This is a genomic window from Oceanobacillus sp. MO10714A (assembly GCF_037072045.1).
Classification (GTDB): domain Bacteria; phylum Bacillota; class Bacilli; order Bacillales; family Amphibacillaceae; genus Oceanobacillus; species Oceanobacillus indicireducens.
In genome coordinates, this window is record NZ_JAXHDC010000002.1 from 115,344 (window position 1) to 230,686 (window position 115,343).

General features: G+C 40.2%; 119 protein-coding genes (2 of these 119 cut by a window edge). 115 read left to right on the forward strand and 4 right to left on the reverse strand.

Annotated elements, in window-relative coordinates; translation table 11 throughout:
- The 4 genes in view from rsgA to spoVM are tightly spaced (at most 12 nt apart) and all read left to right on the forward strand, a layout consistent with a single transcriptional unit that may run on beyond the window.
- A protein-coding gene (gene rsgA, locus SPD53_RS03000; protein WP_156855501.1) for a ribosome small subunit-dependent GTPase A crosses the window boundary here: on the forward strand, positions 1 to 599 show its 3' portion. 286 nt of this gene lie to the left of the window's left edge; the window shows 599 of its 885 coding nt (coding positions 287–885); its start codon lies off the left edge, out of view; the stop codon is at positions 597 to 599.
- 1 nt (position 600) lies between these two features.
- On the forward strand, positions 601 to 1,260 hold the full coding sequence (gene rpe, locus SPD53_RS03005; RefSeq protein ID WP_156855500.1) for a ribulose-phosphate 3-epimerase: 660 nt from the start codon (positions 601 to 603) through the stop codon (positions 1,258 to 1,260).
- 3 nt (positions 1,261 to 1,263) lie between these two features.
- A complete protein-coding gene (locus SPD53_RS03010) occupies positions 1,264 to 1,917 on the forward strand; it encodes a thiamine diphosphokinase (protein WP_156855499.1) in 654 nt (217 codons plus the stop codon).
- 12 nt (positions 1,918 to 1,929) lie between these two features.
- Positions 1,930 to 2,040 carry a stage V sporulation protein SpoVM gene (gene spoVM, locus SPD53_RS03015; RefSeq protein ID WP_229782517.1) on the forward strand — a complete coding sequence of 37 codons (111 nt, stop codon included), beginning with the start codon at positions 1,930 to 1,932 and terminating at the stop codon, positions 2,038 to 2,040.
- A gap of 255 nt (positions 2,041 to 2,295) precedes the next feature.
- Here spoVM and rpmB read toward each other — a convergent pair whose 3' ends face one another.
- Positions 2,296 to 2,484, reverse strand: a complete 189-nt coding sequence (rpmB, locus tag SPD53_RS03020; RefSeq protein ID WP_156855498.1) for a 50S ribosomal protein L28 — start codon at positions 2,482 to 2,484, stop codon at positions 2,296 to 2,298.
- Positions 2,485 to 2,772: 288 nt separating this feature from the next.
- Between rpmB and SPD53_RS03025 the strand changes: the two genes are divergently transcribed.
- From SPD53_RS03025 to recG, 5 genes are all read left to right on the forward strand, one after another.
- Positions 2,773 to 3,135: an Asp23/Gls24 family envelope stress response protein gene (locus SPD53_RS03025; protein WP_156855497.1), complete on the forward strand. Its 363-nt coding sequence runs from the start codon at positions 2,773 to 2,775 to the stop codon at positions 3,133 to 3,135.
- A 130-nt stretch (positions 3,136 to 3,265) separates the two neighbouring features.
- A complete protein-coding gene (locus tag SPD53_RS03030) occupies positions 3,266 to 4,927 on the forward strand; it encodes a DAK2 domain-containing protein (RefSeq protein ID WP_156855496.1) in 1,662 nt (553 codons plus the stop codon).
- A gap of 284 nt (positions 4,928 to 5,211) precedes the next feature.
- Positions 5,212 to 5,874, forward strand: coding sequence for an L-serine ammonia-lyase, iron-sulfur-dependent subunit beta (gene sdaAB / locus SPD53_RS03035; RefSeq protein WP_156855495.1), 663 nt, complete (start codon positions 5,212 to 5,214; stop codon positions 5,872 to 5,874).
- 19 nt (positions 5,875 to 5,893) lie between these two features.
- The gene (gene sdaAA, locus SPD53_RS03040) at positions 5,894 to 6,769 is read left to right on the forward strand and encodes an L-serine ammonia-lyase, iron-sulfur-dependent, subunit alpha (protein WP_156855494.1); all 876 of its coding nucleotides are present in this window, start codon (positions 5,894 to 5,896) and stop codon (positions 6,767 to 6,769) included.
- 14 nt (positions 6,770 to 6,783) lie between these two features.
- Positions 6,784 to 8,817, forward strand: a complete 2,034-nt coding sequence (gene recG, locus SPD53_RS03045; RefSeq protein ID WP_336251683.1) for an ATP-dependent DNA helicase RecG — start codon at positions 6,784 to 6,786, stop codon at positions 8,815 to 8,817.
- Between the two features lie 492 nt (positions 8,818 to 9,309).
- On the opposite strand, the gene SPD53_RS03050 is transcribed toward recG, so the two are convergent.
- The gene (locus tag SPD53_RS03050; protein WP_336251628.1) at positions 9,310 to 9,627 is read right to left on the reverse strand and encodes a hypothetical protein; all 318 of its coding nucleotides are present in this window, start codon (positions 9,625 to 9,627) and stop codon (positions 9,310 to 9,312) included.
- A gap of 701 nt (positions 9,628 to 10,328) precedes the next feature.
- Between SPD53_RS03050 and fapR the strand changes: the two genes are divergently transcribed.
- From fapR to rnc, 6 genes are all read left to right on the forward strand, one after another.
- On the forward strand, positions 10,329 to 10,904 hold the full coding sequence (gene fapR, locus SPD53_RS03055) for a transcription factor FapR (RefSeq protein WP_156855490.1): 576 nt from the start codon (positions 10,329 to 10,331) through the stop codon (positions 10,902 to 10,904).
- 1 nt (position 10,905) lies between these two features.
- A complete protein-coding gene (gene plsX, locus SPD53_RS03060; protein WP_336251629.1) occupies positions 10,906 to 11,901 on the forward strand; it encodes a phosphate acyltransferase PlsX in 996 nt (331 codons plus the stop codon).
- 5 nt (positions 11,902 to 11,906) lie between these two features.
- Positions 11,907 to 12,845, forward strand: coding sequence for an ACP S-malonyltransferase (gene fabD / locus SPD53_RS03065; protein WP_156855488.1), 939 nt, complete (start codon positions 11,907 to 11,909; stop codon positions 12,843 to 12,845).
- On the forward strand, positions 12,846 to 13,586 hold the full coding sequence (gene fabG, locus SPD53_RS03070; protein ID WP_156855487.1) for a 3-oxoacyl-[acyl-carrier-protein] reductase: 741 nt from the start codon (positions 12,846 to 12,848) through the stop codon (positions 13,584 to 13,586).
- Positions 13,587 to 13,734: 148 nt separating this feature from the next.
- Positions 13,735 to 13,971, forward strand: a complete 237-nt coding sequence (acpP, locus tag SPD53_RS03075) for an acyl carrier protein (RefSeq protein ID WP_156855486.1) — start codon at positions 13,735 to 13,737, stop codon at positions 13,969 to 13,971.
- An 82-nt stretch (positions 13,972 to 14,053) separates the two neighbouring features.
- Positions 14,054 to 14,746, forward strand: coding sequence for a ribonuclease III (gene rnc / locus SPD53_RS03080; protein ID WP_156855485.1), 693 nt, complete (start codon positions 14,054 to 14,056; stop codon positions 14,744 to 14,746).
- Positions 14,747 to 14,768: 22 nt separating this feature from the next.
- On the opposite strand, the gene SPD53_RS03085 is transcribed toward rnc, so the two are convergent.
- On the reverse strand, positions 14,769 to 14,993 hold the full coding sequence (locus tag SPD53_RS03085; RefSeq protein WP_156855484.1) for a DUF1128 family protein: 225 nt from the start codon (positions 14,991 to 14,993) through the stop codon (positions 14,769 to 14,771).
- A gap of 224 nt (positions 14,994 to 15,217) precedes the next feature.
- Here SPD53_RS03085 and smc point away from each other — a divergent pair, with 224 nt between their 5' ends.
- The 99 genes from smc to SPD53_RS03580 all read left to right on the forward strand — a co-directional run bounded on the left by smc (position 15,218) and on the right by SPD53_RS03580 (position 112,946).
- Positions 15,218 to 18,784 (forward strand): chromosome segregation protein SMC, encoded by a 3,567-nt coding sequence (smc, locus tag SPD53_RS03090; protein ID WP_336251630.1) that lies wholly within the window; start codon positions 15,218 to 15,220, stop codon positions 18,782 to 18,784.
- Between the two features lie 15 nt (positions 18,785 to 18,799).
- On the forward strand, positions 18,800 to 19,801 hold the full coding sequence (ftsY, locus tag SPD53_RS03095; protein ID WP_156855482.1) for a signal recognition particle-docking protein FtsY: 1,002 nt from the start codon (positions 18,800 to 18,802) through the stop codon (positions 19,799 to 19,801).
- 77 nt (positions 19,802 to 19,878) lie between these two features.
- Entirely contained in the window at positions 19,879 to 20,196 is a 318-nt protein-coding gene (locus SPD53_RS03100) for a putative DNA-binding protein (protein ID WP_156855481.1), read from the forward strand.
- A gap of 13 nt (positions 20,197 to 20,209) precedes the next feature.
- Positions 20,210 to 21,559: a signal recognition particle protein gene (ffh, locus tag SPD53_RS03105; protein WP_156855480.1), complete on the forward strand. Its 1,350-nt coding sequence runs from the start codon at positions 20,210 to 20,212 to the stop codon at positions 21,557 to 21,559.
- A 103-nt stretch (positions 21,560 to 21,662) separates the two neighbouring features.
- Positions 21,663 to 21,938 (forward strand): 30S ribosomal protein S16, encoded by a 276-nt coding sequence (gene rpsP / locus SPD53_RS03110; RefSeq protein ID WP_156855479.1) that lies wholly within the window; start codon positions 21,663 to 21,665, stop codon positions 21,936 to 21,938.
- Positions 21,939 to 21,947: 9 nt separating this feature from the next.
- Positions 21,948 to 22,175 (forward strand): KH domain-containing protein, encoded by a 228-nt coding sequence (locus SPD53_RS03115; RefSeq protein WP_156855478.1) that lies wholly within the window; start codon positions 21,948 to 21,950, stop codon positions 22,173 to 22,175.
- 287 nt (positions 22,176 to 22,462) lie between these two features.
- Positions 22,463 to 22,852, forward strand: coding sequence for a YlqD family protein (locus tag SPD53_RS03120; protein ID WP_156855477.1), 390 nt, complete (start codon positions 22,463 to 22,465; stop codon positions 22,850 to 22,852).
- Positions 22,853 to 22,864: 12 nt separating this feature from the next.
- Positions 22,865 to 23,377, forward strand: coding sequence for a ribosome maturation factor RimM (gene rimM / locus SPD53_RS03125; RefSeq protein WP_156855476.1), 513 nt, complete (start codon positions 22,865 to 22,867; stop codon positions 23,375 to 23,377).
- On the forward strand, positions 23,377 to 24,120 hold the full coding sequence (gene trmD / locus SPD53_RS03130; protein ID WP_156855475.1) for a tRNA (guanosine(37)-N1)-methyltransferase TrmD: 744 nt from the start codon (positions 23,377 to 23,379) through the stop codon (positions 24,118 to 24,120). The genes rimM and trmD overlap by 1 nt, the downstream gene beginning before the upstream one ends.
- 175 nt (positions 24,121 to 24,295) lie before the next feature.
- On the forward strand, positions 24,296 to 24,640 hold the full coding sequence (gene rplS / locus SPD53_RS03135) for a 50S ribosomal protein L19 (RefSeq protein WP_156855474.1): 345 nt from the start codon (positions 24,296 to 24,298) through the stop codon (positions 24,638 to 24,640).
- 147 nt (positions 24,641 to 24,787) lie between these two features.
- Positions 24,788 to 25,351 carry a signal peptidase I gene (gene lepB / locus SPD53_RS03140; protein ID WP_156855473.1) on the forward strand — a complete coding sequence of 188 codons (564 nt, stop codon included), beginning with the start codon at positions 24,788 to 24,790 and terminating at the stop codon, positions 25,349 to 25,351.
- Positions 25,352 to 25,360: 9 nt separating this feature from the next.
- The gene (gene ylqF, locus SPD53_RS03145; protein WP_156855472.1) at positions 25,361 to 26,224 is read left to right on the forward strand and encodes a ribosome biogenesis GTPase YlqF; all 864 of its coding nucleotides are present in this window, start codon (positions 25,361 to 25,363) and stop codon (positions 26,222 to 26,224) included.
- A 25-nt stretch (positions 26,225 to 26,249) separates the two neighbouring features.
- The gene (locus tag SPD53_RS03150; RefSeq protein WP_156855471.1) at positions 26,250 to 27,023 is read left to right on the forward strand and encodes a ribonuclease HII; all 774 of its coding nucleotides are present in this window, start codon (positions 26,250 to 26,252) and stop codon (positions 27,021 to 27,023) included.
- Between the two features lie 62 nt (positions 27,024 to 27,085).
- Positions 27,086 to 28,873 carry a hypothetical protein gene (locus tag SPD53_RS03155; protein WP_156855470.1) on the forward strand — a complete coding sequence of 596 codons (1,788 nt, stop codon included), beginning with the start codon at positions 27,086 to 27,088 and terminating at the stop codon, positions 28,871 to 28,873.
- Positions 28,870 to 29,145 carry an EscU/YscU/HrcU family type III secretion system export apparatus switch protein gene (locus SPD53_RS03160; RefSeq protein WP_156855469.1) on the forward strand — a complete coding sequence of 92 codons (276 nt, stop codon included), beginning with the start codon at positions 28,870 to 28,872 and terminating at the stop codon, positions 29,143 to 29,145. Before SPD53_RS03155 ends, SPD53_RS03160 begins: the two co-directional genes overlap by 4 nt.
- Before the next feature lie 252 nt (positions 29,146 to 29,397).
- A complete protein-coding gene (gene sucC, locus SPD53_RS03165) occupies positions 29,398 to 30,558 on the forward strand; it encodes an ADP-forming succinate--CoA ligase subunit beta (RefSeq protein ID WP_156855468.1) in 1,161 nt (386 codons plus the stop codon).
- A 52-nt stretch (positions 30,559 to 30,610) separates the two neighbouring features.
- A complete protein-coding gene (sucD, locus tag SPD53_RS03170) occupies positions 30,611 to 31,513 on the forward strand; it encodes a succinate--CoA ligase subunit alpha (protein ID WP_156855467.1) in 903 nt (300 codons plus the stop codon).
- A gap of 65 nt (positions 31,514 to 31,578) precedes the next feature.
- The gene (dprA, locus tag SPD53_RS03175; RefSeq protein WP_198042594.1) at positions 31,579 to 32,484 is read left to right on the forward strand and encodes a DNA-processing protein DprA; all 906 of its coding nucleotides are present in this window, start codon (positions 31,579 to 31,581) and stop codon (positions 32,482 to 32,484) included.
- A gap of 195 nt (positions 32,485 to 32,679) precedes the next feature.
- Positions 32,680 to 34,758 (forward strand): type I DNA topoisomerase, encoded by a 2,079-nt coding sequence (gene topA, locus SPD53_RS03180; RefSeq protein ID WP_336251631.1) that lies wholly within the window; start codon positions 32,680 to 32,682, stop codon positions 34,756 to 34,758.
- A 422-nt stretch (positions 34,759 to 35,180) separates the two neighbouring features.
- The gene (gene xerC / locus SPD53_RS03185) at positions 35,181 to 36,092 is read left to right on the forward strand and encodes a tyrosine recombinase XerC (protein ID WP_336251632.1); all 912 of its coding nucleotides are present in this window, start codon (positions 35,181 to 35,183) and stop codon (positions 36,090 to 36,092) included.
- Positions 36,093 to 36,117: 25 nt separating this feature from the next.
- Complete coding sequence (hslV, locus tag SPD53_RS03190; protein ID WP_156855464.1) at positions 36,118 to 36,663, forward strand: ATP-dependent protease subunit HslV; 546 nt, start codon at positions 36,118 to 36,120, stop codon at positions 36,661 to 36,663.
- Between the two features lie 19 nt (positions 36,664 to 36,682).
- Entirely contained in the window at positions 36,683 to 38,077 is a 1,395-nt protein-coding gene (hslU, locus tag SPD53_RS03195) for an HslU--HslV peptidase ATPase subunit (RefSeq protein WP_442946158.1), read from the forward strand.
- Between the two features lie 26 nt (positions 38,078 to 38,103).
- A complete protein-coding gene (gene codY, locus SPD53_RS03200; RefSeq protein ID WP_156855462.1) occupies positions 38,104 to 38,883 on the forward strand; it encodes a GTP-sensing pleiotropic transcriptional regulator CodY in 780 nt (259 codons plus the stop codon).
- A 657-nt stretch (positions 38,884 to 39,540) separates the two neighbouring features.
- On the forward strand, positions 39,541 to 39,936 hold the full coding sequence (flgB, locus tag SPD53_RS03205; RefSeq protein ID WP_336251633.1) for a flagellar basal body rod protein FlgB: 396 nt from the start codon (positions 39,541 to 39,543) through the stop codon (positions 39,934 to 39,936).
- Positions 39,937 to 39,938: 2 nt separating this feature from the next.
- Positions 39,939 to 40,391, forward strand: coding sequence for a flagellar basal body rod protein FlgC (flgC, locus tag SPD53_RS03210; protein WP_156855460.1), 453 nt, complete (start codon positions 39,939 to 39,941; stop codon positions 40,389 to 40,391).
- A 20-nt stretch (positions 40,392 to 40,411) separates the two neighbouring features.
- Entirely contained in the window at positions 40,412 to 40,711 is a 300-nt protein-coding gene (gene fliE / locus SPD53_RS03215; RefSeq protein WP_156855459.1) for a flagellar hook-basal body complex protein FliE, read from the forward strand.
- 73 nt (positions 40,712 to 40,784) lie between these two features.
- Positions 40,785 to 42,392: a flagellar basal-body MS-ring/collar protein FliF gene (fliF, locus tag SPD53_RS03220; RefSeq protein ID WP_336251634.1), complete on the forward strand. Its 1,608-nt coding sequence runs from the start codon at positions 40,785 to 40,787 to the stop codon at positions 42,390 to 42,392.
- A gap of 13 nt (positions 42,393 to 42,405) precedes the next feature.
- Positions 42,406 to 43,413: a flagellar motor switch protein FliG gene (gene fliG / locus SPD53_RS03225; RefSeq protein WP_156855457.1), complete on the forward strand. Its 1,008-nt coding sequence runs from the start codon at positions 42,406 to 42,408 to the stop codon at positions 43,411 to 43,413.
- A gap of 4 nt (positions 43,414 to 43,417) precedes the next feature.
- Positions 43,418 to 44,155, forward strand: a complete 738-nt coding sequence (fliH, locus tag SPD53_RS03230) for a flagellar assembly protein FliH (protein ID WP_198042593.1) — start codon at positions 43,418 to 43,420, stop codon at positions 44,153 to 44,155.
- Positions 44,155 to 45,474: a flagellar protein export ATPase FliI gene (fliI, locus tag SPD53_RS03235; RefSeq protein ID WP_198042592.1), complete on the forward strand. Its 1,320-nt coding sequence runs from the start codon at positions 44,155 to 44,157 to the stop codon at positions 45,472 to 45,474. The genes fliH and fliI overlap by 1 nt, the downstream gene beginning before the upstream one ends.
- A complete protein-coding gene (gene fliJ / locus SPD53_RS03240) occupies positions 45,474 to 45,917 on the forward strand; it encodes a flagellar export protein FliJ (RefSeq protein WP_156855455.1) in 444 nt (147 codons plus the stop codon). Before fliI ends, fliJ begins: the two co-directional genes overlap by 1 nt.
- Before the next feature lie 21 nt (positions 45,918 to 45,938).
- Positions 45,939 to 46,520, forward strand: coding sequence for a magnesium transporter MgtE N-terminal domain-containing protein (locus SPD53_RS03245; RefSeq protein ID WP_198042591.1), 582 nt, complete (start codon positions 45,939 to 45,941; stop codon positions 46,518 to 46,520).
- A gap of 14 nt (positions 46,521 to 46,534) precedes the next feature.
- Complete coding sequence (locus SPD53_RS03250; RefSeq protein ID WP_198042590.1) at positions 46,535 to 47,986, forward strand: flagellar hook-length control protein FliK; 1,452 nt, start codon at positions 46,535 to 46,537, stop codon at positions 47,984 to 47,986.
- A gap of 8 nt (positions 47,987 to 47,994) precedes the next feature.
- Positions 47,995 to 48,444, forward strand: coding sequence for a flagellar hook assembly protein FlgD (gene flgD / locus SPD53_RS03255; RefSeq protein ID WP_156855452.1), 450 nt, complete (start codon positions 47,995 to 47,997; stop codon positions 48,442 to 48,444).
- A 27-nt stretch (positions 48,445 to 48,471) separates the two neighbouring features.
- Positions 48,472 to 48,843, forward strand: a complete 372-nt coding sequence (locus SPD53_RS03260; RefSeq protein WP_188855723.1) for a TIGR02530 family flagellar biosynthesis protein — start codon at positions 48,472 to 48,474, stop codon at positions 48,841 to 48,843.
- Between the two features lie 85 nt (positions 48,844 to 48,928).
- The gene (gene flgG / locus SPD53_RS03265) at positions 48,929 to 49,723 is read left to right on the forward strand and encodes a flagellar basal body rod protein FlgG (RefSeq protein WP_188855724.1); all 795 of its coding nucleotides are present in this window, start codon (positions 48,929 to 48,931) and stop codon (positions 49,721 to 49,723) included.
- Positions 49,724 to 49,782: 59 nt separating this feature from the next.
- The gene (locus SPD53_RS03270) at positions 49,783 to 50,001 is read left to right on the forward strand and encodes a flagellar FlbD family protein (protein ID WP_336251635.1); all 219 of its coding nucleotides are present in this window, start codon (positions 49,783 to 49,785) and stop codon (positions 49,999 to 50,001) included.
- Complete coding sequence (locus tag SPD53_RS03275; protein WP_156855448.1) at positions 49,994 to 50,410, forward strand: flagellar basal body-associated FliL family protein; 417 nt, start codon at positions 49,994 to 49,996, stop codon at positions 50,408 to 50,410. The genes SPD53_RS03270 and SPD53_RS03275 overlap by 8 nt, the downstream gene beginning before the upstream one ends.
- Positions 50,411 to 50,439: 29 nt before the next feature.
- Positions 50,440 to 51,435, forward strand: a complete 996-nt coding sequence (gene fliM, locus SPD53_RS03280) for a flagellar motor switch protein FliM (RefSeq protein WP_156855447.1) — start codon at positions 50,440 to 50,442, stop codon at positions 51,433 to 51,435.
- Complete coding sequence (gene fliY / locus SPD53_RS03285; RefSeq protein ID WP_336251636.1) at positions 51,428 to 52,606, forward strand: flagellar motor switch phosphatase FliY; 1,179 nt, start codon at positions 51,428 to 51,430, stop codon at positions 52,604 to 52,606. The genes fliM and fliY overlap by 8 nt, the downstream gene beginning before the upstream one ends.
- A 23-nt stretch (positions 52,607 to 52,629) precedes the next feature.
- Positions 52,630 to 52,992: a response regulator gene (locus SPD53_RS03290; RefSeq protein WP_156855445.1), complete on the forward strand. Its 363-nt coding sequence runs from the start codon at positions 52,630 to 52,632 to the stop codon at positions 52,990 to 52,992.
- Positions 52,993 to 52,998: 6 nt separating this feature from the next.
- Positions 52,999 to 53,646, forward strand: coding sequence for a flagellar biosynthetic protein FliO (locus tag SPD53_RS03295; RefSeq protein WP_336251637.1), 648 nt, complete (start codon positions 52,999 to 53,001; stop codon positions 53,644 to 53,646).
- Entirely contained in the window at positions 53,639 to 54,304 is a 666-nt protein-coding gene (gene fliP, locus SPD53_RS03300) for a flagellar type III secretion system pore protein FliP (RefSeq protein ID WP_336251638.1), read from the forward strand. Before SPD53_RS03295 ends, fliP begins: the two co-directional genes overlap by 8 nt.
- Positions 54,305 to 54,333: 29 nt before the next feature.
- Positions 54,334 to 54,603 carry a flagellar biosynthesis protein FliQ gene (gene fliQ / locus SPD53_RS03305; RefSeq protein ID WP_156855442.1) on the forward strand — a complete coding sequence of 90 codons (270 nt, stop codon included), beginning with the start codon at positions 54,334 to 54,336 and terminating at the stop codon, positions 54,601 to 54,603.
- A gap of 3 nt (positions 54,604 to 54,606) precedes the next feature.
- The gene (gene fliR, locus SPD53_RS03310) at positions 54,607 to 55,386 is read left to right on the forward strand and encodes a flagellar biosynthetic protein FliR (RefSeq protein WP_336251639.1); all 780 of its coding nucleotides are present in this window, start codon (positions 54,607 to 54,609) and stop codon (positions 55,384 to 55,386) included.
- A gap of 1 nt (position 55,387) precedes the next feature.
- On the forward strand, positions 55,388 to 56,476 hold the full coding sequence (flhB, locus tag SPD53_RS03315; protein WP_188855731.1) for a flagellar biosynthesis protein FlhB: 1,089 nt from the start codon (positions 55,388 to 55,390) through the stop codon (positions 56,474 to 56,476).
- A 13-nt stretch (positions 56,477 to 56,489) separates the two neighbouring features.
- Positions 56,490 to 58,523, forward strand: a complete 2,034-nt coding sequence (gene flhA, locus SPD53_RS03320) for a flagellar biosynthesis protein FlhA (protein WP_336251640.1) — start codon at positions 56,490 to 56,492, stop codon at positions 58,521 to 58,523.
- On the forward strand, positions 58,520 to 59,644 hold the full coding sequence (gene flhF, locus SPD53_RS03325) for a flagellar biosynthesis protein FlhF (RefSeq protein ID WP_336251641.1): 1,125 nt from the start codon (positions 58,520 to 58,522) through the stop codon (positions 59,642 to 59,644). Before flhA ends, flhF begins: the two co-directional genes overlap by 4 nt.
- A 19-nt stretch (positions 59,645 to 59,663) precedes the next feature.
- Positions 59,664 to 60,500 carry a MinD/ParA family protein gene (locus SPD53_RS03330; RefSeq protein ID WP_336251642.1) on the forward strand — a complete coding sequence of 279 codons (837 nt, stop codon included), beginning with the start codon at positions 59,664 to 59,666 and terminating at the stop codon, positions 60,498 to 60,500.
- On the forward strand, positions 60,500 to 61,555 hold the full coding sequence (locus SPD53_RS03335; protein WP_336251643.1) for a protein-glutamate methylesterase/protein-glutamine glutaminase: 1,056 nt from the start codon (positions 60,500 to 60,502) through the stop codon (positions 61,553 to 61,555). The genes SPD53_RS03330 and SPD53_RS03335 overlap by 1 nt, the downstream gene beginning before the upstream one ends.
- A 45-nt stretch (positions 61,556 to 61,600) precedes the next feature.
- On the forward strand, positions 61,601 to 62,089 hold the full coding sequence (locus SPD53_RS03340) for a chemotaxis protein CheW (RefSeq protein ID WP_336251644.1): 489 nt from the start codon (positions 61,601 to 61,603) through the stop codon (positions 62,087 to 62,089).
- A complete protein-coding gene (locus SPD53_RS03345) occupies positions 62,079 to 62,714 on the forward strand; it encodes a chemotaxis protein CheC (RefSeq protein ID WP_156855434.1) in 636 nt (211 codons plus the stop codon). The genes SPD53_RS03340 and SPD53_RS03345 overlap by 11 nt, the downstream gene beginning before the upstream one ends.
- On the forward strand, positions 62,707 to 63,204 hold the full coding sequence (locus SPD53_RS03350) for a chemotaxis protein CheD (protein ID WP_336251645.1): 498 nt from the start codon (positions 62,707 to 62,709) through the stop codon (positions 63,202 to 63,204). The genes SPD53_RS03345 and SPD53_RS03350 overlap by 8 nt, the downstream gene beginning before the upstream one ends.
- Before the next feature lie 45 nt (positions 63,205 to 63,249).
- Positions 63,250 to 64,020, forward strand: coding sequence for a FliA/WhiG family RNA polymerase sigma factor (locus SPD53_RS03355; protein ID WP_336251646.1), 771 nt, complete (start codon positions 63,250 to 63,252; stop codon positions 64,018 to 64,020).
- 26 nt (positions 64,021 to 64,046) lie between these two features.
- Positions 64,047 to 65,420: a DUF342 domain-containing protein gene (locus tag SPD53_RS03360; protein ID WP_336251647.1), complete on the forward strand. Its 1,374-nt coding sequence runs from the start codon at positions 64,047 to 64,049 to the stop codon at positions 65,418 to 65,420.
- A gap of 58 nt (positions 65,421 to 65,478) precedes the next feature.
- A complete protein-coding gene (locus tag SPD53_RS03365) occupies positions 65,479 to 65,937 on the forward strand; it encodes a DUF6115 domain-containing protein (protein WP_336251648.1) in 459 nt (152 codons plus the stop codon).
- Between the two features lie 177 nt (positions 65,938 to 66,114).
- A complete protein-coding gene (rpsB, locus tag SPD53_RS03370; protein ID WP_156855429.1) occupies positions 66,115 to 66,900 on the forward strand; it encodes a 30S ribosomal protein S2 in 786 nt (261 codons plus the stop codon).
- Positions 66,901 to 66,996: 96 nt separating this feature from the next.
- A complete protein-coding gene (tsf, locus tag SPD53_RS03375; RefSeq protein ID WP_336251649.1) occupies positions 66,997 to 67,875 on the forward strand; it encodes a translation elongation factor Ts in 879 nt (292 codons plus the stop codon).
- A 112-nt stretch (positions 67,876 to 67,987) separates the two neighbouring features.
- Positions 67,988 to 68,710, forward strand: a complete 723-nt coding sequence (gene pyrH / locus SPD53_RS03380; protein WP_156855427.1) for a UMP kinase — start codon at positions 67,988 to 67,990, stop codon at positions 68,708 to 68,710.
- 3 nt (positions 68,711 to 68,713) lie between these two features.
- Positions 68,714 to 69,271 (forward strand): ribosome recycling factor, encoded by a 558-nt coding sequence (gene frr / locus SPD53_RS03385; RefSeq protein ID WP_336251650.1) that lies wholly within the window; start codon positions 68,714 to 68,716, stop codon positions 69,269 to 69,271.
- A 798-nt stretch (positions 69,272 to 70,069) separates the two neighbouring features.
- Positions 70,070 to 70,831 carry an isoprenyl transferase gene (locus SPD53_RS03390; protein ID WP_336251651.1) on the forward strand — a complete coding sequence of 254 codons (762 nt, stop codon included), beginning with the start codon at positions 70,070 to 70,072 and terminating at the stop codon, positions 70,829 to 70,831.
- Between the two features lie 15 nt (positions 70,832 to 70,846).
- A complete protein-coding gene (locus tag SPD53_RS03395) occupies positions 70,847 to 71,638 on the forward strand; it encodes a phosphatidate cytidylyltransferase (protein ID WP_156855423.1) in 792 nt (263 codons plus the stop codon).
- 111 nt (positions 71,639 to 71,749) lie between these two features.
- Positions 71,750 to 73,024, forward strand: coding sequence for an RIP metalloprotease RseP (gene rseP, locus SPD53_RS03400; RefSeq protein ID WP_336251685.1), 1,275 nt, complete (start codon positions 71,750 to 71,752; stop codon positions 73,022 to 73,024).
- Between the two features lie 297 nt (positions 73,025 to 73,321).
- Positions 73,322 to 77,608, forward strand: coding sequence for a PolC-type DNA polymerase III (locus SPD53_RS03405; RefSeq protein WP_336251652.1), 4,287 nt, complete (start codon positions 73,322 to 73,324; stop codon positions 77,606 to 77,608).
- Between the two features lie 242 nt (positions 77,609 to 77,850).
- The gene (gene rimP, locus SPD53_RS03410) at positions 77,851 to 78,318 is read left to right on the forward strand and encodes a ribosome maturation factor RimP (RefSeq protein WP_156855420.1); all 468 of its coding nucleotides are present in this window, start codon (positions 77,851 to 77,853) and stop codon (positions 78,316 to 78,318) included.
- An 18-nt stretch (positions 78,319 to 78,336) separates the two neighbouring features.
- Complete coding sequence (gene nusA / locus SPD53_RS03415) at positions 78,337 to 79,461, forward strand: transcription termination factor NusA (protein ID WP_156855419.1); 1,125 nt, start codon at positions 78,337 to 78,339, stop codon at positions 79,459 to 79,461.
- 13 nt (positions 79,462 to 79,474) lie between these two features.
- Positions 79,475 to 79,747, forward strand: a complete 273-nt coding sequence (rnpM, locus tag SPD53_RS03420) for an RNase P modulator RnpM (protein WP_156855418.1) — start codon at positions 79,475 to 79,477, stop codon at positions 79,745 to 79,747.
- On the forward strand, positions 79,741 to 80,046 hold the full coding sequence (locus SPD53_RS03425) for a L7Ae/L30e/S12e/Gadd45 family ribosomal protein (protein WP_336251686.1): 306 nt from the start codon (positions 79,741 to 79,743) through the stop codon (positions 80,044 to 80,046). The genes rnpM and SPD53_RS03425 overlap by 7 nt, the downstream gene beginning before the upstream one ends.
- A gap of 105 nt (positions 80,047 to 80,151) precedes the next feature.
- Complete coding sequence (gene infB, locus SPD53_RS03430; RefSeq protein ID WP_336251653.1) at positions 80,152 to 82,284, forward strand: translation initiation factor IF-2; 2,133 nt, start codon at positions 80,152 to 80,154, stop codon at positions 82,282 to 82,284.
- Positions 82,281 to 82,559, forward strand: a complete 279-nt coding sequence (locus SPD53_RS03435; protein ID WP_156855415.1) for a DUF503 domain-containing protein — start codon at positions 82,281 to 82,283, stop codon at positions 82,557 to 82,559. Before infB ends, SPD53_RS03435 begins: the two co-directional genes overlap by 4 nt.
- Positions 82,560 to 82,602: 43 nt before the next feature.
- The gene (gene rbfA / locus SPD53_RS03440) at positions 82,603 to 82,944 is read left to right on the forward strand and encodes a 30S ribosome-binding factor RbfA (protein ID WP_156855414.1); all 342 of its coding nucleotides are present in this window, start codon (positions 82,603 to 82,605) and stop codon (positions 82,942 to 82,944) included.
- Between the two features lie 84 nt (positions 82,945 to 83,028).
- Positions 83,029 to 83,940 (forward strand): tRNA pseudouridine(55) synthase TruB, encoded by a 912-nt coding sequence (truB, locus tag SPD53_RS03445; protein ID WP_336251654.1) that lies wholly within the window; start codon positions 83,029 to 83,031, stop codon positions 83,938 to 83,940.
- A 2-nt stretch (positions 83,941 to 83,942) separates the two neighbouring features.
- Positions 83,943 to 84,881 (forward strand): riboflavin biosynthesis protein RibF, encoded by a 939-nt coding sequence (gene ribF / locus SPD53_RS03450; RefSeq protein WP_336251655.1) that lies wholly within the window; start codon positions 83,943 to 83,945, stop codon positions 84,879 to 84,881.
- 175 nt (positions 84,882 to 85,056) lie between these two features.
- Complete coding sequence (gene rpsO, locus SPD53_RS03455) at positions 85,057 to 85,326, forward strand: 30S ribosomal protein S15 (protein WP_156855411.1); 270 nt, start codon at positions 85,057 to 85,059, stop codon at positions 85,324 to 85,326.
- A 354-nt stretch (positions 85,327 to 85,680) separates the two neighbouring features.
- The gene (gene pnp / locus SPD53_RS03460; RefSeq protein ID WP_156855410.1) at positions 85,681 to 87,798 is read left to right on the forward strand and encodes a polyribonucleotide nucleotidyltransferase; all 2,118 of its coding nucleotides are present in this window, start codon (positions 85,681 to 85,683) and stop codon (positions 87,796 to 87,798) included.
- Between the two features lie 147 nt (positions 87,799 to 87,945).
- Entirely contained in the window at positions 87,946 to 88,887 is a 942-nt protein-coding gene (locus SPD53_RS03465; RefSeq protein WP_336251656.1) for a polysaccharide deacetylase family protein, read from the forward strand.
- A 28-nt stretch (positions 88,888 to 88,915) separates the two neighbouring features.
- A complete protein-coding gene (locus SPD53_RS03470) occupies positions 88,916 to 90,133 on the forward strand; it encodes a M16 family metallopeptidase (RefSeq protein ID WP_156855408.1) in 1,218 nt (405 codons plus the stop codon).
- A 68-nt stretch (positions 90,134 to 90,201) separates the two neighbouring features.
- Complete coding sequence (locus SPD53_RS03475) at positions 90,202 to 90,456, forward strand: YlmC/YmxH family sporulation protein (RefSeq protein ID WP_188855759.1); 255 nt, start codon at positions 90,202 to 90,204, stop codon at positions 90,454 to 90,456.
- Between the two features lie 110 nt (positions 90,457 to 90,566).
- Positions 90,567 to 91,442, forward strand: coding sequence for a dipicolinic acid synthetase subunit A (gene dpaA / locus SPD53_RS03480; protein WP_156856434.1), 876 nt, complete (start codon positions 90,567 to 90,569; stop codon positions 91,440 to 91,442).
- Between the two features lie 2 nt (positions 91,443 to 91,444).
- Positions 91,445 to 92,032 (forward strand): dipicolinate synthase subunit B, encoded by a 588-nt coding sequence (locus SPD53_RS03485; RefSeq protein WP_156856435.1) that lies wholly within the window; start codon positions 91,445 to 91,447, stop codon positions 92,030 to 92,032.
- A gap of 66 nt (positions 92,033 to 92,098) precedes the next feature.
- On the forward strand, positions 92,099 to 93,145 hold the full coding sequence (locus tag SPD53_RS03490) for an aspartate-semialdehyde dehydrogenase (RefSeq protein WP_188858519.1): 1,047 nt from the start codon (positions 92,099 to 92,101) through the stop codon (positions 93,143 to 93,145).
- Between the two features lie 259 nt (positions 93,146 to 93,404).
- Positions 93,405 to 94,637: an aspartate kinase gene (dapG, locus tag SPD53_RS03495; protein WP_156856437.1), complete on the forward strand. Its 1,233-nt coding sequence runs from the start codon at positions 93,405 to 93,407 to the stop codon at positions 94,635 to 94,637.
- A 113-nt stretch (positions 94,638 to 94,750) separates the two neighbouring features.
- Positions 94,751 to 95,470, forward strand: a complete 720-nt coding sequence (locus SPD53_RS03500) for a ClpP family protease (protein ID WP_188858518.1) — start codon at positions 94,751 to 94,753, stop codon at positions 95,468 to 95,470.
- A complete protein-coding gene (locus SPD53_RS03505; RefSeq protein WP_156856439.1) occupies positions 95,467 to 95,673 on the forward strand; it encodes a YlzJ-like family protein in 207 nt (68 codons plus the stop codon). The genes SPD53_RS03500 and SPD53_RS03505 overlap by 4 nt, the downstream gene beginning before the upstream one ends.
- Before the next feature lie 175 nt (positions 95,674 to 95,848).
- Positions 95,849 to 98,131 (forward strand): DNA translocase FtsK, encoded by a 2,283-nt coding sequence (locus SPD53_RS03510; protein ID WP_336251657.1) that lies wholly within the window; start codon positions 95,849 to 95,851, stop codon positions 98,129 to 98,131.
- Between the two features lie 322 nt (positions 98,132 to 98,453).
- Positions 98,454 to 99,743, forward strand: coding sequence for an EF-P 5-aminopentanol modification-associated protein YfmF (yfmF, locus tag SPD53_RS03515; protein ID WP_336251658.1), 1,290 nt, complete (start codon positions 98,454 to 98,456; stop codon positions 99,741 to 99,743).
- Positions 99,736 to 101,019 carry an EF-P 5-aminopentanol modification-associated protein YfmH gene (yfmH, locus tag SPD53_RS03520; RefSeq protein ID WP_336251659.1) on the forward strand — a complete coding sequence of 428 codons (1,284 nt, stop codon included), beginning with the start codon at positions 99,736 to 99,738 and terminating at the stop codon, positions 101,017 to 101,019. Before yfmF ends, yfmH begins: the two co-directional genes overlap by 8 nt.
- Positions 101,020 to 101,023: 4 nt before the next feature.
- On the forward strand, positions 101,024 to 101,740 hold the full coding sequence (ymfI, locus tag SPD53_RS03525; RefSeq protein ID WP_336251660.1) for an elongation factor P 5-aminopentanone reductase: 717 nt from the start codon (positions 101,024 to 101,026) through the stop codon (positions 101,738 to 101,740).
- Positions 101,741 to 101,824: 84 nt separating this feature from the next.
- Complete coding sequence (locus SPD53_RS03530) at positions 101,825 to 102,088, forward strand: DUF3243 domain-containing protein (protein WP_336251661.1); 264 nt, start codon at positions 101,825 to 101,827, stop codon at positions 102,086 to 102,088.
- A 154-nt stretch (positions 102,089 to 102,242) separates the two neighbouring features.
- Positions 102,243 to 103,031 (forward strand): DUF3388 domain-containing protein, encoded by a 789-nt coding sequence (locus SPD53_RS03535; protein WP_188858514.1) that lies wholly within the window; start codon positions 102,243 to 102,245, stop codon positions 103,029 to 103,031.
- A 17-nt stretch (positions 103,032 to 103,048) separates the two neighbouring features.
- The gene (locus tag SPD53_RS03540; RefSeq protein WP_336251662.1) at positions 103,049 to 103,948 is read left to right on the forward strand and encodes a helix-turn-helix domain-containing protein; all 900 of its coding nucleotides are present in this window, start codon (positions 103,049 to 103,051) and stop codon (positions 103,946 to 103,948) included.
- 98 nt (positions 103,949 to 104,046) lie between these two features.
- Entirely contained in the window at positions 104,047 to 104,625 is a 579-nt protein-coding gene (gene pgsA, locus SPD53_RS03545) for a CDP-diacylglycerol--glycerol-3-phosphate 3-phosphatidyltransferase (protein ID WP_156856447.1), read from the forward strand.
- Positions 104,622 to 105,872, forward strand: a complete 1,251-nt coding sequence (locus SPD53_RS03550; RefSeq protein WP_336251663.1) for a competence/damage-inducible protein A — start codon at positions 104,622 to 104,624, stop codon at positions 105,870 to 105,872. The genes pgsA and SPD53_RS03550 overlap by 4 nt, the downstream gene beginning before the upstream one ends.
- A 174-nt stretch (positions 105,873 to 106,046) precedes the next feature.
- On the forward strand, positions 106,047 to 107,105 hold the full coding sequence (gene recA / locus SPD53_RS03555) for a recombinase RecA (protein ID WP_336251664.1): 1,059 nt from the start codon (positions 106,047 to 106,049) through the stop codon (positions 107,103 to 107,105).
- 297 nt (positions 107,106 to 107,402) lie between these two features.
- Positions 107,403 to 108,968 carry a ribonuclease Y gene (gene rny, locus SPD53_RS03560; protein ID WP_156856450.1) on the forward strand — a complete coding sequence of 522 codons (1,566 nt, stop codon included), beginning with the start codon at positions 107,403 to 107,405 and terminating at the stop codon, positions 108,966 to 108,968.
- A 660-nt stretch (positions 108,969 to 109,628) separates the two neighbouring features.
- Complete coding sequence (locus SPD53_RS03565) at positions 109,629 to 110,426, forward strand: TIGR00282 family metallophosphoesterase (protein WP_188858505.1); 798 nt, start codon at positions 109,629 to 109,631, stop codon at positions 110,424 to 110,426.
- Between the two features lie 143 nt (positions 110,427 to 110,569).
- Positions 110,570 to 110,830 carry a stage V sporulation protein S gene (locus tag SPD53_RS03570; RefSeq protein WP_156856452.1) on the forward strand — a complete coding sequence of 87 codons (261 nt, stop codon included), beginning with the start codon at positions 110,570 to 110,572 and terminating at the stop codon, positions 110,828 to 110,830.
- A gap of 147 nt (positions 110,831 to 110,977) precedes the next feature.
- Complete coding sequence (gene miaB / locus SPD53_RS03575) at positions 110,978 to 112,534, forward strand: tRNA (N6-isopentenyl adenosine(37)-C2)-methylthiotransferase MiaB (RefSeq protein WP_336251665.1); 1,557 nt, start codon at positions 110,978 to 110,980, stop codon at positions 112,532 to 112,534.
- Between the two features lies 1 nt (position 112,535).
- Positions 112,536 to 112,946, forward strand: a complete 411-nt coding sequence (locus SPD53_RS03580) for a RicAFT regulatory complex protein RicA family protein (protein ID WP_156856454.1) — start codon at positions 112,536 to 112,538, stop codon at positions 112,944 to 112,946.
- 213 nt (positions 112,947 to 113,159) lie between these two features.
- Here the strand turns inward: SPD53_RS03580 and cotE are convergent, their stop codons facing one another.
- A complete protein-coding gene (gene cotE, locus SPD53_RS03585) occupies positions 113,160 to 113,735 on the reverse strand; it encodes an outer spore coat protein CotE (RefSeq protein WP_156856455.1) in 576 nt (191 codons plus the stop codon).
- Positions 113,736 to 113,969: 234 nt separating this feature from the next.
- Between cotE and mutS the strand changes: the two genes are divergently transcribed.
- A protein-coding gene (gene mutS, locus SPD53_RS03590) for a DNA mismatch repair protein MutS (RefSeq protein ID WP_336251666.1) crosses the window boundary here: on the forward strand, positions 113,970 to 115,343 show its 5' portion. Its footprint extends 1,203 nt past the window's final position; only the first 1,374 of its 2,577 coding nucleotides appear in the window; it begins with the start codon at positions 113,970 to 113,972; its stop codon lies off the right edge, out of view.

Consider the following 115,343-nt stretch of genomic DNA (forward strand, 5'->3'; position numbering starts at 1 on the left):
GTTTTTTAGTACTTATCGAGTCGAGAGACATTCAACCAGTCATTTTTATTACAAAGATGGATTTAACATCTGCCACAGAAAAAGAAAAAATGGAATCGTACCGCAAGTTATACGAGAATATTGGTTATCGTACAGAGCTGCTATCCATGAAGGACGGGCAAGGCTTTAATGCTCTCGAGCACTATTTTAAGGATCATATTACTGTTATTGCTGGTCAGTCTGGTGTTGGAAAATCAACTATTCTTAATATGCTTGACGACTCCCTTGATTTAAAGACAGGTGAGATATCTGAAAGCCTTGGAAGAGGGAGACATACGACAAGACATGTTGAATTGCTCGAAATGTATAATGGTCTTGTTGCAGATACACCGGGTTTTAGCTCCCTTGAATTCGATACATTGGAAGCAAATGAATTATCTTATTGTTTCCCCGAATTTCGCGAACGATTGGGAGACTGTAAATTTAGGGGATGTATGCATCTAAAAGAACCTAAATGTGCAGTAAAGGCAGCAGTTTCAACAGGAGAAATTGCCGCATCACGTTACGGAAATTATGTAAGATTTTTAGAAGAAATTATGTTGAGAAAGCCGAGGTATTAACATGGTAAAAATTGCACCATCTATTTTATCTGCTGATTTTGCTCAATTAGGTAATGAAATTAAGGAAGTCGCTACATATGGCGCTGATTATATTCACGTTGATGTGATGGATGGCCATTTCGTTCCTAATATTACGATTGGCCCATTAATTGTCGAGGCGATACGCCCGGTAACAGAACTCCCGCTTGATGTCCATTTAATGATTGAAAATCCAGATCAGTATATCCCTGCATTTGCAAAGGCTGGAGCGGATATTATAACGGTTCATCAGGAAGCTTGCACCCACTTGCACCGCACGATCCAATTAATACGGGATAATGGCGTAAAGGCGGGGGTAGTAATTAATCCAGCAACTCCTGCAGAACTCTTGTTACCAATCCTAAAAGACATTGATATGGTACTAATCATGACAGTAAACCCAGGCTTTGGTGGTCAGAAATTTATCCCAGAGACGGTGAATAAGATTCGTCAGCTTGACAGCTGGCGGAAAGAAATGGGTCTTTCCTTTGAAATTGAAGTGGATGGCGGAGTCAACACAGACACTGCAAAAATTTGTACAGATGCAGGAGCAGACGTACTTGTCGCTGGTAGTGCTATTTTCAGCCAGCCAGATAGAAAACAAGCAATTAAAGCAATTGTTGATGCGACAAGGGATGAATAATACATGAATCACCTCACAATTGGAATTGTAGGCAGTGGCCCGGGAGAAACATTGCCAGATCTCACCATTTATAAGCGTACAGTGGATTTGTGGATCGGTGCGGACCGTGGCGCTCTCCATATTCTTCGTTCCGGTTTAGAAATTCATGATGCGGTGGGGGATTTTGATTCTGTTACGACAGAAGAAATGAAACTTATCCGGGAAAAGGTAAGTAATTTTAATAAGCTGCCGAGTGAGAAAGATGAAACAGATTTAGAACTAGCGTTAAACAAAGCTTTTCAACTTCAACCGGCAACAATTCTTTTATTCGGGGTGACAGCCGGCAGGAAAGATCATGAATTAATAAATATCCAGCTATTATACCGAATTCTAGAAAAAGGGATAATCGGCAAAATCATTGATAGACAAAATCAATTAGTTTTAACGAAACCGGGAACACATACAATAGAGAGAGACCCTGATTATCCGTATGTATCTTTCGTTCCATTCAGTGAGGTTGTAGAAGGTATTACGCTAAATGGCTTTTATTATCCGTTAGAGAATGAAACAATCACCTGGGGATCAACACTTTGCATCTCCAATGAACTATCTCATGAAAGTGGGAATTTTTCGTACAGACGAGGCATATTATTATTAATAAAGAGTAGAGATTCTTAAGAGGCGTGAAGCTTGGTTTGTACGAAGGAGGGGGAACCTATTAAATTCTATACGATTAAGCTCCCAAGGTTTATTGGTGGATTTGTGAAAGTGGTCATGGGTGTATTTAAAAAAGATAAATAAAAAACACGGCTTTTGTCCATTACGCGACAGAAGCTGTGTTTTTTGCTTTAGAGACTTGATTAAATTTAGAATATGTTCAACCGTTTGCTACTGGAGATGCGCAGTTCCGATATCTCTCGCTTTCCGCGGGGAGAGTGCTACGGATCTGGATAGAAAGCTTGGTTTACAAGTTGGCATTTGGACAAAATAAAAAAGCACTCTTGGATTAGAGTACTTTTTTGGGGTTGTACACAATTCATCATGGAGCCCATGCGATTATACGCGCTCTACTTTACCTGATTTCAAAGCACGTGCGGATACATATACACGTTTTGGTTTACCATCTACCATGATACGTACTTTTTGTACATTCGCTTTCCATTTACGTCTGTTGGAGTTCATAGCATGAGAACGTAGATTTCCGCTGCTCGTTTTACGTCCAGTTACAACACATTTTCTAGCCATGACATTCCCTCCTTACTATACCAAATATCATTTTCATACTTATATAATTTATCACAAGTTAACTGAGAATGCAACGAAACTTTTTTTGCTGCAAAGAAAAATTGCTTGACAGATAGAAAAAAATCCGCCATTGTAAGAAGAGAAAATAACGAGCTTGTAAATCACACATTCACTTTTAAAAAAAGGTGGATTGTAGTAGAATAGCCTTATGCTTTATAAGTTAGTATAGGACAAGGCTTTATTAATTATTTTATTTTTACGAAATTGAAATCATGAAGGAGGATCCTCATGTCCATTGAACTTCACACAAACGATGGTCAAGTTACAATCACTAATGATGTCATCGCAACGATTGCCGGAGGTACAGCTGTAGAATGTTACGGGATTGTAGGTATGGCATCCAAAAGTCAAATACGTGATGGGATCGCTGAAATTTTACGGAAAGAAAACTATTCCCGCGGTATCGTAGTCCGGCAGGAAGATGAAGAATTGCATATCGATCTATATATCATCGTAAGCTATGGCACGAAAATTTCTGAGGTTGCGAGCAATGTGCAGTCTCAAGTGAAATATACACTGGAACAATCATTAGGCCTATCTATTGACTCGGTAAATATATACATCCAAGGAGTCCGAGTGTCTAACGATTAAGGAAAACTACATGGAATTGCTAACGCCTGTTAATCTCCTCTCTACTGTTTTCGTACAAGTTACTGAACAGTTCCTGACCGTATGAGCAGTTAACAGGAGTTAGGCATGGTTTATTTAAGGAGGAAGTATGGTGACTATACATAAGTTAGATGGTAGTCTGTTAACACAGATGATCCTCTCCGGAGCACATCACCTATCGAACAATGCACAAAAAATCGACGCATTAAATGTGTTTCCGGTACCGGACGGGGATACAGGAACAAATATGAACTTATCAATGACCTCAGGTGTAAATGAAGTGAAGCAAACGGATTCAGACGATGTTTCTGTTATTGCAAATGCATTTGCTAAAGGTTTATTGATGGGGGCGCGAGGAAACTCAGGTGTTATCCTGTCACAAATTTTCCGCGGATTTGGTAGAGGAATGGAAAATTTAGAAACATTGGAAGCAGAAGACTTTGCCCATGCATTCGAAGCTGGAGTGACTACAGCCTATAAAGCGGTAATGAAACCTGTAGAGGGAACAATCCTTACTGTTGCAAAAGATGCAGCTAATAAAGCAGTAGAAATTGCTAAGGTGGAAACAGATATTATCGCCCTCATGGAGAAAACTTTAATTGAAGCGAAGGCATCCTTAAAGCGTACACCGGATTTACTTCCTGTTTTAAAAGAAGTTGGTGTTGTTGATTCGGGAGGACAGGGATTAGTGACGATTTATGAAGGATTCCTAGCGGCGCTTAAAGGGGAAGAACTTCCAGAAGAAACAGTTGAAGTAGAGATGGAAGATCTTGTCAATGCGGAACATCATAAAATAACGCAAGATTTCATGGATACATCTGAAATTGTTTACGGATATTGTACAGAGTTTATGGTTAAATTTGAAGACGATAAGCTAAAAGACTATCCATATAATGAAGAGGAATTCCGTGAAACATTAAGTGAAATAGGGGATTCCTTACTTGTTGTTTCCGATGATGAAATTGTTAAAGTTCATGTTCATTCCGAACAGCCAGGAGATTGTTTAACACTCGGACAGCGCTACGGTAGTTTGATTAACATGAAGATCGAAAATATGCGTGAACAGCATAGTGCGATTGTTAGCAACAAAGAAAAAACAAACACACCGATAGAAAAAGCCGAGTATGGCATTGTTACCGTTACAATGGGGGCTGGACTTAAAGCGTTGTTTGAAAGTCTCGGGGCCACAGTAGTTATTGAGGGCGGACAAACAATGAATCCGAGCACGAAGGATATTACAGAAGCAATAACGAGAGCCCATGCTAAAAATGTACTCGTTCTGCCAAACAATAAGAATATCCAAATGGCAGCTGAGCAGGCAGCAGACATCGCGGACGAAAATGTCGCTGTAGTTCCGACAAGAACAATCCCTCAAGGGATCAGTGCCATGCTTGTCTTTGATCCTGAAGCTGAGTTAGCAGCGAACCAGGAAGCGATGGAGGCGGCTAGTAAAGAAGTGAAAACTGGCCAAATTACGTATGCCGTTCGTGATACGCAAATTGATGGGATAACGATTGAAAAAGATCACTTTATGGCAATTGAAGATGGTAAGATTATTGCTTCCAACGAAAAGAAACAAGAAGCTGTCAAATCGTTATTAAACGAACTTATCACAGAAGACGATGAAATCTTGACCATTCTTTATGGTGAAGATGTTACAGAAACAGAAGTCGCTGAGATAGAAGCTTATGTTGAAGAGTACTTTGAGGATATAGAGATTGAAATCCATAACGGAGAACAGCCAATCTATTCCTATATCTTCGCTGTCGAATAAACCAAATCACCAACCGCATCTACCAAACAACCTCGGTACGATGCGGTTTTTTAGTCCATCATAAGAACGGTCACGTCATGTGACGAGCTCCGTAACTAGAACAACCTTTGGCCAAGGTGAGACCTTAGTGCTTAGCCCGAAGATTAACCTGTTCGCCTACGGAAAGCGAGAGATATCGGAATTGCGGACCTTGAGTAGAAAAACCTTCCTGTATTATGCATGCTGTAAGCTTTTTTGCTATAATTGGAGTGGAAATGAGTAGTCGATAAAAGGCGGTGTTTAAGATGAAATATAATTCCGTATTCGATATTATTGGACCGGTGATGATTGGGCCATCAAGCTCACATACGGCAGGAGCTGCGCGAATTGGGCTTGCTGCACGCAATTTGTTTGGAAAACAGCCAACATGGGCGAAAATCTATCTCTATGAATCTTTCGCCAAAACGTACAAAGGCCATGGAACAGATTTTGCACTTGCAGGTGGATTACTTGGATTTGCAACAGATGACGTCAGGATGAGCAAAGCTTTAACTATTGCAAAAGAAAATGGATTGGAAATTGAATTTATTGAAGATAACTCACGTGTAGATCACCCGAATACTGCAAGACTCCTTATCGGTGATGATAAAGACAAGTTAGAATTAGTCGGAATTTCAATTGGTGGCGGAAAAGTAGAAATTACTGAATTGAACGGATTCCAGTTAAGGCTTTCAGGAAACCATCCGGCGATTCTTATTATGCATAACGACCGCTTTGGGACTATTGCATCGGTAACCGAAGTATTGGCGAAACACGAAATTAACATCGGACATATGGAAGTGAACCGGAAAGATGTCGGGAAAGAGGCGCTAATGGTCATTGAAGTCGACCAAAATGTCGATGATAATCTATTAAAAGAATTACAATCTAGGGAACATATTATCCAGATTTCGAAAATAGAAAGTTAGAATCGAAAGGGGAATGCACATGTTTCGCACAATTGCTGAATTGGTGGAAATTGCAGAGACGAAAAACATACCGATTTCGGAAGTAATGATTCTTCAGGAAATGGATGTTAAAGAGCGCAGCCGTGAAGACATAGTTTTAGAAATGGAAAAGAATTTGCAAGTGATGGAAAATGCTATTGAACGAGCATTACAAGGTGTACAGTCAGTAACCGGGCTTACAGGCGGAGACGCAGTGCTTGTACAGAAATATATGCAAGAGAAAACACCGTTATCTGGACCAATCCTACTTGATGCAGTCAGTAAAGCGATGGGGACGAATGAAGTAAATGCTGCGATGGGGGTTATTTGTGCTACACCAACAGCTGGGAGCGCCGGATGTGTACCGGGGACACTTTTTGCGGTGAAGAACCAGTTGAACCCGACCCGTGAGCAAATGATCCGTTACTTATTCACTGCAGGAGCTTTCGGTTTTGTTGTAGCGAACAATGCGTTTATTTCAGGTGCCGCTGGTGGATGTCAAGCTGAAGTCGGTTCAGCAGGCGCGATGGCAGCGGCTGCAATTGTGGAAATGGCAGGTGGTACTGCTCAACAATCTGCTGATGCCTTTGCGATTACATTAAAAAATATGCTCGGTTTAGTTTGTGATCCAGTAGCTGGATTAGTTGAAGTGCCTTGCGTAAAACGGAATGCGCTAGGTTCCTCTCAAGCGATTGTTTCTGCTGATCTCGCTTTAGCTGGTGTAACAAGCAGGATTCCAGCAGATGAAGTAGTTGGTGCAATGTACCGGATTGGCAGACAGATGCCCTCAAGTCTTCGGGAGACTGGGGAAGGAGGTCTTGCTGATACTCCAACGGGAAGACTTTTAAAGGAAAAAATATTTGGTGTTTCTGTTTAGAAAGAGTGATTGCCTTGCTTAACGAATCAGTAAAAAATGTAAAAGGAATCGGGGGAAAATTTGCCGAAGATTTAAACCTAATGAATGTATATACGATTGAAGATTTGTTGCATTATTTGCCGTATAAATATGACGTATTGGAAGTTTTACCGCTAAGCGAACTAATCCATGAAGATAAAGTAACGATTGTGGGAAGGATTTTATACGAGCCTTCCCTTACTTTTTATGGAAGAAAAAAGTCGCGTTTAGTATTAACGGTAGATGTTGAGAATGTTGCAATCAAAGCGGTAATGTTCAATCGCGCGTTCGCGAAGAAACAATTGAATGCAGGGGATACTGTTACGCTTACTGGTAAATGGGACGCCCATAGACTGCGGATTACCGTCAGCAACTATCGCAAGGGTGCCCAGGAAGATTCGACAGAAATCCAACCAATGTATTCTGTAAAAGGAGACATAACAAATTACCGGTTGAAAAAGGTGATTTCTCAAGCGCTTGAAGATTATGGTGACCAAATAACAGAGATTCTTCCTGAGTCCTATTTAACAGCATATAAGCTACCATCTCGGAAAGATGCGGTAGAAATGCTGCACTTTCCGCAAAATCGTGTTCAACTGAAGCATGCACGAAGAAGATACATTTATGAGGAATTTTTACTTTTCCAGTTGAAAATGCAGCTTTTACGTAAGAAGCATCGAGAAGCAACAGAAGGGAATGCACAAAAGTATGATGAAGAAAAAGTGAACAGCTTTATCGAACGATTTCCTTTCAAATTAACAAATGCGCAAAATTCCTCACTTGAAGAAATTCTCTTAGACATGCGTTCTTCATACCGGATGAATCGGTTGTTGCAGGGTGATGTAGGTTCAGGGAAGACTGCAGTTGCAGCCATCTGTCTTTATGCTTCTTTGACAGCCGGAAAACAAGGGGCATTAATGGTCCCAACGGAAATACTTGCGGAACAGCATTATCAATCCTTACAAGAATTGTTCGGGGAGCTTGCGAATGTGCGTCTTCTTACAGGGTCGGTGAAGACGAAGGAGCGTAGAGAGATATTAACTGGACTTGAGGCGGGGGATGTAGATTTAATCATCGGTACCCATGCATTGATTCAAGATGATGTCCTATTCCAAGATCTCGGTCTTGTGATTGTTGATGAACAGCATCGTTTCGGAGTAGAGCAGCGCCGAACGCTAAGGGATAAAGGACTGCATCCCGACGTGTTATTTATGACGGCAACTCCGATTCCCCGTACGCTGGCAATTACGGCTTTTGGTGACATGGATGTGTCCCAAATAAATGAGATGCCAGCTGGGAGAAAAGAAGTAGAAACCCTCTGGGTAAAAGAAAATATGTTTGAGCGTATTTTGAATTTTATAATCAAACATGTGGAAAGTGGTGAACAAGCATATCTCATCAGCCCACTCATCGAAGAATCCGATAAATTGGATATCCAGAATGCCGTCGATCTTTATCATCAATTGGTTGAGTTTTTCCCACCGGAAATAAAGGTTGGCTTAATGCATGGCCGTCTTCCAGCTGATGAAAAAGATGCGGTTATGAAAGAGTATGCTGAAAACAAAATTCAAGTTCTCGTTTCAACAACAGTTGTTGAAGTTGGAGTGAATGTTCCAAATGCCACAATTATGGTTATTTATGATGCTGAACGCTTCGGGTTGGCGCAACTTCACCAGTTGCGAGGGAGAGTTGGAAGAGGCGACAAGCAAAGTTATTGTATCTTGATTGCTGAACCGAAGAATGATGTGGGGAAGGAAAGAATGAGCATTATGACAGAGACAAATAACGGATTTGAATTGGCGGAAAGGGATCTGCAGCTCCGGGGTCCTGGTGACTTCTTTGGGAGAAAGCAAAGTGGGATCCCGGAATTTAAAGTAGCGGATATGGTACATGATTATCGGGCACTTGAAACGGCAAGAAATGATGCAACTTATATTGTCAATCAGGAATTGCTCGAGACAGATGACGAATACAGAAAACTACGGGAGTTGCTCGAAACAGATCCAGACCTTCATACGAAATTAGATTGATTTTCTCAGAATGGCTTGCATTTCGTATTATATCTTACTGTTGTAATGCTTATAAGCCCTCAAATCCTTTGATACCTAGGGGTTTGAGGGTAGTGTTTTTAAAACCACTTCCAAAAGTATCCTCAGTTATATATTGCTTTGGTTTTAGCGACAATTTGGTAACAGAACAGGCATATTTCTTTTTATATGGTCCATTCTTCTCTCACACAATTTTTCCGTTACTTTAAAATCGTGAGTCAAGTTTTGAATTAATAAAAGATCATCGAAATCATATCTCTGAACCATGTATAGGGAAGGGCAACATACATTGTAAATAGATTCGCATCCCATTCCTGCAGTTTACGAAATGCTTTAAGCATCATGGACTGGTGGTCCGCGTGCCGAAATAGTGGCAAAACTCGTGAAAAAGTGTTCGCGTTGTTTTTCAAAAACACACCAAAATAAACGTTATCCTGGTGTGTTTAGTCGTGGTGTATTAATACTGTGTTATTACTAAGCTCTATTTTTAATTTTAAATATTTCCCGATCATGTTCGCCGACTTTTTTGTCGAGGTATTCGAGGTCTTCTTTAGTGGCTAAATCATTCAATGTAGACAAGATTTCGTTATGCTTTTCAGTTGCCTTTTCTTGGTTTTCTTTAATAACTGAAATGTCCTCAGCGTTCTTTACGGCTTGCTTGGAGATAGAATCAATTTTTAGATTTATAGATTCTAAATCATTCTTTGTTGCCATTTTCGTTTCAATTGCTGTGATTTTCTCGTTCATAGCTTTAAGTTCTTTTAGTAACAATTCCATTCCATTTTCCTTCATTTGTTCTCCTCCTCTACACATTTAGTCTTGTTGTTTATTCTTCTTCTCTGCCTCAGATACGATAAATTGGAAATTGCTTTCCAATTTATTAATCTCTTCAGGTCCCATCGATTCCCATTTGTCTTTGTCAAAAAATCTAGATTGATCTATGTTGTATTACACCTATCTACTCGTACAAGTAAATTGTACACCATAAAACCTCTTTTTTGAATAAAGTACAGGAAGATTGTATAAACGCTATTAGCAATAAGCTTCTTGTACTTTATACTTCGAGTTAAGTATAATAATCTTGTATAGGTAAGTGTCTTTAACTACTTAACCGCAGTTTTATTGGACGACTCAATAATATTTTTTATAAACGGTGCTTATTAAAACGAAGTATTGATATTTATTCATTTAGCATTGCTACACTTGAGCTTTAGTGAAAAAAATGCTACCCTTTAATAAGCATTTGTGTTACTATTAGTACCAAGTCTTAAAGTGAACTTTATTCAGGGGGGCGACGCACAGAATGTGTTAGTGCCAACGTTGCGACAGAACGTTTCTTTTTAGTCGACGTTTCATCCTCAACTGAATGTTAGTTGAACCAATCGGGAAGTCACTGGCTGTTGAATCTCCCACTTAGAATTAAATGGTTGTATCTTTTAGTGGAATCCTTCAGTCAGTTACACTGCGATAAAGTACGGTGTGGAAGGTGCAGAATGAAAAAAACAAAAGCAGAAAGACAGCAGCTTCTAAAAGAGAAAATCGAGGAAATTCCATTTATTACAGATGAACAATTGGCGAATGAATTTAATGTAAGCATTCAAACGATCCGGTTAGACCGGATGGAACTCGGTATTCCTGAAATGCGTGAGCGAATTAAGTCCGTTGCGAAAGACCAATGGAATGAAACGGTTCGTGCTTTGCAAATTGAAGAGGTGATTGGTGAAATCATTGATTTAGAACTGGATGAGCGAGCAATTTCTATTTTGGATATCTCAAAAGATCTTGTCTTTTCAAGAAACAAGATTGCTAGAGGGCACCATTTATTCGCCCAAGCCAATTCACTTGCGGTAGCTGTAATCAATGATGAACTGGCATTGACTGCCAAATCGGAAATCACCTTTACCCGCCAAGTAAAGGAAGGTGAGCGGGTTATTGCCAAAGCAACGGTCGAAGGAAAAAATGATAAAGGGTTGACAGTTGTTCGCGTTACAAGTTATGTAGAACAGGAAGTTGTGTTTACAGGCACTTTTCAAATGTTCCAATCCAATGAGGAAACAGGTGACGAATAATATGAAATTAGCAATAGATGCAATGGGTGGTGACCATGCACCGAAAGAAATCGTCGAAGGTGCAATGGACGCTATTCGTGAGTTTGACGACTTATCGATTACATTAATAGGTGACGAAGCGAAAATCAAAACTTATTTAACAGATTCGAAAAACATCTCAATCATACATACAGAAGAAGTAATTACGAGTGAAGATGAACCGGTACGGGCCGTTCGTCGTAAAAAGGATGCCTCCCTTGTATTGATGGCTAAAGAAGTTAAAGAGGGAAGAGCGGATGCTTGTATTTCTGCTGGAAATACTGGTGCCTTAATGAGTGCCGGTCTCTTTATCGTTGGACGGATTCCAGGGATTTCCCGTCCGGCATTAAGTCCAACACTTCCGACTATTAATGGACAAGGTTTCGTGTTTCTTGATGTTGGGGCAAATGTAGAAGCGAAAGCAAGCCATTTGCTGCAGTACGGTATTATGGGATCGATCTATTCGGAAAAGGTAAGAGGAATTAAAAATCCGACTGTAGCCCTTTTAAACGTTGGGACCGAAGACGCCAAAGGAAATGAACTAACGAAGAAAGCCTTTGAATTGCTGGGAGAAGCACCAATCAATTTTATCGGAAACGTCGAAGCTCGTGATTTGTTTGATCATGCAGCAGATGTCGTTGTAACGGATGGTTTTAGCGGGAATGTTGCATTAAAGACAATTGAGGGGACAGCACAAACTGTTTTTACCTTACTCAAAGAAACGTTTATGTCCTCTATTAAAACGAAACTCGCTGCAGGTCTTGTGAAAAATGACTTAGGAGCACTGAAAAACCGGTTAGATTACTCAGAATATGGCGGAGCTGGTCTTTTCGGCCTTGCTGCACCGGTCATTAAAGCCCACGGTTCATCGAAAAGCCGGGCGATTGTTAACGCAATACGTCAAGCGAAACATATGGTTGACCATGATGTAACAGAAATGATAGGCGAAACGATAGGAACAATGAATGTAGAGGAGTGAGTGATATGAAACGGGTAGCATTTATGTTCCCTGGGCAAGGTTCCCAAGCTGTTGGGATGGGGAAAGAATTTTATGATACGTATCCAGAAGTGAAAGAATTCTTTCACCGAGCGAATGATTTATTAAATAAAGATATTACAGATATAATGTTTAACGGACCTCAAGAAACGCTAACGGAAACGGAAAATGCTCAACCTGCACTCCTGCTTACGAGTGTAGCGATCGAGCAAGTTTTGCTAAAAGAAGGTATTCAACCAATTATGACAGTCGGCCATAGTCTCGGTGAATACAGTGCATTAGTGGCTTCCGGATCTATATCCTTTGAAGACGCCGTCCCCCTTGTTGCAACAAGAGGTCGCTTGATGGAGCGAGCTTTTCCAAAGGGGCAAGGAACGATGGCTGCAGTCCTTGGTCTTTCTGAAGAAGAAATCACAGAAGTCTTACAGGGAATTAAGGAGGAAGTAGTTGATCTTGCTAACTTGAATTGTCCTGGACAAATTGTTATTTCGGGTTCTGTAAAAGGCATTGAAATCGCTGCAGAACAATTAAAACAAAAAGGTGCAAAACGAGTTCTTCCGCTTAATGTCAGTGGACCATTCCATTCCAGGCTAATGAAAACGGCGAACGAAGAATTTGCAAGTTACTTAGATGGGATTGAGATTAACAATGCAAGCATTCCAGTCTATGCAAATGTCTCTGCTACTCCGGTGACAGCAAAAGATGAAATTAAAGATTTACTCATCAAGCAGCTTTATTCACCAGTTCAATTTGAAGCATCCATTCGGGCTATGATGACAGAAGAAATCGATGCTTTTGTTGAAATAGGAAACGGTAAAGTATTATCTGGCCTGCTCCGGAAAATCGACCGAAAAACGAAAACATTTGCTGTGCAAGATACGAAATCATTACACGACTTTTTGGAATGGTACAAGGAGGATGCTTAAATGTTAAAGGGCAAAAGCGTATTAGTAACTGGTGCGTCTAGAGGTATCGGCAGAACGATTGCAATTGAATTTGCAAAGCAAGGAGCCAATGTTGCTGTTAACTATGCAGGAAGTGAAGCGAAAGCAAAAGAAGTAGCTGAAGAACTTAAAAGCTATGGTGTCCAATCGTTCCCGGTTCAAGCCAACGTTTCAGACGAAGATAGCGTAAAAGCAATGGTAAAAGAAGTAATTAATGAATTCGGCAGCTTGGACGTCCTTGTAAATAATGCTGGTGTTACGAGAGATAATTTATTGATGCGTATGAAGGAAGAAGAATTTGACGATGTTATTAACACAAATTTAAAAGGTGTCTTCCTTTGTACGAAAGCCGTAACAAGGCAAATGATGAAGCAACGTGCGGGCAGAATTGTCAATGTTGCGTCGATTGTCGGAGTAAGCGGAAACCCAGGACAAGCCAATTACGTAGCAGCAAAAGCAGGAGTAATCGGGCTTACAAAGACAACAGCAAAAGAACTAGCTTCCCGAAACATTTTAGTGAATGCAGTTGCGCCGGGCTTTATCTCAACAGATATGACCGATGCACTAAATGATGAACAAAAGGAAGCTATGCTATCGATGATCCCGTTAGATCGCTTTGGTGAACCGGAAGATGTCGCGAAAGTTGTGCGCTTCTTAGCCTCCGAAGACGCTAGCTATATCACCGGACAAACGATACATATTGATGGCGGAATGGTGATGTAACAAACAAAGGTGTAGCGCCATTACAATAAGTTTCGCGGACGCCTGGGACCCGGAGATCACTCGACTCACCGAAGAGTGTTTGTACTTATTTGGTCTTTGCCGGGCAGAGAGCAGACGTGGCTATTAACTTTGAAGGGAGGTGAACGGTGTGGCAGATGTGTTTGAACGTGTAAAAGAAATCATTGTTGATCGTCTTGATGTAGAAGAGGAAAAAGTTACGTTGGAAGCGTCATTTAAAGATGACCTTGAAGCGGATTCCCTTGACGTAGTTGAGCTTGTAATGGAGCTTGAAGACGAATTCGACATGGAAATCGCTGATGAAGAAGCTGAGAAAATTAATACAGTGGGTGACGCTGTAAATTATATCAACAGTGTTTCTCAATAATAAAAGAGGGAAGAGGCTGGGATTTTACATACAATGAGAGTGTTTTATCCCGGTCTCTTCATATTTTGAAGAGGTGAGCTGTATGGATTTGAGTGAACTAGAACAACAGCTGCAGATTAATTTTAAGCAAAAATCATTGTTACATCAGGCATTTACCCATTCATCCTATGTGAATGAGCATCGTCAAGAAGAGTTTTCGGACAATGAAAGATTGGAATTCCTTGGGGATGCGGTACTAGAGTTGGGTGTTTCCCAATATCTTTATTCCACCTACCAGCAGATGCCGGAGGGGGAATTGTCGAAGTTACGTGCATCTATTGTTTGTGAGCCTTCATTAGAAAACTTTGCAAGGGATTTACAATTTGGAGAGTATTTACTGCTTGGCAGGGGCGAAGAGCAAACGGGTGGAAGAGATCGTCCTGCCATATTAGCGGACGTCTTTGAAGCGTTTTTAGGTGCATTGTATCTCGATCAAGGCTATGAAAAAGTTCTTGAGTTTTTAGGGGAACATGTCTTTCCGAAAATAAAAATTGGCGCTTTTTCGCATGGGATGGATTATAAAAGCAAGCTTCAGGAATTTGTGCAACAAGATAAAAACCAAAAGGTGACTTATGAAGTTGTAGAAGAAAAAGGTCCCTCACATGATCGGGAATTTCTCGTTCACGTAAGTATCAATGGAAAAACAATTGGCGAAGGACTCGGCAGATCCAAAAAAGAAGCCGAACAACGCGCCGCAAAACTTGCGTTGGATCAATTAAATGGACCGAAAAAATAAATCAGTGGGAAAATCCACTGATTTATTTTTTACGAATGGCAGCTAATTCATCGACAAATGCCTGTGATTCTAGAGCGCTTAATTTGCCTTTGTTGATAATGACCTGGTGTAATAATTTCAAATCATCGTATTTGTCCAAATCATAGTCTTCCGCATCAAATAGACCACGATTAGCAACATTTAAATGATCTGCAAGCTCATGAAGCATTATCGCTAAGTTTTCTTGACTAACCTCGTCAAAAGACATGAAACCCCTCCCGAAATAATAGCCTGAAGCTGTATGATAGATAAAAATATCCATTTAAATATACCAATTCCATCTCAATGTTGCAAATTACGAATCGTATCCGCTGGAAAATGTATGCCAGACTTCTTTTGGCAAGTAGATTATGATAAAATGAATAAGTTGAAAAACCTTATATATACAAGCGATTTCCCAAAAGTTGTTTGTTATATAATAGGAGAATGAATATGTATTTAAAAAAATTGGAAAGTCTCGGCTTTAAGTCGTTTGCGGAACGAATTTCGATTGAATTTGTTCCAGGTGTAACCGCGGTAGTCGGACCAAATGGTAGTGGAAAAAGTAATATAACCGACGCGATACGTTGGGTGTTGGGCGAGCAATCTGCGAAATCTTTACGCGGTTCCAAAATGGAAGATATCATATTCCAAGGAAGTGACACCCGTAAAGCATTAAATGTTGCCGAAGTGACCCTCGTATTGGATAACAAAGGTAAAGCTTTGCCCCTTGAATATGAAGAAGTCAGTGTAACAAGAAGGGTTTATCGTTCTGGGGAAAGTGAATTCTATATTAATAAACAATCCTGCCGATTAAAAGATATTATCGATCTATTTATGGATTCCGGATTAGGAAGAGAAGCTTTCTCCATTATCAGTCAAGGGAAAGTAGAAGAAATCCTTAGTTCGAAAGCGGAAGAAAGAAGAACGATTTTTGAAGAAGCTGCAGGTGTTTTAAAATATAAACAACGGAAGAAGAAATCAGAATATAAGCTTGCAGAAACACAAGAGAACTTGAACAGAGTGGAAGACATACTTCATGAAATCGAATCACAACTCGGACCACTCGAGGAACAAAAGAATACCGCAAATCAGTACTTAACTTTAAAGGACCAGTTGAAAGAGAAGGAAATCTCCTTACTAATCGCAGAAATAGAAACGCTCCATGAACAATGGAAGACGATCAAACAACAGCTTGGAACAGAAAATGAGAAGCATATCGCATTAAAAGCGGAGATTCAACAAAAAGAAGTATGGATTGAAGAACAGAAAGAACAGAACTTGCAGTTGGATGAAAGAATTGAGGAACTGCAAGGGAAACTACTCCAATCGACAGAACAACTGGAGAAATTGGAAGGGAAAAAGCAACTCCTCTCCGAACGCAGTAAGCATCACGGAGAAAATAAACAAAAACTGTTGGACGACCAGAAATATACAGAGTCTCAGCTGAGAAATACAGAAGAGCAGTTAAAAGAAGAAGAAGAAAAACGAAAAACGTTCTTAGCCGAAAAGGAAAAAATAAGAGAATCAATTAAAGATCTTGAAACGAAATTGAGTCGAACAGAAGAAACAATAGCAGAACAAATTGAAGAATTAAAATCTGACTATATCGAGCTTTTGAATGAACAGGCTGCTAGTCGCAATGAATTGCAGTCGATTGATAGACAATCGGAACAATATAATAATAAAAATCAAAGACAAGCTGAAAGGTTCAAAGCATCCCTCGAAGAAAGAAAGAAGCTTGAACAAGTAAGAGAGGAAGCAGAAAAAGAGCGGCAGCGGCAGCAGGAAATTTGTGAGACAAGTGAGCAGAAGATCAAACAGCTTAGGATTGATGTAGAAGCGAATCGCAGACAATTCCAAGATATGCAGAAGAAGCTGTATCAAGGTTATCAATATATCGAAAAGTTAAAATCCAAAAAAGAAATGCTTGAGGAAATGAAGGAAGATTTTCAAGGCTTCTTTCACGGTGTAAAGGCAATTCTGAAGGCAAGGGAAAAGGGAGAATTACAGCAGATTGAAGGAGCAGTTATTGAGCTTATTGAAGTCCCTAAAGCTTATATCCTTGCAATTGAAACAGTTCTTGGAGGCCAGGCACAACATATTGTCGTTCCAGATGAACGAATTGCCCGTACAGCAATTACTTGGTTGAAGAAGACAAATAACGGTAGAGCAACGTTTCTACCACTTACAACTATTCAAGAAAGGTATGTTCCAAGGCAGCTAGTTGAGCGAATAAAAGAACATCACGGATTCGTTGGTATTGCAGCTGAATTAGTAGAGACAACGCCAAATTATCAGCGTGCCGTTAATCACTTGATGGGGCATGTCATCATTACCGAGACACTGAAAGATGCAAATGAAATTGCTGGACTAACAGGCAGAAAATATCGGATTGTAACGCTCGAAGGTGACGTTGTCGCTCCAGGTGGGGCAATGACAGGTGGAGCCACCAGACAAAAGAACCAGTCCTTATTTACAAGAGAGAAGGAACTGGAAGAGTTACGAGATAAATTAACGAGCTACGAACCCCGAACTGCAACTTTTGCCAAACGAGTGGAAGAACAAAAAAGAATCACGGAAGAAAAAGAACGGGAATTGCGGTCTGAGGAACAAACATTGACGACCGAACAACAGCAATTACAAGCCTTGCAATCTTCTTTTCATGAAGTTGAATTGCAATTGAAATCATTAAATGACAGTCTCTCCCTTTATGATCAGGAAGAGAAACAATACCTAGAAGACACGGAGTATCTGAAACAACGGAAAACGGAACTTGAGGAACGGTTGGCAGAATTGAAAATGAAACTAAAAGAGGCAGAAGCACAAATTGAACAGCTAACCAAAGAAGAATCTGCTGTTAAAGAAAACAGGGAGCTACTGCAGAATCAATATCATGAACAAAAATTATTGCTTGCAAAACAGGAAGAGCGTTACCGTAACCAATCAGATAAAGTGAAAAGCTTGAAAGAACAAGTCCAAACGACTTCAGCTATGTTGAAAGAGAATATTGAAAAATTAACAGAGCTTGATTCGATTCTTGAGAATGAAGAAACGGAAGAAACGATTGATGCAGCCATATCAGAAGAGAAGATAACAAAGGATGCGTTAACAACATCCATTCAAGAACTGCGCAATGATCGGGCAAATCGGACACAAACGATTAGTGACGAAGAGAAAGAACTGCGGGAAGAAAATAAACGTAGTCAGGCAATGCTTGCAACTATTCAACAACATGAAGTGAAGATGAACCGTCTTGATGTCGAGCTTGAGAACCGATTAACGCATTTGCAGACGGAATATACGATAACATTTGAGAAGGCCAAGCAAACTTTTGAGAAATCAACAGATATCCATCAATCGAAACAGGAAGTAGAGCAATTAAAACAACGGATTGCTAATTTAGGTACGGTTAATCTCGGGTCGATCGATGAATATGAGCGAATCCATGAAAGATACACCTTCTTGACCGAGCAACAGACTGATCTCATAGATGCGAAAACTACGCTATACAAAGTCATTGCAGAACTTGATGTAGAAATGATTGAACGATTTGAAACTACTTTTCAGGCGATAAAAGAAGAGTTCGAGACGGTGTTTAAAGAGCTGTTCGGTGGTGGAAAAGCAGAATTGAAGCTTACCGATCCGAATAAGATGTTGGAAACCGGTGTGGAAATTATTGCTCAACCTCCTGGAAAGAAACTTCAGCAACTAGGACTTCTTTCAGGTGGAGAACGGGCACTGACAGCAATTGCGTTATTATTTGCCATTTTAAGAGTCCGTCCTGTCCCTTTCTGTATTCTCGATGAGGTGGAAGCCGCGCTGGATGAAGCGAATGTAACCCGTTTTGCAAAATATGTAAAACTTTACAGTGAACAGACACAATTTATTGTAATTACCCACCGGAAAGGCACAATGGAAGAAGCAGATGTGCTATATGGTGTAACAATGCAAGAATCTGGAGTATCCCGTCTCGTTTCCGTAAAACTGGAAGAGACCGCTGATCTAGTCGAATCATAAGGAGGAAAAAGGGACATGAGTTTTTTTGATAAATTTAAAAAACGTTTTAAACAAGATGAGGAAGCTAACCAAGTTCAAGAGAAGTATAAAGAAGGCATGAAGAAGACCCGGGGAGTTTTCTCTGGCAGAATTAATGATTTACTAGCACGTTACCGTAAAGTTGATGAAGACTTTTTCGAGGAATTGGAGGAAGTTCTCATAGCTGCAGACGTAGGTGTCACGACAGTGATGGATTTAGTTGATGAACTGAAGATGGAAGTGAAACGTCAAAATATTAAAGATACAAAAGAGATCAAAGATGTTATTTCGGAAAAATTGGTAGAAATCTATTACGGGGAAGATGACGAGGATATTGAGCGCCTGAATATCCAGGAAAATGAAATGACCGTTATTTTAGTCGTTGGAGTAAACGGTGTTGGGAAAACGACCTCCATCGGTAAGCTTGCCCATCAGTTGAAGCAAGAAGGGAAAAAAGTAATGATGGCAGCAGGCGATACATTCCGTGCTGGGGCTATTGAACAACTTGAAGAGTGGGGGAAGCGCGCTGATGTTGAAGTGATTAAGCAAAGTGCCGGTAGTGATCCAGCAGCTGTGATCTATGACGGTATCCGTGCTGCCAAATCGCGTAACGCGGATGTGCTTCTATGTGATACCGCAGGCAGACTGCAAAATAAAGTTAATTTAATGAATGAACTAGAGAAAATCAAGCGTGTTATTGAAAGGGAGGTTCCTGGAGCACCGCATGAAGTATTACTAGTTCTTGACGCAACAACAGGACAGAACGCCTTAAACCAGGCGAAGACTTTCTCAGGTGCGACAGATGTATCTGGCATCGTTTTGACGAAGTTGGATGGTACAGCAAAAGGTGGTATCGTACTTGCTATCCGAAATGAATTGAAGATCCCGGTCAAATATATCGGCCTAGGAGAACAAATAGGTGATTTACAAGAGTTTGATGCTTCCTTATTTGTTTATGGTTTATTTGCTGATATGTTAGAAGAAAGTGCGGAAGAATAGGACGTTTCTTGACAGTTAAGCAATCTATTCGTTATGATTACTTGTAAAGAGATTTCACTTAACAAGGGGCGTTGCCATTGCTGGAAAAAACAATGCGCATTAATTTTTTGTTTGATTTTTATCAAGATCTTTTAACGTCAAAACAAAAAAAGTATATGAAATTATATTATTTGGAAGACCTTTCACTAAGTGAGATTTCGGAAGTGTTTTCCGTATCACGTCAAGCAGTTTATGACAATATTAAACGAACGGAAGCAATGCTCGAATCCTATGAAGAAAAGCTGAATTTATATGAAAAGTTCTGCAAGCGGACGAAGATTATGAACGAGCTGGAACAAATTGCATCCGATGAAGAAATAAAACAGTTAGTCAACAAACTAAAAGAATTGGATTAGGAGGATACCTTCTATGGCATTTGAAGGCTTAGCCGAACGCCTGCAAAGTACGATCAAGAAGATAACGGGAAAGGGTAAGGTTTCTGAACAGGATATTAAAGAAATGTCCCGCGAAATCCGGCTCGCCCTTCTTGAAGCTGATGTAAACTTTAAGGTTGTTAAAGATTTAATCAATCGTATCAAGGAACGGGCAGTTGGCCAGGAAGTAATGGAAAGTCTTACACCGGGACAGCAAGTTATTAAAATTGTCCGTGATGAATTAACTGAATTAATGGGTGGAGAAAACAGTAAAATTGCTGTAGCTGACCGTCCGCCAACTATTATTATGATGGTTGGTTTACAAGGTGCAGGTAAAACAACAACGACAGGAAAGCTTGCCAACCTCTTACGGAAAAATTATAATCGTAAGCCGATGCTTGTAGCGTGTGACGTCTATCGACCGGCTGCGATCAAGCAACTGGAAACCCTTGGTAGTCAATTGGATATGCCTGTTTTCTCTCTAGGAACAGAGGCAAATCCGGTAGATATCGCCAAGCAGGCAATTGAAAAAGCGAAAGAAGACCATCATGACTATGTCATTATTGACACGGCTGGTCGTTTACACGTGGACACGGAATTAATGACAGAACTTGAGGAAATTAAGAAAATCGCAAACCCGGATGAGATATTCCTTGTTGTTGACGCCATGACTGGTCAAGATGCAGTTAATGTTGCAGAAAGCTTTAATGATCAGCTGGATATTAGCGGAGTTGTATTAACGAAACTCGACGGGGATACCCGAGGCGGTGCTGCATTATCCATTAAAGCGGTCACCGATAAGCCGATTAAATTTGCTGGTATGGGGGAGAAACTTGATCAGCTTGAACCTTTCCATCCTGAACGAATGGCTTCCAGAATTCTTGGAATGGGTGACGTCTTATCATTAATCGAGAAAGCCCAGACGAATGTTGATGAGAAACAGGCGAAAGCGTTAGAGGAGAAAATGCGTTCCATGTCTTTCACCTTTGACGATTTCCTGGAACAAATGGATCAAGTAAAACAAATGGGACCACTTGACGAACTACTAGGCATGCTGCCGGGTGCTGGTAAGATGAAAGGGTTGAAAAACGCCCAAATTGATGAAAAACAGCTCGCGCAGGTTGAAGCAATCGCTAAATCCATGACGAAAAAAGAGCGCCAGGAACCGGGTATTATTAACGCCAGCAGGAAGAAGCGAATTGCAAAAGGTTCTGGTACAACCGTTTCCCAGGTGAACCGGTTGCTCAAGCAATTTGATGAAATGAAGAAAATGATGAAGCAAATGACTAATATGCAAAAAGGGAAAAAGGGTAAAGGTGGCGGCTTCAAACTGCCATTTATGTAAAACAACGAAATTATTTTTGCATGTCATGTAAAAACCCTTTACAGACTATATATTTTCTGTTAGAATTTAAAATTGTGATTAACTATTATTGGAGGTGCAATCAATGGCTGTTAAAATTCGTTTAAAACGTATGGGTTCTAAAAGAAATCCATTTTACCGTATTGTTGTAGCAGATTCCCGCTCACCACGTGATGGACGTCAAATCGAACAAATCGGAACATATAACCCGGTAGTTAGCCCGGTTGAAGTTAAAATCGATGAAGAAAAAGCACTTAAATGGTTAGGTAATGGTGCTAAACCAAGTGATACAGTCCGCAATCTGTTTTCAACAGAAGGCATCATGCAAAAATTCCACGAGCAAAAAAATCAAGCAAAGTAGTGTGATACCATGAAAGCCCTAATCGAAACTATTGTCACTTCCCTCGTTGATTATCCAGAGGATATCAGCGTTACAGAAAGGGAAGAGGAAACGAAGATCGTTTATCATCTCAAAGTACATGAAGATGATGTTGGCAAAGTGATTGGCAAGAATGGACGTATTGCAAAAGCGATTCGAACCGTTGTTTATGCAGCAAAAACGGAAGAGAATAAGCGGATTTATTTGGATATCATGTAAAAAAGGGAAAGGGACCAGTGGTTCTTCTTTCCCTTTTGCACATTCTAACTGAATCATTTATCACGAATTAACAGTTTGTAATACCCCTATCTCTAAACAGGATTGAAGCCTAAGATGTGAAGGTGAGAGATATACAGTCCGTAAATCCCTGATTCTGTTCAACTAACATTCAGTGGGAGAGGTGAGGAAACCCCTACTGAATGAAGGTTCACTTTATCAGGATTAACCCTCTTTTTAAATAATATCCATAATTGATTTGGTAAAACGCCTGGAAGTGAGGGAAAACAGTGAAAATTATTAAAAGAGTTGAAGTGAGACAAATTATTACGGAAAAGAGCAAAGAGAAATTAAAGGCTCATTTATTTGATCAGAAAATGCGACTTGAACAAGAGTGTCAACAGTTACTTTTTGAGAAAAGAAAAATGCTTAATAAAAAAGGCGCTCATAAGCAAGAAGTTGAGCGGAAATTCCATCAAGAAGTTCAAAAACGGAAAGAGAAAATCGAACTAATTGAATTTAAGGAAGAGCAGCTCGAAGTCTTAGATTTAGGAAGTGAGATTGTCGAAGGGGAAGTTGAATCTCTTGTTGAAGTAGGTATTGGGACAAATTGGGAAGAGTTAATGAAGCAGCAGGCAATTGTTATAAAAGATAATATTGTTGTACGAATAGAAGAGTAGGTAGGTGCAGATATGGCTGACAAAATGTTTAATATTGGAAAAATCATCAACACACACGGTGTTCGAGGAGAAGTGAAAATAAAGCGGATTACTGATTTTGAAGAGCGGTTTAGAATTGGAGAAACCGTTTATATAAAGGACAAAGAAACGACGCTTCCACTCATTATTGCCAGTCATCGGATACATAAAGGATTCGATCTGATTACTTTCGAAGGTATGGATAACATCAATGATGTGGAAAAATATAAAGGACATTATTTACAGATCCATGAAGATCAGCAGACAGAGCTTGAGGAAAATGAATATTATTATCATGAAATTATCGGATGTACTGTATATACGACTGCTGACGAAAAGCTCGGTACAATTAAAGAAATACTTGCACCAGGCGCAAACGATGTCTGGGTTTTACAGCGCCCTGGTAAGAAAGATGCCTACATCCCTTATATTGAGTCTGTTGTGAAACGAATAGATGTTCAAGAAAAAAGCATTTTTATTGAACCGATGGAAGGACTGCTTGATTAATGCATATCGATATTTTGACATTATTCCCTGAAATGATGGAGGGGGTTTTCCAATCATCCATCTTGAAGAAAGCTCAGGAAAAAAATAAATTTTCGTATAATCTTGTTAACTTTCGAGATTACACGACGAATAAACATCGTAAAGTAGATGATTATCCTTATGGCGGAGGTGCTGGCATGGTACTTACGCCGCAGCCGGTATTTGATGCAGTAGATGCATGTCTGGAAGACAAAGCTACAAAGCCTCGAATTGTGCTCCTCTGTCCCCAAGGTGAACGTTATACGCAACAGAAAGCAGAAGAACTGGCGAAGGAAGAACATCTTATTTTTATTTGTGGACATTATGAAGGCTATGATGAAAGAATTCGTACAGGGCTTGCAACAGATGAAATCTCTATTGGAGATTATGTATTGACTGGTGGCGAGCTTGGGGCGATGGTTATTGTTGACAGTGTCGTTCGTCTTTTGCCTGATGTGCTTGGAAATGAAATCTCTGCAGTTGAAGATTCATTTTCAACAGGGTTATTAGAACATCCCCATTACACAAGACCTGCGACATTTCGCAACATGTCGGTTCCTGATGTTTTACTTTCTGGAGATCATGCGAAAATTGCAAGATGGCGAAAAACGGAGTCCCTAAACCGCACCCTTGAACGTCGCCCAGACCTCCTAGAAAACTATTTCTTTACAGAAGAAGAAAAGCAGATTCTAGACGAAATCAAACAAAATAAATCAATAGAATAACAAGACTGCGGACCTCCAGTATTACAATTTCACAGGGGAATCCAAATGTTTTTAGAAATGTGTTGAATACTATGCGGATTTATGCTATATTAGTTGTTGTGTTTATGCACGTATAAACGATGTTCCGCTGTTCCTTTAGAGAATGATGAACATTGGTTTGGAAGGAGTGAAGCAAATGCAAGAATTAATTGCAGAAATTACAAAAGATCAGCTTCGTACAGATCGTCCGGAATTCCGCCCGGGAGATACCGTGAAAGTTCACGTTAAAGTTGTTGAAGGTACACGTGAGCGTATCCAGATTTTCGAAGGCGTCGTTATCAAACGTCAAAACGGTGGTATCAGCGAAACATTCACAGTAAGAAAAATCTCTTACGGTGTAGGTGTTGAGCGTACTTTCCCAGTACATTCACCACGCGTTGACAAGATTGAAGTAACTCGTAAAGGTACTGTACGCCGTGCTAAGTTATACTACCTACGTAATCTACGTGGTAAAGCAGCGCGCATTAAAGAACGTCGCTAATTACAGAAATAATAAAAAGAAAGGAGCTTTGAGCACATGTTCAAGCTCCTTTTTTAATGCTCTAGTCGCTTATTCAATGTTATAATGAACATACTTATTGTTCAAACTTAATAAGGATAAGGAAATGTGAGTGTCGGAGGAGAACAGATGGCAAAGAAGAAGAAAAATGAATGGGTAGAATGGACGAAAGCATTATTGGTAGCACTTGGCCTCGCCTTTATTGTGCGGATGTTTTTATTCGCACCAATCATTGTAGATGGTCCATCGATGCTACCAACATTACATGACCGAGATCAGATGATCGTAAACAAATTTAGTTATTATTTTCATGATCCGGAACGATTTGATATCGTCGTATTTCACGCATCCTCACAAAAGGATTTCATTAAAAGAGTCATAGGACTTCCAGGCGAACATGTAGCAGTAATTGATGATGTACTGTATATTGATGGAGACCCTGTGGCGCAGGACTTTTTACGAGAAAACGACAGCGATGCAAACACCTTCGACTCTGTCCGTAATGATTTCTCTTTGGAGGAAATCCCGGGCAATTACGATGTTATACCGGAAGGGCATGTATTGGTGCTTGGAGATAATCGAGGAAATTCCACCGATAGTCGCATGATAGGACTAATTTCAATGGATCAAATTGTAGGAAAAACCAGTTTGATTTACTGGCCATTTGATCGAATTCAATTTGTAGGAGAGTAGGTGATCGCCATGCAAGTACAGTGGTTTCCAGGCCATATGGCAAAGGCAAGACGTGAAGTTGAAGGGAATTTAAGGCTTGTTGACTTCGTTATAGAGTTGCTCGATGCAAGGGCCCCCTTATCATCAGAAAATCCGATGTTGCACCAAATTGTGCAGAATAAGGATAAAATGGTTGTGCTTATGAAGCGAGACCTCGCAGATCCTAACGTTACTGCAGCATGGCTTACTTATTATAAAGAAAGAAACATTCCTGCTGTCGCTGTAGATGCTAGTAATAGAGATGATATGAAACAAGTCGTTCAGCTAGCGAAACAACTTGGAAAAAAGAAAATAGATCAGCTCGTGGCAAAGGGAATGAAAGCCCGACCGCACAGGGCTATGATATTGGGTATCCCAAATGTCGGCAAATCGACATTAATTAACCGCCTGGCGAACAGAAAAGCAGCTAAGACAGGGGACCGGCCCGGCATTACGAAACAACAGCTCTGGATAAAGATTAAGAAGGATTTTGAGTTACTTGATACACCCGGAATATTGTGGCCGAAATTTGAAGATCAAGTTGTCGGCTATCGGCTTGCCTCAATCGGCACAATAAAAGACCAAGTGATTTCCTTACAGGACATCGTCGTCTTTGTTATTAAATTTTTACAACGAAAATACCCTGATTTGTTACTAGAACGTTATGGCGTAGAAGCAGACCTTGATGACATGGTTGAAATATTTGAGCGTATCGGTAAAAAGCGCGGTGCATTGGAAAGCGGGGGCGAAGTTGATTTTGATAAAGTATCGGAATTAGTACTACGTGACCTGCGCAGTGGCAGAATAGGGAGGGTTTCATTGGAAGCACCGGATGACGTAAGTATGGAAGAATAATGATGGACAGAAATAAGGTGTATGTATGAGAGAGAAATCAATAGCTGTTATAAGACAGCTGTTTGAAAATGGGGAAATAACGGAGGAAATAGTCGAACAGTTAAAGCAGGATGATAGGAAAGGAGTCCAAGCACTCGTTCGAAAACATGCAAAATTACAGGAAAAGAAACAACAGCAAATCATTGCCTTCAGAGAAATGTGTTATTTTGAAAATGAGGCAAGAAATAGCGGCCGAAAGCTTGTCGCGGGAGTCGATGAAGCCGGCCGAGGGCCACTTGCTGGTCCAGTCGTTGCGGCATCCGTCATCTTACCACAAGATTTTAAGCTCCTCGGTTTAAATGATTCCAAACAACTGTCGGAAAAAGATCGTGATTACTTTTATGCAATTATTAAAGAACAGGCGATCAGCTATCATATTGCAGTTATCTCCAACGAAACAATCGATCAAATGAACATTTTAGAGGCGACTAAGCTCGCCATGTACGAAGCGGTTCGAGGTTTGGAGAAGCAGCCTAATCATGTATTAATCGATGCTGTCCAATTACCCGAACTCAAGATGTCGAGTGAAGCCATTATCAAAGGGGATGCGAGAAGCGTTTCAATCGCGGCTGCAAGTGTTCTTGCTAAAGTGACACGTGATCGTCTGATGAAAGAAATACATAATGAGTTTCCAATGTATGACTTTAATTCTAATATGGGTTATGGAACGAAAAAACATCTGGAAGGATTACAATCATACGGCATATCTCCCTATCACCGGAAATCCTTTGCCCCAATTCGTGAATTTATCACGTATTAACGGTCTGTAATACACCCACTGAATGAAGTTTCACTTTATCGGTTAAAAAGGAGGTTTCTCCATTGCAATTGTCGCAAATACTAAATTCAAATACATTAGAGCTTAACCGCACCGAGCGACAATCCCTTCGTCCTGGGCAAATCATCCAAGGTGAAGTATTGAAACTTTATCCTGAAAATAAAGCGGAAATTAGACTTGGTGGAAATCGTTTGATTGCAAGTTTACAAGTTGGTTTAGTGCTTGGTGGAAGCTATCATTTTCAGGTGGCTTCCACCGCTGGCTCGCTCCAGCTGCGTGTACTCGGTGAACAGTTGAAAAGGGATGATAAAGTTGATTTGTCCAAGCTTTTAAGGCAATTGGGAATAAAAACGACTAAGCACAATCTGCAATTATTGCAACTACTTATGCGCTATTCGGTTCCTTTCGATAAAAATGAACTTCAACAAGCAATAGAACTCTTAAAGGGTGAAAAAAATAAAACCCATGCAACAGCTGCATTAGTGGAAATGCTCGCAAATAAATTGCCAATGACTGAAACAATTCTCCAGTCGCTCGTTACAAGTAAAACTGTGACAGTCTCAGAGCAACTGAATGTTGTATTACAACAGGCTAACAATTTGTCATCCACCTTAAGAACTGATATCGCGCGACGTATAGAGGAAAACATTACAAGATTAAATGAGGCTCCACTTCCCTTTAATGAAGCATTAATGAAGGAAATAAACGTTCAGAATTCTGCGGATAACCAAACGTTATTCCGCGCTTTACAAGGGTTAGGCGTAATTTCAGCAAAAGTCGATTTTCCCGGCTGGGTTAAGGAGTGGAATAACTTTTTAGACATGCGGGCTAGTTCGCTAGAAAAAGGGCAAACGAGTCCAAGCCTTCCGTTCCGATTGAGTGAAGAAGAAGTCTTTCAGTTGTTTAACCGTTTGGATAGTGAAAGAAGCCGATTCCATGGTGCAGTACAACAGTTTTTAAATCGCTGGGAACCGCAATTAAAATTATTGCAAGTATCCGGGAATATGATACCGAAAGAATTAATTTTTGAAGTTCAACAAGACATAAATGAGACGTTTTTCCCTTTATTAGACCGGCAACTGGCGGGAGGGACGGAACAGGATGTTCTAGCAGTATTTCGGGGAATTCAGTCGCTCGGAAGCAAAGAAAATTTATCTTTATTAACTTCGCTCAGTAAACAAGCTAAAGATTCTGTGGAATTTCTTAACCTCGCTCCTAAGGAAAGATTTCTTGAACAAGTCCGCCAGTCTATTACCATGCTCGGGTTAAACTATGAGAATCGATTAGTAACGGAAAGAGACCCAGGAAATCTAAACGATACATTAAAAGGGCTGCTTCTCCAGCTTGCGTCAGGTGAAGACAATTCGGGAGCACAGCATCAGACTAAATTACTGCACTTGATTCAAGGCTTGCAATTGCAGAGTGTGAATGAGACACCTACGAATATCCAGGCTATGTTACAAGTACCGGCTGAACGTCTCGGACTTGTTAAAGATTTGATGATTGAACTGGAAGGAAAGAAAAATGATGAGGACAAAATCGATCCTGATTATTGTCGTATCCTCTTTTACTTGGAACTCGGGAATCTTAAAGAAACGGTTATTGATGTAAATATTCAGCAACGGTCGGTTTCATTGACGGTTTTTAATAATACACGAGGCATCCCGGGGGTTGCCAACTTATTTAAAGATATGCTTGGTGAAAATCTAGCAAACTTAAATTACCGTTTGACTTCCATTACTTTTAAAAAGCTGGAAGAAAAAGAGAACCTACCAGCTATTATGGATGAAAAATTGTCAGATAGCAGACAGGGAGTTGATTTTCGCATATGACTGAAAAGCGAAGAAGAGCGGTTTCATTGAGTTATAAACAGGATAAGCATAACGCTCCTATTGTCAGTGCTGCAGGGAAAGGTTATGTAGCCGAAGAAATTATAAAACTTGCAGAAGAGCATAATGTACCGATTGTCGAGGATGAGAGTCTTGTAGAGTTATTAGCTGAATTAAATGTAAATGAAGTGATACCTGAAGAACTTTATCAAGTTGTCGCGGAAGTATTTGCATTTATTTATCAAGCAGATCGCGAATATGCTGATAAATCATAAAGTGAACCTTCATTCAGTGGGGGATCTTACCCTCCCCACTGAATGTTAGTTGAACAGAATCAGGTATTTACGGACTGTATATCCCCGCCTTGACATTTTGAGCTTCCCTTATGTTTAGATGAGGGGATATTACAGACCGTTAATACGTGATAAAAATATGCAAGATTATTAACCGACTATCGCATATTTCTTGTGAAAACGGTTTTAATTTTATACAATGGAATTGCATTTATTATGTTGGGAGGATGAAAGATGAACATTCATGAGTATCAAGCCAAAGAACTACTACGTGAATTTGGCGTGAAGGTTCCTAGAGGATATGTTGCGTATACTGTTGATGAAGCAGTGGAAGCAGCTGAAAAGCTAGGAACGGACGTTAACGTAGTAAAGGCACAAATCCACGCGGGTGGACGAGGCAAAGCCGGAGGGGTAAAAGTAGCTAAAAATATGGAAGAGGTTCGTACATATGCAGAGGAAATCCTAGGCAAAGTTTTAGTTACACAACAAACTGGACCAGAAGGCAAGGAAGTGAAACGGCTTTTAATTGAAGAAGGTTGCGATATCCAAAAAGAATACTATATTGGTGTCGTCTTAGACCGAGCAACTTCACGTGTTGTCATGATGGGCTCTGAAGAAGGCGGTACGGAAATTGAGGAAGTCGCAGAAGCAACACCGGAAAAAATCTTCTATGAGGTTGTTGATCCGGTAGTAGGACTCATGCCTTATCAAGCCCGCCGTATGGCATTTAATATGAATATTCCTCATGATTTAATAAACAAAGCGGTCGGTTTCATGACTGCATTATATGAAGCTTTTGTAGCAAAAGACTGCTCGATTGCAGAGATTAATCCACTTGTTACAACTGGTGACGGGAATGTTCTTGCACTCGATGCTAAGCTGAATTTTGATGAAAACGCACTTTATCGCCAGCCGGAAGTGCAAGAACTTCGCGACTTGGATGAAGAAGATGAAAAGGAAATCGAAGCAAGCAAACATGACTTGAGCTATGTTTCCCTTGATGGGAATATCGGCTGTATGGTAAATGGTGCAGGGCTTGCGATGTCTACCATGGACATTATCAAATATTATGGCGGCGAACCGGCTAACTTCCTCGATGTTGGTGGTGGTGCAACAGCTGAAAAAGTTACCGAAGCATTTAAAATCATACTTTCTGACGAGAATGTGAAAGGTATTTTTGTCAATATCTTTGGTGGCATTATGAAGTGTGATGTTATCGCTGAAGGGGTTGTGGCTGCTACAAAGGAAGTTGGCTTGCAAATTCCTTTAGTAGTCCGTTTAGAAGGAACAAACGTAGATTTAGGTAAGAAAATTCTAAATGAATCTGGCTTAAATATCACTTCTGCAAGCTCTATGGCGGATGGAGCACAGAAGATTGTTTCTCTAGTAAAATAATTCGAAATCAATCTATGAAAATTGGAAAATAGAGAAAGGGCGGACAAACTAAATGGGTGTATTTGTTAATAAAGATACAAAAGTAATTGTCCAAGGCATTACCGGTGGAACTGCTAGATTCCACACGAAACAAATGCTTGAATACGGGACAAAAATCGTAGGAGGAACTTCACCGAAAAAAGGTGGTTCAGAAGTGGAAGGTGTGCCTGTTTTTAACACCGTTCAGGAAGCGGTTGATGCGACAGGTGCGAATGCGTCTGTAATCTATGTACCAGCACCGTTTGCGGCTGACGCAATCATTGAGGCAACGGATGCTGAACTTGATTTAGTCATCTGTATTACAGAGCATATTCCAGTACTTGATATGGTAAAAGTGAAGCGCTATATGGAAGGGAAGAAAACTCGTTTAATCGGCCCGAACTGTCCGGGTGTTATTACAGCTGACGAGACAAAGATTGGAATTATGCCTGGATATATCCATAAAAAAGGCCATATCGGAGTCGTTTCTCGTTCGGGAACACTTACTTACGAAGCAGTACATCAGCTGACACAGGCTGGTTATGGCCAAACTTCCGCTGTTGGTATTGGCGGGGACCCAGTTAATGGTACTGACTTTATTGATGTCCTTGATGCCTTTAATAAGGATCCGGAAACGGAAGCAGTGATTATGATCGGGGAAATCGGCGGAACTGCTGAAGAAGAAGCGGCAGAATGGATAAAAGATAATATGACGAAACCAGTAGTAGGCTTTATTGGTGGAGCAACTGCACCCCCAGGAAAACGGATGGGACATGCTGGTGCTATCATCTCCGGCGGAAAAGGTACAGCCGAAGAGAAGACCCGCGTCATGAAAGATTGTGGCATTACTGTTGCTGACACACCTGCTGTTATGGGTGAAACGATGATTAAAGTATTGGAAGAAAAGGGCTTAGCTGAAAAGTGTAAAACCCTTTAATAAAATGAAAGAGGGCTGAAAGTACGCTTTTAGCCCTCTTTACTAATAAAAAGGATGTGAGGACAGTGAAGAATATTCGTTATCGATTGATTCATGTCCATCTGACGAATATAGCAAGCAGGAAAATGATTTATCGTTTTATGCTGAAAGATCCAACTCTAGCCTCGCTTTATGAAATGACCCCAACAGAATTAAACCAGCATTTTTCCCTTCGTATCGACACAGCAAATAAGCTCCATGCTCGCCTAAAAGATCCCGAATTAAAAAAACGCTTTATTGATGTGATAAAGCAATATAAGATCATTACAATAGTTGACGAGGCCTATCCATCCATGTTAAGAAAAATAAAAGATGCTCCGCTTGTACTCTATGCTTGTGGGGATATATCTTTATTAAAGCAAAGTAAAATATTAAGTGTCATCGGTTCCCGCAAACCATCTGGTGAGGCAATCCCGAAAATGGAGCATATCCTTCGTCCGTTGGTGCGGGATGAATGGGTAATCGCAAGTGGTATGGCAAAGGGAATAGATGGCTATGCTCATCAACTTACACTCGACCATCACCATAAAACAATTGCTGTTTTGGGTGGTGGCTTTGAATATATTTACCCGAAGGAACATATTACATTATTTAATGAGATAAGGAGAAGCGGCCTTGTTATTAGTGAATATCCTCCTTTTGTGCGACCGGCGAAACATCATTTTCCAGAGAGGAACCGGATTATAAGTGGGATATCCTTTGGCATACTGGTGATTGAAGCGATGGAAAGAAGCGGGACGATGATAACGGTTGAACAGGCGCTTGATCAAGGAAGAGAAGTCTTCGCCGTTCCAGGATCACCCCTCATTCCTCAAACTAAAGGCTGTCACCTCCTTATCCAAGAAGGAGCCAAACTAACGCAACATGCCAGTGACATTCAAGAAGAATGGCTATCACAACAACAATTAGACAACTACAAAGTTGTGCGTTAACTCACAGGAATTCTACTGGGTCCCTCGAAAAGCGAATGTAGTTCCTTCTATTATAATGTCACTTTTTTACCATTAAAACGCTGATTTTTTAAAAGTGTAAATAGTACTTTTAGATAATAAGTTTGACAAAAGCTCTGTAAGTCATTAGTATAAGTGAAGATTTCATTTTTAAACCTCATCTTAGGAGGAAATGTTATGTCAGATTACTTAGTGATTGTTGAGTCGCCAGCAAAGGCGAAGACAATCGAACGATATTTAGGAAAAAAATATACTGTAAAAGCTTCAATGGGACATGTCCGTGATTTGCCAAAAAGCCAAACGGGTGTAGACGTGGAAAATGACTATGCCCCCAAATATATAACAATCCGTGGTAAAGGCGAAGTGTTAAAAGAACTGCGCAAAGCCGCGAAAAAAGCAAAGAAAATATACCTGGCAGCTGACCCGGACAGAGAAGGGGAAGCTATCGCATGGCACCTAGCCCATGCCTTAAAAGTTGATGAAGACTCCGATTGCCGTGTTGTGTTCAATGAAATTACAAAAGACGCAATTAAAGAGTCATTTAAACACCCACGATCAATTGATCATGATTTGGTTGACGCACAACAAGCAAGACGAATACTCGACCGGCTCGTCGGTTACAATATCAGTCCTTTACTTTGGAAGAAAGTGAAAAAAGGATTAAGTGCAGGAAGAGTTCAATCTGTCGCATTGAAAATGATCATTGACCGAGAAAAGGAAATCGTTAACTTTAAACCAGAGGAATATTGGACGATTGAAGCTTTATTTCAAAAAGAAAAAGAAACATTTGAAGGTAATTTCTATGGCGTGGACGGAAAAAAGCAGGAATTAAAGTCTGAAGAAGATGTGCAAAACATCCGGAAAAAACTTACCGAAGATTATTTCCGTGTAGAAAAAGTAAATAAACGGGAACGAAAAAGGAATCCTGCTAAACCGTTTATTACATCATCCCTGCAACAAGAAGCTGCAAGAAAGCTGAACTTTAGAGCAAGAAAGACGATGATGGTTGCCCAGCAGCTTTATGAAGGGATCGATTTAGGAAGGAAGTCTGGCGGGATTACAGGACTCATCACTTATATGCGTACAGATTCCACCAGAATTTCTGAGACAGCGAAAGAAGAAGCGAAAGGCTATATTGAAGAGAAGTATGGAAAAAAATTTATAGGTTCACAAAAAAGTTCAGCAAATAAACCGGGAGCACAAGATGCCCACGAAGCAATTCGCCCGACGTCCGTAATGCGTGATCCCCGTTCTTTAAAAGAGGTACTCTCTAATGATCAGTACCGACTTTACAAACTAATTTGGGAAAGATTTATTGCGAGTCTTATGTCACCTGCAGTAATGGATACTGTGACTGCTCATTTACTAAATAATGACGTTGAATTTAGAGCAACTGGTTCCCAAATCAAGTTCGAGGGCTTTATGAAAGTTTATATCGAAGGTACCGACGATAATAAAAAGGTGGAAAATAAATTACTTCCAGATCTGGAAGAAGGAATGAAGATTGAAGCAAAAGAAATTGATCCGAAGCAACACTTCACACAACCACCGCCGCGATATACAGAGGCACGCCTCGTCCGTGCAATGGAAGAATTAGGGATTGGTAGACCGTCTACCTATGCACCTACCCTTGACACGATTCAGCGAAGAGGCTATGTGTCTATTGATAATAAAAGATTCATTCCAACAGAGCTTGGAACAATTGTAAATGACGCTGTAGAAGAGTTTTTCCCAGAAATAATCGATGTAGATTTTACAGCTGATATGGAAAAAGATTTGGATGCAATTGAAGAAGGTAAAACAGGCTGGGTGGAAGTAATTGATAACTTCTACAAAGACTTTGAGAAGCGTCTAGATTTCGCTGAGAAAGAAATGGAAAAAATCGAGATTAAAGACGAACCTGCTGGTATTGAATGTGAGAAATGTGGCCATGAAATGGTCTATAAAATGGGAAGATACGGTACGTTCATCGCTTGTTCGAATTTCCCGGATTGCCGTAATACGAAGCCAATATTAAAAGAAATCGGTGTAGACTGTCCGAAATGTAAAGAAGGAAATATTGTTGAGCGTAAATCGAAAAAACGCCGAGTATTCTATGGCTGTGACCGATTCCCAGAATGTGATTTCGTATCTTGGGACAAACCAATCGCACGTCCTTGTCCGAAGTGTGAATCTTTACTAGTTGAAAAGAAAGTGAAAAAAGCAACCCAAGTACAATGTACAAATTGTGATTATAAAGAAGTCGAACAAAGCTAGCTGTTCATTCCGATGAGCAGCTTTATTTTTTTGCTAAAATTATGAATACATAAGGAATAGAATGGTAATAGTGATAATAACGAAAGAATCTTTATTATTTCATTAGATTAATTTTGTAAAATGTGAGATACTATACAACGGTAAAAATTTAGACTCTTATCTAATAAGTCATTCACAAAATGTTCACCAAATTGTATTTTTCAAAATAAATTAAAATACTCTTGATTGACTATATATTATCCTAGGCATATAATTGTTTAGTGGCGGGCATGATTCGGGCTTAGAAGTGGAAAGATAAGTCAAATTATTTCGATATGCAGTAATATAGACCGATTCTGAATTTTGTTTTTATTTTGGTAAATTAATTGATTTCAAACATAGGCTATGTTATTATTTATTCAGGAAAATGATGGGGTGAAGAATTGGAGGATTTTGTACAAAAAAGTCAAGGATTTGTAGCATATCTTCAAATAGAAAAAAATGCTTCCCCTTATACAATTGAATATTATCAAGATGATCTGCAATCCTTCTTTCATTTTTTAAAGGGAGAAGGGATAACGAGCCTTAAGGACGTTGATCCACAAGTTGTTCGTGTTTATTTAACCCAATTGTTTAACCAGGCGTTGTCGAGAAAATCCGTATCACGAAAAATATCATCCCTGAGAAGCTTCTATAAATATTTGGAAAGGGAAGATGATACGTATACGAATCCTTTCGTTCATATTCATTTGCCAAAACAAGAACGCGCTGTTCCCGGATTTTTATATATGGAGGAACTGGAGAAACTGTTTGAAGTAAATGATATGGCTGACCCATTAGGTCAACGTGATCAGGCATTACTGGAAATTTTATACGGAACTGGGATACGGGTTAGTGAATGCCAAGGCTTACTGCTTGAGGATATCGATTTTTCTGTAGGGACGATATTAGTAAGAGGTAAGGGGAGAAAGGAAAGGTATGTACCCTTTGGCCGATTTGCAGAGATTGCTCTCGAAACATATTTGACAGAGGGCCGGGTATTATTGTTGGAGAAGGCGAAAAGTAATACGGATGCCGTTTTTTTAAATGCCAGGGGCGCGCCCCTTACAACAAGAGGGATTCGTCTCATCTTAGATAAAATGGTGGATAAAGCGGCATTAACAATTAATCTCCATCCACATAAATTACGTCATACATTTGCGACTCATCTATTGAATGAAGGGGCAGATTTGCGTACTGTGCAGGAATTATTAGGTCATGAAAATTTGTCTTCCACCCAAATCTATACGCATGTTACAAAAAGTCATTTGCGCGATATTTACATGAAGACACATCCGCGGGCAAATGATAAATAGTTAATCGGGACGCGAGGTGAAGAAGATGTCAAATGAGATGCATGCTACAACCATTTTTGCCATTCAACATAATGGAAGTTGTGCGATATGTGGAGACGGTCAGGTTACACTAGGAAATGCAGTAATTATGAAACACCGGGCGAAAAAGATCCGTAAATTATATAATGAGCAAGTATTGGCTGGATTTGCAGGTTCAGTAGCGGATGCTTTCACCCTTTTTGAAAAATTCGAGAGCTATTTGAATGCATATAACGGTAATTTGACCCGAGCAGCTGTCGAACTTGCTAAAGAGTGGCGCAGTGACCGGGTCCTCCGGAAGTTAGAAGCCATGCTGATTGTTATGAATAAAGAAAGTATGTACCTTGTATCAGGAACAGGAGAAGTAATTGAGCCCGACGATGGGATTCTTGCAATCGGTTCAGGAGGAAACTATGCATTAAGTGCTGGTAGAGCTCTTGTGAGACACTCGAATAGTTTGTCTGCTGAACAAATAGCGAGAACTGCTCTTGAGGTGGCTGGAGAAATTGATGTATATACGAATGACCAACTCACCTTAGAGGTACTCAATTAATAGGAGGTATTTCCAAAGTATGGGAATGGAGCTTACTCCAAGACAAATTGTTGAACAATTGGATAAATACGTTATCGGGCAAAAGAGTGCAAAGCGATCTGTTGCCGTTGCCCTCCGGAATCGTTATCGACGCATGCAACTGGACGATACGATTAAAGAAGAAATTGTGCCGAAGAATATTTTAATGATCGGTCCTACTGGTGTAGGTAAAACCGAAATTGCCCGCAGGCTTGCGAAAATGGTAAAAGCGCCTTTCATTAAAGTTGAAGCAACGAAATTCACAGAAGTCGGTTACGTCGGTAGAGATGTGGAATCGATGGTTCGGGATCTCGTTGAAATGTCCGTCCGCATGGTGAAAGAAGAAAAGCTTGTGAATGTGCAAGAAGCGGCCGAGAAGGAAGCGAATAAACGATTGGTTAATTTGCTCGTTCCGCAAACTAAGAAACAGACACAGATGAAGAATCCTTTTGAAATGCTTTTCACAAACCAATCAGCAAGCGATGATGTGGGTACAGATGATCCTAAAGACGCAGAAATCAGGAATAAGCGTGAGCAAGTTGAACGAATGCTTGCCCTTGGAGAAATGGAAGACAAAATCGTTACGGTAGAAATTGTTGAGACACCACCTTCCATGTTTGATATGCTGCAAGGTTCGGGCATGGAGCAAATGGGGATGAATATGCAAGATGCCCTTGGACAATTTATGCCAACGAAAAAGAAGAAGCGTAAACTGCCGGTCCGTGAAGCAAGGGAAGTGCTAACGCAACAAGAAGCACAGAAACTTGTCGATATGGAAGAGGTTGCTCAGGAAGCAACAAAGCGTGCAGAACAGACTGGAATTATCTTTATCGATGAAATCGATAAAGTAGCTGGTGGCGGGAGTGAGCAAGCAAATGTCTCCCGAGAAGGTGTCCAGCGGGATATCTTACCGATAGTTGAAGGATCCACAGTCGTTACAAAACATGGTCCAGTTAAAACAGACCATATTTTATTCATTGCTGCAGGTGCCTTCCATATGTCGAAACCATCTGATTTAATTCCCGAACTTCAGGGGAGATTCCCGATTCGGGTGGAATTGGAGAAGCTATCGGTAGAAGATTTCAAGCAGATACTGACAGACCCTTCAAATGCGCTGACAAAGCAGTATGAAGCATTATTACAAACGGAAGAAATCACGATAGTATTTAAAGAGGATGCCATTGAGCGTCTCGCGGAGGTTGCTTATCAAGTCAACCAAGATACCGATAATATCGGGGCACGGAGACTTCATACTATTCTTGAGAAGTTATTAGAAGATTTATTGTTTGAAGCTCCAGATATTACAATGGAAACAATTGAAATAACTTCGGCGTATGTCGATCAAAAATTAGGCAATATTGTAAAGAACAAAGACTTAAGTCAATTCATCTTATAAAATAAAACACAAATGGAGGATTTCTAATGAAACTATTAGACAGAGCAAGAAAAATTAATGCAATGTTACAAAAAACAGCAGGTAAATCAGTGAACTTCAATGAGATGTCCGCTACATTACGTGACGTAATTGGTGGCAACATCTATATCGTAAGCAGAAGAGGGAAACTTCTTGGGGTTGCGGTAAGTCAAGAGATTGAAAATGAACGTATGAAGCAAATGCTAGAGGAAAGACGTTTTCCTGAAGATTATACACAAGGTTTATATAATGTTTATGAAACAACAGCAAACCTTGACATTAACAGTCCGCAAACCGTGTTCCCTGAAGAGAACAAAGAGCTCTTTAAAGATGGGCTGACAACAATTGTCCCAATTCTTGGTGGGGGAGAGCGCCTTGGAACATTGATTCTCGGACGTGTAGAAAATGCTTTCAATGATGACGATTTACTTTTGGCTGAATATGGTGCAACAGTTGTCGGAATGGAAATTCTCCAGGAGAAATCCGAAGAAATTGAAATGGAAGCAAGAAGTAAAGCTGTTGTTCAAATGGCTATCAGCTCCCTTTCTTATAGTGAGCTAGAAGCGATCGACCATATCTTTGAAGAATTGAACGGTAATGAAGGTCTACTCGTTGCAAGTAAAATTGCCGACCGTGTAGGTATTACTCGTTCAGTGATTGTGAACGCACTCCGTAAGTTGGAAAGTGCTGGAGTAATCGAGTCTCGTTCATTAGGTATGAAAGGAACATATATTAAAGTTTTAAATGATAAATTCTTAGTCGAACTTGAGAAATTACGTTCCAGATAAGTTGATGTTAAAATCAATACACAAAGGCGCAAGTGCCCGTTAAGCAACGTACAAACTGGAGCACTCCGGAATGAGATGAAGGAAACATGCCCCTTTAGGGGTATGTCGCTGTTGGGCTTTAGCCCGTATTTAAGCGGCCCTCCTTTAGTTCTGAGTTGATGTTGACTTATCGATTGAAGGAGTGTGAAGTTTGATAGTTGCTGGGCGCTGGAGCCGGACGTGGCTAGCCCTGGATACCTAAGTATCACAGCATTTTGATTTTATGGTTTCTTATACATAAACAAATGGAAAACATGAAGGAATTGTTTTCCATTTGTTTATTTTTTGTCAAATTTACTTATAGGTACATAAAGGTTTTAATTCGTTTCAACTAAATCTTTTGACACATGTATAAAGAACTGTGTTATAATAAGTTGTCGAACTTTGATTGGATTTCTATGCAAAAAAACGAATTTATTTATCTGATTTCTGTCGAATGTCGGTATAAATCAAGTAAAAAAATACTTTAGTTCTAGTTCTTTATGACTGTTTTGTCGAATTGTGTTAGAAAAACATGAAAAAGATAGACATTCTATAGGAATTAAATTACAATATGCGTAGTAGTAATTTATTAGTTGACCGAACCAATAGCAAATTGGACATAGGAGGAAAAATCGTATGGATTTATATGGCGGAACCATTTCGAATTTGGAAAGTTCGCTAGATTATGCTTCAGCTAGAAACCGGACGATTTCCAACAACATCGCAAATGCGGACACCCCTGGTTATAAGTCGCAGGACGTTGTTTTTAAACATGTGCTTCGTGATGAAATGAACAGCCAAATTCAAGCGAAACGAACACACCCACGGCATATTCCGTTTTCTAGTTCAAAAGGACCGAATCACCAAATGGTTACCAATAAAAACACAATGTATCAGCATAACGGGAACAATGTGGATATTGACAAAGAAATGACGGAACTTGCAAAAAACCAAATCTATTATAATGGTTTGATCGATCGGATCAACGGAAAGTTTGGCAGCTTGCAAACAGTTATAAGAGGAGGTAATTAAAGTTGTCGATCTTCCATAGCATTAATACGAGCGGCAGTGCATTAACTGCTCAGCGTCTTAGAATGGATGTTGTTTCATCAAATATCGCAAACAGCGAATCGACCAGATCCAGAGTGGATGAAAATGGTGAGTGGGAACCGTATCGCAGGAAGATGGTTTCCTTTCAAAATGAAGGAGCAAGCTTCCGTTCCCATCTACAGGCTGCAAATAATAAAGCGAATGGTACAGAAGGAGTGCGAGCTTCCGTAATTACAGAAGACGAAACACCCTTTAAGATGGTTTTTAATCCAAATCACCCAGATGCTGATGAAGCAGGCTACGTAGCAATGCCAAATGTAGATCCATTGCAAGAAATGGTTGATCTTATGAGTGCCACTAGGTCTTACGAAGCGAACATAACCGCTTTGAATGCAAGTAAAGGACTACTAATGAAAGCACTCGAAATTGGAAAATAGAAGTGTAAGGAGCAGGTAATATGAATATTCAGCTCAATCCCCATATGAAAGTACAACCGGACATGGCAGTGAATAATCGGGCCACTCCGGCGGAAGCCCAAGCAAATTTTGCAAACACGTTAAAGGGTGCTATCGAGAATTTGAATGAATTGCAAGTTGAATCCGATAGAATGACAGATAAACTCGCTTCAGGAGAAGTACAAGATTTGCATCAAGTCATGATAACCGCCCAAAAAGCGAGTATCACACTTGAGACGACGGTAAAATTACAGCAAAAAGCAATTGATGCCTATAACGAAATAATGCGGATGCAAATATAATGTAAAACGACTATCGAAGAATATACATAGTATGTAACTATTTGATAAGCAGTGTATAGTGGTGGAGGATTTTATGAAGGAAAAGTTATTGAAATGGAAAGAGTCATTTACAGCGTTTTGGAGAAATCGTTCAAAACAGCAAATGATATACATTGGATCGGCCGCAGGCATCCTTATCGTTATTATCGGCATCTCTTTTTACATGTTTAGCTCGAATGAAAGATTTGTGCCATTATATTCTAATTTATCCATTCAGGAAACGAGTCAAATAAAAGCTGAACTTGATACAAGAAGTGTGCCTTATGAGTTAAAGGATAGCGGTACGACCATAACCGTGCCTGAAGACCGAGTAGATACATTACTTGTTGAACTTGCCGGACAAGGGCTACCGAGTAGTGGGAATATTGATTATTCTTTCTTCAGTGAGAACTCATCTTTCGGGACTACAGATAATGAGTTTAATATGATGAAACTAGATGCGATGCAAACGGAATTAGCGAATTTAATTACAAGTATAGATGGCATCCAAAGTGCAGAAGTAATGATTAATCTGCCGGAACAGACTGTATTTGTTGGCGAGGATACAGGGGAAACAACTGCAGCGATTGTGCTCGAAACGCAACCAGGCTATCAGTTTGAAGAACATCAGATTCGTGCCCTTTATCATTTAGTATCAAATGCAGTTCCGAATTTATCAAAAGAAAATATTGGGATCATGAATCAGTATTTTGAGTACTATGACCTTGAAAACAATTCCCAATATGCAGTTCAAAATGCCCACGATTATCAACAAACCGTAAAAAAAGAAGTGGAGCGTGATGTCCAGCGTAGGCTGCAGCAGATGTTAGGGGCAATGGTTGGGCTTGATAACGTGATTGTGTCGGTTACCGCAGATATCGACTTCACACAGGAAAACCGGGTAGAAGAATTAGTTGAACCGGTTGATATTGAAAACATGGAAGGTCTTCCGGTGAGTTTAGAAACTATTCAGGAATCCTATACGGGAGACGCGGGTGAAGGTGGTGTCCCTGGAAGTGGCGAGAATGATGTGACAAACTACCCAGGTGCAGTAGCTGGAGAAGGTGGAGATTATGAGTTTGATAAGGAAGCAATCAATTATGAGTTTAATCGAATTCGTAAAGAAATTGTGGAAAGTCCCTATAAAATTCGTGACCTCGGTATTCAAGTTGCAGTCGACCGCGTGAAAGAAGGAGATGAAGAGAATCCGCAATTTCTGACGCAACAGGAGCAAAATGCGGTAGAAGAAGGAATATCATCGATTCTTGCCTCCATTCTCAACACGTCAATCGACACAGAAGACGGCGAGGTAGACCCAGAGGATAAATTCTCCATTGTCTTTCAGGAATTCTCGGGTAATCCCATTATAGAAGAAGCGGAAAGTGCCGCTATTCCTACTTGGGTTTATATTGTTGCGGGAATTTTATTCTTACTCATTCTGGTGTTAGTCGGATTGCTAATACGGAATAGACGAGCATCTGAGCCAGAATCAGTAGAAGTAGAAGAAGAAGCTCCGCGTAGAGAAGTTACGCAAAAGGTTCCTGATTTACCCGAACAAGATGAATCAGAATCAGTTGTTCGCAGGAAGCAATTAGAGAAGATAGCCGAGGAAAAACCGGAAGACTTTGCTAAATTATTAAGAAGCTGGATTGGCGAGGATTAGGAGGAAAGTGTTCATGGCAAGACAGAAACTTACCGGGAAACAAAAAGCGGCGATTCTATTAATCTCGTTAGGTCCCGATGTTTCCGCTCAAGTTTATAAACATTTAACGGAAGAAGAAATCGAGAAGCTAAGCTTAGAGATTTCTTCCGTTAAACGGGTGGATTCGGAAATGAAAGAAGAAGTTATTGAACAATTTCATCAAATAGTAATCGCTCAGGATTATATTACGCAGGGTGGTATCGGTTATGCGAAAACGGTTCTTGAAAAAGCTTTTGGTAAGCAGGAGGCTACTTCTATTATCAATCGCCTTACCTCATCCTTACAGGTAAGGCCTTTTGATTTTGCTAGAAAGGCGGATCCCCAGCAAGTGCTTAACTTTATTCAAAATGAACACCCTCAGACAATTGCATTAGTGCTGTCTTACCTAGAACCGGAACAATCGGGGCAAATTCTTTCCGAACTGCCACAAGACGTACAGGCAGATGTCGCAAGAAGAATCGCAACGATGGATTCCACTTCGCCTGAGATCATTGCTCAAGTAGAGCGTGTGCTAGAGAATAATCTATCGGCATCATTAACAGAGGATTATACACAAACGGGTGGCATCCAAGCAGTAGTAGAAGTGCTGAATGGGGTTGATCGTAGTACAGAACGAACTATTCTCGACACTCTAGAAGCACAAGATCCAGAGCTTGCTGACGAGATTAAAAAACGTATGTTTGTCTTTGAAGATATCGTTATTCTGGATAACCGGGCAATTCAGCGTGTTATCCGAGAAGTCGAAAATGATGACCTCCGTCTTGCACTGAAGGTTGCAAGTGAGGAAGTGAAAGGTGTTATTTTCACTAACATGTCTGAACGGATGGCGGAGACCTTTAAAGAGGAAATGGAATATATGGGACCAGTTCGTTTACGTGATGTGGAAGAAGCCCAAATGCGAATCGTTGCAACAATCCGCAGACTAGAAGATATTGGTGAAATTGTTATCGCGAGAGGTGGGGGTGACGACATCATTGTCTAGAGCGATGGAATCAAATGAACTTCCAAAACGAGAAATTAAAGTTAAGCCGATTGAATATATGAGAAAACAGTCGTCAGAAAAAGAATCAGAAGAAGCAGCCGAAAACGTGTTAGCGTATCTTCAACAAGCAGAAGAAGAGCTAGAACAAATAGAGCAACGGAAGGCGACGATGCTTGCCGAAGTACAGACGGAAATCAGCAAAGCGCGGGAAAACTGGGAAGAAGAAAAAGCTGTACTCATGGAAACTGCCGAGAAGGCTGGGTACGAAGCTGGTTTCCAAGCGGGAAAGAAAGCAAGCATAGAACAGTACGAATCTCTACTAGCTAAGGCCAACAGCATTGTCGACCTTGTTAAAGTTGACTATCAAAAGACTTTAGAGCAGACAGAATATGTCATTACCGACATTGCTATTCATACAGCAGAAAAAATTCTTGGTGAAAAACTGAACGAATCACCTGAAAAGTTCTTAGAAATTGTCAGACTGGCATTAAAGGAAATCAACGATCAATCCGTTGTATCCATCTATCTTCATCCTAATAATTATGAAACTGTGTTGGCGCAAAAGACTGAACTGAAGCGGATGCTAGAGAAAGATACGAAACTATCTCTATACATAGATGAAGAGTTACCGGAAAATAGTTGCATCATCGAACATCCTTTTGGGCAAATCGATGCATCCATCGACACCCAGCTCGAAGCAATCCGCAACGTTTTAAAAGAATTAGTAATGGAGCATGAATAATGATAGTAGAAGACTATATTCAAGCGATTGAAAATGCTGATCCTTATAAACGCTATGGTAAAGTTTCGCGTGTTGTTGGAATAATGATTGAATCACTCGGACCTGAAGCAAACATAGGAGAGGTCTGCTATATTCATTCTGCGACAAAGAAACGGAACCCGATACTAGCGGAGGTAGTAGGATTTAATAACGAGAATATTATCCTCATGCCATACAGTGAAGTGACGGAGATTGGTCCGGGATGTTTAGTCGAATCGACCGGAAAACCTTTAACGATTAAAGTGGGTAGAGGGTTGATAGGTACGGTGGTAGATTCGCTCGGTAACCCGCTTGATGGCTCTCCGTTACCTAAGGGATTGTCCAGTTATTTGACGGAACAAGCGCCACCAAACCCACTAGAAAGACCGCCGATTCATGAGGCGAATCAAGTCGGTGTTAAAGTTATTGATGCCCTGCTTACGATGGGGAAAGGTCAACGTGTCGGTTTATTCGCAGGAAGTGGTGTGGGAAAAAGTACTTTACTAGGCATGATTGCTAGAAACAGTAATGCAGATATTAATGTCATTGCATTAATCGGAGAGCGGGGCAGAGAAGTGCGAGAATTTATCGAAAAAGATTTAGGCCCAGAAGGTTTGGCAAAATCTATCGTAGTTGTCGCCACATCTGACCAGCCTGCACTTATGCGAATTAAGGGTGCTTATACCGCTACCGCTATTAGTGAATATTTTCGGGAACTTGGTTTTCAAGTTAATTTACTAATGGATTCTGTTACCCGTGTTGCCATGGCGCAACGGGAAATTGGTCTTGCCGTCGGTGAACCGCCGACTACGAAAGGATATACCCCGTCTGTGTTTTCCATCTTGCCCAAATTACTGGAACGAACAGGTACGAATGCATTAGGTGCAATTACCGCATTTTACACCGTTCTTGTCGACGGAGACGATATGAATGAACCGATCGCGGATGCTGTTCGAGGGATATTAGACGGACACTTTGTAATGGACCGGAAATTAGCGGAGCGCGGCCAATATCCCGCAATCAATGTATTGAAATCAATCAGCCGTGTCATGAACCAAATAGCAAGTCCAGAGCACAAGCAAGTGGCCAGTGAGATACGTTCTTTGATGGCGACATATGAAGAAAATAGTGAATTAATCCATATCGGAGCGTATAAGAAAGGCTCCAACCAAGAGATTGATCGTGCTATTACGTATTATCCGAAAATCCAGCATTTTTTAAAGCAAGATGTTCAGGAAGATAATACTATAGAAGAAGCGATTGATATGATGAGCCAGAGCATTAATGGAGGAATGTCCTGATGTCACAAACCGTCTCATTAACGAAATTATTGAATGTTCGAGAAAATGAGAAAAAAGTTGCACAGAAAGCATTTTTAAATTCACAGGAAGCTTTTGAAAAAGTAGCTACAAAGCTATACGAGCTTCTCAAGAAAAAGGAAATGGCAGAAGAATCCTATGATGAATTTATTCAAGATCAGACACCACTTGAACGTATTAAAGAACAGATTACGTATATTGAGAATCTGAATGATGCAATCATCCATTTGCAAAGAGAAGTACAATTTGCAAGAACTCAAATGGAACAGAAACAACAGCATTTAACAGATGCGCATATTGAAGTGAAGAAGTTCGAAAGCATTATCGAAAAACGAAAACAACAGGAAACAGACAGAAGAGCAAAGCTGGAAAAAGCGTTTATGGATGAAATTTCAATCAACCAATACTTAAGTAATCAAAAATAGGTGAATTAAATGGCCAGTAACATGAACAATGAAAGAAAGAAAATTAATCCTGTCCTATGGCTGTTATTTGCGGTCATTATTCCTCTTCTCATCATTATTGTGATTATCGTTGTCATCTTAAACTTTGCCGGATTCAGTGTTGTGGATTGGACAAAGGAGAAGGGAAGCGAGCTTCCTGTTATATCAAACTTTATAACAAGTCCAGATGAGGATGCTCTGGAAAAGGAGGCTTCCCGTTTAACGGAGGAACTGGAAACAAAGTCAGACGAACTGGAGCAGATGGAGAGTTATATAGCTGACCTTGAAGCAACGCTTGATCAAATGGAACAAGAAGCATCCCGAGAGGAAGCGATCAGTTCATCAGATGGACTTGATGAACAAGATGACGAAGACACAACAGAGGAAATAGATAAATCCTTAAGAGATATGGCAAAAACATTTGAAGAAATGAAAGCTTCAGGTGCTGCAGCCATTCTGGCTAATATGGATGAGGACCGGATTGTGCTTATACTAAGCGAGCTTCCGAACGACGCGCGAGGCGATATTTTACAAGCGATGGAAGCAGAACTTGCTGCTAAATTGGCTGCAAAAATGCTGAATTAATGAATGAACACCTCATGAAAGGGGGTGAGAAACTGGAAGCGAATATGACGTTATGGCAATGGGTCGCTTTTATGGATTATCCAACTAAAGTAGGATCATCACCTGCCGAGTCGGATGAATTACAAAATGGCTCTGATTTTACGTACATGCTTGACGAGAAACTGACAGATTTGACAAAGACGAAGCAGGAGAATCGGACTGATGAGACGTCTGTGGAACAAGATGATTTACTTGAAATGCTGCGTTCCTTTTTCACGAAGCTAGATAAAGAAGACTTATTATCTATACTTGATGAGCTGGAAGAAACCGATGGTGTCTCTTGGGATGGAATGTTAACTGTTGAGGAAAAAGCTGTTACGGAGCCTTCCACTAAGAAAACGGAAGATGACCCGCAAATAGTCAAGGAGACTGATGAAAAGGCAGATCTTGTTGAAACAATTCTAACCTTGATTCATGCATTGCCTACAGAAAAAAGGGAAGAGTTTATCGGTAAATTCACTGGGCAAATGGAGCAGGTATCTGAAACGGATTTTGCACGAATATCAGGAGATTTACCATCAAACTTAACAAACAACATATCAGTAAATCCTCCTGTTGACATGGCGGAACTAGAGAAGGAAGTCAATGAATTGTTCGTGGAAATTGAACAAAAACTCTCGCTGATTGAGACACAAGAAGATGTAGCAAAAGTCGCTCCGAAAATTCTTGAGTATTTAATGGCTTGGCAACAACTGAGTGAAAAAGCAGGTAACCAAACTGAATTATTGCCGTTTGTAAAAAGAGAAACTAATAACCAAACACCGGCAATTTGGCAGGATCTTGTAAAGCTTTATCAACAGAAGATGAATTTTCATACAAAAAGTGTATATGCACTCGAATCAAAAGTGACGAACACAGATATCATCCGGTGGATCGGTAATGCTTTCGAAATGACAGTCCACAAAGAACAGCCAGTTACAACTGCTCAGGCACAGCCTGTGCAAATGCCAATTTCACAAGTGGAGCAAATGGTTATCCATCTGCCGTCAAACTCGGATAACAATCAAGTAGGAAAAGCGTTGATAGAACAGTTCAACCGATTGATTGATTCGAAGAGCATAGTCTTCCAGCAACCAAAAGGACAGCTTGCGATCACATTAAAACCGGCTAACCTTGGAGAAATGCTCGTACGCTTTACCCAGGTTGATGGGGAAATGATTGTAAAAATCATGGTTACAACGAATGCTGCAAAGAAAATGCTTGAAGCAAACGGACAACAATTAAGGCATATGTTCGCACCGCATCAAGTTGTGATTGAAAGAAATGAGACACTCGTACAACAATCACAAGCAACTTATAAAGAAGAAGGACAAGCGGAGGGACATGAGCAAGATGATCAATCAACTTCTGATCATAAGGAAGAAAAGGATGAAAATGAAACATTTGCAAGTCTTTTTGATGAATTGATTTTAAATGAGAAAGTGTAGGTGAAGATATGTATAAAGTTGATCCATCCTTCTACTTATCCAATCAACCGAATACAAGGGAGCCTAAGCCGGATCTTGATAAAGAGGGTTTTATGAAGATTCTAATCACACAGCTTCAGCAACAGGATCCAACTGATCCGATGGATAGTAAGGAAATGGTGGCGCAAATGACACAGCTTTCTTCTTTAGAACAGATGATGAATATGTCGCGTTCCATTGAAATGCTCGTCCAAAGCCAACTCGTTTCACCTGTGATTGAATACAGTCATATGATTGGGAAGTTTGTCTCTTACGAATTGGATAATGAAGACTCGGAAGAAGAAACTGAAAATAAAATGAAAACGGGTCGAGTTGTTGGAGTCAGTCAAAAAGATGGCTGGGCAATACTTGAACTTGAAAATGGCGATAAAGTATATGCGGACGCTGTTAGAGAAGTAAGAAGTGAAGGTGAAGATTAAATAGGGATAAAGAGGATGTGAATGGTTATGGATCACCGTATACACCAAATACCGAAGCAAGCATTACATTTTCCTAAATCCATTCCGGCAAAGCAGCAGACTTCGAATGTTTCTTTTAACGATATTTTAACAGAACAGCAGAAATTGAAAGTTAGTAAACATGCTTCTGATCGAATAAAGGAAAGGAACATCGATATCCCAGAGGAACTTTGGCAAACCATAGGGGAAAAAGTGCAAGAAGCAAGACAAAAAGGTATTACTGATTCATTAGTGGTATTGAATGAAGCAACTCTATTAGTCAGCGCAAAGAATAATACTGTTGTAACTGCGCTTGATCGGCAGGAAGCGGGTAACCGAATCTTCACAAATATTAATGGAACGATTTTAATTGATGAGTAGGCTGGACCATATTGGAAGCCCAATAAGCTATCGACTGATTGACATAGCTTAATAAAAATAATGCATATTAAAGGAGAAATTAATTATGTTACGTTCTATGTATTCAGGTATTTCAGGTATGAAAAACTTTCAAACGAAACTAGATGTCATCGGGAATAATATCGCCAACGTCAGTACTTCAGGATTTAAAAAAGGGCGGGTTACATTTCAAGAAATGATGAGTCAAACGACAGCATCCGGACAAGCAGCAACAGCAACACGGGGTGGAAAGAACGCTTCCCAAGTCGGTCTCGGTTCCCAACAAGGAACAATTGATAATATCCATACCCAAGGATTCCGTCAAACGACGAATAACCCACTTGACCTTTCTATTCAAGGGGATGGGTATTTTGCAGTTGAAGCTAATGGAGAAACCTTTTACACAAGAGCCGGTAACTTCTATCTGGATGACCAAGGATATGTTGTGAACGCTGATGGAATGTATTTGCAGACAGTGGATGGCGAACGAATTGAAATACCAGATAATGTTCAAAGCTTCAATATATTAACAGATGGTACTGTTGAGTATATCGATGCTGAAGGCGAGCGGCAAAATGCCGGTCAAATTGCAGTTGCCATTTTCTCGAATCCATCTGGATTAGTAAAAGATGGAAATAACTTATACAGAGAATCGGGAAGTTCTGGACCAGCGACCCTCGTGGCACCAGAATCAGATCAGAGTACATCAGCAATCATCAGCAACTCCCTCGAAATGTCTAACGTTGACTTAGCAGAGGAGTTTACGGAAATGATTACCGCTCAGCGTGGTTTCCAGGCGAATACGAGAATTATTACGACATCTGATGAGATTCTCCAAGAAATGGTAAATCTAAAACGATAATAAGGAGGAGCGGGGTGACTTACTAAGAGGTTCGTCACTCCCGCCAAATTTATGAATTTATGATTGAATTAAAGAAGTTAAATGGCGAGTCGTTTGCCTTAAATGTAATTCTAATTGAGCAAGTCCAAGCACTTCCAGATACGACAATCACACTAATCAATGGCAAAAAGGTAATTGTCCAAAACACAGTAGCTGAAGTACTCCACTTAATTAAAATGTTTTATAAGGAAATCGGCTTGCAGGAAGTTTACAAACAAGTAGGTGACCAAAATGAGTAGATTAGTAAAAGTTATGATCACATCTCTCGCAGTCTTATTAGTCGGAGCAATTTCCGCCTTGATTGTTGTATTGAATGTACAAGGGGCAGATGAAGAAAAAGAGCTGACGATTGATGAGGTTGTAAAATATTCTTATGAGACACCAGAAATCGTCACGGATCTGCAGGACGGGACGTTTGTCAGAATTCAATTTCAAATTGTAACAGACGGTAAAGCTGCTCATGAAGAAATAAGTTTACGAGATTTCCAACTAGTGAATATACTGATTAAGGAACTCGCTGTCATGGACGTGGAAACATTCAAAACAGGACTAGGTGATCTCGAGGCAACAATTAAAGATAGTTTGAATGAAGTAATGACAGAAGGATCGATCACCGATGTATACACAATTGATAAAATACTGCAGTAAGAACTCCTCAGAAGGAGGTGTGGAACAAGATGGAAGAAATACTGTCTCAAAATGAGATTGATGTGTTGCTTTCGGCAATCACATCCGGAGAAATGGATGCAGAAGAATTAAAGAAGGAAGAAGAAGAGAAGAAGATTCGTGTCTATGATTTCAAACGGGCATTACGGTTTTCAAAAGACCAGATTCGCAGTATTTCCAGGATCCATGAAAACTATGCCCGCATGCTGACAACTTTTCTATCTTCGCATTTACGAACCTATGTACATATAGCTGTAACCTCCGTTGATCAGGTGCCATATGAAGAATTTGTCCGGTCCATATCCTCGCTGACCGTATTAAATCTATACAGCATGTCGCCATTAAAGGGAAATTTGCTTATTGAAGTCAATCCGAATGTCGCCTATGCGCTACTTGATCGAACCTTAGGTGGGAAAGGAACTACTGTTTCAAAAACGGATAGTTTAACAGAAATTGAAGTTATTTTACTGAAGCAAATATTTGAAAAGGCAACTTATAATCTGAAAGAAGCATGGTCAACTTTGATTGAAGTTGAACCGGTTCTTGAAGAGTTTGAAGAGAATCCACAATTCATCCAAATGGTCGCACCGAATGATACAGTTGTCGTTGTATCCATGTCGGCGGCAATTGGGGAAACGACAGGCATGATTAATCTATGTATCCCACATACTTTGCTGGAACCGATTATTCCCAAGTTATCGGCTCATTATTGGATGGATAATACCGCAGCAGAGCCGGATGAGAATGCCTACCGGAAATTAAGCAATAATTTACAAACTGCTGAAGTGGATGTTCGTGCGATTCTCGGGGAGACAACCATTTCGATCAATGAATTTTTAAAGTTGCAATCAAATGATATTATCGCGCTTAACCAGCAGATTGAAAATCCATTGTTGCTTACGGTGAACGAGGAACCAAAATTTTATGTTCAAGCGGGTAAGCAGAAGAGAAAGATAGCTGTTCAAGTACTAGAGGAAATTAAAAAGGGGGTTAACGCCCATGAATGATGGTATGTTATCTCAAGATGAAATTGATGCACTTCTCAATATAGGTACAGAGGAGGATGATAAACAAGAACCCGGCAACGATACTTACTTATCCGATATAGAGATTGATACAATCGGAGAAATTGGAAATATCTCCTTTGGAAGTTCTGCCACAACCTTATCGACATTACTCAACCAGAAGGTAGAAATAACTACTCCATCTGTAAGTATTATTGAAAATGAGGAATTGGCAAAAGAATTTACTTTCCAGCCGGTTAGTATCCAAGTTGATTATACGAAAGGCTTTACAGGAAGGAACATCCTTGTCATAAAAGCAACGGATGCAGCGATTATTGCTGATATTATGCTAGGTGGAGATGGGAAAGAGCCGGATGAAACACTTCCGGAAATATATATAAGTGCTGTCCAGGAAGCAATGAATCAGATGATGGGAACAGCGGCCACTAGCATGTCTACCGTTTTCAATAAAAAAGTGGATATATCTCCACCACAGATTATTGAAGGTTCAATCGAATCGGAAGCGAAAGAGATTTTCCAAGAAGATGTTTATGTCAAAATATTTTTCCGTCTCATTGTTGGTGACTTAATCGATTCAAACATGATGCAGCTCATTCCATTAGGTTTTGCTAAGGAATTAGTGGCTGACTTGCTGTCGGGTACTGCGGAAGAGCAATCCGCTGCCAAACAGGAAGCGGCTGCAACGAGCACTGTGGAATCACCCGCAAGAGATGCGTTTAAGTCTGAGGACGGACATCAAGCACAGGAACCTATCCGGAAACCGGAAGTGCAAAAGAAACAAACTCAACCAACTGAATCCCAATATCTTGGCAATGCGTTCGATCAAGAGCGTCCAGCAGTCGAACAAGCAACGTTTTCTGAATTCGAACCTGCACCACTTTCACAAAATGAGCAGAATAACTTAGATATGTTACTCGATATCCCTCTTAAAGTGACAGTGGAGTTAGGAAAGACGAAGAAAACGATAAGGGATATTCTCGATTTATCGCAAGGTTCTATTGTAGAATTGGATAAACTTGCGGGAGAACCAGTTGATATTTTAGTTAATGGGAAGTTGATTGCAGAAGGCGAAGTTATTGTTATTGAAGAGAACTTCGGTGTACGGGTAACCGACATAATCAGTCAATCCGACCGAATAATGAAACTTAAATAAATTTATTGTAGGAGGATTAGAAAATGGCTAATAAAATTTTAATTGTTGACGATGCAGCATTTATGCGTATGATGATAAAGGATATTTTAGCGAAGAATGGTTACGAAATTGTTGGGGAAGCCCAGGACGGGAAAGAAGCAGTAGAAAAGTATAAGGAGTTACAACCCGATCTTGTAACGATGGATATTACAATGCCTGAAATGGATGGAATTACTGCGCTAAAGGAAATCAAAGGTATTAATCCAGATGCTACGATCATTATGTGTTCAGCTATGGGGCAACAGGCGATGGTTATTGATGCAATTCAGGCGGGAGCTAAAGATTTTATCGTAAAACCATTCCAGGCTGACCGTGTATTAGAAGCTATCCAAAAAGCTTTGAGCTAAGCGTCTATGTCTATGAAACCTATCGTTACGTTTTTTATAATCTTTTCAGTTTTCTTATGCGGCTTGTTTGGGGAGATCAGTTATATACATGCTGAGCCGGAATATGTTGATGAATGCCTGGAAAATCCGGAACGCTGTGAAGAACAAGTGACAGAAGACGAAAGTAATGAAAATACCGAATTACTGCAACAAGAAGAACCTGGTTCCTTATTCTTTCAAATTGTTCGCTTAGTGTTTGCGTTATTGCTTGTCGTAGGATTAATTTATGTTTTTCTCTATTTTTTAAAGAGAAGAAATAAAATCGGCAATCGTATTAAGAGTTTGGAAAATGTTGGAGGTATTCCAGTTGGTCAGAATAAAACGGTCCAACTAATCCGTTTAGGCAACAAACTTTATCTGATTGGGGTTGCTGAAAATATTACCTTACTGGAAGAGCTTGATGATCCGACTTTAATGGAAGAGATTATGAGAGCGAAAAAAGAACAAGAGAGCGAACTGGATGCTAGTAATATACTTTCTTCAATTCTGAACAAGAATCAGAAAGAAAAGGTGGAAGAGGATCAATTTAACCGCCTGTTCAATCAAGAACTGAATCGTCTGCAAAAAACGCGAAAATCTATTATCGAAAGAAATAAGGAAGATAGAAATGAATGAATTTATTGAGATATTTTCCAGTTCAGATCCCACAAATATATCGACTTCTGTTCGCTTGATTTTATTGCTGACGGTTTTTTCACTGGCACCAGGGATTTTAATTCTTATGACTTCTTTTACACGTATTGTCATTGTGCTTTCATTCGTTCGCACATCCCTCGCGACACAGCAAATGCCGCCCAACCAGGTGTTGATTGGGTTAGCACTATTTCTATCGTTCTTTGTCATGGCGCCTACCTTTCAAGAGGTTTATACCGAAGCGCTTGACCCATTGTTCGCGGAGGAAATTACATTGGATGAAGCTTATGAGAATGCCAGTGTACCCATGAAAGAATTTATGTCAAAGCACACCCGGCAAAAAGATCTTGCGTTATTTTTAAATTATTCAGAGGCTGAACCGCCGGAAACTATACAAGATATTCCATTAACGACATTGATTCCGGCCTTTGCAATTAGTGAACTGAAGACTGCTTTTCAGATGGGATTCATGATTTTCATTCCATTTCTCGTTATAGATATGGCAGTTGCTAGTATTCTAATGTCCATGGGAATGATGATGCTTCCGCCGGTAATGATTTCACTACCTTTTAAAATTCTTTTATTTGTGCTTGTTGACGGTTGGTATTTAGTCACCCATTCGTTACTGACAGGGTTTTAGCGTGAATTTACTGGAGGAAGGTGTTCTATATGACGAGCGAATTTGTTTTAGCACTTGCTGAGCGTGGTATCTATACAATTTTACTTGTAGCAGGTCCACTGCTCATACTCGCCCTTGCGGTGGGATTATTAGTCAGTATTTTCCAGGCAACAACACAAATTCAAGAACAGACATTAGCCTTTATTCCGAAGATCGTTGCAGTATTAATCGGGCTTATTTTTTTCGGCCCATGGATGTTGACAACGATGGTGGAATTTGGTGCCGATATATTTCAAAATTTAAATGTACTTGTAGGGTAAGCAATGCTTGAATTAATTGATTTAAACCGACTGCCAATATTATTACTTGTTTTTGTTCGTTTGTTGTCATTTTTTATCGTTATTCCATTATTTTCTTATCGGACGATTCCAATGCCGTTCCGCATTGGATTCAGTTTCTTTTTAGCACTCATACTTTTCCAGACAATTGATACATCCATTTTAGCGCTGGATCATACATATATTTTTCTTGTAGTGAAAGAGGCGCTTGTTGGCCTGCTGATTGGATTGATAGCTTTTATCATTGTCTCGGCATTGCAAGTTGCCGGGGGATTTGTTGATTTCCAGATGGGTTTTGCAATCGCCAATGTCGTTGATCCGCAAACAGGTGCACAAAGTCCACTAACGGGACAATATTTTTATATGATTGCCCTCTTATTCTTACTTGCCGTGGATGGACACCATTTGATTATTGATGGAATTTTTACAAGTTACGAATTCGTGCCAATCGATGCTTATCTTCCGCTTCATGAGGAATCGATTGCGGAATTTATTATTCAGGCATTCAATTATATGTTTATTATTGCTTTTCAAATGGCTATTCCCATCGTTGGCACGCTATTTCTTGTGGATATTGCGCTTGGTATTATTGCACGTACTGTACCGCAATTGAATGTATTTGTTGTCGGATTGCCGCTGAAAATATTTGTCAGCTTTATGGCGATTTTAATTTTCTTAGCCCTTTTTATGACTGCGGTAGAGAATTTATTCGGTACGATGCTTCAAACGATGCGGCAATTATTGAGGATTTTCGGAGGTGCGTAGCATGCGGTTGACAATGGATTTACAGTTTTTTGCTGGAGAAAAAACTGAAAAAGCGACCCCAAAAAAACGTCAGGATGAACGGAGAAAGGGACGGGTTGCGAAAAGCCAAGATATTAATACGGCTATATTACTCGCACTTTGCTTCTTGGCTCTGTTCATTTTTGGCGGTTTTATTCTTGAAACGATGCTGACGTTCTTCATTCAAGCATTTACAAACTTCATTCATTGGGATGTTACGATTGAATCAGTTGCTACGGTCTTGAATGGGGCAACACTTGAAGCCGCGAAAATGCTTGCACCGATCATGCTGATTGCCATAATTGCTGGATTCGCCTCCAACCTTATCCAAACGAGAGGTGTATTGTTTTCAACGGAACCATTAAAATTTGATTTGAAGCGAATCGATCCGATTCAAGGTGCGAAACGGATTTTTTCAATTCGTGCTTTAGTTGAACTTTTAAAATCCCTTTTAAAAATCACTTTTATTGGTGCGATCACCTTCAGCGTGATTTGGATGTATAAAGATGAGGTACTCATGCTAATGTTTACAAATGCAGAGAGTGCGCTTGCATTGTTTGGAAGAGTCGCAATTATAATGGGCTTCTCTGCTACTGTCGCACTTCTTTTCTTAGCGGTACTCGATTATTTTTACCAGAGATTTGACTTTGAAAAAAATATGCGGATGTCGAAACAAGATATTAAAGATGAGTATAAGAATATGGAAGGTGATCCGCTGATCAAATCGAAAATTAAAGAGAAACAACGCATGATGGCGACGAGACGTATGATGTCGGAGGTTCCAGAAGCGGATGTTGTTATTACGAACCCGACCCATTTTGCGATTGCTCTTAAATATGATGAAGATAAAGCAAGTGCACCTTACGTGCTTGCTAAAGGTGTGGATCACACTGCGCGGAAGATCAGAGAAATTGCCGAACAACATGATATAGCAACTGTAGAAGATAAACCTCTTGCACGATCACTCTATAGCATCGTTGAAGTTGGGGAAACAATCCCGGAAGAGTTCTATCAGGCTGTTGCGGAAATATTGGCATATGTGTATCAAATGGATAATAAAGCAAGATCTTGAGGAGAGACACTGAATGAAGGTAAGAGATTTATCTGTACTAATTGGAGTTATTTTAATTATTATGATGCTCGTCATCCCGCTTCCGGGTGGCGTTTTAAGTATACTTATACTTGTGAATATTACGATTTCCTTGATTGTTATCCTTGTGGCGATGAACACAACGGAAGTCCTTCAGTTCTCTGTTTTTCCGACGCTTCTCCTATTAGTCACTCTATTTCGGTTAGGTTTAAACGTGTCGACAACAAGAGCAATCCTTTCAGAAGGTGATGCGGGAGGGGTTGTAGAAACATTCGGCTCTTTTGTAATTGGTGGTAATCCGCTTGTCGGGTTTGTCGTCTTTATTATTCTAGTTATTATTAACTTCTTAGTTATTACAAAAGGTTCAGAACGGGTATCTGAAGTAGCAGCCAGATTTTCTTTGGACTCGATGCCTGGTAAGCAAATGAGTGTTGATGCAGACCTGAATGCCGGACTAATTACGGAACAAGAATCAAAAGAACGCCGGAAAAAGATAGAAAGGGAAGCAGATTTTCACGGATCAATGGACGGTGCCAGTAAATTCGTAAAAGGCGATGCAATTGCTGGAATTATCATTGTTATTATTAATATCGTTGTTGGAATTATTATCGGGATGCTCCAGATGGGATTATCCTTAAATGAATCAGTTGAATTGTTTACTAGACTCACAGTGGGTGACGGGTTGGTCACTCAGATTCCAGCCCTCCTTATGTCAACGGCAACTGGAATTGTTGTTACCCGTGCAAGTGACGGGGAAAATTTAAGTACGGATGTGGTGAATCAAATCACTCAATATCCTAAACTTTTATACGTAGCTGCTGGAACAGTTTTCCTGCTCGGTTTAACACCGATCAACTTCTTTCTAACGACAGCACTTGCAAGTCTATTATTTTTCACCGGTTACATAATTGATAGAAAACCGGCTATACCGGATGAACCGGATGAGGAAGAAGTGGATGAAGCGGAAAGTGCCAAGCTGCATACACCGGAGAATGTTGTGAATTTAATTAACCTTGATCCGATTGAATTCGAATTCGGTTATGCACTGATCCCACTTGCCGATGCGAATCAAGGTGGAGATTTGCTAGAAAGAGTGATTATGATTCGTAGACAGCTGGCAATTGAACTTGGGATGGTTATCCCTGTCGTGCGAATTAGAGATAATATTCAACTGAATCCAAATGAATATCGATTGAAGATCAAAGGAAATGAAGTGGCAAAAGGCGAGCTGATGCTGGACCATTATTTAGCGATGGCACCTGATATGGATGACGATGGAATTGAAGGAATTGATACGTTGGAACCGGCCTTTGGTCTCCCTGCGAAATGGATTACGGAGGAACATAAGGATGAAGCTGAGCTTTCCGGTTATACCGTTGTAGACCCGCCATCTGTCGTCTCAACCCATATTACAGAAGTGATCAAACAGCATGCCCATATCTTGCTAGGTAGAGAGGAAACGAAACAGCTTATCGATCACCTGAAAGAGACGAACCCGATTTTAGTTGATGAGGTTACTCCTGAGCCGCTTGCAATCGGTGATGTGCAAAAGATATTGGCAAAACTGCTTCGGGAAAATGTCTCCATCCGTAATCTGCCGGTCATATTTGAAACATTGGCCGACTTTTCCAAGATGACGAATGATACGGAATTACTCGCGGAATATGTTAGACAATCCTTGTCGGCGCAACTGACGGAACAGTACGCAAAGCCCGACCGTACTCTTACCGTCATTACGGTATCCGGTAAAGTGGAGAAGTTGCTCGCAGAAAGTATTCAGCATACAGAGCATGGGAATTATTTATCTCTTGAACCTGATCAACAACAAGAAATAATTACAGCGATTCATCAGGAAGTGGAGAAGCTGACACTTCAGGAAGATACAGCAATTGTTTTGTGCTCGCCTGCAATCCGAATGTATTTAAAACAATTGCTTGATCGGTTCTTGCCGCAAGTTGTTGTATTGTCTTATAACGAATTGGAACCGGATGTCCAGGTGCAAAGTGTAGGGGTGGTGAATATTGCGTGAAGATAAAAAAATATATAGCGGACACTATGCCTGAAGCGATGAATGAAATAAGAAAAGACTTCGGCCGAGAAGCGGTTATTCTTCAATCAAAAGAAATTAAACAAAAAGGCTTCCTCGGTCTGTTTCAAAAGAAGAGGATTGAGGTCATCGCCGCGCATGATCCAGATCCCATCAAGCGTGGCTCAAAGCCGCTGGAAGCTAAAGAGATTAAAATGGAACAAACGAGTAAAACTCAAACTGATCTGCAAACAATAGAACCGGTACTTAAAGAAATTAGGAATTTAAAGAATTTAATCGAACTGGAAGCGGCAAAAGATGAGACGAAGCTTCCAGCATTATATCAACTTGCGCTTCAGCAACTTCTCGATCAGGAAGTGGAAAAAACACTCGCTGAAGCAATTATTGAAAAGACAATTAGCTTCTTAGCAGATGAGGGAAGTGAAGTGACGGAAGCGAATATTGCGAACGCACTGAAACAGGTCATTCGTAATGAATTGAATGGACTGTCCTTTCAAGGTATCACAGGTGAACAGCAAATTGTTCAATTTGTCGGGCCGACTGGGGTTGGTAAAACAACAACGATTGCTAAGATTGCAGCCAAGCTTATACTACAAGAAAAAAAGAAGGTTGCTTTCATAACAACCGATACGTATCGTATTGCTGCGGTGGAACAATTAAAAACGTATGCCCGTATTTTAAATGTTCCATTGGAAGTTGCTTACCAAGTTGATGATTATAGGCAAGCGATTGAAACGTTTACGGATTATGATGTGATTCTTGTCGATACAGCTGGAAGGAATTTTCGTGAAAAAGCTTATATCAATCAACTTAAAGAGATGTTGAAAGATGTACCATCTATTGCAACCTATCTCGTATTGGCGCTCACCACTAAACCAAAAGACGTACAGGACTTATTTGAACAGTTTCAGGACATACCCCTTACAGAAATGATCTTCACGAAAATGGATGAAACGACGCAGTATGGCAGTATCCTTTCGATCGCCTTAAATAACCGCATCGGCATTGCCTACTTAACCAATGGACAAGACGTTCCCGATGATTTAGTGAAACCAACTCCAACTTTAATCAGCGATCTGATTGTGGAGCAAGAAGATGACTGACCAGGCGAAGAACCTAAGGATGAAAATGGAGCAATCTCACTCGAGACATGAAGCGAAGACAGTTGCTTTCATTAGTGGTAAAGGGGGAGTCGGGAAGTCTAACATTGGTTTAAATTTCTCCCTAGAGCTGGTCCGGCGAAATAAAAAGATAGTTCTAATTGATCTTGATGTCGGTATGGGGAATATAAATATTTTACTCGGCCTTCAGCCTAAATATACAATTGTTGACATGTTCACGGAAAGGTTATCAATCACTGAAATAATCGAGCAAGGTCCGCAAGGTTTATCTTATATTGCAGGTGGCACAGGGCTTAGCGGATTTTTAGAGATGAAACAGACGGAAAAGAACTATTTCTATAAGCAGTTTGAACAGTTAACAGAGATGTATGATTATATAATTTTCGATATGGGTGCGGGTATCACGGAAACGAGTCTATTTTTCATTCTAGCTGCCGACGAATGTATTGTAGTTACGACAGGGGAGCCAACTGCAATAACGGATGCCTATAGTATGATTAAACAGATTACGATTAATGGAGGAAGCATGCCACTACACTTAATTTTAAATCGAGCCAGGTCGCATGGAGAGATGAATTCTTTAAAGCAGCTGCAACAAGTTATTAAACAGTTTCTTCAAATTGATGTGCATCCGTTAGGTATCATTCCTGAAGATAAGCATGTAGTGCAGGCAGTTATGCAGCAAGTGCCTTTTTCAATATTAAATGAGAAAGCACCGGCTGCACGATCAATTAAACAAATTACGGAAAGCTATCTGAATAAGGAGAAGGCCGTTCCAGTAACGGATGGACGGGCTTTCCTTCAAAAATTAAAAAATCTGCTAAGAGGTAAATTTTAATGGAAAGAATTCGTGTACTTGTTGTTGACGATTCAGCTTTTATGCGAAAGATGATTACAGACATATTAAACAGCGATGATCGTATTAAAGTAATCGACACAGCAAGAAACGGTAAAGATGGAATTGAAAAAATTAGAAGACTTAAGCCGGATGTCGTCACGATGGATATTACGATGCCAGTTCTTGATGGAATTTCAGCACTAAAGGAAATAATGATGACTATGCCAGTACCAGTCATTATGTTATCGAGCAAATCAGATTATGGCACAGAGCATACGATAAATGCGCTAGATAATGGTGCTGTTGATTTTATTATGAAGCCTTCAGGGGAAATTTCCTTGAATATCGAAACGATTCAAGAAGAAATTATTTCTAAAGTAATTGCAGCAAAAGACGTAGGGATTCCACCGGCGCGGTCGGTTAAAGATAATCCCAGTTCGTCATTATTAAGTTCTTATTTACCACCGACAAGAAAAGCACGAGATTATTCATTGATTGCTATTGGAACATCTACAGGTGGTCCAAGAGCTCTACAGCGAATCATATCGGATTTACCTGGAGACTTTCAAACACCGATACTTATCGTACAACATATGCCTCCACATTTTACAAAGTCGCTGGCAGAACGACTAAATAAGCTAACAAGTCTTCAGGTGAAAGAGGCGGCAGATGGTGATGTCATAAAGCCGCGATTCGTATATATCGCACCAGGCGATTTCCATATGGTAGTAGAGGAAATTGGGACGGAGTATAGGCTAAAGTTAACAAAGGACCCGCCAGTGAATAACCATCGTCCCTCCGTAGATGCCCTGTTCTATTCTCTAGCCAATCATAAGAACTTGAATAAAACAGCAGTTGTCTTAACGGGGATGGGAAGTGATGGTGCAAGCGGCATCCAACAGATTAAACAAGTGGACAAGCAAGCATTTATTATCTCTGAATCAGAGGAAAGTTCCGTTATTTATGGTATGCCGAAAGCTGCTTATGAAACAGGATTAGTTGATCAAGTGTTACCTTTGCATCAAGTAGGACATTTTCTCGGCAAAATAACATAGATTCTAAAATATTTGTGATAGAACTAGAGCAGGAGATGAAAAAACATGGAACATTCTACAGGGAATTATCTAAAAGTCATTGTTTTTCAGTTACAAGATGAAGAATATGCTTTACCAGTTGAATATGTCAGTGCAATTGAAAGAATCCAGCCAATCACACGTGTTCCCCGTGCAGAAGAATTTGTCAAAGGTGTTATTAATTTACGGGGTGTTATTATTCCAATTATTGATTTACGGTTACGCTTCGGAATGGCCGAAACGGAACTGACAGAAGAGAATCGCATCATTATTGTGAAAAAGAATGGATTTGAAGTCGGTTTAATTGTTGATACAGCAAGTGATGTAATCGATCTTGCATTAGATGAAATGGAACCAAATCCAGAGGTTGTCGGTTCGGAAGCAGCTGATTATATTGACGGAGTGAGCAAAATTGAGGATCGATTGCTTATTCTGCTTAACCTAAAGAAGATTCTCATTTCTGACCAGTATACGCAAGCGGTGACAGAAGAAGGACAGAAACCTTATGAAATATAGGGATCTATCTACTTTCCAACTCGATGTACTACGGGAAGTAGGAAATATTGGAGCGGGAAATGCTGTCACCGCGTTATCCCAATTATTAAACCGCAAGATTGAAATGGCCATCCCATCTGTTAATGTTGTTTCTTTTGATGAAATGATGGAATTGATCGGCGGTCCGGAGAAAAAAGTTGTCGCTATTTTATTTCGTATCTATGGTGATGCACCAAGTAATGTGTTTTTTGTTTTATCCGTCGAAGAAGCCGAGTTGCTTATCCGCACGATGACAAATAATCCGACTTACAAACTTAAAGAGGATCTAGGTAAGGAATCGATAGAATTTTCAGCTCTTGAAGAAGTAGGGAATATTGTTACTGGTTCTTATATTTCGGCGTTATCCGATTTTACGCATTTATATCTGCAACCTTCTGTTCCCCATCTAGGGATTGATATGGCTGCAGCAGTTTTGACATATGGCTTAATCGACATTTCCCAAGCTTCGGACTATGCAATCGTCATTGATTCTAAAGTAAATAGTCAAGGGACAAGCAACATGTTAAAGGGGAACTTTTTCTTGCTGCCGAATCCTGACTCGTTGCAAATAATATTTAAAGCGTTAGGACTAGAAGAAAATGAATAAAATTGGAACAGTCATCAGAGTAGGCATTGCCGATTTGAATACGGTACGGGCGCCTGATACGATACGAACATTGGGGCTTGGTTCTTGTGTAGGAATTGTTATTTATGATGAGAAGAAACAAGTTGCTGGACTAGCTCATATTTTATTGCCAGATTCGACCGCGACGAGACAGAAACCGATTAACGCATATAAATATGCGGATACTGCTATACCCTATTTAGTCGAAAGGTTGCTGCAAATGGGAGCCAAGCACTCGGCGCTTCAAGCTAAAATAGCTGGTGGCGCGGAAATGTTCAAATTCGGTACGGGTTCTGATTTATTACGGATAGGTCGGCGAAATGTTGAAGCAACGCTCGGCGAATTAGAAAAGTTAAAGATTCCAGTCATTGCTAAAGATGTCGGTGGGAATATCGGAAGAACGATTGAGTTTAATCCTTCAACTAGTGAATTAAACATTAGAAAAGTGAATCGTGAGGAAATCGTTATTTAGGGATGGATCTCGGGCAGGAATTTTAGGAGGAAGGAGTGGAGTACCATGAATTCGGGAATGTCATCAGAAGAACAACAACTTTGGAAGCAGTGGAATGCAAATCAGCATCACGAGGTATTAAATGAAATCATTGCATATTATATGTATCTGGTGGACTATCATTCAGAACGGATTGCCAGTCACTTGCCGAACAATGTGAGTAAAGATGATATTAGAAGTTTTGGTCTCCTCGGCCTGTATGATGCAGTTACGAAATTCGAATCTAACCGAAAACTTAAATTTGATACCTATGCCTCCTTTCGGATAAAAGGAGCAATCATGGATGGACTTCGTAAGGAAGATTGGCTGCCCCGCTCACTAAGAGAGAAGACGAAAAAGATAGAACGCACAGCCGAACAGTTGGAACAGCAATTACAACGTAAACCTACTTCCGGAGAAATTGGAAAGCAGTTGGATATGTCCTCTGATGAAGTAGAATCCGTTATAAAAGATTCTTTGTTTGCGAATGTGCTTTCGATTGAAGAAAAGCCGACAACGACCCAGGAATTTAATGAAGGAATTGGCTATATGCTTCCTGATGAAAATACCGCAACACCGGAAGAAGAGATTTACCAGGAAGAATTAAAACTGGAATTAATCGAAGGAATTAAGAGTTTGAATGAAAGGGAACAGCTAGTCATCGATCTCTTTTATCATCAAGAGCTTACCTTTACAGAAATTGGGCAAACATTAAACTTGACGACTTCAAGAATTTCACAGATTCATAAAAAAGCAATATTCAAATTGAAAAATATATTAACGAAGATCATCGAATGACTTGGTATTATATGGGGGTAATCAATTTGGACAGAATAAAAAAATATTTTCGTGTACGGTTTAAAGATAACGATATGTTAGCAGAAGTTCATTGTACCGATGCGTTTTATGAATTAAAGGAAAAATTGCAAGTCGATATGTCTTCATGGAGGGAATTTCTGACTGCAAACAAAGTTGTGTACGGCATCCAGTTTCAAGCACTTGCCCAGTTAGCAGGAGACCCTACCTTTATTGATTACCCAATTGTTATTGCAAGAGGCTTAAAACCAGAGAAGGGGAAAGATGGCAAATTCACCTTTCTAGTCGATCTCAACAAGGAAATGAAAAAGGATAAAGACTGGAACTTCCGGGAAATAATGACGATTCCTTCTGTAAATAGGGGTGAAAAACTTGCCAAGCTCGTCCATCCCGGGGTAGGGACGGATGGTAAAAATGTAATGGGCCACGTAGTTAAGGCTCCTCAAGGCAAAGCCAAATCCATTCGGCCTGGAAAGAACGTTCTATTCAATAAGGCTGATAACTGTTATTATGCTACAGAGGATGGGCAGTTAAGCTATACGGGAAGGAAAATTGAAGTTTTCCCTGAGTATTATGTGAATGACACATTGTCAATGAAAACTGGAAACCTTGATTTTATTGGGACGATTATTATCCACGGAGACGTGCCGACAGGATTTACTGTAAAGGCTGACGGCGATGTCAAGATTTTCGGGATGGTAGAAGCTGCAACTATCATTGCTGGAGGTTCAATTTACATATCAGAAGGAATTGCAGGACAGGATAAGGGACGTTTGGAAGCACAGGAGAATATCCAGCTAGGTTATATTAACCAGGCAAAGATTTTCGCAGGTAACGATTTATATGTGGAAAATTCCATCCTTCATAGTGAATGTGTTGTCCGCGGACATGTATTTTCTCAAAAAGGGAATATTATTGGCGGCTCGTTATCTGCCGGAAAAACAATTGAAGCGAAAGATATTGGAACGAAGCTTCATACGAAAACAGAAATTATTTTAGGAGTAAATAAACTAGTAGCAGATAAAGAGCAAGCATTAAAGCAAAAGAAAATAGAGCTAGAAGAAATGCATGGAAAGTTGAAAATGCTTGGGGATAAGCTTGCCACTCAGAGTGATAGCGACCCCAACGTCCGCATTTCAAAATTGCGTCAGAAACATTCCATGGAAAAGGTCACAAGCAAGCTTAATGAAATTACTGACGAGCTTGCAGAGCTGAATGCAGCGATGGGGGATATCAGGGATACGCAACTCATTGTAAGAAACTTTATTTATCAGAATGTTACGGTTACGTTTGGAAAATATAAACGAGTGATGACTACAAATTATCATTACGTACAGTTCAATCTTTTCAATAATGAAATTGCAGTGCAGCAGTTGTTTTAATGGAAGGATAATTTTTAATCCCAATATGGCAATTATAAGTGGGTAGAGGAGAACGGTCATGGTTTCATTTTTACTGATTATTAGTTTTCTATTACATTTAATCACGCTTGTAGCAATCTTCCAGTTGTTAAAGAAAGGACAGCAATTGGAAAACACGGCAAATTCCGCTGAATTAACAGCAGCACTAGAACGTTCTCTCGAAGAAATCAAAGCGGAAAATGACCGGTTACAAGCTTTAATGACGAATCATAAAGCATCTTCAGTTGAACAAAAGAATCAAAAAGAGGAAAGTCAGCAACCTGCAGAGCAAGTACCTGCTCATCAACCGGAATCGGAAGAAGCAGATGCAGATGTTGATCGTCTGCTCGGTGATGCACCGGGATATGAACTAGAAGCCTCTCTCGAATCCCGTGTTATGCAGCTCCATGCAAAAGGATTTACGATTGAGGAAATTGCGAAGGCGCTTGATTGCGGGAAAACAGAAGCAGAGTTGATCATTCGGTTATATGACGAATAAAAACTTGCTTCCTTTACCTAGTTATGGTATATTAATCTCTGGTGTAAAACACTTGTCGAAACAAGACAAGTCATAACACACGTCTCGGGATTTGCTTATAAGGTGCCAGATTGCCAATGGTTTATAAGCAGAAAGGAACGGGGCGGAGGAAAACTAACCTATAGGAGGAATTTTAAAATGGCAGCAATTTCAATGAAGCAATTACTTGAAGCTGGTGTACATTTCGGTCACCAGACACGCCGTTGGAACCCGAAAATGAAGAAATATATCTTCACGGAACGTAACGGTATCTATATCATCGACCTGCAAAAGACAGTGAAAAAGGTTGAAGAAGCTTATAACTATGTAAGAGAATTGGCGGCAAATGGCGGTACACTTCTTTTCGTAGGTACAAAAAAACAAGCACAGGACTCTGTTCGTGATGAAGCACTTCGCTCCGGCATGTTCTATGTGAACCAGCGCTGGCTAGGTGGAACGCTAACAAACTTCCAAACAATCCGCAAACGTATCGAGCGTTTGAAAGAAATTGAAAGAATGGAAGAGGACGGTACATTTGAAGTACTTCCTAAGAAAGAAGTAGGGGAGCTACTTAAAGAAAAAGATCGTCTTGTGAAATTCTTAGGCGGAATTAAAGACATGAAGAAGCTTCCAGATGCAATGTTCGTTATTGACCCACGTAAAGAACGAATTGCTATTGCTGAAGCTCATAAATTAAACATCCCAATCATCGGTATTGTCGATACAAACTGTGATCCGGATGAGATTGACTATGTAATCCCAGCTAACGATGATGCAATTCGTGCTGTTAAATTATTGACTTCAAAAATGGCTGATGCTATTTTAGAAGGGAAACAAGGTGAAGAAACAGCAGAAGTAGAAGCTCCAGTCGAAGAACCAGCAGCTGAAGATAACAAAGCTGAAACAGAAGCGGAAGCAACTGCAGAAGCCTCAACTCAAGAGTAATTTTCTGGAAAAGTGAGGGTGATAAGAGGATAATTACCTTTTATCACCTTTTTTTAAAGAAAGAAACACGGAATCTTTAAAGGAGGATTTTTACAAATGGCAATTACAGCAAAGATGGTTAAGGAATTACGTGAAAAAACTGGTGCAGGTATGATGGATTGTAAAAAAGCACTTCAAGAAACAGATGGTGACATTGATAAAGCAATCGACTACCTGCGTGAAAAAGGAATGGCGCAAGCTGCCAAGAAGGCAGACCGCATTGCAGCAGAAGGATTAACTCATGTTGAAATTGATGGCAACACTGCAGTTTTACTAGAAGTGAACTGTGAAACAGACTTCGTAACGAAAAACGATTTGTTCAAAGACCTTTTAGTTAAGATTGGTAAGGCATTACTTGCTAACAAACCAGAAACTGTGGAAGGTGCATTAGAAGCAACGGTTGATGGTGAAAAACTAGAAACAATTATTAACAGTGCAATCTCTACAATCGGTGAGAAGATCTCTTTACGTCGTTTCACTATTTTCGAAAAAACAGATAACGATGCATTCGGTTCTTACTTGCATATGGGCGGAACAATTGGTGTTGTGACTGTTCTTGAAGGGACAACAGATGAAGAAGTTGCAAAAGATGTTGCAATGCACGTAGCAGCAATCAACCCTCGCTATGTTAACCGTGAAGATGTAGCAGAGAACGAAGTAAATCACGAGCATGAAGTTCTAAAACAACAAGCCCTTAATGAAGGTAAACCAGCCAATATTGTTGAAAAAATGGTTGAAGGCCGTCTTGGCAAATTCTTTGAACAAATCGTTCTTGTCGAACAAGCATTTGTTAAAGATCCTGACGTTAAAGTGAAGAAATATGTAGCAGACAAAGGTGCAAGCGTGAAAACTTTCGTGCGCTATGAAGTAGGCGAAGGTATGGAAAAACGTGAAGAAAACTTTGCTGAAGAAGTAATGAGCCAAATTAAAAAATAAGCCAATTGTAAAATAGGGAACGAGATTGTTCCCTATTTTACCATGGTTGTATACAACGGAATAAATAAAGAACAAACATATCATAATAATATGTATTGCGATGGAGGTTATTATGACAACAGCAAAGTACCAGAGAATTGTGTTAAAATTAAGTGGAGAGGCATTGAGTGGGGATCAGGGAAGCGGTATTGATCCGAAAATCATCCATTCCATTGCACGCCAAGTAAAAGAGGTTGCAGAACTTGGAGTAGAAGTTGCAATCGTTGTTGGTGGAGGAAACATCTGGAGAGGTAAGGTCGGTAGTGAGATGGGGATGGACCGTGCATCGGCTGATTACATGGGTATGCTAGCAACGGTTATGAATTCACTAGCATTGCAAGATGGACTGGAAATGATTGGAATTCCAACAAGAGTTCAGACATCGATTGAAATGCGCCAAGTTGCAGAACCATACATAAGAAGAAAAGCAATTCGCCATTTGGAAAAGAAGCGTGTTGTCATTTTTGCCGCCGGTACAGGAAACCCTTATTTTTCAACAGATACTACTGCTGCGCTAAGAGCGGCAGAAATTGAAGCAGAAGTAATTCTAATGGCTAAAAACAATGTGGATGGTGTTTACTCCGCTGACCCGTTAGTTAATAAAGATGCTGTTAAATATGATAATTTATCTTATTTGGATATGATTAATGAAGGCCTCGGAGTAATGGACTCTACAGCTTCATCACTCTGTATGGATAATAATATTCCTTTAATCGTCTTCTCCATAACAGAAAAAGGTAATATTAAACGCGTCGTTCAAGGCGAGACAATTGGAACAACTATAAGGGGGAAATAAGTGATGGCAAATTCTGTGTTAAGTGAAATGAAGGAAAAAATGGAACTTGCGGTACAAGCATTTATGCGAAACTTAGCTACTGTTCGAGCTGGAAGAGCAAACCCTAACCTATTAGATAGTGTTTTTGTTGATTACTATGGTGCAGCTACACCACTTAATCAACTTGCGTCAGTAGGTGCACCTGAAGCTCGTTTACTTGTCGTAACACCATATGACAAAACGGCACTAGGCGAAATTGAGAAAGGCATTCAGAAAGCGAACCTTGGGCTTTCTCCATCCAATGATGGAAATGTCATCCGCATCAATATTCCAGCTTTAACGGAAGAGCGCCGGAAAGAGCTTGTGAAAGTTGTCGGTAAATTCGCGGAAGAATCCCGTGTTCAAGTGCGTAATATCCGTCGTGAGGCTAATGATCAATTAAAAGCTATGGAAAAAGATTCCGGGATCACAGAAGATGAATTACGGAAATTCCAAGATGAAGTTCAAAAAGAAACAGATCAGTTCATTGCTAAAATTGAACAGCTGACAAAAGAAAAAGAAAATGAGATTATGGAAGTATAATCTATAGTTAACACTTTAATATTGTTACTTAAACGTGTAAAATCAATGTAGCCCTCTTTTTATAAGGGGGCTTTTGTATTTTTTTGTGATTATCGTTATAATGTAACGTGTACCATGAAGTGAAAAAAATGATGGATGATTAACAAATAAACTCAACTTTCTCATCTGAAAATAAAGTAAACTGCCAAATGCTTCATTCAGCGTAAGTGCAACTTTCAGCTGGAGGTTCGCAGTCCAGTCACCTCTCGCTTTCCGCGGGCGGCCGGCAAGCCTCCTCGGGCTAACGCCCTGTGGGGTCTCGCCAGGCCTATCGACGAACGGGAGGTTCTAATGCCGGCATTGGTCACAGGACGTGACCGTACTTAGCCGGTCTCCCGCAGGAGTCTCGAGGTGTCTGGACTGCTCCGAGGGAAAGCCAAATTTGGAACCCTATTTATTATTTTAGGAATAGAACTTTCATCATGATGGGATAGTTTCCAATAATAACGCTCTCTACCAGTTCAGTTGCCCGGTGGACGGTGACTCCTGCGGGAATAGCACGAGTCCGGAGACCCCGCAGGGCGGTAGCCCGAGGAGGCTTCGGCTGTGCCCGCGGAAAGCATCCGTCCACCGGGCAACTGAACGGCGATTAGAACTCCATAATGAGTGAACGAACCAGACACTTACACTGAATAAAAGTAATTCACAGCTGTTTTAGGGTATAAAGGTTGAGTAATGAAGGGCATCCTTCAAACATATAAATGAAAGTGAAATAATTCTGCAGATGGAGTAGGAAGTCAGAAATTCGGAGGACCTAAGATGTCTATGAAAATACCGTTTATTAAAAATAAACAAGAGGATGACGAGCTCATCAACTTATCAGAGAATATACCGAATCACGTAGCAATTATTATGGACGGGAATGGACGCTGGGCAGAAAGCCGACGCTTGCCTAGAATTGCCGGACATAAAGAGGGCGTAAAAGCAGTAATGAAAGTCGTGCGGGCTGCTAACGATGCCAATGTGAAAGTATTGACTTTATACGCTTTCTCTACCGAGAACTGGAATCGTCCAAAATCGGAAATTGATTTTTTAATGAAGCTGCCTAAAGAATTTTTGCATATTTATCTTCCAGAATTAATGGCAAACAATGTTCGAATTGAAACAATCGGTAATTTTGATGCGCTTCCTGCACACACTCAAAAAACTGTGCAATACGCGATAAACAAAACAAAAGCAAACGATGGACTGCTTCTTAATTTTGCTTTGAATTATGGTAGCAGATATGAAATTATGCGTGCAATCAAACAGATCATGAATGATGTGGATGGGAATAAGGTATCGCTTGATTCATTGGGAGAGGAAGAATTTTCGAAATACCTTTACACAAATGGCCTATCAGATCCCGACTTGCTCATCCGTACAAGTGGTGAGAAGCGGCTTAGCAATTTCCTGCTCTGGCAGCTTGCGTATAGTGAATTTTGGTTTACAGATGTTCTTTGGCCTGATATGGATGAGAATATTTTTAATAAAGCGATACAAGATTATCAAAAAAGGAAACGACGTTACGGAGGTATTTAAGGTGATGAAATTTATATGAAGCAACGGGTTATAACAGCAATTCTTGCACTAATCGTATTCCTTCCATTTGTAATTATTGGCGACTTGCCGTTTATTTTGTTCATCTACTTGCTTGCGACAATCGGCCTGATGGAATTGTTGCGAATGAGGGAAATATCTCTCGTTTCCATTCCAGGATTAATTGGAACGATTGGAATCTGGCTTGTACTGTTGCCGGATAAATCGACTCTTTTTTCCATAGAATTTTTATCCATAACAGATATGTTAACTGTAATTATCTTATTTTTATTAGCTTATACTGTATTAGTCAGGAATAAGTTCACATTTGATGAAGCAGGATTCGTTATCCTTACAGCCTTATATGTTGGAATTGGATTTTATTTTCTGATTGAGACAAGACTTGGCACGAGTGGGTTCAGTAATATTCTATTTGCCTTCTTCATCATTTGGGCTACGGATACAGGAGCATATTTTGTTGGGAGGGCACTAGGAAAACGGAAATTATGGCCGGATATTAGTCCGAATAAGACGGTGGAAGGAGCTATCGGGGGAATCGTCACTGCATGTATTGTAGCGGTAATTTTCCATCTTGTACATCCGTTCCCACACTCGTTGCTAATCGTTATTATTGTAACGATTTTTGCGTCGATGGTAGGACAAGTAGGGGATTTGGTGGAATCTGCTTTCAAGCGGAATTATGGAGTAAAAGACTCTGGTAAATTACTACCAGGCCACGGTGGTATCCTCGACCGTTTTGACAGTTTACTTTTTGTTTTGCCATTCCTGCATTTGATCCAGTTTATTTAAGAGGGCAACAAATAGCATTGTTCCGTTGTACAAATCGAGGAAAACACGGTAAACTTAGCTAAATAGCTAGAGGAAGTAAATAAAGATTTCAGATTGAAAGAGGTGCTTCATTTGACCACAGTCATCGCATTTATATTTATGTTTGGCCTGCTTGTTTTTATTCATGAATGGGGCCATTTGATATTTGCAAAGCGCGCTGGCATGCTAGCTAGAGAATTTGCAATCGGGTTTGGTCCAAAAGTTTTCTCTTTTACTAGGAATGAAACATTGTACACCATTCGTCTCATTCCGGCAGGCGGATATGTGCGTGTAGCAGGTGAAGACCCGGAAATAATTGAATTAAAACCTGGACATCATATCGGTGTTGAATTTAATGAAGACAACAAAGTAAATAAGATTATTGTCAACAACAAAGACAAGCATCCGAATGCACGGGTAATCGAAGTCGAACGAGTTGATCTTGATCATGATTTAATCATTGAAGGGTATGAGCTGGGTGATGAAGATACGAAGCTGACATTCCAAGTCGATGAGAAAGCATTTTTCATTATGGATGAAAGAGAAACGCAAATTGCTCCATATGATCGGCAATTCGCTTCGAAAACACCTGCACAACGGGCAATGCAATTATTCGCAGGTCCAATGATGAACTTTGTATTGGCAATCGTCATTTTCATTATTTTAGGTATCGCTCAGGGAACTCCGGTTAACGAAGCGAAAATGGGAGAAATCGTTGATGGTTCTCCTGCAGCAGAAGCTGGTATGGTTGAGGGAGATGAAGTGATCCGAATTAACGATACCCCGGTTTCCACTTGGGAGGAATTCACTTCCATTGTTAGAGAAAACCCAGCTAGTGAATTGCAATTGACCTTTGTACGTAATGGTCAGGAAGAACAAGTAATGGTAACGCCTAATGAGGTCGAATCTGTTAATGAAAAAGGAGAACCGATCCATATGGGACAAATCGGTGTCTATCCTGCCTATGAAAAGTCAGTTCTCGGGACACTGACTTATGGATTTGAACGTACGTATGAGACGACAAAACTTATTCTTACTAATTTAATGATGCTAGTAACGGGTCAAGTATCGATTGAATTATTATCAGGACCAGTCGGTATTTACGATGCGACAGACCAGATTGTCCAAACCGGATTTTGGAACTTCCTGCTCTGGACAGCAATGCTCAGTGTAAACCTAGGTGTTATCAACCTGGTTCCATTACCAGCGCTTGACGGTGGCAGGCTCTTATTCGTTGGGATCGAAGCCTTACGAGGAAAACCAGTACCACCTGAAAAGGAAGGGCTTTTCCACTTCGTCGGCTTCGCATTACTCATGCTACTCATGATCGTAGTAACTTGGAACGACATCCAACGACTATTCCTTTAAACGATCTGTAATTGGATCATACCAACTTTCTACTGGAAGTCCGCAGTCCCGATACCTCTCGCTTTCCGCGGGCGGCTGGTGAGCCTCCTCGGGCTAAAGCCCTGTGGGGTCTCACCAAGCCTATCCTCCCGCAGGAGTCTCGAGGTATCGGGACTGCGGAGCTGAATAGACCTTAACTCTATCACATTTTACAGGCAACATAATCTTAAATAGTTCAAATTACGAAACCCTTGTTTTATAATAAAAGCAAGGGTTTTAAAATGGATGAACAATTATTAGCCAAAGGGAGGAGAAATAATGGATTTATCCAAACAGCAGAAGATGAATATCTTGCTTGAACAGATCGAATTACCGCAGGATATGACAAATCACTTTTCAAATAGTTATTTAAATAAATTAGTTGTTCACAAGAAAACACGAGTTTGGCATTTTTACATATGTGTAGATTCTATCCTTCCTTATCAAGTATATGAAGTTTTTTGCATGAAATTAAGGGAAGCGTTCCGTGATATAGCAAGTGTGGAGCTGACGATCGAAGCGGTAAACTCAGACATAGCTGAAGATAACTTAATTAGTTATTGGAATGATTTCTTACAAAAAGTGCCACCACTATCACCAGCTTATAAGGAATTAGTAGAACAGCAAACACCACAAGTTAACGGTAATAAGATTATGTTAACTGCCAGGAATGAAGCAGAAGCGCAAGCGCTCAAAAATAGATTACTTGAACCGATGCAAAACTATTTTTCTGCGATTGGCGCCACCCAATTCATGCTGGAGATGACAGTGAACAATAACCTTGAGGCGATTCAACGTTTCAAAGAACAGACAGTGCTTGAGGATCAGCGAATTGTCATGAATACAGTGAAAGAAAAGGCGAAGCGTGATAAAACCAAAGTGGAAGATGAAAATAAACCACTCCTTCTAGGTTACCGTATTCCAGATGACCCAGTTGCGATGGAAGTCATCCAGGAAGAGGAGAGAAAAGTTACGATCCAGGGCTATGTATTCTCTGCTGATATTAGAGAGCTAAGATCTGGACGTAGTTTGTTAATTATTAAAGCAACGGATTACACCGATTCCTTAGAGATTAAGATGTTTTCCCGCGGGGACGAAGATGCAGAGAAGTTCAAATCTGCTAAAAAAGGTATGTGGATTAAAGCCCGTGGAAGCATCCAGACGGACATGTATTCCAATGAGCTTGCTATGATGGCGAATGATATCCAAGAGGTAGAAGTAGCTGAGCGGATGGATACAGCACCTGATGAGGAAAAACGAGTTGAGCTGCATGCTCATACTACAATGAGTCAGATGGATGCGGTCGTCTCACCTGGTGCACTTGTTGCTCAAGCGGCAAAATGGGGACATAAAGCAGTAGCAATAACCGACCATGCCGGAGTACAAGGCTTTCCCGAAGCACATGCGGCGAGTAAAAAACATGACATTAAAGTTCTTTATGGTGTAGAAGCCAATGTGGTGGATGATGGTGTTCCGATCGCCTATAATTCAGCAGATATTGAGCTTTCTGATGCCAGTTATGTTGTTTTCGACGTGGAGACGACAGGGCTTTCAGCAGTATATGATACGATAATTGAACTTGCCGGCGTCCGAATCCACCAAGGAGAAGTTGTAGATCGCTTTGAATCTTTCGCCAACCCGCATCATCCTCTATCGGAAACAACAATTAATCTAACGGGAATTACGGATGACATGGTTAAAGATGCGCCTGAAGTAGGACAAGTGCTAAAAGATTTCAACGATTGGATGGGTAACGATATCCTTGTTGCCCATAATGCATCCTTTGATATAGGATTTCTTAATCAAGGTTTTGAAAGGATTGGACTCGGGAAAGTTACCAATCCCGTTATCGATACACTAGAACTTGCAAGGTTTTTACTGCCACAATTGAAGAACCACCGGCTGAATACACTATGTAAACATATGGATATTGAATTAACACAGCATCACCGCGCAATTTATGATGCGGAGGCAACAGGTTATTTAACGTGGAAATTTGTGCAGCAGTTATTGGAACAAGATATTACGAATCATCTGAAGCTGAATAATCATATGGGTGAAAGTGATGCCTATCAGCGTTCCCGTCCCTTCCATTGTACGATTTTAGCGCAGAATGAGGTTGGCTTGAAAAACTTGTATAAGTTAGTTTCGTACGCCCATATTAATTATTTCTACCGGGTTCCCCGAATACCGCGTTCCGTATTGGAGAAAAATCGCGAAGGATTAATTATCGGGACAGCTTGCGATCAAGGTGAAGTCTTTGAAAAGATGATGCAGACGTCAGCAGAAGAAGCGGAGAAGGTAGCGGAGTTCTATGATTACATTGAAATACAGCCACCTTCCAACTATGTCCATTTAATCGATAAGGAATTAGTGCAAAATGAAGCTCAGATATTTGATATTCTTAAGAAACTCGTCGCACTCGGGGGAAAACTGAATAAACCCGTAGTAGCAACAGGGAATGTGCATTATTTAAATGAGAATGATAAGCAATACCGCCAAATATTGATTTCTTCTCAAGCCGGAAATCCGTTAAATCGTCAAACTTTACCAGATACACCAATGCGCACGACAGGAGAAATGCTTGAAGCCTTTAAGTTTTTAGGTGAAGAAAAAGCGTATGAAATTGTCGTGAAAAATACGCAAGAGTTAGCAGAAGGACTTGAGGCCATTTCACCGATTAAAGATGGCTTATTTACACCGACGATTGAAGGTGCGGAACAAGAAATGCGGGATCTTTGTTATACAAAAGCGAAAGAAATTTATGGTGATCCACTACCCGAAATTGTCACAGCTCGCCTGGAAAAAGAGTTGGATAGTATTATCGGGAACGGCTTCTCCGTTATTTACCTGATTTCCCACAAACTCGTTAAGAAATCTTTAGATGATGGTTATCTCGTCGGATCCAGAGGTTCTGTCGGTTCATCATTTGTTGCAACGATGACAGAGATTACGGAAGTGAACCCACTTGTTCCGCATTATGTTTGTCTGGAGTGTAATTATAGTGAGTTCATTACGGACGGTTCGGTTGCAAGTGGTTTCGACTTACCTGATAAAGCTTGCCCGGAATGTGGTACAGATTTAACGAAGGATGGTCAAGACATCCCGTTTGAAACGTTCCTTGGCTTTAAAGGAGATAAAGTACCGGATATTGATTTGAACTTCTCCGGAACCTATCAACCAAGGGCCCATAATTATACGAAAGAGCTGTTTGGGGATGACTATGTTTTCCGAGCAGGAACGATAGGAACGATAGCGGATAAAACAGCTTACGGTTACGTTAAAGGATACGCAAATGATCGGAATCTAAAATTCAAACGAGCGGAAATCGATCGCCTCGTGCAAGGTTGTACTGGAGTGAAACGAACGACAGGGCAACACCCTGGTGGAATTATCGTTGTACCAGAGGATAAAGAAATCTTTGACTTTACACCGATTCAATTTCCAGCAGATGACCGGAAGAGTGAGTGGCGGACAACCCATTTTGATTTCCATTCTATTGATGAAAATCTATTGAAGCTCGATATACTTGGTCATGATGATCCGACCGTGATTCGGATGCTGCAGGACTTGAGTGGAATCGATCCGCAAGATATTCCAACCGACGATGCGGAAGTAATGAAAATCTTTTCCGGGACAGAGTCTCTTGGAGTCACCCCTGAACAGATTAATTGTAAAACGGGTACACTTGGAGTACCGGAATTTGGAACACGTTTTGTCCGACAAATGCTTGAGGATACAAAACCAAGCACCTTCGCAGAGCTATTGATAATTTCTGGTTTGTCCCACGGTACGGATGTATGGCTTGGGAACGCTCAGGATTTAATCAATGAAGGGATTTGCGAACTAGCCGATGTAATTGGTTGCCGGGACGATATTATGGTTTATCTGATGCAAAAAGGCCTCGAACCAGCACTTGCCTTTACAATCATGGAATTTGTTCGTAAGGGAAGAGGATTGAAGGATGAATGGATTGGCGAAATGAAGAAACATAATGTGCCAGATTGGTATATTGAATCATGTAAAAAGATTAAGTATATGTTCCCTAAAGCCCACGCAGCAGCTTACGTATTAATGGCAATTCGGATTGCATACTTTAAAGTCCATCACCCAATCCTTTTCTATGCAGCTTATTTCACTGTCCGTGCGAATGACTTTGACCTTGATTCCATGATTAAAGGTTCATCTGCGATCAGACAAAAAATTGACGGAATCACAGCAAAAGGAAACGATGCCTCACCAAAGGAGAAATCTCTCCTAACGGTACTTGAGGTAGCGCTTGAGATGTGTGAGCGTGGTTTCTCTTTCCAAAAAGTTGATTTATACCGTTCAAGTGCGACGGAATTCATTGTGGAAGGAGATACACTAATCCCTCCATTTAATGCAGTTGACGGCTTAGGTACGAACGCTGCTATAAATATAGTGGAAGCAAGAAAAGATGGAGAATTTTTATCGAAAGAAGATTTCCATGAACGAAGCAAAGTACCGAAGACTGTCCTTGAGTATCTTGACCAGCACGGTTGCTTGGAGGGAATGGCAGAGAAGAACCAACTATCGCTCTTTTAACATACCAGTTATTTGCAAACATATTCCTGCTATGATATAATAATTTTCGGAAAGTGTCGATTGAACGATTTTAAGGAGTGGGTTTCTAGCCCACTCCTTCTTCTTAGAATTTATGCTCTTACTTCGCCCCTAGCCCCTACATGACAGGCTAGGGTTTTATATTGCCACTTTACTACTTTAAAATGAAAAAGATTAAACTTGTGCATAATAAGGAATAAATGGTAGTAGAAGGAGGATGACGGATGACTTCGGTTATTGAAACAACAGAACAATTAGTGAATCCGATTTTAGAACAGAATGGTTTAGAACTGGTTGATATTGAATATGTGAAGGAAGGAAAGAACTGGTTCCTGCGCGTTTATATTGATAAACCGGGTGGTGTCGATATCGCGGAATGTGGACTTGTATCAGAGCAACTGAGTGAAAAGCTCGACGAAACTGATCCAATTAAAGATGCCTATTTTCTCGAAGTATCTTCACCTGGTGCGGAAAGACCGCTCAAAACAAAAGCAGATATAGAAGCAAATATTAATAAAAATGTTTATGTTACATTATACGCACCCATTGATGGTGAAAAGGAATATGAAGGAATATTAACCAGCTTTGAAAATGATTGTCTAACCATTGAATACAAGGTGAAAACAACGAAGAAACAAGTGGAGATTCCATATGAAAAGGTAGCTAAAGCAAGATTAGCTGTAACGTTCTAAAAAGGGGGATAATGAAAAGTGAGCAGTCAGTTGTTTGATGCGATTGATTTATTAGCAGAGGAAAAAGGCATTGAAAAAGAAATATTAATTGAAGCATTGGAAGCTGCACTAATATCAGCATATAAAAAGAATTTCCAATCTGCAACGAACGTGCGAGTTGAACTTAACGAAGAAAAAGGCAGTATGAAAGTATTTTCAAGAAAAGCGATTGTAGAAGAAGTAGAGGATACCCAACAGGAAATATCGTTGGCGGAAGCAAAGGAAATCGACCCGAATTATGAAGTGGATGATGTAATCGAAGTAGAGGTTACACCGAAAGACTTCGGTCGGATTGCTGCCCAGGCGGCAAAGCAGGTAGTAACACAGCGGGTAAGGGAAGCAGAACGGGGCGTTATTTATTCCGAATATGTCGACCGAGAAGATGATGTCATGACTGGAATCATCCAGCGTAAAGATGCCCGCTTTATTTATGTAAACTTAGGAAAGATTGAAGCAAAGCTTGCTGAAGCGGAGCAAATGCCGACAGAAGAGTATCACACCCATGATCGTCTCAAAGTATATGTAACGAAAGTGGAGAATACAAGTAAAGGGCCACAGATCTATATTTCAAGATCACATCCAGGCTTGTTGAAGCGATTATTTGAAATGGAAGTACCCGAAATTTATGATGGTATCGTTGAAATTAAATCAGTAGCACGGGAAGCTGGCGACCGTTCAAAAATTTCCGTTTATGCGGAGAACGAAGAAATTGATGCAGTAGGTGCTTGTGTCGGACCAAGAGGTCAGCGTGTCCAGGCGATAGTTGATGAACTGAAGGGTGAGAAAATCGATATCGTCGAATGGGCAGAAGACCCGGTTGTTTACGTATCGAACGCACTCAGTCCTTCTAAGGTCATTGATGTGCTCGTAAACGAAGAAGAGAAAGCAACAACAGTTATTGTTCCTGATTATCAACTATCTTTAGCAATTGGTAAGCGTGGGCAAAATGCTCGGCTTGCTGCCAAGCTGACAGGCTGGAAAATCGACATTAAGAGTGAGACTGAAGCTAAAAATGAAGGCCTGCTCGAGGATGATCTCGAAGATGATAGTGAAACAACTGAAGAAGAATCTTATTCAATGAATGATAACGATTTGTTTGAATAGGAGGAATTAAAAAATGGCGACAAAACGTAAAATACCAGAAAGAAAATGTGTTGTAACAGGGGAAATGCGACCAAAAAAAGAACTGATCCGTATTGTACGGAATAAAGCCGGAGAAGTATTTGTCGACCCGACAGGGAAAAAGAACGGCAGGGGCGCATATGTAACCGGAACATTGGAAGTTATTGATAAAGCTGAACAATCCAATGTTCTTGCCCGAACGTTAAATGCTGAAGTTGAACCGGCAATCTATGAAGAATTACGAGAGCTTGTGAGAAGTGAATCATGAAGAATTATTTGAATTTACTTGGTCTCGCCTTTCGGGCCGGAAAATGTTCTGTTGGGGAAGATGCTATTTTACGAGATGTTCGCAGCCAGAAGGCAAAGCTCGTAATACTGGCCCATGATACAGGGGACCAGACGAAGAAACGCATTACCGATAAATGCAAGTATTACCGGGTTCCTTATGTTATTGCCGAAGAGGACCGGGAAACATTATCGAATGCGATAGGAAAATCCCAAAGAGTTGCGATTGCAGTACTGGATGCAGGTTTTGCTAAGAAGATCCGCTCGTACTTTGCCAGATAAGATAGTATGAATCCATTTTAATTGCATAAGTGCAACTAAGGCATTCGCCGTAAAGCCTTGGCGAATGCCAAGTTTTCTAAGGTAATTAATTTCGGGGGTGAACGTATGACTAAAATGCGTGTATATGAATATGCTAAAAAGAATCAAGTAACGAGTAAACAAGTGATTAACTATTTAAAAGAAATGAATGTGGAAGTGGCGAATCACATGTCTACGATCTCGGAGAATACCGTGAAATCACTTGATAAAAAGTTTAATCCATCGACTAACGATAGAGAAAAACAGAAGACAACCACTCAGTCGAAACCAAAACAGAAAAAAGACGATACGAAACAGAAGTCTTCTGATAAAAGACATAACAACAAAGGGAGTCAACAAATGACAGGAAAAAGAGGCCAGCAAAAGACTCACCGTAATAAAAATCGAAACCAAAAGAGACGAGACCAGCAAAGGAGCAAACCGACACAACCGGCACCGGATTTAACGCCGAAGAAGATTACGTATAATAATACGCTAACGGTTAGTGAACTTGCAGCAAAGCTACACAAAAAAGAATCTGAGATCATTAAAAAACTCATGTTTTTAGGTGTGATGGCTACGAAAAACCAGGATCTTGATGATGATACGATTGAATTAATCTGCGGTGAGTATAATGTTGAAGTAGAAAAGGAAATTGTACTAGAGGACACAGATTTTGAAAAATATCGCGTAGAAGAGAAAGAAGAGAACTTACAGGAACGACCTGCTGTTGTGACGATTATGGGACACGTAGACCACGGGAAAACAACAACACTAGACTCCATTCGAAAAACAAAAGTAACAGCAGGAGAAGCTGGAGGGATCACACAGCATATCGGGGCTTATCAAGTAGAAGCAAATGGGAAGAAGATCACTTTCCTCGATACACCGGGCCACGCTGCTTTCACAAGCATGCGTTCACGTGGCGCTCAAGTTACGGATATCGCAATTCTAGTCGTTGCTGCGGATGACGGTGTAATGCCACAGACCGTTGAAGCGATCAACCATGCAAAAGCAGCTGAGGTTCCAATTATTGTTGCTGTTAATAAAATGGATAAAGAATCAGCAAATCCTGACCGCGTTATGCAGGAGTTAACAGAATACGAATTAATCCCTGAAGACTGGGGCGGGGATACGATTTTCGTTAATATTTCAGCAATCAAAAACGAGGGTATTGATGATCTCCTTGAGATGGTGTTACTCGTCGCGGAAGTTGAAGAACTAAAAGCGAATCCGAATGCCAATGCATCCGGTACGGTGATTGATGCGCAATTGGATAAAGGAAGAGGTTCTGTAGCGACATTACTCGTCCAGAATGGAACGCTCCATGTAGGTGATTCCCTCGTTGTCGGGAACACATATGGTCGAGTACGCGCGATGGTAAATGATATGCGGGAGCGGGTTGAACAAGTTGGCCCGTCTACACCAGTGGAAATTACCGGTCTTAACGGTGTACCACAAGCCGGGGATCAATTCCTCGTATTTGAAGATGAGAAGAAAGCAAGACAAGTCGGTGAGGCACGAGAGCAGAAATTTATTGTGGAAAACCGGGGACAACAGAGTAAAGTAAGCCTTGACGATTTATTCGAGCAAATTAAGCAAGGTGAAATGAAAGACTTAAATATTATTATTAAAGCGGATGTTCAAGGTTCAGCTGAAGCACTTTCCTCTTCTCTACAAAAAATTGAAGTAGAAGGCGTTAAGGTAAAAATCATCCACACTGGAGTAGGAGCGATAACAGAGTCTGATATTATTTTGGCATCTGCTTCAAATGCAATCGTCATCGGTTTTAACGTAAGACCTGATGTAAATGCGAAAAACGCTGCAGAAAGAGAAAAAGTCGATGTAAGAACGCATCGTGTCATCTATAAGGCAATTGAAGAAATCGAAGCAGCGATGAAGGGCTTGCTTGATCCTGAATTCGAAGAGAAAGTTATCGGACAAGCGGAAGTTCGTGAAACATTTAAAGTTTCCCGAATCGGAACAATCGCTGGGAGCTATGTTACGGATGGTAAGATTACGAGAGACTCTGGGGTCAGAGTAATCCGTGATGGAGTTGTTCTGTTCGAAGGTGAGATCGCTGCACTGAAACGATTTAAAGATGACGTGCGTGAAGTGGCGACTAACTATGAGTGTGGAATTACAATTTCGAACTTTAATGATATTAAAGAAGGAGACGTTATCGAAGCATTTATTATGGAGGAAATTAAACGCACATGATCCTCTATGCTGAAATAGAGTGCTTCTTTTACGAAGGAAATTCGCTTAAAGCAAAACGTTCCTTATTAAAAAGGATATTTGCCAAATTGACGAAAGACTTTAATGTTGCCGTTGCCGAGTTAGAATATCAAGACCTCTGGCAACGGACAAAGTTTGGCGTTGTGACAGTATCGGCAAGTACAGTACATGCAGAGAAAATAATTCAGCAAGTGCTGCGGGTTGTTGATCAATATCCTGAATTGGAGCGGACCCTTACAACGGTTGAGGAACGCTAACCCTCCTTCAAGCAATTAATTATTTTCTGAATGAGGTGAGATGATGTCGGAATTACGTGCTAATCGGGTTGCTGAACAGATGAAAAAAGAATTAGGCGAAATTTTAACGATGAAACTGAAAGATCCTAGAATTGGCTTTGTTACAGTTACAGATGTGGAAGTCACCGGAGACCTCCAGCAAGCTACCATCTATATTTCTGTACTCGGTTCAGAGAAAGAAAAACAAGATACTTTACTTGGATTGACGAAAGCTAAAGGATTTATCCGTTCAGAAATCGGAAAACGAATCCGTCTGAGAAAGACACCTGAACTCCTTTTTGAATTTGATGAAGCATACGAGTATGGAAACCGGATTGAAACTATTTTACGAGATTTAAATAAATAAATGGTAAATCTGACTCCTCAGTTAAGTGGACAGAGTCAGATTTTTCCATGATTCTTTTGCTTGTATGGAACGGGAGTGAAAGAGATGGACGGAATTCTGCCGTTATGGAAACCAAGAGGGATGACCTCCCATGATTGCGTCATGAAGATTAGACGAATTTACAAGACGAGAAAGGTCGGGCACACAGGGACGCTTGACCCGGAAGTAGAAGGTGTACTTCCTATCTGCATCGGGCAAGCTACGAAAGTTGTACCATTTTTGACAGATACAAAGAAAACATATATCGCCGAATTAAAGTTAGGGCAAACGACAGAAACAGAAGATAGCTACGGTGAAATTGTTGAAACGATGGAAGTTGATGCATTTCCTGAAACCAGTGAAATTGACACATGCTTCAAATCCTTCTTAGGCGTGACGGAGCAAACCCCACCAATGTATTCAGCTGTTAAAGTAAATGGTAAGAAGCTGTATGAATATGCAAGGGCAAATAAAGAAGTCGAGCGACCAATACGTAATATTGAGATATATTCCATTAAGCGCTTAGCACAAAATAAAAATGATCAAACGATCCGATTCCAAGTCACTTGTTCGAAGGGAACTTATATCCGCACACTTTGTGTCGACATTGGGAAAAGGCTAGGATATCCTGCTCATATGTCATTCCTTGAAAGAACCCAGACTGGGAATTTTACTAAAGAGGAAGCAGTAACATTCGAACAGCTTGAAAAAACCGCTACTGAAGTGGAACGAGCAGCATGGCTCAAACCGCTCCTATCCGGAGTTGATCATTTATCTTCCATTGAAGTATCTGAACAGGTAAAGAGAAAAGTACAGCATGGCCAAAAACTGCCTCGACCTGACGAATTGCCGAGGACGAATCCGTTTTTGATGGTGCACCACGGTGAACTATTGGCCATTTATCAGCTTTATGAAAAAAGTAAGCAAGAAATAAAGCCAGTTCGTGTATTTCAGCTTGATAAAAAAGTAGGTGAATAGATATGAGAACATTTGAATTAACTTATCCACACACGCTTTCTGGAGTGGACATGCCTGAAACAGTCAGTGCGATTGGTTTTTTTGACGGGATACATAAAGGTCATCAGCAATTAATCAAGAAAGCGGTTGAAATAGCAAAAGAAAGAAATATGGAGAGTGCTGTAATTACGTTTCATCCTCACCCATCTGTCATATTGAAAAAGGGGATAGAACATGTGCAATATATAACGCCTCTTCGCGAAAAACAAGAAATTCTTCAGCAAATGAATGTTGATAGACTCTATATTATTAAATTTAACGAAGAACTATCGAAATTGAGTCCTCAAGCTTTCATAGATCATTTTATAATTGGATTAAATATTAAGCATCTTGTTGCAGGCTTCGATTACAGCTTTGGCCATAAAGGATCTGGAAATATGCAGAATATCGCGGAATATTCCAGAGGTGAATTTGATTATACGGTTATCGACAAAGTTTCACTGGATGATGAAAAAATCAGCTCCACTCGGATCAGAAACTTGTTGAAACAAGGAGACGTAGCGGCAGTCAATCAGTTGCTTGGACGCCCTTTAAAATATACAAGTACCGTTATTCGAGGTGCAAAGCGCGGTGGCCCGGAACTTGGCTATCCTACGGCGAATTTACGAATTAATGAAGAAGCACTTCTGCCTAAGATTGGTATTTATGCTGTGAAAATACGATACAAGAATGCGATTTATGAAGGAATGGCAAGTGTTGGGACGAACCCGACTTTCAAAGAAGATAAAGGAAATTTATCCGTTGAAGTGAATATCTTTGATTATAATAATGATTTATACGGAGAAGAATTACAGATTGAATGGCATGAGTTCATTCGGGATGAGAAGAAATTTGCCGGCAAAGAAGAACTAATCGCACAACTTGCCGACGACGAAAAAACAATCCGCAATTATTTCCGATAAATTACTCAACATTTACAGTCTGAAACAGCAGTTCATGTAAAAAATATTGATTAAAAACTTGATTTTATCTGGAGTTAAAGCTATACTAATGTAGATAAACCATCGCTTGGCAAATCGTAACTCCGACGATTGCTAGGGGATTGGGGCTATACAAATTCTATAGGAGGTGGACCAAATGGCGATTTCACAAGAACGTAAGAATGAAATTATTAATGAATTTAAAGTCCATGATACGGACACAGGTTCTCCTGAAGTACAAATTGCTGTACTTACAGAAGAGATTAACCTACTGAATGAACATCTTCGTGTTCATAAGAAGGACCATCATTCTCGCCGCGGTCTGTTTAAAATGGTCGGTAAACGCCGTAACCTATTAAACTACCTACGTAATAAAGATATTATACGTTACCGCGATTTAATTCAAAAACTCGGCTTACGTCGATAAGCTTAAAGAAAAGCAGGAGAAATCCTGCTTTTTCTTTTAAACATTTTACTATGGTGTAACAGTCCGTAAGACTTCCGCGACTAAAAATGGTAAAGGGTTAAAAGCAGGAAATAACGGTCACTGACACCTTGATTTACAAAAGCTAATTCCGTGGGAAAAGAACAACAACTCCTCTAGAATGAAGTTTTGTTTTATATAACTGGATATTATTGACATTACGCTTCTGATTAGACGTACCGTTTGATTCTCCCACTGCTATCGTATATTCTAGAAGAAAGAATTACCTGATAGCTTTAAGCGAGAATTGCTTATACTAATGATAAGGATGTTGTATTGAAAGGAGTACCAAACTAGATGACAGATGAAAAACAAGTTTTTTCGACAGAGATTTCAGGTTCCACGTTTACAGTGGAAATAGGTGAACTTGCCAAACAAGCTGGTGGCGCTGCGATGATTCATTATGGTGATACATCTGTACTGGCAGTTGCCACAGGATCAAAGGAGCCGAAAGATTTGCCATTCTTTCCTTTGACAGTAAATTATGAAGAACGGTTGTATGCCGTCGGAAAAATCCCGGGAGGATTCATTAAGCGGGAAGGAAGACCAAGTGAAAAAGCAATTCTGGCTTCACGTCTAATTGACCGTCCAATTCGACCACTTTTCCCTGATGGCTACCGTAATGAAGTACAAGTTATCAGTACCGTGATGAGTGTGGATCAAGACTGTTCTTCAGAGATCGCAGCAATGATCGGTTCTTCCATTGCGCTTTCTATTTCTAATATTCCATTTCAGGAACCGATCGCAGGTGTTCAAGTTGGAAGAGTTGATGGAGAATTCATTATTAACCCAACTATTGAGCAACAGGAAAAAAGTGATATCGAGCTTACCGTAGCAGGAACGAAAAATGCAGTCAACATGGTTGAAGCAGGTGCTGATGAAGTTCCTGAAGAAGTAATGCTTGAAGCAATCATGTTCGGTCACGAAGAAATTAAACGATTAGTTGAATTTCAAGAAGAAATTATTTCTCAAGCGAATATCGAAAAATCCGAAGTGAATTTATTTGAGCTTGACAGAGAGCTTACGGAAAAAATTGAACATGAGGCAAAAGATAAGCTTACTGCGGCAATCCAAGTAAAAGAAAAGCATGAGCGTGAAGATGCGATTGCAGCCGTGAAAGAAGAGGTAATTGCTGCTTATGATGAAGAAACAGAAGCAGATACCATTAAACAAGTGAAAAACATTCTTGAAAACATGGTGAAGGAAGAAGTGCGTCGTCTTATTACGAAGGAGAAAATTCGTCCAGATGGTAGAAAACCGGATGAAGTCAGACCATTATCCAGTCGCACTCACATCTTACCGCGCACCCATGGTTCAGGGCTATTTACACGTGGACAAACACAAGCTTTAAGTATCTGTACATTAGGTGCACTCGGCGATGTCCAAATTTTGGACGGGCTTGATTTAGAAGAGTCAAAACGCTTTATGCATCATTATAACTTCCCGCAATATAGTGTTGGGGAAACAGGTCCAATCCGCGCGCCGGGTAGAAGGGAAATTGGTCATGGTGCCTTAGGTGAACGTGCCCTTGAAAAAGTGATCCCATCTGAAAATGATTTCCCATATACAATCCGTCTCGTTTCCGAAGTATTGGAATCTAACGGTTCAAGCTCGCAGGCGAGTATTTGTGCAAGTACATTAGCATTAATGGATGCTGGAGTCCCGATTAAAGCTCCGGTTGCCGGAATTGCGATGGGTCTAGTTAAATCTGGGGAAGATTATACGATTTTAACAGATATTCAAGGCATGGAAGATGCACTTGGTGACATGGACTTTAAAGTTGCCGGTACAGAAAATGGAATTACTGCTTTACAGATGGATATTAAAATTGACGGTCTTTCCCGAGAGATATTAGAAGAAGCGATGGAACAAGCGAAAGTAGGACGGATGCAAATTCTTGAATCCATGCTTGCAACCATTGCAGAACCTAAGACAGAGTTATCTCCGTTTGCACCGAAAATCATGACGATGGCCATTAATCCGGATAAAATCCGTGATGTAATTGGACCGAGCGGAAAACAAATTAATCAAATCATCGATGAAACTGGTGTGAAAATCGACATTGAACAGGACGGTAGTGTCTATATTTCTTCAACCGATAAGCAAATGAATGAAAAGGCGAAGAAAATTATTGAGGACATTGTCCGTGAAGTAGAAGTCGGTCAAATGTATCTTGGTACTGTTAAACGTATTGAGAAGTTTGGCGCATTTGTTGAATTATTTAAAGGAAAAGATGGTCTTGTTCACATTTCCGAACTGCAAATTGAACGTACGAATAAAGTAGAAGACGTCGTTTCAGTCGGAGATGAAATCCTAGTCAAAGTGAAAGAAATTGATCGACAAGGCCGAATTAATCTGTCAAGAAAAGCAGTATTATTAGAAGAAAAAGAACGGGAAGAAAAAGCAAATAAATAAGTGATTCGGTCGTTAAGTAATTCTGAATGACTTAGAAAACAAAAAGAAGCTGAGTAATTATTTCAGTTTCTTTTTTTAATAGCCCTTTCTATTGTTTCGCATACCTTGTCCTATTGCCGCATATATTGATTGCAGGGGGGCGGTGGCATGCGAGAGTATAAAAAATATGTGAACGTACTAGTGTTCATTCTTATCCTTTTTGCTGCATTTCGATTGGATTATAATCCATTTATTGATGGGGCAGTGCCTGTTACGAATTTAAAAAAGGACGAACTATACTTAGAGATCGAGCAAAAAGCAGCAACAGGAGAATATAAGGAAGCACCTCAAAACGCCTACATTGACCGCGTTTATAAAAAGACTCCCGGAAGGAACGGCAGGGACATAAATGTTGAAAAATCCTACCAGCGGATGAAGAAAGCTGGCGTATTTCAAGAGGATCTACTTATCTTTGATCAAATACGACCGGAAATTGATTTAATCGATCTAGAATCAGCGCCAATTTACCGTGGACATCCCGAAAAACAAATGGTATCATTTATGATTAATGTTTCTTGGGGGAGTGAGCATATTCCAGCAATCCTAAACACGTTACAGGAACATCAAGTGAAAGCAAATTTTTTCATTGAAGGGAAGTGGGCGAGGGAGAATCCAGAACTCGTACAAATGATTGTGGAAAAAGGTCATCTTGTCGGAAACCATGCTTATAATCACCCAGATATGGCGCGCCTGAATAATCAGGAAATCGAAACACAGATCAAGCAGACAAATGAAATACTTACTGCAATTACAGGGGAAACTCCAACTTACTTTACACCACCTAGCGGAAGTTTTAAAGATGAAGTTGTTAAGATTGCCAGTGAAGAAGGAATGGAGACAATTTTATGGACGGTAGATACGATCGATTGGAAGAAACCATCTGTTTCTGTTATGATAAATCGAGTAAATGATAACGTGCATCCTGGTGCAATCATTTTAATGCATCCAACACCAGTCATTGCTGAAGGGCTAGATGAATTAATCACGCTCCTTAAGGATAAAGACTTCCGATTAGGCAGATTAGATACACTTTTAAGTACAGAACGATAATTTGACATCATTTCAGGGGGGAGCAATATTGATTCAGAAACATCAGAGTAAGAACGGATTGCGTATCGTGCTTGAACCAATTCCTGCTGTTCGTTCCGTCACGATAGGAATTTGGGTGTTGACGGGTTCACGTAATGAAACAGTTGAAAATAATGGTATATCCCATTTTATTGAACACATGCTGTTTAAAGGAACAAAAACACGGACTGCCCGTGATATAGCAGAGGCATTTGATTCTATTGGAGGCCAGATCAATGCTTTTACTTCCAAGGAATATACTTGTTTTTATGCAAAAGTTCTTGATACCCATAAAGAACTCGCATTAGAAATTCTGGCAGATATGTTTTTCGACTCGAGTTTCGATGAAGAAGAGATGGAACGGGAAAAGAAAGTAGTTTATGAAGAGATAAAAATGTATGAAGATACGCCAGATGATATTGTACATGACTTCTTAGCACAAGCTGCTTTTGGCAATCACCCACTGGGTTTTCCGATTATAGGTTCAGAGAAGCAATTGGAGTCATTCCATCCGGCAATGCTAAGAGACTATATGAATGAACAGTATACTCCGGAAAATATCGTCATTTCAATTGCAGGAAATGCAGACGAATCATTTGTCCAATTGATTGATGACCGATTTGGTTCCTTTACTCGGCCGGGTAAGAAAAAGGAAGAAATGACAGCTCTTTTTGTAGGAGATTCGATCACAAAGAATAAAGATACAGAACAAGCTCACCTTTGCCTTGGTTACCGAGGCTTACCAATTAATGATTCATCTACATACAGCTTAATTTTATTAAACAATGTCTTAGGTGGGAGTATGAGTTCCCGCTTGTTTCAGGATGTTCGCGAATCACAGGGACTTGCCTATTCTGTATTTTCTTATCATGCTTCATTTCTTGAAGATGGTCTGCTCACAATCTATGCCGGTACAGGAAATGAACAATTGACAAAGTTACAGGAAACGATTGATGATACGATTGCTGAGCTTGTTGATAACGGAATAACAGATAAAGAACTACATAATAGTAAGGAACAATTAAAGGGAAATCTTGTGCTTAGTTTGGAAAGTACAAGCAGCAGAATGAGTAGGAATGGAAGAAATGAATTGTTATTAAAAAGACATCGGTCAATAGATGAAATAATTAAAGAAATCGATGCCATTTCGCATAGCTCCGTTCGTAACGTAATCGACCATGTATTTAAGTCAAAACCAGCAATCGCAATAATTTCAAATAACAATTGAAGCCTGCCAACTCATTATTCTCATGACTTTCTGCTTTCTTGCATAAGCTGGAATAGGGAGGGGTATCCATGAGGCTTAGAGATATTAGCGGGAAGGAAATTATTGATGTGAAGCAAGGGATTAAGTTGGGCGTGCTCGGACAAACAGATTTGGAGATCAATGAGCAGACTGGACAAATTGAAGCATTTATCATTCCGTCTTATAAATGGTTCGGTCTAAAAAAAGAAGAAGATGAATCACTCATTCGTTGGCGAAACATTAAAGTAATTGGAGAAGATATGATTGTTGTGGAATCTGAGGATTTCACGGAAGGAAAAGGCTGATATCTCAAGATATCAGCCTTTTTTCATTTATTGGCTAGTCTACAATCACTCTAAGGCGCAATCATCATATTCTATAGAGAGAAAATGATGTTTGGAGGTTAGTAGCAATAATGGAGCAACTCATTGCTGTAATTGGCGGTGATGCTCGCTACCTGGAATTAATCCGCCAGCTGCAAGCATTACCAAAAGTAACAATTGTTTTAATCGGGTTTGATAAATTGGAACAAAGCTTTACAGGATTAAAACAGAGCGATCTATCGGAGATTCACCCCGCTGATCTGGATGTAATTATTTTACCAATTACCGGAACTGATGAGTTAGGTAATGTAGAAACGGTCTTTTCCGATCAGCCGCTCCAATTGACAGAAGAATGGTTTAAAAATCTAAAGGAATCCGCAATTATGTTTACTGGAATAGCAAATGATTTTCTAAAGGAACAGGCTGAAAATAATAGAATTGAACTTGTACCGCTTCTTAACCGGGATGATGTCGCAATTTATAACTCGATACCTACTGCTGAAGGTACAATTATGATGGCAATTGAGCATACGGATTATACGATTCATTCATCCAATGTCATTGTAACTGGATTTGGCCGTGTTGGTCATACGATTGCTAATAAATTCTCAAGTCTTGGTGCAAAGGTAAGTGTAGCTTCAAGGGATTTAAGTGACCTTGCCCGCATAACAGAGATGAACCTTCAGGCGATTCCCCTTGAGCAACTGCCAGACCATCTTGACCAATGTGATCTTTTAATCAATACGATACCTGCACTTGTTATTAAGCGTGAAGCTATTGAAAAGTTACCTGCCCATACGGTTATTATCGACCTTGCTTCGAAACCGGGTGGAACGGACTTTGAATTTGCTGAGAAGCGCGGAATTAAAGCAATTCTAGCAAAAAGTCTCCCTGGTGTCGTTGCTCCGAAGACTTCTGGCAAAATTTTAGCGAATGTGATTATGCAAGTGATAGAAGGAAGGAGATAAACATGTCACTTTCTGGAAAGAAAATCGGTTTCGGTATTACTGGTTCGCATCATTCCCATGTTTTCGTATTTAAAGAGCTTACTCGGCTAGTTAAAGAAGGGGCAGATGTATATCCATTCATTACAGACGCTGTCAAGCATACCGATACTGTTCACGGTAAAGCAGTGGATAAGATTAAAAAAATCGAGGAAATCACTGGTAAGACAGTTGTTTCAACCATCGTGGAAGCCGAACCATTCGGTCCGAAAATCCCATTAGACTGTATGGTCATTGCACCACTAACAGGAAACTCTTTGAGTAAACTGGCGAATGCGGTTACGGACAACGCGGTCTTGATGGCTGCAAAAGCAACGCTACGTAATGATTCTCCCGTTGTTTTAGGAGTGTCGACAAATGATGCCCTCGGATTAAATGGAGTTAACTTAATGCGCTTAATGGCGACTAAAAATATATTCTTTATTCCCTTTGGCCAGGATGATCCATTTAATAAACCAAATTCCCTCGTTGCCGATTGGCCGTCCCTCCATGAAACGCTCCAATTCGCATTGACTAAAAATCAACTTCAACCAATTCTCATTTCGTATAACTAGAATTATATGATATAATATGACGCTAACAGTACAAATATTTAGAGTAATCGAAGGGAGTAACGAGAAATGGCAGAAAAAAATGCTTACAATATAGCCGTAGTCGGTGCAACAGGGGCTGTAGGGAAGAAAATATTACAAATATTAGAAGAAAAAAATTTTCCGATTAATGAATTAAAAGTATTAGCTTCAAAACGATCTGCGGGTAAAACAATCGAATTTAAAGGAGAAGAGAAGACGATTGAAGAAGCAACTCCGGAAAGTTTTAATGGAGTTGATATTGCCCTCTTCTCCGCAGGTGGATCCGTAACGAAAGCATTAGCAAATGAAGCGGTAGAGCGCGGTGCAGTCGTCATTGACAATACAAGTGCATTTCGGATGACTGAAGGTGTGCCCTTAGTTGTACCGGAAGTGAACAAAGAAGACATTAAGGATCATAAAGGGATTATTGCTAACCCGAATTGTTCGACGATTCAAATGGTTGCTGCATTAAGCCCGATTAAAGAAACGTTTGGTCTTTCAAGAATAATTGTTTCAACTTACCAAGCCGTTTCCGGTGCCGGTGATCATGCTATTAGCGAACTGGAAAAGCAAACAGAACAATATGTAAATGGTAAAGAGATGGAAGCGAACGTACTCCCGGTAGGATCCGAGGAAAAGCACTATCCAATTGCTTTTAACGCATTGCCGCAGATTGATGTATTTTCCGATGGAGGATACACACAGGAAGAGTGGAAGATGATTAATGAGTCGAAGAAAATTCTTCATGATCAGGAATTATCAGTCGCGGCAACCTGTGTCCGTCTACCGGTATTCACATCCCATGCGGAAAGTGTATATATTGAAATTGATAAAGATGATGTGACGGTAGAGGATCTTTGGAAAGTACTCGAATCAGCTCCAGGAATTGTCCTGCAGGATGAGCCTTCTAAACAAGTCTATCCGACCCCGTTATCATCAGCTGATAAAGATGAAGTATTTGTAGGTCGTGTACGGAAAGATCCGGATAAGGCAAATGGTTTCCATTTATGGATTGTCTCCGATAATCTAGTAAAAGGCGCGGCTTTAAATACTGTTCAAATCGCTCAATCTGTCGTTGATAATAACTGGTTATAAAGTGAAACTTCATTCAGTGGGGAATTCGTTACCTCCCCACTGAATGTTAGTTGAACCGAATCAGGGATTTACGGACTGTTTATCCCCAACTTCACACTGTTGGGCTTCCCTCATGTTTCAAGGTGGGGATATTACAGACCGTTAATACGTGATAGAAAGAAGTTAAAAAATAAACAAAGCGGCTATTAATTACATCTTTAAACATCTACAGAAGAGTAATAGTAGCTGCTTTTATTTCATTGGAAAGAGAGGTGAAGAAATGCAACTTCTCGTGCAGAAATTTGGCGGCACTTCATTACAGACGGAAAACACCCGAAAACATGTGCTTTACCACGTTAAAAAAGCAATTGATGCGGATTATAAAGTTATCGTTGTCGTTTCCGCCCTCGGGAAAAATCCTGCACCATATGCAACTGATTCTTTGTTGCAATTGGTAAACTATCCCGAAACAAATGCTTCAGATAGGGAGCTTGACCTTTTGTTAGCCTGCGGGGAAATTATTTCAGCAGTCGTAGTCGCAAATGAACTGAAACAGGCTGGGATAAGTGCAACAGCTTTTACGGGAGCACAGGCCGGAATAATGACAACGGAAAACCATACGAATGCAAAAATTCAACATGTTAATCCAAAGCGGCTGTTTCGTGCTTTTGATACTTACGATTGTATTGTAGTGGCTGGCTTCCAAGGGGAGACAAAAAAGGGGGATGTTACAACGATTGGCAGGGGAGGAAGCGATACGACAGCAGCAGCTCTTGCTGTAGCGACGGATGCTGTCCGAGCGGAAATTTTCACAGACGTTGAGGGGATTATGACCGCTGATCCGAAGCTTGTCACATCTGCTCGTGTGCTAAAGAACTGTACGTACACCGAAACATGCAATCTCGCTTACCAAGGAGCTAAAGTCATCCATCCCCAGGCAGTTGAAATTGCAATGCGAGCGAAACTTCCACTCCATGTCCGTTCCACTTATAAACGTTACCATGGCACAATTATCTCAAGCTTAAGAGAAGATAAAAACGGATCAAAAGAAAAGAACAAACTAATAACCGGTATTGCTCATCAAGCTGATATTGCACAAGTGAAAATCAGCCGCAAAGAGAATCCGGATTATTCAATGACAGCTATTTTTAAGGCTATGGCTGCAGCTGGAATTTCTATTGATTTCATTAACATATCTCCAAACCAATTGGCATTTACCCTTCCAAATTCAACCCTTCAACAAGCAAAAGGCATTTTCAAAGAACTAAATCTTCAAGTAACACTGGCCGAACATTGCGCAAAAATCGCCGCTGTCGGCGCAGGAATGAGCGGAATACCTGGGGTAGCATCGCAAATTGTCTCTGCCTTAGTGAAGCATGATATTCAAATTTTACAAGCTGCCGACAGCCACACAACGATTTGGGTGTTGGTGCCCGAAGAGAAATTAAAACGTGCAGTAAATATCCTCCATGAAACCTTCAAATTAGATGAAGCAATCCCGAGTTATTTTTAAGGGCGGAAGACAATCATTGTCCCCGTCCTTTTTAAATGGAGTACTCAATACATGGAACGCTTCACCAATGAACATACTATATGTAATGATAAATTGGTGGAGGTTATCCGTTTATGAACAAAGATTTAAACCCTGATGAGAAACAAAAGAATCCGGCAGATAGTATCGTTGAGAAAATTCAAGCACTGGGCCAAACAAATATTGCTCAAACTGGGGAATCGAATATTCATGTCCTAACAATCATTGGTCAAGTGGAAGGCCATATGCAGCTGCCACCTCAGAATAAAACGACGAAATATGAACATCTACTCCCGCAACTTGTAGCAATTGAACAGAACCCAAAAATTGAGGGGCTCATCGTTTTGTTAAACACCGTCGGCGGCGATGTGGAGGCAGGCCTTGCCTTGGCTGAAATGATTTCATCGTTATCGAAGCCAACTGTTTCTGTTGTGCTCGGTGGTGGGCATTCTATTGGCGTGCCAATTGCCGTCGCAACCGATTATTCTTTTATCGTGCCAACTGCAACGATGACGATCCATCCAGTGCGGTTAACAGGACTTGTTATTGGTGTCCCCCAAACTTTTGAATACTTGGATAAGATGCAGGATCGAGTGATACAATTTGTAATGAATCATTCAAAAATCAAAGAAGATACTTTTAAAGAATTAATGTTTGCTAAAGGGAATTTAACGAGAGATATTGGTACGAATGTGGTTGGTAAAGAGGCAGTAGCCCATGGATTGATTGATGCAGTCGGTGGAATAAAAGAAGCAATGGAAAAAATGAACGAATTTATCGGGGAAAAAGGTGAGGAAGGTGAGATCTTACAATGATTTTCTATACACCGTTACAATTAGAAGAGGTATTTGCAAATCCAGAAGAAGCCCAAATGGAACGCTCCTATATTACCCACGCAGGAAAAATGTTCTATGTCGACAAGCTTCCAAGCGGAGAGTATCAGTTATCCCAATTAGTTTCAACAGAGCCGAATGATTATTTGAATGCCAATTACTCACCAGGTGCCCCCTTGCATTAACACAATGAAATTATAGATGGAAACCTTCCCTGAAATAGGAAATTACGAGATGAAGTATGCTATAATTAAATGAGTTAAACGGACAAACCCTTGCCAACAATCAGGTGAGGGTTTTATAAAACTCAACTAATATAATATGCAGTGGGTTATAAATGTTCGAGTGCGAGGTGAGAAAATGGCGAAAAAGAAACGAAAAAGAAAATCTAAGAAAAAATCAAATCTATTAAAATATGAATTATTAGGCCTATTATTTATCTTTTTAGCCATTTTTGGCAGTGGAGCAAGTGCCATTAGTGACGGAGCTATCCCTGGCTGGTTAGAATATTTCTTTCACTTTTTCCTGGGGATTTGGTATTTTGTTGCGTCCATCTTTTTATTAGTTACGGGAATTGTTTTATTAATTAAACGTAGATACCCAAATTACTTTACTAGAAAAATAGTCGGGTTTTATATTTTATTTGCTGGCGTCCTTTTATTGACACATGTCCAAACCTATGAACCAATTATACAGGGGGGGCAGAATGTTTCCGTGCTTGCCGCTACTTGGGATAATTATATTTCCTATATAAGCGGACAAGTGCCATCAAGCCGTACGGGCGGTGGGATGGTTGGAGCCATTTTATTTGCTTTTACTTATTATTTGTTTTCCTATGCCGGTGCAATTATTGTGTCCGTCTTTTCCATTATTATCGGAGTATTGTTCATTACCGAAGTTTCACTTGGTGACATTGTAGCTAAGTTTTTCACCTCTTTGAAGAAGCTTGGTAAGAATATGGGCGATAAGCTACAGACATATAAAGAGAATCGGAAGGAAAAGGATGAACCGGTTTATGCTTCCGAAGCGCAAATAGAGGATGCAACCCCGGCGCAGGAAGAACCTCTTATTAATGATTTTACGGAGATCAGCTACCGGGAAGAGAAGCCTAAAGCTGCATCAGTTACAGCTGTAGACAAGGAGGAAGACGAAGAAGAGGAAGACATAGACGAGCCGGAACTATCCCAGGCAGAAAGTGAAAATCCTGAATATATTCTTCCGCCGATTGAACTCTTAAGTGAACCAGTGAAAACGAGTCAACAATATGAAAAATCGCAAGTACAGGCAACGGTTAGGAAATTGGAGAAAACCTTCCAAAGCTTCGGAGTTAAAGCGAAAGTCACCAAAGTAAATGTAGGTCCCGCTGTAACGAAATACGAAATTTCGCCGGAAGCTGGCGTAAAAGTAAGCCGGATTGTTAGCTTACATGATGATATTGCTTTAGCCCTCGCGGCGAAAGATATTCGGATTGAAGCACCGATCCCCGGTAAATCTGCTGTGGGAATTGAGGTTCCTAATAAAGAAATAGCGATGGTTTCTTTACGTGAAGTGATGGACGATACACTTAGTGATAAGTCTTCTAAACTATTAGTTGGCCTTGGAAGAGATATATCCGGTGAAGCGATTATGACAGAACTTAGTAAAATGCCGCATTTACTGATCGCTGGGGCGACGGGGAGCGGGAAGAGTGTTTGTGTGAATGGAATCATTACAACTCTTCTCATGCGTACGAAACCCCATGAAGTAAAAATGATGATGATTGATCCAAAGAAAGTAGAATTGAATGTTTATAACGGAATACCGCATTTACTTGCGCCGGTTGTAACAGATCCGAAGAAAGCCTCCCGCGCCTTAAAGAAAGTTGTTGCAGAAATGGAGCGGAGATATGATCTGTTTTCCGATTCTGGTACACGTAATATTCAAGGCTATAACGAATATATAAGAAAATATAATCAAACAGCAGCAGAGGAAGAAACAGAAGCTGAACTGCCATATATTGTTGTTATTGTCGATGAACTGGCAGATCTAATGATGGTTGCTTCAAATGATGTGGAAGATGCAATTACACGACTTGCCCAAATGGCCCGTGCAGCTGGAATCCATCTCATCATTGCAACACAGCGACCTTCTGTAGACGTTATTACGGGAGTCATTAAAGCAAATATTCCCTCCCGAATTGCTTTTAGTGTCTCTTCACAGACGGATTCCCGGACGATCCTCGATTCCGGCGGAGCGGAGAAATTATTAGGCCGCGGAGATATGCTGTTCATGCCAGTTGGCTCATCTAAACCAGTCCGTGTTCAAGGGGCATTTCTCTCTGATGAAGAAGTAGAACGTGTCGTAGATCATTGTATCGACCAGCAAAAAGCGTCTTATCAAGAGGAAATGATTCCAGAAGAAACGAATGAAGTGGTGGAAGAGGTGGATGATGAGCTGTATGAAGAAGCAGTGGAACTTATCATTGAATTGCAAAGCGCAAGTGTTTCTATGCTCCAGCGCCGCTTCCGCATCGGCTATACACGTGCGGCGAGGTTAATCGACGCAATGGAAGCAAGAGGCATTGTTGGACCATACGAAGGCAGCAAACCACGAACTGTCCTCGTTTCCAAAACAGAAACAGAAGAAGAAGCACCATCCGTCTAATCAATAAACTGACTTGCCACACCATACAAGTCAGTTTTTTCTTATGAAATGAAAATTGCTTCATTGGAGGTCCGCAGTCCCGATATCTCTTGCTTTCCGCGGGCGGCTGGTGAGCCTCGACGCACAGGAGGTGCTAATGCAGATGTTACCGCATACGAGAGCGTTCCTCGCGGACAGCCCGCTGTGGAGTCGGAAAGAATTTACTTCTTTCAACATAGAATCAGATTATGTAAAAAGTTTAATATGTTTTAATGGATGAACGTTTGAAAGATGTGTAGAATATTTAATAAGAGTAAAAACACAGAACATAGGAGGCTGTTTCATGAATTTGATTGTAGAACAGACCGTTAATAAAAATGGCTACAATATTCATTTTATACCTACGAAAAAATTTAAAACATTAACCTTTGTCGTCAAACTTAAAGCACCATTAAAAAGAGAAACGATATCGAAACGAGCATTATTGCAAAACGTGCTGCGGGAAGCGACTAAGAATTATCCGAGTCGGACCGAGCTCCAATTAAAACTTGATGACCTGTATGGCTCCGTACTCTTTGTTGATGGGGCGAAGCGGGGCGAGGAGCATGTGATGAGTTTCCGTCTTGAAGTGGCAAATGAGCGCTATCTTCCTGATAAGGAAGCTGTAACAGAAGAAGCATTGCAATTGCTCGCCGAAATGATTTATGAACCTTATCTTGAGAACAACCAATTTTCTGAGGCAATCGTTAAAAGGGAAAAAGCTACATTAAAACAGAGAATCCAAGCGATTCGCGATGATAAGATTCGTCATGCTAATGGCCGCCTAATCGATGAAATGTGTAAAAATGAAGCTTTTTCTATTCACGTGAATGGGTATGAAGAAGATCTTGACGCAATTACTGCTGAAGATTTATACAATTATTATCTTGAGATGCTGAAAGAGGATCGATTAGATATTTATGTCGTAGGTGATATGGACACCGAAGCGATGGAAAAAACAATCATTTCAATTTTTAAACAGGAAGCAGGATCAGCAACTGAAGCAAGTAATCGCCCGGAACCGAAACAAGTAAAGGAACCCAAGGAAATTATAGAAGAAGAGCCGATTCAACAGGCAAAGCTCCATATCGGCTATCGTACGCATACGGTGTATTCTGATGAAGATTATCCTGCTTTACAGGTATTCAATGGCTTATTTGGCGGTTTTCCGAGTTCGAAACTTTTCATGAATGTGCGGGAGAAAAATAGTTTAGCTTATTATGCTTCTTCCCAGGTGGAGAGTCATAAGGGGCTTCTCTTCGTATTAAGCGGAATCGCGCCGGAAGATTACGAAAAAGCACGGGATATTATCCGGGAGCAAATGACAGAAATGAAAGCAGGGAATTTTTCAGAACAGGAAATGAATGAAGCGAAGGATATGATTATCCATTCTTTACGGGAAACAATGGATAATCCTCATGGTCTTATAGAGTTATTTTATCAGCAACAACTTGCAGGAATAGACCGATCACTGGAGGAAATTATTGATAATATTTCCGCAGTAACAAAAGAAGATGTGATTCGTGTTGGTGAACGAATCGAGGAAGATACATTATATCTTCTCACTGCAAAAGGAGGAGAAGTAAGTGAATAAGAAGACATATACAGACATTGATGAAGTTATTTACTCCAAAAAGCTAGATAACGGCTTATCTGTTTTTCTCATGCCACGACCGGAAATGGAGAAAGCTTATGCAATCTTTACAACAAATTATGGCTCCATCGACCTGCGATTTGTTCCGATTGGTGAATCGGAAGCAGTAACTGTACCCGACGGGGTGGCCCATTTCCTTGAACATAAATTATTTGAGAAAGAAGATGGAGATGTATTTGCTGACTTTGGAAAGCTAGGTGCTTCTGCCAACGCATTCACTTCTTTTACGAAGACCGCTTATTTATTCGCTGCAACCAATCATATTGAGAAAAATGTGGAGATACTGCTGGACTTTGTGCAGGACCCTTATTTTACCGAACAAACAGTGGAAAAGGAAAAAGGAATCATCGCACAAGAAATCAATATGTATGATGACCAGCCGGATTGGCAGTCTTTCATGGGTACCATCCAAGCTTTGTTTAAGAATCATCCGGTAAATATTGATATTGCAGGAACGGTTGATTCCATCATGAAGATCACGAAAGATGATTTATATACGTGCTACAACACGTTTTATCATCCTGAAAACATGACCTTGTTCATCATTGGAAATATTAACGCGGAATCGTTGTCCCAACTGATTGAAGAAAACCAAGCAGGAAAACGCTTTGCGGATATCGCAGAAATCAAGCGAGAATTTCCAGATGAGCCGGAAGAAGTTGCAGAGAAATACATGGAAATCAACATGCCGGTTTCAATTCCGAAATGTACGGTTGGAATTAAAGAGTCGAGCAGCCATTTAGATAAAGAAGCATTTTTGAAAAAAGAACTGCTTACAACGATGGTCCTAGATCATTACTTTGCAAGAGGTGGCGAGTTTTATCAAGAATTGTATAAAGACGAATTGATTGATGGAAGCTTCTCTTTTGAAACGAATTTAGAAACGAGCTTCGGCTACTCATTAATTGGCGGTAACACGGCAAGACCAGAAGATTTTGCCGCTAAAGTGAAGGAATTACTACTCTCAACAACTCATGCAGAAATAACGGACGAAGCGTTTCGGCGAATGCAGAAAAAGAAAATCGGTCAGATGCTTCGCGCCATGAATTCGCTAGAGTATATTGCCAACAATTTTATTGATTATCATCGTCACGGTATTAATTTCTTTGATGTCATCCCACAAATTGAAGCGTTGACCACAGCGGATGTCAATGAGTTTCTAAAGGAATGGATTAACGAAGACCAGCTTGCAGTTTGTACGATCAAGCAGGCTTAACATAATGCAAAATGTTTTAATCATTGGTGCAAGTGGTGATATCGGAATAGCTATTGCCAAACAGCGCGTGAAAAAAGGTGATCAATTAATTCTTCATTATCATTCCAATCATTCCGTTATTAAGTTGGCGGAAGAATTTGCAAGTGATCAGGTTTTACAGATTATCCAAGCTGACCTCTCAACAGGAGAGGGGATAAATAAGCTGCTTTCGAGTCTTGTTTTTCAGGTCGACAGTATTATTTTTGCAAGCGGGAAAACAGAATTCGGCTTATTCCAGGACGTGGATGAAGCTAGCTTTACCGAGATGCTCACTCTCCATGTACATGCACCACTTAAAATAACGAACGAGTTACTGCCAAGCATGATTAGGAATCAATTTGGCAGGCTGATTTTTATCACTTCTATCTGGGGAGAAGTAGGAGCGAGCAATGAAGTGCTCTATTCAACTGTAAAAGGGGCGCAGAACAGTTTCGTGAAGGCACTTGCCAAAGAGGTAGCGGCAAGTAACGTGACAGTAAATGCAGTTAGTCCAGGATTCATCGATACGAAAATGAACGGATCTTTACTGGCAGAGGAAAGGGCTGAAATTTACGAAGCAATTCCTTTAAAGCGTGCAGGCTCTCCACATGAGGTCTCAGAAGCTGTAAGCTATCTTATGGATTGTCCGACACCGTATTTAAACGGCCAGATTCTTCCGGTTACCGGGGGATGGATGATTTAGCCAACTCGTTTCCGGTGCATAAAGCAGAAGTAGATGTTGAATACTATAGGTGCATACGATTGTAATAAAAAGGAGGCTAAATCAATGTCCATTCTCGATAATTTCGATTCATGGAAAGGATTTCTTGCTAATCGCTTGCAGCAAGCGAAATCTAGTGGGATGAATCATGAAACCATTACGAACGTCGCACAAGAAGTGGGAGACTATCTTGCATCGAATGTAGATGCAAAGAATAATGAAGAAGCTGTATTGAAAGAACTGTGGAATGCCGCTTCTGAAGAGGAGCAACAAGCAATTGCAAGCTCCATGGTGAGATTGGTTGAACAACAAGGAAATAATAATGGATAATTCGTTAAAGAAGCTGTATAGTTAATCTATATAGCTTCTTTTTCAATTTGTTCGCTATTTCGCTTTTCACTTTTAAAAAAATCATTTATAGTATAAATAGATTATTCATCATTTCATACAAACGCCATTCCCCGTTTGTAAAGGAGACCGGAAGATGGAAAGAACAGAATGGTATCTTGAATATGAGAATCAGATTAATCGTCCTGGTTTATTAGGGGACATTTCATCTCTGTTAGGTATGCTTTCAATTAACATTATTACGATTAATGGCCTTGAGAACTCCAGAAGATGCCTACTACTGCTTTCTGAACGGGATGAGAATATAAAAAGATTAGCTTCCATTCTGGAAACCGTTGATATTATAAAGGTTCTTAAAATCCGAAAACCAAAATTGAAAGACCGGATGGCTGTGCGTCACGGTAAATATATTCATACGGATAATGACCGGAAAACAGTGCGCTTTGTAAGAAATGAACTCGGTATTCTTGTTGATTTCATGGCAGAATTATTTAAACAGGATGGCCATAAGCTAATCGGTGTCAGGGGAATGCCGCGGGTAGGTAAAACAGAATCGATTGTTGCAGCAAGTGTCTCTTCCAATAAACGCTGGTTGTTTGTCTCAAGTACCATGATAAAGCAAACGGTAAGAAATAAATTAATTGCTGGAGAGTATGATAAAGACAATATTTTTATTATAGATGGTGTTGTTTCAAAAAAACGGGCAAATGAAGAGCATTGGCGTCTCATTCGAGAAGTGATGCAGCTTCCTGCTGTAAAAGTTGTGGAACATCCTGACATATTTGTTCAGGCCACGGAATATACGTTAGATGATTTTGATTATATTATTGAATTAAGAAGCCACAAAGAAGAAGAAATTACATATGAATCAATTGAAAATCAAACATTTGGTTCAAGTGGTGGCTTTAATATGTTTGATATTTAAGATGGAAGGTGTTAATTATGGATGTGGGTGCTAGGCTGAAGGAAGCGAGAATCGCAAAAGGCCTTTCATTGGAAAGTTTACAGGAAACAACGAAGATACAGAAGAGATATTTAGTTGCAATTGAAGAAGGAAATTTCCATCTGCTCCCCGGAAAGTTTTATGCTCGAGCTTTTATTAAAGAATATGCAACAGCAGTTGGACTCGATTCCGATGAATTGTTAAAAGAACATAAAGAAGAAATTCCAAAATCTGAAACAGAGAGCGAAATCCAATATACACGAGTTGAACGCTCAAAGGAAAATGCAGCTGAACGATCAGGAACATTCTTTTCTGTGTTACCTAAAATTATTGTCGTCCTCCTAATTATCGGTATTATCGGGGCGGGGATTTGGTTTTATTACCAATCCTATTCACCTAACGACCCGCAGGAGATTGAAGAATCGGATGAAGTAATTATTAAGGACCCTAGTGAGAATAACCAAGACGCCTCAGGTGCAGAAGGAAACAGCGCCAAAGAAGATGATGCAACGGATGATGCCGAGGAAGAAGAGAAGGAAGAAGATTCTACTGAAGAAGAAACAGAAGAAATAACTTTTGAAGTGGAAGAAGTCGGTACTGGATCTCCGCCTGAATCGACTGTTGCCATTACAAATCCCGGAGATAAGTTAATCTTCCAATTTGAATCCGAGTCAAGTGTTTGGCTCGATGTGAAGAACAGTGCCGGGGAAGTTTTTTACGGAAGCTTTGTTACTTCTGAAAATTCACCGGTAGAAGTAGATGTTACTGGCCAAGAATCAATCTTTTTAAATATCGGCAGCACGCCCAACTTGGATATAACAATTAATGATGTACCATTTGAATATCCGGTTGATCCAACTGAAAAAGACCATCAACGCTTATGGTTCAACACTAAGTAATTATGCTTCAACCCTTCCAACCGAATGCGGAAGGGTTTTATCATTTTAATATCAAGAAAACTAAAAAAGAAAAGCATTAGCATCAAGGAGGAAGGCTCATGAATTTACCTAATAAACTCACCCTATCTCGTATTATTCTCATCCCGATTTTTATTTTATTATTATCGCTCCCTCTCGACTTTGGAGAATGGGATATTGGTAACACTACATTGCCGGTTCACCATTTCATTGCAGCACTTATATTCATTATTGGTTCTGCAACGGACTGGGTCGATGGATATTATGCCCGTAAACATAATCTAATTACAAACCTTGGTAAGTTTCTTGATCCATTAGCTGATAAACTGCTCGTTTCTGCTGCGCTCATTATGCTGGTGGAGATGGATCTTGCAGCTGCATGGATCGTAATTGTCATTATTAGCAGGGAGTTCGCTGTCACCGGGCTGCGTTTAGTAGCTGCAGGAGAAGGTATTGTCCTTGCTGCCGGCAGTATGGGTAAATTGAAGACAGCAACGCAAATGATTGCTATTATTATCCTGCTCCTTCATAATTTTCCTTTTTCTTATTTAAATTTCCCATTGGGAACAATCATGCTTTACTTAGCTCTAATCTTTACTGTGATTTCAGGTGTTGATTACTTTTACAAAAACTGGCATGTAATGAGGGATTCGAAATGAAAAAACAATACAAAGCAGAAATTCTTGCAGTAGGAACAGAGTTATTGTTAGGGCAAATCGCGAACACAAACGCACAGTGGATATCTAAGCAGTTAGCTTTATACGGTATAAATGTTTATAACCATGTCGTCGTTGGTGACAATTTGAACCGGGTTGCAGGCACGTTTAAACAGGCTCATGATCGTTCAGATATTATTATTGTCACAGGTGGGTTAGGTCCAACGGAAGATGATCTGACCCGTGAAGCTTTCCAAGCTATTTGTAATATTCCAATCGTCGAACATGAGCCATCGATGAAAAAGATTGAAGATTGGTTTAAGCGAACAGGTTGGCAAATGACGCCGAATAACCGCAGGCAGGCGCGCGTGTTTGAAACAGCTACCGTTTTATTTAATAAGCAAGGGATGGCGCCTGGGATGATTGTCCAGTACGAGGAGCGAACATGGATATTTCTTCCAGGTGTTCCGCGTGAAATGAAAGCAATGTTTAAAGAAGATATTTTACCATACCTTTATAAGTTGACAGGTAAAGAGCAAATGATTCGTTCGACCATTCTAAAGTTTCTCGGGATTGGTGAATCGGCACTCGAACATGAATTACAGGATCTCATCCGTGAACAAACGAATCCGACCATCGCTCCCCTTGCAACAGATGATGGGATTATCATTCGTTTAACAGCAAAAGCTGACTCGGAAGAAGGGCTAGACGCCTTACTCACTGAAGCGAAATCCGCTGTACTCCTGAAAGTGGGAGATTATTTTGTAGCTGAGAATGATGAAACAATTGAACAAATTATTATTGAACACTTTAAAAAGAAACAACTCTCTATCGCAGCTGCGGAAAGTCTTACCGGCGGGAAATTTACCGATCGGCTCATCTCCGTATCTGGAGCAAGTGAAGTCGTACAAGGCGGTGTAGTTTGCTATAGTGAAGCGGTGAAAACGGGCGTCCTGGAAGTACCAGAGCAAGTAATAGCGGAAAAGGGTACGGTAAGTGAAGCATGCGCTCTATCTTTAGCAAGAAATGTGAGAGAGAAATTACAATCTTCAGTCGGTATCAGCTTTACAGGCGTTGCCGGTCCGAATGAAGTGGAAGGAAAGCAAGTTGGAACCGTTTATATTGGGTTATCCGTTATTGGGGAAGAGGATAAAGCATTCGGATTCCAATTCCAGGGAGACCGGAACACCATCCGAAACCGCACAGTTATGAAAGGTCTTGAATTAATTTTTAACTATGTAAAAGTGTAATTTACGTTCTATTCATGCTTTATATTGAATAAACGAACCTCCAGCTCTACTTCAAAATTTAAAAATGACGGTGAGGACAGGTGTGATAATTATCGAACGTCTATTCGTTTTTTGCTTGTCAAACGGTGAAAAAAAGCGTATGATAGAGATAGATAATTTGAGGAGGTATTTTCATTGAGTGAGAGAAAACAAGCTTTAGATATGGCTTTAAGACAGATAGAGAAACAATTCGGTAAGGGTTCGATTATGAAACTTGGAGAAGAGCAGAACCAACAGATTGCTACAATCCCGAGTGGTTCCTTAGCCTTGGACGTGGCACTTGGAATTGGCGGGTATCCTAGAGGACGAGTAATTGAAATTTACGGACCTGAATCCTCGGGTAAAACAACATTTGCCCTCCACGCAATTGCTGAAGCTCAGAGGCAAGGTGGACAAGCAGCATTTATCGACGCGGAGCATGCACTTGATCCAACTTACGCACGGGTACTTGGAGTAAATACAGATGAACTGTTGCTCTCGCAGCCTGATACCGGAGAACAAGCACTTGAAATTACAGAAGCACTTGTGCGTAGCGGTGCAGTTGATATTATTGTTGTTGACTCCGTTGCTGCTCTTGTACCAAAAGCGGAAATTGAAGGTGAAATGGGCGACTCTCATATGGGACTTCAGGCAAGATTAATGTCTCAAGCCTTGCGTAAGCTATCAGGTGCAATCAATAAATCAAATGCTACTGCCATCTTCATTAACCAAGTCCGTGAGAAGATTGGAGTTATGTTCGGTAACCCAGAAACAACACCGGGAGGCCGCGCACTTAAATTCTATTCTTCTGTCCGCTTAGAAGTTCGCCGAGCAGAAACGTTGAAACAAGGAAATGAAATGATTGGTAACCGAACGAGGGTAAAAGTTGTGAAAAATAAAGTAGCACCGCCGTTCAAACAAGCTGAAGTAGATATCATGTATGGTGAAGGAATCTCTAAAGAAGGTGAAATCATCGATGTTGGTGCAGATCTTGATATCGTTCAAAAAAGTGGTGCCTGGTATTCTTATAAAGGAGAACGCTTAGGACAAGGTCGAGAGAACGCAAAACAATTCATGAAAGAAAACCCTGAAATTTTTGAAGAAGTAAATCGTGAAATCCGTAGTCATTATGAGCTCGAAGCAAGTGAAAGCACAGACGCGGATACAGAGAATACATCGTCGTCATCTGATGAACAGGAAAGTCTTGACATATAATATGCAGCTGTCTATTCGGTTTTTATCGGAGGACAGCTTTTTTATTGAATTTCTGGTCAGAGGTATGAGAGGATAGGAAGTGGAACTTGTACTTGCTTTCTTACAATATGACTTTTACTTGAAATACTTCTGAAATAGTTCTGAAGTTTCCTTGACAATAAGTAAATTGACAATTAAAATTAACATTGTATAATTTTATTCAATTATACGGTAATTATTAATCCTTGTATTGATAATGGGTACATGACGAAGATAATGAATTGTACAACAACTTTATAGCAATAGGAGGTGAAAAATATGGACCACCCTTTGATCATCTCCCTTTTGCTAGTATTCATCCTTATCATAGGTCTGTTTGTTGGTTATCTGATTCGTAAATCGATTGCAGAAGCAAAGATTTCAAGTGCAGAAGACTTAGCGAAACAAATCGTCGAAGAAGCACATCGGAATGCGGATGCAGCTAAAAAGGAAGCACTCCTTGAAGCAAGAGATGAGAACCATAAATTACGACAGCAAGCAGAGGATGAGCTGCGTGAACGCCGTGCTGAACTCCAGAAACAAGAAAATCGCTTAACGCAAAAAGAAGATATTCTTGACCAAAAAAGTGTCTCTCTAGATAACCGTGAATTATCACTGGAGAAACGGGAAGAAGCTTTAACGGAGAGACAACAGCAAACTGAAGAAATGGAAAGCAAAGTGCAGGCTATGAAAGAGGAGCAGCAAGCTGAGCTTGAGCGCATTTCAGGTTATACAACGGACCAGGCAAAACAAATTATTTTAGAACGAATTGAAAAAGAAGTGAAGCATGAAGCGGCTATTATGATTAAAGAAACAGAGAATCAGGCGAAAGAAGAAGCTGATAAAAAAGCGAAAAGCATTCTCTCGTTAGCGCTGCAACGCTGTGCTGCAGACCATGTTGCTGAGACAACTGTATCTGTCGTCACCCTGCCAAATGATGAGATGAAAGGTCGAATCATTGGTCGAGAAGGACGTAATATACGAACATTAGAAACGTTGACTGGTATTGATTTAATTATCGATGACACGCCAGAAGCTGTTATATTATCTGGATTTGATCCAATTCGCCGGGAAATTGCTCGTATTGCCTTGGAAAAACTTGTCCAAGATGGAAGAATCCATCCGGCACGAATTGAAGAAATGGTAGATAAAGCAAGACGTGAAGTTGATGAATATATTCGTGAAGTCGGTGAAGAAACGACATTTGAGGTTGGTGTGCATGGACTGCACCCGGATCTTGTGAAAATACTTGGTCGTCTAAAATATCGTACAAGCTATGGTCAAAACGTATTAAAACATTCGGCAGAAGTTGCTTACTTATCTGGTTTGCTTGCTGCAGAACTAGGTGAAGATGTAATATTAGCAAGAAGAGCTGGTTTACTTCATGATATTGGAAAAGCGATTGACCATGAAGTAGAAGGTAGTCACGTAGAAATTGGAAAAGAACTTGCGATGAAATATAAAGAGCATGAGGTTGTCATTAATGCGATTGCTTCCCACCATGGTGATGAAGAACCTACTTCCATCATTTCAGTATTAGTCGCAGCAGCTGATGCCCTATCCGCTGCACGGCCAGGTGCAAGAAGCGAAACGCTCGAGAACTACATTAGACGTCTGGAGAAACTAGAGGAAATCTCCGAATCATTCGAAGGTGTAGAGAAATCCTATGCAATTCAGGCGGGTAGAGAGATTCGTATTATGGTAAAACCTGATGAAATTGATGATCTTGATTCATTGAGAGTTGCAAGGGAGATTCGTAATCGTATCGAAAGTGAGCTCGATTACCCTGGCCATATTAAAGTAACGGTAATCAGGGAAACAAGAGCAGTTGAATATGCCAAATAAAAGCAGTCATCGGACTGCTTTTATTTTTTGCCACCGTTTAAAAAATCTTTACTGGGTAAAATAATAATTCAACCTTCGCCACCCCTAAAATAAGAAAACGATGACACCAAGAAATCGAAATCGTAATTACTTTCATTCAGCGTAAGTGCAACTTTCTTCTGGAGGTTCGCAGTCCAGACACCTCTCGCTTTCCGCAGGCGGCTGGTGAGCCTCCTCGGGCTGCCGCCCTGCGGGGTCTCACCTATGCCTATCCTCCTGCTGGAGTCTCAAGGTGTCTGGACTGCTCCCAGGGAAGACCGAATTTGGAATCCTATTTATTATTTTAGGAATAGAATTCTCATCATGATATGATTGTTTCCAATAATAATAACGCTCTCTTCCAGTTCAGTTGCCCGGTGGACGGTGACTCCTGCGGGAATAGCACGAGTCCGGAGACCCCGCAGGGCGATAGCCCGAGGAGGCTTCGGCTGTGCCCGCGGAAAGCATCCGTCCACCGGGCAACTGAACGGCGATTAGAGTTCTAAACTATAGGAACGAGCAAAGACACTTACGCTGAATGAAAGGATTCAGTAGTTTCTTTCGGTTACTTCCTAAGAGGGAGTAATTGGGAAAACAGAACAGACTTTTAAAAATTAGGAATTAGGTTAGGATGATGTAAAGATGAAAATTTTATTTATTGGTGATGTTGTTGGTTCACCAGGACGGGAAATGGTTAAGGAATATCTGCCAAGATTAAAAGAAAAATACCGCCCAACCGTCACGATTCTTAACGGCGAAAATGCAGCAGCGGGCAAAGGAATTACAGAAACGATTTACCGCAACTTCCTCGAATGGGGTGCCCAAGCAATTACAATGGGAAACCACACATGGGATAAAAAAGAAATCTTTGACTTCATTGATGAAGCCAAATACCTTATCCGCCCTGCAAACTTTCCGGACAACAACCCAGGAAAAGGAATCATCTATTTAAACGTGAATGATCTTAAAGTAGCTGTCATTAACATGCAAGGGAGAACCTTCCTGCCAGCAATTGAAGACCCATTTACCACGATAGATAACCTGATTCAAGAAGCAAAAAAGCACACGAACATTATTTTCGTCGATTTCCACGGTGAAGCAACAAGTGAAAAGCAAGCATTTGGCTGGTATATTGACGGAAAAGTCAGCGCTGTCGTCGGCACACACACTCACACACAAACTGCAGACGAGCGAATTCTTCCCGACGGTACCGCCTATATCACTGATGTAGGCATGACTGGTCCTTACGATGGAATACTTGGAGTAGAAAGAGAAGCTGTTCTAAAACGCTTTCTAACATCACTGCCTGTACGTTTTGAAATTACAAAAAAGGGTAGAAAACAATTAAATGCAGTGTTAGTTTCCATTGATTCAAAAACAGGGAAAGCAGTAGACATCGAAAGAATATTAATCAATGATGACCACCCCTTCTTTGCCTGACTGTTATTCAGAACATCCCTTTTGCTGAGGCAATACGAGTTGGTTGTTCCTGATGTCTTCTAACAGGTTTAGGGAATAAGCTTACAACTCAAAGAATATAGTAGAAATAGAACTATAAAACTGAGGTAAGGGAGGTACTACTAATGGAAGTATTGAAGGTTTCATCAAAATCTAATCCAAATTCAGTAGCAGGGGCTCTCGCAAATGTGCTTCGCGAAAGAGGAACTGCAGAAATTCAGGCGATTGGTGCAGGAGCATTGAATCAATCAATAAAGGCTGTAGCCATTGCAAGAGGATTCGTTGCTCCAAGTGGAGTAGATCTCATTTGTATACCGGCATTCACTGATATCAAGATTGATGAAGAAGAAAGAACTGCAATCAAATTAATCGTGGAACCAAGATAATTAAAAAGCAATCATACGCCTTCCTTCTAATCAAGGAAGGTTTTTATTTGCAGTTTCGCGGTATATATTGTTAAATTTATTCATAAGCCTTATACTTATTATGTTGTAAACTTATACATAGAAGTACTCATTGAAAGGAGAGCCGAGATGAACGAACAAGAGCGAAAGCAGCAGGCACAAATTAATACAGAAGAGAATTTCGAACGGATTAAACAAACGTCCAGTGAAGATATGATCGCAAAGTATTTCCATACCAATTACACCCCCAAAACCCCTGACATTAAAAAAGCAAGAAAGAGAAGGAAAGAAGAAGTCCAATTTAAATATGATTTTTCTATTCCCGAAGATATGCAAACGGTGGGTGAGGGGCGTAAGTTCTTAATTCGCACCTATGGTTGTCAAATGAATGAACATGATACAGAAGTAATGGCTGGAATATTTATGGAAATGGGTTATACTGCAACAGAAGATGTAAAAGAAGCAGATATTATCTTATTAAATACTTGTGCCATCCGGGAAAATGCGGAAAATAAAGTGTTCGGTGAGATTGGACACTTGAAACCATTAAAGCTTGAAAATCCGGATCTTATCATTGGTGTTTGCGGATGTATGTCCCAAGAAGAATCAGTTGTTGACCGGATATTAAAGAAACATCAACATATTGATCTTATTTTTGGAACACATAATATCCATCGGTTACCCCACCTGATTAAAGAAGCGATGTTTGGAAAGGAAATGGTCATTGAAGTATGGTCTAAAGAAGGCGATATCATTGAAAACCTTCCGAAAGCTCGTAAAGGAAAAATCAAAGCTTGGGTCAACATCATGTATGGCTGTGATAAGTTCTGTACGTATTGTATCGTCCCAATGACAAGAGGAAAAGAGCGCAGCAGAAGACCGGAGGATATTATTCAAGAAGTAAGACATCTGGTCGCCCAGGGTTATAAAGAAGTCACCTTACTCGGTCAAAATGTGAATGCTTACGGAAAAGATTTTGAAGATCTGGATTATACCTTTGGCGATTTAATGAATGACATTCATAAAATTGACATTCCAAGGGTCCGTTTCACGACATCACATCCAAGAGATTTCGATGATCATTTGATTGACGTATTGGCCCAGGGTGGAAACTTGCTCGACCACATTCATTTACCGGTCCAATCCGGAAGCACGGAAGTTCTGAAGAAAATGAACCGTAAATATACACGGGAAGAATACTTGGAACTTGTCCGTAAAATTAAAAAAGCAATTCCAAATGTCACATTGACGACTGACATCATTGTCGGATTCCCGAACGAAACGGATGAACAGTTTGAAGAGACGATGACACTAATGGAAGAAGTCGGTTTTGAAGCAGCGTACACGTTCATCTACTCTCCGCGTGAAGGAACGCCGGCTGCAAGAAAAAAAGATGATGTACCAGAAGAAGTGAAGAAACAGCGTCTTTATCGTTTAAATGAACTTGTAAACAAACAATCTGCGGAATCAATGAGGAAATATGAAGGAAAAACAGTAAAAGTACTCGTTGAGGGTGAAAGTAAGAAAAATCCTGATATTCTCGCAGGGTATACAGAGAAGAATAAGCTTGTGAACTTCAAAGGGCCGAAATCAGCAATTGGTCAGATTGTGGAAGTGGAAATTACCGAAGCAAAAACTTGGTCCTTAGATGGTATCATGGCAGAAAGTAAAATTGAGGTGAAGTAACATGGCACAGTATTCAAGGAAAGAAGTACTTGACGCGGCAAAAAAATTGGCAGACATGCTAGCAAATACGGAAGAAATTGACCGCTTTAAAGAACTCGAAGCTAAAATAAATGCAAGTACAAAAATTCAAACACTGATTACAAAGATTAAAGCTTTACAAAAACAAGCAGTAAATTTACAGGCTTATGATAAGAAAGAAGCATTAGCTCGTGTAGAAGAGCAACTGGATCGTTTACAAAGTGAGTTAGACGGTATCCCTATCGTTTCGGAATTCAAAGAACTCCAAGTGACAGTAAATGATGTCTTACAGCTTGTATCTACTACAATTTCTAGGGAAGTAACAAACCGTATTATTGAAGGAACAGGCGGTAATGTATTAGAAGGGAAAACAGGTACAAAAGTAACAAAATAGCTAAAAACCAAGCATAATAGAATGCTTGGTTTTTAATCACGTATGAACGGTCTGTAATCCCCCTCTTCTAAACATGAGGGAAGCCCAATATATAAAGGGGGGATAAACAGTCCGTAAATCCCTGATTCTGTTCAACTAACATTCAGTGGGGGAGGTAAGGATACCTCCCTCATTGAATGAAGTTTCACTTTAGCTCTCCGCTTGGGAAACTGCTTAATCTTTAGTATGGATGAAATCTGTTTGGACATCTTCTAATTCATCATCTGTCACGGCATGCTCCCACACTTCATCGTCGTCTTCATCTTCCACCTTATTTGCATCCCAAGTCGGATCCACTTTTACGAGTAATTTTGTTTCGCCAATTACTTGCACGATAAATTCTCTTTCCACCTCAACTTTAATTTTACTTCCTTTTTTCTCAATTTTGCATTCCAGGCAATTTGGCTGCTGTAACACTTTCGCAATCACATCGAAATCATCATTCAGGCAATTTTCATCTTTGATGGATAGGGGCACAATATCACGATATGTTACTTTTTCCGTAACAACCTGTGTTTTTGTATTATCATTAAAGGAATACCAGATATTTACTTCATAGCTACCATTTATTTCTACACTATCCGTAGATTTCATTTTTGCGTGGTATAAATGATTAATCACCCAGCACCCGAGAATGCTCGAGGGACGGTTTGGGGGAGTAACCGTATGAAATTCCTTTGTAAACTTACGTCCCTTCCCAATAACTGCCTTGGTGATGATTTCTCGATAATCTTTTTTTAGAAAAGACATAGCTGTATTTACCTCCTCTTTTTTCATAGTCATTTTATGCATGGCAAACACCTAAAGTGCATACTTCCAAAATCAATAAATTAAATCCAATTCTTTCTACTGAAGTTGGAAAGAAATCTGCCTGACTTTCTAATATCTGCTGATTTGAAAAGAAAAAGTCAGCGGGTTAGAGGGAAGTTATTAATTTATGCTATAATGGCGGGAGAAGATTTCGGATATGTTGGAGGCTTAATAATGGCAAAGAATACACCAATGATGGAACAATACTTAAGAATAAAAGCCGCTCACCAAGATTCATTTTTATTTTACCGCCTAGGTGATTTCTATGAATTATTTTATGATGATGCAATTAAAGCGGCACAAGAACTTGAAATAACATTAACAAAAAGAGGCGCACAGCGTGAAAGTGAAGCAATTCCAATGTGCGGAGTTCCTTATCATTCTGCGGAGAACTATATAAAAACATTAATAGATAAAGGCTATAAAGTAGCAATCTGTGAACAAGTAGAAGACCCCAAAACAGCAAAGGGTGTTGTGAAAAGAGAGGTCGTTCAGATTATTACTCCTGGTACGGTTATGTCGCAATCGATGCTTGATGAAGGGGAGAATAATTATCTCTGCAGTCTTTCACATTTCAATGACGGCTCTTATGTCGTTGTTTATAACGATTTATCGACCGGGGAGAACCGTGTAACTCTCATTGAAGCAGGCTGGGAAGCAGTTCTTCATGAATTATACAATCAGCCGATCAAAGAAATTGTCATATCTTCCACTTTAGAAGAGGATTTGCAAGCGCAGTTAAAAGAAAGGTTACAGGTTACATTATCTTATCAAGATGAAATTACATTTAATGGGGAGTACCGTAACTTAGCAGAGAATTTAAATGACGAACGTCTAATGACAGCCTTTAGCAGGTTGCTTAACTATATTCAACAGACCCAGAAACGTTCACTCGACCATTTACAACAGGCAACTGTTATCGAATTAAAGAATTATTTATCACTCGATATGTTTTCAAAACGTAATCTGGAATTAACAGAAACGATTATCAAAAAAGGGAAACATGGCAGTTTATTATGGGTGCTCGATGAAACGATTACAGCAATGGGCTCTCGTACATTGAAAAAGTGGCTCGAGCGACCGCTGTTAACGAAAACAGAAATTGAAAGACGATTGAATATCGTTGAAGTATTTTACAACGGGTTTATGGAAAGGGACATGCTGAGAGAAGCGTTGAAGTCCGTATATGATATGGAAAGATTGGCTGCAAGGATCGCTTACGGGAATGTAAATGCGCGCGATCTCATCCAGTTGAAACAATCCTTACAAAACATCCCTGAAATCAAACAAGTTCTCTATCAATTCCCAAATGAAGAAATGAAAGTATTAGCAGATGAACTTACCTATCCTAAAGAAGTCGTTGCACTGCTTGAGCAAAGTATTACGAATGACCCGCCTGCATCGATCACAGAAGGAGATATCATCAAAGATGGATACAATGCACAACTAGATGAATACCGTGATGCATCGCGAAATGGGAAACAATGGATCGCAGAATTAGAACAAAAAGAAAAAGAACGAACCAACATCAGATCACTAAAAATCGGA

Coding starts and splice junctions, on each gene's coding strand:
- ffh (WP_156855480.1), top strand. CDS start 20,210: ATGGCATTTGAAGGCTTAGCCGAACGCCTGCAAAGTACGATCAAGAAG.
- trmD (WP_156855475.1), top strand. CDS start 23,377: ATGCATATCGATATTTTGACATTATTCCCTGAAATGATGGAGGGGGTT.
- sdaAB (WP_156855495.1), top strand. CDS start 5,212: ATGAAATATAATTCCGTATTCGATATTATTGGACCGGTGATGATTGGG.
- SPD53_RS03540 (WP_336251662.1), top strand. CDS start 103,049: ATGGATGTGGGTGCTAGGCTGAAGGAAGCGAGAATCGCAAAAGGCCTT.
- ribF (WP_336251655.1), top strand. CDS start 83,943: ATGAGAACATTTGAATTAACTTATCCACACACGCTTTCTGGAGTGGAC.
- hslV (WP_156855464.1), top strand. CDS start 36,118: ATGTCAAATGAGATGCATGCTACAACCATTTTTGCCATTCAACATAAT.
- SPD53_RS03365 (WP_336251648.1), top strand. CDS start 65,479: ATGGTTTCATTTTTACTGATTATTAGTTTTCTATTACATTTAATCACG.
- frr (WP_336251650.1), top strand. CDS start 68,714: ATGGCAAATTCTGTGTTAAGTGAAATGAAGGAAAAAATGGAACTTGCG.
- SPD53_RS03475 (WP_188855759.1), top strand. CDS start 90,202: ATGAGGCTTAGAGATATTAGCGGGAAGGAAATTATTGATGTGAAGCAA.
- rpsB (WP_156855429.1), top strand. CDS start 66,115: ATGGCAGCAATTTCAATGAAGCAATTACTTGAAGCTGGTGTACATTTC.
- fliG (WP_156855457.1), top strand. CDS start 42,406: ATGGCAAGACAGAAACTTACCGGGAAACAAAAAGCGGCGATTCTATTA.
- tsf (WP_336251649.1), top strand. CDS start 66,997: ATGGCAATTACAGCAAAGATGGTTAAGGAATTACGTGAAAAAACTGGT.
- SPD53_RS03115 (WP_156855478.1), top strand. CDS start 21,948: ATGAAAGCCCTAATCGAAACTATTGTCACTTCCCTCGTTGATTATCCA.
- truB (WP_336251654.1), top strand. CDS start 83,029: ATGGACGGAATTCTGCCGTTATGGAAACCAAGAGGGATGACCTCCCAT.
- SPD53_RS03550 (WP_336251663.1), top strand. CDS start 104,622: ATGAAAAAACAATACAAAGCAGAAATTCTTGCAGTAGGAACAGAGTTA.
- SPD53_RS03295 (WP_336251637.1), top strand. CDS start 52,999: ATGTCTATGAAACCTATCGTTACGTTTTTTATAATCTTTTCAGTTTTC.
- fliQ (WP_156855442.1), top strand. CDS start 54,334: ATGACGAGCGAATTTGTTTTAGCACTTGCTGAGCGTGGTATCTATACA.
- codY (WP_156855462.1), top strand. CDS start 38,104: ATGAAACTATTAGACAGAGCAAGAAAAATTAATGCAATGTTACAAAAA.
- lepB (WP_156855473.1), top strand. CDS start 24,788: ATGGCAAAGAAGAAGAAAAATGAATGGGTAGAATGGACGAAAGCATTA.
- ftsY (WP_156855482.1), top strand. CDS start 18,800: ATGAGTTTTTTTGATAAATTTAAAAAACGTTTTAAACAAGATGAGGAA.
- rpe (WP_156855500.1), top strand. CDS start 601: ATGGTAAAAATTGCACCATCTATTTTATCTGCTGATTTTGCTCAATTA.
- SPD53_RS03405 (WP_336251652.1), top strand. CDS start 73,322: ATGGATTTATCCAAACAGCAGAAGATGAATATCTTGCTTGAACAGATC.
- rimM (WP_156855476.1), top strand. CDS start 22,865: ATGGCTGACAAAATGTTTAATATTGGAAAAATCATCAACACACACGGT.
- flhB (WP_188855731.1), top strand. CDS start 55,388: ATGCGGTTGACAATGGATTTACAGTTTTTTGCTGGAGAAAAAACTGAA.
- SPD53_RS03050 (WP_336251628.1), bottom strand. CDS start 9,627: ATGAAGGAAAATGGAATGGAATTGTTACTAAAAGAACTTAAAGCTATG.
- ylqF (WP_156855472.1), top strand. CDS start 25,361: ATGCAAGTACAGTGGTTTCCAGGCCATATGGCAAAGGCAAGACGTGAA.
- SPD53_RS03530 (WP_336251661.1), top strand. CDS start 101,825: ATGTCCATTCTCGATAATTTCGATTCATGGAAAGGATTTCTTGCTAAT.
- rpmB (WP_156855498.1), bottom strand. CDS start 2,484: ATGGCTAGAAAATGTGTTGTAACTGGACGTAAAACGAGCAGCGGAAAT.
- flgG (WP_188855724.1), top strand. CDS start 48,929: ATGTTACGTTCTATGTATTCAGGTATTTCAGGTATGAAAAACTTTCAA.
- SPD53_RS03160 (WP_156855469.1), top strand. CDS start 28,870: ATGACTGAAAAGCGAAGAAGAGCGGTTTCATTGAGTTATAAACAGGAT.
- SPD53_RS03580 (WP_156856454.1), top strand. CDS start 112,536: ATGGCACAGTATTCAAGGAAAGAAGTACTTGACGCGGCAAAAAAATTG.
- sdaAA (WP_156855494.1), top strand. CDS start 5,894: ATGTTTCGCACAATTGCTGAATTGGTGGAAATTGCAGAGACGAAAAAC.
- fliY (WP_336251636.1), top strand. CDS start 51,428: ATGAATGATGGTATGTTATCTCAAGATGAAATTGATGCACTTCTCAAT.
- SPD53_RS03565 (WP_188858505.1), top strand. CDS start 109,629: ATGAAAATTTTATTTATTGGTGATGTTGTTGGTTCACCAGGACGGGAA.
- rny (WP_156856450.1), top strand. CDS start 107,403: ATGGACCACCCTTTGATCATCTCCCTTTTGCTAGTATTCATCCTTATC.
- rpsP (WP_156855479.1), top strand. CDS start 21,663: ATGGCTGTTAAAATTCGTTTAAAACGTATGGGTTCTAAAAGAAATCCA.
- SPD53_RS03485 (WP_156856435.1), top strand. CDS start 91,445: ATGTCACTTTCTGGAAAGAAAATCGGTTTCGGTATTACTGGTTCGCAT.
- SPD53_RS03390 (WP_336251651.1), top strand. CDS start 70,070: ATGTCTATGAAAATACCGTTTATTAAAAATAAACAAGAGGATGACGAG.
- SPD53_RS03290 (WP_156855445.1), top strand. CDS start 52,630: ATGGCTAATAAAATTTTAATTGTTGACGATGCAGCATTTATGCGTATG.
- SPD53_RS03250 (WP_198042590.1), top strand. CDS start 46,535: ATGAAAGGGGGTGAGAAACTGGAAGCGAATATGACGTTATGGCAATGG.
- SPD53_RS03465 (WP_336251656.1), top strand. CDS start 87,946: ATGCGAGAGTATAAAAAATATGTGAACGTACTAGTGTTCATTCTTATC.
- sucC (WP_156855468.1), top strand. CDS start 29,398: ATGAACATTCATGAGTATCAAGCCAAAGAACTACTACGTGAATTTGGC.
- yfmF (WP_336251658.1), top strand. CDS start 98,454: ATGAATTTGATTGTAGAACAGACCGTTAATAAAAATGGCTACAATATT.
- rnpM (WP_156855418.1), top strand. CDS start 79,475: ATGGCGACAAAACGTAAAATACCAGAAAGAAAATGTGTTGTAACAGGG.
- rimP (WP_156855420.1), top strand. CDS start 77,851: ATGACTTCGGTTATTGAAACAACAGAACAATTAGTGAATCCGATTTTA.
- fliI (WP_198042592.1), top strand. CDS start 44,155: ATGATAGTAGAAGACTATATTCAAGCGATTGAAAATGCTGATCCTTAT.
- fabG (WP_156855487.1), top strand. CDS start 12,846: ATGTTAAAGGGCAAAAGCGTATTAGTAACTGGTGCGTCTAGAGGTATC.
- flgD (WP_156855452.1), top strand. CDS start 47,995: ATGTATAAAGTTGATCCATCCTTCTACTTATCCAATCAACCGAATACA.
- fliJ (WP_156855455.1), top strand. CDS start 45,474: ATGTCACAAACCGTCTCATTAACGAAATTATTGAATGTTCGAGAAAAT.
- rplS (WP_156855474.1), top strand. CDS start 24,296: ATGCAAGAATTAATTGCAGAAATTACAAAAGATCAGCTTCGTACAGAT.
- cotE (WP_156856455.1), bottom strand. CDS start 113,735: ATGTCTTTTCTAAAAAAAGATTATCGAGAAATCATCACCAAGGCAGTT.
- SPD53_RS03355 (WP_336251646.1), top strand. CDS start 63,250: ATGAATTCGGGAATGTCATCAGAAGAACAACAACTTTGGAAGCAGTGG.
- smc (WP_336251630.1), top strand. CDS start 15,218: ATGTATTTAAAAAAATTGGAAAGTCTCGGCTTTAAGTCGTTTGCGGAA.
- fapR (WP_156855490.1), top strand. CDS start 10,329: ATGAAAAAAACAAAAGCAGAAAGACAGCAGCTTCTAAAAGAGAAAATC.
- rpsO (WP_156855411.1), top strand. CDS start 85,057: ATGGCGATTTCACAAGAACGTAAGAATGAAATTATTAATGAATTTAAA.
- fliH (WP_198042593.1), top strand. CDS start 43,418: ATGGAATCAAATGAACTTCCAAAACGAGAAATTAAAGTTAAGCCGATT.
- sucD (WP_156855467.1), top strand. CDS start 30,611: ATGGGTGTATTTGTTAATAAAGATACAAAAGTAATTGTCCAAGGCATT.
- miaB (WP_336251665.1), top strand. CDS start 110,978: ATGAACGAACAAGAGCGAAAGCAGCAGGCACAAATTAATACAGAAGAG.
- plsX (WP_336251629.1), top strand. CDS start 10,906: ATGAAATTAGCAATAGATGCAATGGGTGGTGACCATGCACCGAAAGAA.
- SPD53_RS03435 (WP_156855415.1), top strand. CDS start 82,281: ATGATCCTCTATGCTGAAATAGAGTGCTTCTTTTACGAAGGAAATTCG.
- pgsA (WP_156856447.1), top strand. CDS start 104,047: ATGAATTTACCTAATAAACTCACCCTATCTCGTATTATTCTCATCCCG.
- SPD53_RS03340 (WP_336251644.1), top strand. CDS start 61,601: ATGGAACATTCTACAGGGAATTATCTAAAAGTCATTGTTTTTCAGTTA.
- hslU (WP_442946158.1), top strand. CDS start 36,683: ATGGGAATGGAGCTTACTCCAAGACAAATTGTTGAACAATTGGATAAA.
- fabD (WP_156855488.1), top strand. CDS start 11,907: ATGAAACGGGTAGCATTTATGTTCCCTGGGCAAGGTTCCCAAGCTGTT.
- fliP (WP_336251638.1), top strand. CDS start 53,639: ATGAATGAATTTATTGAGATATTTTCCAGTTCAGATCCCACAAATATA.
- SPD53_RS03335 (WP_336251643.1), top strand. CDS start 60,500: ATGGAAAGAATTCGTGTACTTGTTGTTGACGATTCAGCTTTTATGCGA.
- SPD53_RS03505 (WP_156856439.1), top strand. CDS start 95,467: ATGATTTTCTATACACCGTTACAATTAGAAGAGGTATTTGCAAATCCA.
- SPD53_RS03500 (WP_188858518.1), top strand. CDS start 94,751: ATGAACAAAGATTTAAACCCTGATGAGAAACAAAAGAATCCGGCAGAT.
- SPD53_RS03570 (WP_156856452.1), top strand. CDS start 110,570: ATGGAAGTATTGAAGGTTTCATCAAAATCTAATCCAAATTCAGTAGCA.
- SPD53_RS03350 (WP_336251645.1), top strand. CDS start 62,707: ATGAATAAAATTGGAACAGTCATCAGAGTAGGCATTGCCGATTTGAAT.
- pyrH (WP_156855427.1), top strand. CDS start 67,988: ATGACAACAGCAAAGTACCAGAGAATTGTGTTAAAATTAAGTGGAGAG.
- rbfA (WP_156855414.1), top strand. CDS start 82,603: ATGTCGGAATTACGTGCTAATCGGGTTGCTGAACAGATGAAAAAAGAA.
- SPD53_RS03345 (WP_156855434.1), top strand. CDS start 62,079: ATGAAATATAGGGATCTATCTACTTTCCAACTCGATGTACTACGGGAA.
- flhA (WP_336251640.1), top strand. CDS start 56,490: ATGAAGGTAAGAGATTTATCTGTACTAATTGGAGTTATTTTAATTATT.
- SPD53_RS03025 (WP_156855497.1), top strand. CDS start 2,773: ATGTCCATTGAACTTCACACAAACGATGGTCAAGTTACAATCACTAAT.
- fliF (WP_336251634.1), top strand. CDS start 40,785: ATGAAGGAAAAGTTATTGAAATGGAAAGAGTCATTTACAGCGTTTTGG.
- fliE (WP_156855459.1), top strand. CDS start 40,412: ATGAATATTCAGCTCAATCCCCATATGAAAGTACAACCGGACATGGCA.
- SPD53_RS03085 (WP_156855484.1), bottom strand. CDS start 14,993: ATGTCTTTTGACGAGGTTAGTCAAGAAAACTTAGCGATAATGCTTCAT.
- SPD53_RS03395 (WP_156855423.1), top strand. CDS start 70,847: ATGAAGCAACGGGTTATAACAGCAATTCTTGCACTAATCGTATTCCTT.
- rnc (WP_156855485.1), top strand. CDS start 14,054: ATGGATTTGAGTGAACTAGAACAACAGCTGCAGATTAATTTTAAGCAA.
- ymfI (WP_336251660.1), top strand. CDS start 101,024: ATGCAAAATGTTTTAATCATTGGTGCAAGTGGTGATATCGGAATAGCT.
- SPD53_RS03010 (WP_156855499.1), top strand. CDS start 1,264: ATGAATCACCTCACAATTGGAATTGTAGGCAGTGGCCCGGGAGAAACA.
- SPD53_RS03330 (WP_336251642.1), top strand. CDS start 59,664: ATGAAAATGGAGCAATCTCACTCGAGACATGAAGCGAAGACAGTTGCT.
- SPD53_RS03150 (WP_156855471.1), top strand. CDS start 26,250: ATGAGAGAGAAATCAATAGCTGTTATAAGACAGCTGTTTGAAAATGGG.
- infB (WP_336251653.1), top strand. CDS start 80,152: ATGACTAAAATGCGTGTATATGAATATGCTAAAAAGAATCAAGTAACG.
- topA (WP_336251631.1), top strand. CDS start 32,680: ATGTCAGATTACTTAGTGATTGTTGAGTCGCCAGCAAAGGCGAAGACA.
- SPD53_RS03510 (WP_336251657.1), top strand. CDS start 95,849: ATGGCGAAAAAGAAACGAAAAAGAAAATCTAAGAAAAAATCAAATCTA.
- fliM (WP_156855447.1), top strand. CDS start 50,440: ATGGAAGAAATACTGTCTCAAAATGAGATTGATGTGTTGCTTTCGGCA.
- SPD53_RS03270 (WP_336251635.1), top strand. CDS start 49,783: ATGATTGAATTAAAGAAGTTAAATGGCGAGTCGTTTGCCTTAAATGTA.
- fliR (WP_336251639.1), top strand. CDS start 54,607: ATGCTTGAATTAATTGATTTAAACCGACTGCCAATATTATTACTTGTT.
- SPD53_RS03260 (WP_188855723.1), top strand. CDS start 48,472: ATGGATCACCGTATACACCAAATACCGAAGCAAGCATTACATTTTCCT.
- dapG (WP_156856437.1), top strand. CDS start 93,405: ATGCAACTTCTCGTGCAGAAATTTGGCGGCACTTCATTACAGACGGAA.
- SPD53_RS03275 (WP_156855448.1), top strand. CDS start 49,994: ATGAGTAGATTAGTAAAAGTTATGATCACATCTCTCGCAGTCTTATTA.
- SPD53_RS03490 (WP_188858519.1), top strand. CDS start 92,099: ATGGCAGAAAAAAATGCTTACAATATAGCCGTAGTCGGTGCAACAGGG.
- SPD53_RS03245 (WP_198042591.1), top strand. CDS start 45,939: ATGAACAATGAAAGAAAGAAAATTAATCCTGTCCTATGGCTGTTATTT.
- flgB (WP_336251633.1), top strand. CDS start 39,541: ATGGATTTATATGGCGGAACCATTTCGAATTTGGAAAGTTCGCTAGAT.
- pnp (WP_156855410.1), top strand. CDS start 85,681: ATGACAGATGAAAAACAAGTTTTTTCGACAGAGATTTCAGGTTCCACG.
- SPD53_RS03535 (WP_188858514.1), top strand. CDS start 102,243: ATGGAAAGAACAGAATGGTATCTTGAATATGAGAATCAGATTAATCGT.
- dpaA (WP_156856434.1), top strand. CDS start 90,567: ATGGAGCAACTCATTGCTGTAATTGGCGGTGATGCTCGCTACCTGGAA.